This is a genomic window from Superficieibacter sp. 1612_C1, from assembly GCF_015234305.1.
Taxonomy (GTDB): domain Bacteria; phylum Pseudomonadota; class Gammaproteobacteria; order Enterobacterales; family Enterobacteriaceae; genus Superficieibacter.
On the sequence record NZ_JADGMI010000007.1, the window covers coordinates 1 to 115343 of the forward strand.

106 protein-coding genes, 3 pseudogenes and 1 other annotated feature (1 of these 110 running past the window's edge) are annotated in these 115343 nt (G+C 52.9%); of the genes and pseudogenes, 43 read left to right on the forward strand and 66 right to left on the reverse strand.

Translation table 11 applies throughout. The annotated features are described in order from the left end of the window. A partial coding sequence (locus tag INT84_RS21470; protein WP_194208385.1) for a transposase occupies nt 1–986 on the forward strand: 986 nt, incomplete at its 5' end. Nucleotides 987–1289: 303 nt separating this feature from the next. Then, nucleotides 1290–4775 (forward strand): P-loop NTPase fold protein, encoded by a 3486-nt coding sequence (locus INT84_RS21475; RefSeq protein ID WP_370529695.1) that lies wholly within the window; start codon nt 1290–1292, stop codon nt 4773–4775. 588 nt (nt 4776–5363) lie between these two features. On the opposite strand, the gene INT84_RS21480 is transcribed toward INT84_RS21475, so the two are convergent. Beyond that, nucleotides 5364–6071: an isochorismatase family protein gene (locus INT84_RS21480; protein ID WP_228066404.1), complete on the reverse strand. Its 708-nt coding sequence runs from the start codon at nt 6069–6071 to the stop codon at nt 5364–5366. A gap of 67 nt (nt 6072–6138) precedes the next feature. After that, a complete protein-coding gene (locus tag INT84_RS21485) occupies nt 6139–6990 on the reverse strand; it encodes an aldo/keto reductase (RefSeq protein WP_194208386.1) in 852 nt (283 codons plus the stop codon). A 142-nt stretch (nt 6991–7132) separates the two neighbouring features. On the opposite strand from INT84_RS21485, the gene INT84_RS21490 reads away from it, so the two are divergent. Then, on the forward strand, nt 7133–8062 hold the full coding sequence (locus tag INT84_RS21490) for an AraC family transcriptional regulator (protein ID WP_194208387.1): 930 nt from the start codon (nt 7133–7135) through the stop codon (nt 8060–8062). 1180 nt (nt 8063–9242) lie between these two features. Beyond that, a complete protein-coding gene (gene cspA / locus INT84_RS21495) occupies nt 9243–9455 on the forward strand; it encodes an RNA chaperone/antiterminator CspA (protein ID WP_134348520.1) in 213 nt (70 codons plus the stop codon). A 142-nt stretch (nt 9456–9597) separates the two neighbouring features. Here cspA and INT84_RS24370 read toward each other — a convergent pair. After that, nucleotides 9598–9684: pseudogene (locus INT84_RS24370) on the reverse strand (cold shock domain-containing protein); the annotation flags it as partial. A gap of 21 nt (nt 9685–9705) precedes the next feature. Next, the gene (locus tag INT84_RS21500) at nt 9706–10125 is read right to left on the reverse strand and encodes a VOC family protein (protein WP_228066399.1); all 420 of its coding nucleotides are present in this window, start codon (nt 10123–10125) and stop codon (nt 9706–9708) included. A gap of 124 nt (nt 10126–10249) precedes the next feature. Between INT84_RS21500 and INT84_RS21505 the strand changes: the two are divergent. Next, a pseudogene (locus INT84_RS21505) lies at nt 10250–10486 on the forward strand (tyrosine-type recombinase/integrase); the annotation flags it as partial. Between the two features lie 49 nt (nt 10487–10535). Then, nucleotides 10536–11471, forward strand: coding sequence for a tRNA 2-thiocytidine(32) synthetase TtcA (gene ttcA, locus INT84_RS21510; RefSeq protein WP_194208388.1), 936 nt, complete (start codon nt 10536–10538; stop codon nt 11469–11471). Nucleotides 11472–11517: 46 nt separating this feature from the next. On the opposite strand, the gene dbpA is transcribed toward ttcA, so the two are convergent. From dbpA to zntB, 3 genes are all read right to left on the reverse strand, one after another. Next, nucleotides 11518–12891 (reverse strand): ATP-dependent RNA helicase DbpA, encoded by a 1374-nt coding sequence (dbpA, locus tag INT84_RS21515; RefSeq protein WP_194208389.1) that lies wholly within the window; start codon nt 12889–12891, stop codon nt 11518–11520. A 27-nt stretch (nt 12892–12918) separates the two neighbouring features. Next, a complete protein-coding gene (locus INT84_RS24375) occupies nt 12919–13074 on the reverse strand; it encodes a hypothetical protein (protein ID WP_346429450.1) in 156 nt (51 codons plus the stop codon). A 304-nt stretch (nt 13075–13378) separates the two neighbouring features. Further along, entirely contained in the window at nt 13379–14362 is a 984-nt protein-coding gene (gene zntB / locus INT84_RS21520; RefSeq protein WP_194208390.1) for a zinc transporter ZntB, read from the reverse strand. A 368-nt stretch (nt 14363–14730) separates the two neighbouring features. On the opposite strand from zntB, the gene INT84_RS21525 reads away from it, so the two are divergent. From INT84_RS21525 to INT84_RS21540, 4 genes are all read left to right on the forward strand, one after another. Further along, nucleotides 14731–16860 (forward strand): bifunctional diguanylate cyclase/phosphodiesterase, encoded by a 2130-nt coding sequence (locus INT84_RS21525; RefSeq protein WP_194208391.1) that lies wholly within the window; start codon nt 14731–14733, stop codon nt 16858–16860. Nucleotides 16861–16955: 95 nt separating this feature from the next. Further along, the gene (locus tag INT84_RS21530; RefSeq protein ID WP_176918125.1) at nt 16956–17183 is read left to right on the forward strand and encodes a YgdI/YgdR family lipoprotein; all 228 of its coding nucleotides are present in this window, start codon (nt 16956–16958) and stop codon (nt 17181–17183) included. Nucleotides 17184–17630: 447 nt separating this feature from the next. Next, complete coding sequence (locus INT84_RS21535) at nt 17631–18044, forward strand: YsnF/AvaK domain-containing protein (protein ID WP_194208392.1); 414 nt, start codon at nt 17631–17633, stop codon at nt 18042–18044. 36 nt (nt 18045–18080) lie between these two features. Then, complete coding sequence (locus INT84_RS21540) at nt 18081–19103, forward strand: YsnF/AvaK domain-containing protein (protein WP_194208393.1); 1023 nt, start codon at nt 18081–18083, stop codon at nt 19101–19103. Between the two features lie 50 nt (nt 19104–19153). Here INT84_RS21540 and INT84_RS21545 read toward each other — a convergent pair whose 3' ends face one another. Further along, nucleotides 19154–19537 carry a VOC family protein gene (locus INT84_RS21545; RefSeq protein ID WP_194208394.1) on the reverse strand — a complete coding sequence of 128 codons (384 nt, stop codon included), beginning with the start codon at nt 19535–19537 and terminating at the stop codon, nt 19154–19156. A 277-nt stretch (nt 19538–19814) separates the two neighbouring features. Then, nucleotides 19815–21431, reverse strand: a complete 1617-nt coding sequence (locus INT84_RS21550; RefSeq protein ID WP_194208395.1) for an ABC transporter substrate-binding protein — start codon at nt 21429–21431, stop codon at nt 19815–19817. Between the two features lie 138 nt (nt 21432–21569). On the opposite strand from INT84_RS21550, the gene mpaA reads away from it, so the two are divergent. Beyond that, nucleotides 21570–22283, forward strand: a complete 714-nt coding sequence (gene mpaA / locus INT84_RS21555) for a murein tripeptide amidase MpaA (RefSeq protein WP_194208512.1) — start codon at nt 21570–21572, stop codon at nt 22281–22283. Here the strand turns inward: mpaA and ycjG are convergent. After that, nucleotides 22274–23239 carry an L-Ala-D/L-Glu epimerase gene (ycjG, locus tag INT84_RS21560; RefSeq protein WP_194208396.1) on the reverse strand — a complete coding sequence of 322 codons (966 nt, stop codon included), beginning with the start codon at nt 23237–23239 and terminating at the stop codon, nt 22274–22276. The two genes, mpaA and ycjG, sit on opposite strands and share 10 nt — an antisense overlap. A gap of 90 nt (nt 23240–23329) precedes the next feature. Here ycjG and tpx point away from each other — a divergent pair, with 90 nt between their 5' ends. Next, nucleotides 23330–23836 carry a thiol peroxidase gene (gene tpx / locus INT84_RS21565; RefSeq protein ID WP_176918135.1) on the forward strand — a complete coding sequence of 169 codons (507 nt, stop codon included), beginning with the start codon at nt 23330–23332 and terminating at the stop codon, nt 23834–23836. A gap of 49 nt (nt 23837–23885) precedes the next feature. On the opposite strand, the gene tyrR is transcribed toward tpx, so the two are convergent. The 3 genes and pseudogenes from tyrR to INT84_RS21580 all read right to left on the reverse strand — a co-directional run bounded on the left by tyrR (nt 23886) and on the right by INT84_RS21580 (nt 28016). Then, nucleotides 23886–25427 (reverse strand): transcriptional regulator TyrR, encoded by a 1542-nt coding sequence (gene tyrR, locus INT84_RS21570; RefSeq protein WP_194208397.1) that lies wholly within the window; start codon nt 25425–25427, stop codon nt 23886–23888. 127 nt (nt 25428–25554) lie between these two features. Continuing rightward, nucleotides 25555–26622 (reverse strand): annotated as a pseudogene (locus INT84_RS21575) (TIGR01620 family protein). After that, nucleotides 26619–28016, reverse strand: coding sequence for a YcjX family protein (locus INT84_RS21580; protein WP_194208398.1), 1398 nt, complete (start codon nt 28014–28016; stop codon nt 26619–26621). Before INT84_RS21580 ends, INT84_RS21575 begins: the two are co-directional and overlap by 4 nt. Nucleotides 28017–28179: 163 nt before the next feature. Between INT84_RS21580 and INT84_RS21585 the strand changes: the two genes are divergently transcribed. Further along, nucleotides 28180–29190 (forward strand): LacI family DNA-binding transcriptional regulator, encoded by a 1011-nt coding sequence (locus tag INT84_RS21585; RefSeq protein WP_194208399.1) that lies wholly within the window; start codon nt 28180–28182, stop codon nt 29188–29190. A gap of 39 nt (nt 29191–29229) precedes the next feature. On the opposite strand, the gene INT84_RS21590 is transcribed toward INT84_RS21585, so the two are convergent. From INT84_RS21590 to pspA, 15 genes are all read right to left on the reverse strand, one after another. Further along, nucleotides 29230–30132, reverse strand: coding sequence for an OmpG family monomeric porin (locus INT84_RS21590; protein WP_194208400.1), 903 nt, complete (start codon nt 30130–30132; stop codon nt 29230–29232). Between the two features lie 58 nt (nt 30133–30190). Further along, on the reverse strand, nt 30191–31273 hold the full coding sequence (locus INT84_RS21595; RefSeq protein WP_194208401.1) for an ABC transporter ATP-binding protein: 1083 nt from the start codon (nt 31271–31273) through the stop codon (nt 30191–30193). A 10-nt stretch (nt 31274–31283) separates the two neighbouring features. After that, on the reverse strand, nt 31284–31946 hold the full coding sequence (gene pgmB / locus INT84_RS21600) for a beta-phosphoglucomutase (protein WP_194208402.1): 663 nt from the start codon (nt 31944–31946) through the stop codon (nt 31284–31286). After that, a complete protein-coding gene (locus tag INT84_RS21605) occupies nt 31943–34213 on the reverse strand; it encodes a glycoside hydrolase family 65 protein (RefSeq protein WP_194208403.1) in 2271 nt (756 codons plus the stop codon). The genes pgmB and INT84_RS21605 overlap by 4 nt, the downstream gene beginning before the upstream one ends. Beyond that, nucleotides 34210–35265 carry a Gfo/Idh/MocA family protein gene (locus INT84_RS21610; RefSeq protein ID WP_194208404.1) on the reverse strand — a complete coding sequence of 352 codons (1056 nt, stop codon included), beginning with the start codon at nt 35263–35265 and terminating at the stop codon, nt 34210–34212. The genes INT84_RS21605 and INT84_RS21610 overlap by 4 nt, the downstream gene beginning before the upstream one ends. 10 nt (nt 35266–35275) lie before the next feature. Continuing rightward, nucleotides 35276–36064 (reverse strand): sugar phosphate isomerase/epimerase, encoded by a 789-nt coding sequence (locus tag INT84_RS21615; protein ID WP_194208405.1) that lies wholly within the window; start codon nt 36062–36064, stop codon nt 35276–35278. 18 nt (nt 36065–36082) lie between these two features. After that, nucleotides 36083–37135: a zinc-binding alcohol dehydrogenase gene (locus tag INT84_RS21620; protein ID WP_194208406.1), complete on the reverse strand. Its 1053-nt coding sequence runs from the start codon at nt 37133–37135 to the stop codon at nt 36083–36085. Nucleotides 37136–37162: 27 nt separating this feature from the next. After that, nucleotides 37163–38005 (reverse strand): carbohydrate ABC transporter permease, encoded by an 843-nt coding sequence (locus INT84_RS21625; RefSeq protein WP_194208407.1) that lies wholly within the window; start codon nt 38003–38005, stop codon nt 37163–37165. Then, on the reverse strand, nt 37992–38873 hold the full coding sequence (locus tag INT84_RS21630) for a carbohydrate ABC transporter permease (protein WP_194208408.1): 882 nt from the start codon (nt 38871–38873) through the stop codon (nt 37992–37994). The genes INT84_RS21625 and INT84_RS21630 overlap by 14 nt, the downstream gene beginning before the upstream one ends. A gap of 20 nt (nt 38874–38893) precedes the next feature. Continuing rightward, nucleotides 38894–40186, reverse strand: coding sequence for an ABC transporter substrate-binding protein (locus INT84_RS21635; protein ID WP_194208409.1), 1293 nt, complete (start codon nt 40184–40186; stop codon nt 38894–38896). A gap of 11 nt (nt 40187–40197) precedes the next feature. Then, nucleotides 40198–41910, reverse strand: coding sequence for a sugar phosphorylase (locus INT84_RS21640; RefSeq protein ID WP_370529696.1), 1713 nt, complete (start codon nt 41908–41910; stop codon nt 40198–40200). A gap of 157 nt (nt 41911–42067) precedes the next feature. Further along, nucleotides 42068–42304 (reverse strand): phage shock protein PspD, encoded by a 237-nt coding sequence (gene pspD, locus INT84_RS21645; RefSeq protein WP_194208411.1) that lies wholly within the window; start codon nt 42302–42304, stop codon nt 42068–42070. Nucleotides 42305–42320: 16 nt separating this feature from the next. Further along, nucleotides 42321–42680: an envelope stress response membrane protein PspC gene (pspC, locus tag INT84_RS21650; RefSeq protein ID WP_194208412.1), complete on the reverse strand. Its 360-nt coding sequence runs from the start codon at nt 42678–42680 to the stop codon at nt 42321–42323. Continuing rightward, entirely contained in the window at nt 42680–42904 is a 225-nt protein-coding gene (gene pspB, locus INT84_RS21655; RefSeq protein ID WP_176918152.1) for an envelope stress response membrane protein PspB, read from the reverse strand. The genes pspC and pspB overlap by 1 nt, the downstream gene beginning before the upstream one ends. A 52-nt stretch (nt 42905–42956) precedes the next feature. Beyond that, nucleotides 42957–43625, reverse strand: a complete 669-nt coding sequence (pspA, locus tag INT84_RS21660; RefSeq protein ID WP_176918153.1) for a phage shock protein PspA — start codon at nt 43623–43625, stop codon at nt 42957–42959. Between the two features lie 173 nt (nt 43626–43798). Here pspA and pspF point away from each other — a divergent pair, with 173 nt between their 5' ends. The 6 genes from pspF to sapF all read left to right on the forward strand — a co-directional run bounded on the left by pspF (nt 43799) and on the right by sapF (nt 50174). Next, entirely contained in the window at nt 43799–44776 is a 978-nt protein-coding gene (pspF, locus tag INT84_RS21665) for a phage shock protein operon transcriptional activator (RefSeq protein ID WP_194208413.1), read from the forward strand. Between the two features lie 112 nt (nt 44777–44888). Beyond that, nucleotides 44889–46535: an ABC transporter substrate-binding protein SapA gene (gene sapA, locus INT84_RS21670; protein WP_194208414.1), complete on the forward strand. Its 1647-nt coding sequence runs from the start codon at nt 44889–44891 to the stop codon at nt 46533–46535. Next, nucleotides 46532–47497, forward strand: coding sequence for a putrescine export ABC transporter permease SapB (sapB, locus tag INT84_RS21675; protein WP_194208415.1), 966 nt, complete (start codon nt 46532–46534; stop codon nt 47495–47497). The genes sapA and sapB overlap by 4 nt, the downstream gene beginning before the upstream one ends. Then, on the forward strand, nt 47484–48374 hold the full coding sequence (sapC, locus tag INT84_RS21680) for a putrescine export ABC transporter permease SapC (RefSeq protein ID WP_176918157.1): 891 nt from the start codon (nt 47484–47486) through the stop codon (nt 48372–48374). Before sapB ends, sapC begins: the two co-directional genes overlap by 14 nt. Further along, nucleotides 48374–49366, forward strand: coding sequence for a putrescine export ABC transporter ATP-binding protein SapD (sapD, locus tag INT84_RS21685; protein ID WP_194208416.1), 993 nt, complete (start codon nt 48374–48376; stop codon nt 49364–49366). The genes sapC and sapD overlap by 1 nt, the downstream gene beginning before the upstream one ends. A 1-nt stretch (nt 49367) precedes the next feature. After that, the gene (gene sapF, locus INT84_RS21690; protein ID WP_176918159.1) at nt 49368–50174 is read left to right on the forward strand and encodes a peptide ABC transporter ATP-binding protein SapF; all 807 of its coding nucleotides are present in this window, start codon (nt 49368–49370) and stop codon (nt 50172–50174) included. Nucleotides 50175–50387: 213 nt separating this feature from the next. Here sapF and INT84_RS21695 read toward each other — a convergent pair whose 3' ends face one another. Further along, the gene (locus INT84_RS21695) at nt 50388–52496 is read right to left on the reverse strand and encodes an ADP-ribosylglycohydrolase family protein (protein WP_194208417.1); all 2109 of its coding nucleotides are present in this window, start codon (nt 52494–52496) and stop codon (nt 50388–50390) included. A gap of 318 nt (nt 52497–52814) precedes the next feature. Here INT84_RS21695 and fabI point away from each other — a divergent pair, with 318 nt between their 5' ends. The 7 genes from fabI to osmB all read left to right on the forward strand — a co-directional run bounded on the left by fabI (nt 52815) and on the right by osmB (nt 60681). Then, nucleotides 52815–53603 carry an enoyl-ACP reductase FabI gene (fabI, locus tag INT84_RS21700; protein ID WP_103676525.1) on the forward strand — a complete coding sequence of 263 codons (789 nt, stop codon included), beginning with the start codon at nt 52815–52817 and terminating at the stop codon, nt 53601–53603. Between the two features lie 184 nt (nt 53604–53787). Further along, nucleotides 53788–54924, forward strand: coding sequence for a CMD domain-containing protein (locus INT84_RS21705; RefSeq protein WP_194208418.1), 1137 nt, complete (start codon nt 53788–53790; stop codon nt 54922–54924). A gap of 99 nt (nt 54925–55023) precedes the next feature. Beyond that, nucleotides 55024–56958 (forward strand): exoribonuclease II, encoded by a 1935-nt coding sequence (locus tag INT84_RS21710; RefSeq protein WP_194208419.1) that lies wholly within the window; start codon nt 55024–55026, stop codon nt 56956–56958. Nucleotides 56959–57155: 197 nt separating this feature from the next. Next, nucleotides 57156–59150, forward strand: a complete 1995-nt coding sequence (gene pdeR, locus INT84_RS21715) for a cyclic di-GMP phosphodiesterase (RefSeq protein WP_194208420.1) — start codon at nt 57156–57158, stop codon at nt 59148–59150. A 75-nt stretch (nt 59151–59225) separates the two neighbouring features. Then, nucleotides 59226–59408: a hypothetical protein gene (locus tag INT84_RS21720; protein ID WP_176918164.1), complete on the forward strand. Its 183-nt coding sequence runs from the start codon at nt 59226–59228 to the stop codon at nt 59406–59408. A 50-nt stretch (nt 59409–59458) separates the two neighbouring features. Beyond that, nucleotides 59459–60208, forward strand: coding sequence for a DNA-binding transcriptional regulator YciT (locus INT84_RS21725; RefSeq protein ID WP_194208421.1), 750 nt, complete (start codon nt 59459–59461; stop codon nt 60206–60208). A 254-nt stretch (nt 60209–60462) separates the two neighbouring features. After that, complete coding sequence (gene osmB, locus INT84_RS21730) at nt 60463–60681, forward strand: osmotically-inducible lipoprotein OsmB (RefSeq protein ID WP_194208513.1); 219 nt, start codon at nt 60463–60465, stop codon at nt 60679–60681. Nucleotides 60682–60769: 88 nt separating this feature from the next. Here the strand turns inward: osmB and yciH are convergent, their stop codons facing one another. The 5 genes from yciH to pgpB all read right to left on the reverse strand — a co-directional run bounded on the left by yciH (nt 60770) and on the right by pgpB (nt 64418). Continuing rightward, nucleotides 60770–61099, reverse strand: a complete 330-nt coding sequence (gene yciH / locus INT84_RS21735) for a stress response translation initiation inhibitor YciH (protein WP_194208422.1) — start codon at nt 61097–61099, stop codon at nt 60770–60772. Beyond that, nucleotides 61099–61836 (reverse strand): orotidine-5'-phosphate decarboxylase, encoded by a 738-nt coding sequence (pyrF, locus tag INT84_RS21740; protein WP_194208423.1) that lies wholly within the window; start codon nt 61834–61836, stop codon nt 61099–61101. The genes yciH and pyrF overlap by 1 nt, the downstream gene beginning before the upstream one ends. Nucleotides 61837–62020: 184 nt before the next feature. Then, a complete protein-coding gene (gene lapB / locus INT84_RS21745; protein ID WP_194208424.1) occupies nt 62021–63190 on the reverse strand; it encodes a lipopolysaccharide assembly protein LapB in 1170 nt (389 codons plus the stop codon). Between the two features lie 6 nt (nt 63191–63196). Next, the gene (locus INT84_RS21750) at nt 63197–63502 is read right to left on the reverse strand and encodes a LapA family protein (RefSeq protein ID WP_194208425.1); all 306 of its coding nucleotides are present in this window, start codon (nt 63500–63502) and stop codon (nt 63197–63199) included. Nucleotides 63503–63653: 151 nt separating this feature from the next. Further along, the gene (gene pgpB, locus INT84_RS21755; RefSeq protein ID WP_194208426.1) at nt 63654–64418 is read right to left on the reverse strand and encodes a phosphatidylglycerophosphatase B; all 765 of its coding nucleotides are present in this window, start codon (nt 64416–64418) and stop codon (nt 63654–63656) included. A 181-nt stretch (nt 64419–64599) separates the two neighbouring features. On the opposite strand from pgpB, the gene ribA reads away from it, so the two are divergent. Then, nucleotides 64600–65190: a GTP cyclohydrolase II gene (ribA, locus tag INT84_RS21760; RefSeq protein ID WP_194208427.1), complete on the forward strand. Its 591-nt coding sequence runs from the start codon at nt 64600–64602 to the stop codon at nt 65188–65190. 325 nt (nt 65191–65515) lie between these two features. On the opposite strand, the gene acnA is transcribed toward ribA, so the two are convergent. The 5 genes from acnA to topA all read right to left on the reverse strand — a co-directional run bounded on the left by acnA (nt 65516) and on the right by topA (nt 72733). Then, nucleotides 65516–68191 (reverse strand): aconitate hydratase AcnA, encoded by a 2676-nt coding sequence (gene acnA / locus INT84_RS21765; RefSeq protein ID WP_194208428.1) that lies wholly within the window; start codon nt 68189–68191, stop codon nt 65516–65518. Nucleotides 68192–68347: 156 nt separating this feature from the next. Further along, on the reverse strand, nt 68348–68446 hold the full coding sequence (ymiC, locus tag INT84_RS24285; protein ID WP_228066400.1) for a small membrane protein YmiC: 99 nt from the start codon (nt 68444–68446) through the stop codon (nt 68348–68350). Nucleotides 68447–68553: 107 nt separating this feature from the next. After that, nucleotides 68554–68682, reverse strand: a complete 129-nt coding sequence (locus INT84_RS21770) for a YmiA family putative membrane protein (protein WP_228066401.1) — start codon at nt 68680–68682, stop codon at nt 68554–68556. A 292-nt stretch (nt 68683–68974) separates the two neighbouring features. Beyond that, nucleotides 68975–69949, reverse strand: a complete 975-nt coding sequence (gene cysB, locus INT84_RS21775; RefSeq protein WP_176918174.1) for an HTH-type transcriptional regulator CysB — start codon at nt 69947–69949, stop codon at nt 68975–68977. A gap of 186 nt (nt 69950–70135) precedes the next feature. Continuing rightward, nucleotides 70136–72733 (reverse strand): type I DNA topoisomerase, encoded by a 2598-nt coding sequence (gene topA / locus INT84_RS21780; protein WP_194208429.1) that lies wholly within the window; start codon nt 72731–72733, stop codon nt 70136–70138. 399 nt (nt 72734–73132) lie between these two features. Here topA and INT84_RS21785 point away from each other — a divergent pair, with 399 nt between their 5' ends. Further along, nucleotides 73133–73384 (forward strand): YciN family protein, encoded by a 252-nt coding sequence (locus INT84_RS21785; RefSeq protein WP_176918176.1) that lies wholly within the window; start codon nt 73133–73135, stop codon nt 73382–73384. Nucleotides 73385–73429: 45 nt separating this feature from the next. Here INT84_RS21785 and sohB read toward each other — a convergent pair whose 3' ends face one another. After that, nucleotides 73430–74476, reverse strand: coding sequence for a protease SohB (gene sohB, locus INT84_RS21790; RefSeq protein ID WP_194208430.1), 1047 nt, complete (start codon nt 74474–74476; stop codon nt 73430–73432). Nucleotides 74477–74708: 232 nt separating this feature from the next. Here sohB and INT84_RS21795 point away from each other — a divergent pair, with 232 nt between their 5' ends. After that, a complete protein-coding gene (locus INT84_RS21795; protein ID WP_194208431.1) occupies nt 74709–75470 on the forward strand; it encodes a YciK family oxidoreductase in 762 nt (253 codons plus the stop codon). Further along, entirely contained in the window at nt 75467–76057 is a 591-nt protein-coding gene (gene cobO / locus INT84_RS21800; RefSeq protein ID WP_194208432.1) for a cob(I)yrinic acid a,c-diamide adenosyltransferase, read from the forward strand. The genes INT84_RS21795 and cobO overlap by 4 nt, the downstream gene beginning before the upstream one ends. Before the next feature lie 39 nt (nt 76058–76096). Here the strand turns inward: cobO and rluB are convergent, their stop codons facing one another. From rluB to rnm, 8 genes are all read right to left on the reverse strand, one after another. Then, on the reverse strand, nt 76097–76972 hold the full coding sequence (gene rluB / locus INT84_RS21805; protein WP_194208433.1) for a 23S rRNA pseudouridine(2605) synthase RluB: 876 nt from the start codon (nt 76970–76972) through the stop codon (nt 76097–76099). Between the two features lie 182 nt (nt 76973–77154). Then, entirely contained in the window at nt 77155–79065 is a 1911-nt protein-coding gene (locus INT84_RS21810) for a transcription antiterminator (RefSeq protein WP_194208434.1), read from the reverse strand. Between the two features lie 7 nt (nt 79066–79072). After that, nucleotides 79073–81706 carry a mannosylglycerate hydrolase gene (gene mngB / locus INT84_RS21815; protein WP_194208435.1) on the reverse strand — a complete coding sequence of 878 codons (2634 nt, stop codon included), beginning with the start codon at nt 81704–81706 and terminating at the stop codon, nt 79073–79075. A gap of 31 nt (nt 81707–81737) precedes the next feature. Then, nucleotides 81738–82844 carry a PTS fructose transporter subunit IIC gene (locus tag INT84_RS21820; RefSeq protein ID WP_194208436.1) on the reverse strand — a complete coding sequence of 369 codons (1107 nt, stop codon included), beginning with the start codon at nt 82842–82844 and terminating at the stop codon, nt 81738–81740. Continuing rightward, a complete protein-coding gene (locus INT84_RS21825; RefSeq protein WP_194208437.1) occupies nt 82841–83179 on the reverse strand; it encodes a PTS fructose transporter subunit IIB in 339 nt (112 codons plus the stop codon). Before INT84_RS21825 ends, INT84_RS21820 begins: the two co-directional genes overlap by 4 nt. Continuing rightward, complete coding sequence (locus INT84_RS21830) at nt 83176–83637, reverse strand: PTS sugar transporter subunit IIA (RefSeq protein ID WP_194208438.1); 462 nt, start codon at nt 83635–83637, stop codon at nt 83176–83178. Before INT84_RS21830 ends, INT84_RS21825 begins: the two co-directional genes overlap by 4 nt. Nucleotides 83638–83921: 284 nt before the next feature. After that, nucleotides 83922–84542 (reverse strand): L-threonylcarbamoyladenylate synthase, encoded by a 621-nt coding sequence (locus tag INT84_RS21835; protein ID WP_176918186.1) that lies wholly within the window; start codon nt 84540–84542, stop codon nt 83922–83924. 9 nt (nt 84543–84551) lie between these two features. Further along, nucleotides 84552–85421, reverse strand: coding sequence for an RNase AM (gene rnm / locus INT84_RS21840; protein ID WP_194208439.1), 870 nt, complete (start codon nt 85419–85421; stop codon nt 84552–84554). A 159-nt stretch (nt 85422–85580) separates the two neighbouring features. Continuing rightward, nucleotides 85581–85676: a sequence feature (Trp leader region), on the forward strand. Nucleotides 85677–85699: 23 nt separating this feature from the next. Between rnm and INT84_RS21845 the strand changes: the two genes are divergently transcribed. Genes INT84_RS21845 through trpA form a run of 5 tightly spaced genes read left to right on the forward strand, consistent with a single transcriptional unit; the run spans nt 85700 to nt 92232 of the window. Then, a complete protein-coding gene (locus INT84_RS21845) occupies nt 85700–87262 on the forward strand; it encodes an anthranilate synthase component 1 (RefSeq protein WP_194208440.1) in 1563 nt (520 codons plus the stop codon). Beyond that, complete coding sequence (gene trpD / locus INT84_RS21850) at nt 87262–88857, forward strand: bifunctional anthranilate synthase glutamate amidotransferase component TrpG/anthranilate phosphoribosyltransferase TrpD (protein ID WP_176918189.1); 1596 nt, start codon at nt 87262–87264, stop codon at nt 88855–88857. The genes INT84_RS21845 and trpD overlap by 1 nt, the downstream gene beginning before the upstream one ends. Then, nucleotides 88858–90219: a bifunctional indole-3-glycerol-phosphate synthase TrpC/phosphoribosylanthranilate isomerase TrpF gene (trpCF, locus tag INT84_RS21855; RefSeq protein WP_194208441.1), complete on the forward strand. Its 1362-nt coding sequence runs from the start codon at nt 88858–88860 to the stop codon at nt 90217–90219. A gap of 10 nt (nt 90220–90229) precedes the next feature. Beyond that, a complete protein-coding gene (gene trpB, locus INT84_RS21860; RefSeq protein WP_194208442.1) occupies nt 90230–91423 on the forward strand; it encodes a tryptophan synthase subunit beta in 1194 nt (397 codons plus the stop codon). Then, nucleotides 91423–92232 carry a tryptophan synthase subunit alpha gene (trpA, locus tag INT84_RS21865; protein ID WP_176918190.1) on the forward strand — a complete coding sequence of 270 codons (810 nt, stop codon included), beginning with the start codon at nt 91423–91425 and terminating at the stop codon, nt 92230–92232. The genes trpB and trpA overlap by 1 nt, the downstream gene beginning before the upstream one ends. Nucleotides 92233–92234: 2 nt before the next feature. Here the strand turns inward: trpA and INT84_RS21870 are convergent, their stop codons facing one another. Next, a complete protein-coding gene (locus INT84_RS21870; protein WP_194208443.1) occupies nt 92235–92720 on the reverse strand; it encodes a MarR family winged helix-turn-helix transcriptional regulator in 486 nt (161 codons plus the stop codon). A gap of 75 nt (nt 92721–92795) precedes the next feature. On the opposite strand from INT84_RS21870, the gene INT84_RS21875 reads away from it, so the two are divergent. After that, a complete protein-coding gene (locus INT84_RS21875; protein ID WP_194208444.1) occupies nt 92796–93737 on the forward strand; it encodes a zinc-binding alcohol dehydrogenase family protein in 942 nt (313 codons plus the stop codon). Nucleotides 93738–93886: 149 nt separating this feature from the next. On the opposite strand, the gene INT84_RS21880 is transcribed toward INT84_RS21875, so the two are convergent. Beyond that, nucleotides 93887–94519 (reverse strand): hypothetical protein, encoded by a 633-nt coding sequence (locus INT84_RS21880; protein ID WP_194208445.1) that lies wholly within the window; start codon nt 94517–94519, stop codon nt 93887–93889. A gap of 184 nt (nt 94520–94703) precedes the next feature. Then, entirely contained in the window at nt 94704–95339 is a 636-nt protein-coding gene (gene ompW, locus INT84_RS21885; protein WP_194208446.1) for an outer membrane protein OmpW, read from the reverse strand. A gap of 435 nt (nt 95340–95774) precedes the next feature. On the opposite strand from ompW, the gene INT84_RS21890 reads away from it, so the two are divergent. From INT84_RS21890 to yciA, 3 genes are read left to right on the forward strand one after another with little or no spacing between them, the layout of a single operon-like run. Beyond that, nucleotides 95775–96518: a YciC family protein gene (locus tag INT84_RS21890; RefSeq protein ID WP_194208447.1), complete on the forward strand. Its 744-nt coding sequence runs from the start codon at nt 95775–95777 to the stop codon at nt 96516–96518. Nucleotides 96519–96562: 44 nt separating this feature from the next. Next, complete coding sequence (locus INT84_RS21895; protein WP_194208448.1) at nt 96563–97102, forward strand: septation protein A; 540 nt, start codon at nt 96563–96565, stop codon at nt 97100–97102. Between the two features lie 52 nt (nt 97103–97154). After that, nucleotides 97155–97553 (forward strand): acyl-CoA thioester hydrolase YciA, encoded by a 399-nt coding sequence (gene yciA / locus INT84_RS21900; RefSeq protein WP_194208449.1) that lies wholly within the window; start codon nt 97155–97157, stop codon nt 97551–97553. A gap of 33 nt (nt 97554–97586) precedes the next feature. On the opposite strand, the gene INT84_RS21905 is transcribed toward yciA, so the two are convergent. Then, the gene (locus INT84_RS21905) at nt 97587–98123 is read right to left on the reverse strand and encodes a YniB family protein (RefSeq protein WP_194208450.1); all 537 of its coding nucleotides are present in this window, start codon (nt 98121–98123) and stop codon (nt 97587–97589) included. Nucleotides 98124–98272: 149 nt separating this feature from the next. Between INT84_RS21905 and hxpB the strand changes: the two genes are divergently transcribed. From hxpB to INT84_RS21920, 3 genes are all read left to right on the forward strand, one after another. Beyond that, on the forward strand, nt 98273–98941 hold the full coding sequence (gene hxpB, locus INT84_RS21910) for a hexitol phosphatase HxpB (protein ID WP_194208451.1): 669 nt from the start codon (nt 98273–98275) through the stop codon (nt 98939–98941). A gap of 151 nt (nt 98942–99092) precedes the next feature. Then, nucleotides 99093–99671, forward strand: a complete 579-nt coding sequence (locus INT84_RS21915; protein WP_194208514.1) for a metal-dependent hydrolase — start codon at nt 99093–99095, stop codon at nt 99669–99671. A gap of 139 nt (nt 99672–99810) precedes the next feature. Beyond that, nucleotides 99811–101202 carry an L-cystine transporter gene (locus tag INT84_RS21920; protein ID WP_194208452.1) on the forward strand — a complete coding sequence of 464 codons (1392 nt, stop codon included), beginning with the start codon at nt 99811–99813 and terminating at the stop codon, nt 101200–101202. A 31-nt stretch (nt 101203–101233) separates the two neighbouring features. Here INT84_RS21920 and cedA read toward each other — a convergent pair whose 3' ends face one another. Continuing rightward, nucleotides 101234–101479 (reverse strand): cell division activator CedA, encoded by a 246-nt coding sequence (gene cedA / locus INT84_RS21925; RefSeq protein ID WP_176918200.1) that lies wholly within the window; start codon nt 101477–101479, stop codon nt 101234–101236. 197 nt (nt 101480–101676) lie between these two features. Here cedA and katE point away from each other — a divergent pair, with 197 nt between their 5' ends. Then, entirely contained in the window at nt 101677–103935 is a 2259-nt protein-coding gene (gene katE, locus INT84_RS21930) for a catalase HPII (protein WP_194208453.1), read from the forward strand. A gap of 35 nt (nt 103936–103970) precedes the next feature. Here katE and chbG (INT84_RS21935) read toward each other — a convergent pair whose 3' ends face one another. The 13 genes from chbG (INT84_RS21935) to osmE all read right to left on the reverse strand — a co-directional run. Next, nucleotides 103971–104729 (reverse strand): chitin disaccharide deacetylase, encoded by a 759-nt coding sequence (gene chbG, locus INT84_RS21935; RefSeq protein ID WP_194208454.1) that lies wholly within the window; start codon nt 104727–104729, stop codon nt 103971–103973. A gap of 16 nt (nt 104730–104745) precedes the next feature. Beyond that, nucleotides 104746–106098 carry a 6-phospho-beta-glucosidase gene (locus INT84_RS21940; RefSeq protein ID WP_194208455.1) on the reverse strand — a complete coding sequence of 451 codons (1353 nt, stop codon included), beginning with the start codon at nt 106096–106098 and terminating at the stop codon, nt 104746–104748. Between the two features lie 113 nt (nt 106099–106211). After that, nucleotides 106212–107036, reverse strand: coding sequence for a transcriptional regulator ChbR (chbR, locus tag INT84_RS21945; RefSeq protein WP_194208456.1), 825 nt, complete (start codon nt 107034–107036; stop codon nt 106212–106214). A 27-nt stretch (nt 107037–107063) separates the two neighbouring features. Next, nucleotides 107064–107411, reverse strand: coding sequence for a PTS N,N'-diacetylchitobiose transporter subunit IIA (gene chbA, locus INT84_RS21950; RefSeq protein WP_194208457.1), 348 nt, complete (start codon nt 107409–107411; stop codon nt 107064–107066). Nucleotides 107412–107461: 50 nt separating this feature from the next. Next, nucleotides 107462–108820, reverse strand: coding sequence for a PTS N,N'-diacetylchitobiose transporter subunit IIC (gene chbC / locus INT84_RS21955; RefSeq protein ID WP_194208458.1), 1359 nt, complete (start codon nt 108818–108820; stop codon nt 107462–107464). Between the two features lie 80 nt (nt 108821–108900). Next, entirely contained in the window at nt 108901–109221 is a 321-nt protein-coding gene (locus tag INT84_RS21960; protein WP_194208459.1) for a PTS sugar transporter subunit IIB, read from the reverse strand. 306 nt (nt 109222–109527) lie between these two features. After that, entirely contained in the window at nt 109528–110286 is a 759-nt protein-coding gene (gene chbG / locus INT84_RS21965) for a chitin disaccharide deacetylase (RefSeq protein ID WP_194208460.1), read from the reverse strand. 16 nt (nt 110287–110302) lie between these two features. After that, entirely contained in the window at nt 110303–111652 is a 1350-nt protein-coding gene (locus INT84_RS21970) for a 6-phospho-beta-glucosidase (protein ID WP_194208461.1), read from the reverse strand. Nucleotides 111653–111752: 100 nt separating this feature from the next. After that, a complete protein-coding gene (gene chbR / locus INT84_RS21975) occupies nt 111753–112565 on the reverse strand; it encodes a transcriptional regulator ChbR (RefSeq protein ID WP_194208462.1) in 813 nt (270 codons plus the stop codon). Nucleotides 112566–112598: 33 nt separating this feature from the next. Then, on the reverse strand, nt 112599–112946 hold the full coding sequence (gene chbA / locus INT84_RS21980; protein ID WP_194208463.1) for a PTS N,N'-diacetylchitobiose transporter subunit IIA: 348 nt from the start codon (nt 112944–112946) through the stop codon (nt 112599–112601). A 50-nt stretch (nt 112947–112996) separates the two neighbouring features. Further along, entirely contained in the window at nt 112997–114355 is a 1359-nt protein-coding gene (gene chbC, locus INT84_RS21985) for a PTS N,N'-diacetylchitobiose transporter subunit IIC (RefSeq protein WP_194208464.1), read from the reverse strand. Nucleotides 114356–114436: 81 nt separating this feature from the next. Next, nucleotides 114437–114757 (reverse strand): PTS sugar transporter subunit IIB, encoded by a 321-nt coding sequence (locus INT84_RS21990; RefSeq protein WP_194208465.1) that lies wholly within the window; start codon nt 114755–114757, stop codon nt 114437–114439. 285 nt (nt 114758–115042) lie between these two features. Continuing rightward, nucleotides 115043–115343, reverse strand: the 3' portion of a protein-coding gene (gene osmE, locus INT84_RS21995; RefSeq protein ID WP_176918208.1) for an osmotically-inducible lipoprotein OsmE. It continues 41 nt past the right edge of the window; only the last 301 of its 342 coding nucleotides appear in the window; the start codon falls outside the window, past its right edge; its stop codon occupies nt 115043–115045.

The window sequence follows — 115343 nt, forward strand, 5'->3', positions numbered from 1 at the left end:
ACGCGTTGTCACTGGCCCGCTACCGACAGGCTTTCTGGCCCAGCGGTGCGAAGGATGATCCGCAGGATGCTGAGCTGGCATTAGACCTGATGCTACGTTATCCCAACAAGATAAAAGCCATTGAAGCCGACAATCCGGATATCCGATTACTCCAGCAATTAGTTGAGCAGCGCCGACTGTTGGTCGAAGACAAGCGTCGCTTTGTTAATCGGCTCATCAATACGCTTAAGCAGTATTACCCCCAGCTCCTGGAATGGTTCTCCCATCGGGACAGCTCACTGTTCTGCGAGCTAATCATTCGCTGGCCGAGTCTGCAACAACTCAAACGGGCTCGCAGCGATACTGTCCGTCATTTTATGAATGCTAAAGGTGGTCCTGCTGTTGCATATACCGAACAGCGGGTTGCAAGTATTGCCAGCGCTATTCCCCTGACCACAGATAAAACTGTCATCGAGGCAAATGCATTGATGGCAACAGCACTTGCATCCCAAATCAAACTGACAGGCGACCTAATCAGAACCTACGACGAACGTATTGAATCCTTATTCGATACGCTTCCGGATGCAGAACTGTTCAAATCACTCCCTGGAATGGGACCATGTATGGGCCCACGGATGCTTGCCGCACTGGGTGATAACCGCGACCGCTTCAACAGCGCCGAAGAAATTCAAAACTACGCTGGCATCGCACCAGTAACCGAGCGAAGTGGTCAAAAATCCTGGGTACACTGGCGTTGGCAGTGCGCGAAGTTCGTCCGGCAGACATTCGTGGAATGGACTGCGAAGACGGTTAACTCATCGTACTGGGCCAGACTTTATTACCAGGGCCAGCGAGAAAAAGGGAAATCTCATCAGTCAGCGATCCGGGCTCTGGCGTTTAAATGGATAAGGATCATTTACCGTTGTTGGAAGACCAAAACCCGATACGACGAAGCGAAATACTTGCTGGCACTGGAAGCGCGAAAGTCGCCCTTACTGAAGCCATAAAAAGCTTGTCGAATGTCTCAGGGCGTGAAGCGGACCTTCCAATGCCTCCTGCCTTCTGATTGCAATCCCTACTTGGCGTACCTCCTTCACACTTCCACGCGATCAATCAATACAGATCCGAGTTTACCCTTTTTCGGATCTGCGGGATTTAACAATAAGAAAATGCTGCCATTCCTTCAAAATGCACTAGAAATATTCTTATCATTAGCATTATGATGAAAACTTGCGCGATTCTGATGAATGCCTATTTCCACTGACCTTAGGTCAACCCCCCAGCAACAATGTGAAGCATAAGGAGAGCACGTGGCACTTAAACTTCAGCAGGAAATGCCCGCAGACAGCGACCTGTTTAAAGGTGGCAGCCACCAAAATGTGGCAGACAAGATGACAGAGGTAATTAAAGGACAGGAAATTAATATTTTGGGTCTGGAGGGTGAGCTTGGATCCGGAAAATCGACCATCATTCATTTTTTAAAAAAATCCCTGTCTCCTGAATACACTTTTATAGACTTTGATGCAGAGATTTATCATTACGGTAATACGAAAAAAGCACTCATTGAAGTTATTCACGATGGCCTGAGCGAAAGTAAAGGGGCAAATAAGGACAACCTTGATAAACTCAAAAACACAGCACTGGGGAACATCGTAAAGTATGATAAAAGAGTAAGCAGTAGACTGAGTTGGTGGACCGTTAGCTTCATTCTTTTATGCCTACTTTCAGTACAGATGGTCAGATATCTTATCCTAGACATCAATGCTAATGTCAAAAATCCGGACACAATTTCAAGTTTGGTGATTTCACTGGAAATATTTTTGGCGCTTTCACCGGGTCTGCTTTTATTATGGCTTTTAGTAATCCCGAAGCTAAATTTAAAAAGTTGGTGGGCCGTAAGTTTCGGTCTTTTATGCATATTTTCTGTGCAGGTGGTCAGTTATCTTATTCTAGATATCAATGCCAATGCCAAAGATCCGGGAAAAATATCAGGTTTGGTAATAGCCTTTGAGATAGTTGCGGCGTTGTCCTCGGTCGTGCTTTTAGCATGGATTTTAGTGAGCAAAAAACTTAATGCTAAACCTCGGGGTAATTCAGAGGAAATCACCACCGTGGGTGATCTCTTCAAGCAAAACAGTACCGATAGTATCACTGAAAAGTGGCTGATAAGCCGGGAAATAGGGACTATTGAATTAACGAACGCGCTCGCAGGTTTTACCAGTAGCTCATCTGTTTCTGCTGACGCAAAGTTTATTCTCATTATTGACAACCTCGACCGCATTAACGCCGACAAGGTTAAAGAGCTCTGGAGTGATATGGAGCTTATTGCGGGAACAACGCACCGGCAGTTCCGCATTATTGTGCCTTATTCCGCTCGCCATGTTGCAAAATCTCTTTCGCTAGAGGGCCATACCGGCCGGGAGTTTATCTCCAAACGCATCCCCGTTACCTTTACCGTACCACCTCTGATCACTGCCGGATGGCAGGATACGTTCCGTGAAATGTGGAAAGAAACCGTGAATGAGCAAACTGATTTCTCCTGCGCGGAAACCATGCAGATACTGGAACGCTGGCGTACTGTTGAGTATCCCCGGATGACACCGAGACTGCTAAAAAAACTGGTAAATGACGTCCACATACTCCTGATGACAGTGCCTGCGAAAGCTCCGGAGGAATACGTTTTACTGGCACTTTATGTAGTTTTTGTACGCTACAACGAATCAGAGGTAATGGCGCTACTGAGAGCCACTGAAAATGACGCTATCGACATGCAGTCCAATGAGTATGAAGATAAGTTGCAGGCAACAAAAGCCCAGTTAAACCGTCTTTTTATGAATGATACGAATCGATGGAGTGAATATCTGATGAGTATTCATTTCCAGGCATCGGTGGAGCTTGCGCGTACAGAGCTATTTGATTTGCCGCTTACCGAAGCAGTTAATAGCCGCGATGCTGTTGCATTAGAGAAACTGATAGGTATGTATGGGTTCTCTCATGCATGGCAGCGCTGTGCCGGGCGCTTTAATATGTACGACTGGATGGAAACTGTCATAAAGCTTTCCAACGATACATTAATCAAAATTAAAGAAGAGCTAACCGGTGCCGTTGCCAGGCTCAACGCAAATTATGCATTATCTGAGCGGGAAAAATTTCGTGAGTCTTTCACCCAAAGCCTCAAACTTTTAGAAGAAAAAGGTTACCTCGGTACTGAAGATTTTATGGTCCGGCAGAAAAATTATGTCGTCGCAGAACTGAATAAGCTGCAGAAAATGCCGGAAAATGATGAGATTTACGTCAGGGAGCTTCTTAAGGAGGCAGACCTCTATTCTGCAATATTTAAAAAAAACCTGCTGGACCTGATTGAGAATGATGTTAGCGGTAAACTTTACTCCATGTACTTGCTGAATGAAAAGGAAAATCTGCCCAACCTCTGTGTCAGTACTCTTTCACTTATAGATGCAGAGCAAGAAAACCTGCTTCGCCACTTACTAATGACTGAGACGCACGGGATTTTCAACCCTGACGTTATCCGCTTTTTCAAACTATCAAGCAGGGCAGTAGAAAATATAGTTATTAACGAAAATGCAAACTTACCTGAAAATATAGTTAGCAAGTTGGGATTGCTTCGCAACTCCGGCAGCAATGAGGATATAGATGATCTTCGTTATGTTATTTTCAATCCTGAGTGGTATGACAGTCAAATAACACCCAGTTTAAAAAAACAGAGTGTCATCAGCGAAAATCACCCTGAAGAATTTGCTGCTCACTTGGTCGCACATCTGGTAGCAATAAAAAACTACGCTGAAATACCGAATTACGCTGAAGGTTATGAAAATGATACAAATTACATTAAGTTTCTTTCTTTTTATTTCCGCTACACTCAGAATTTCAATATCGTACTAGATGCATTGAAAGACACTCAGTCGTCAGCGTATGTTAAAGAAGCCATAAAAAAATTATTTATAGAAAATCATCTAGGCTTAATCAATACAGTCGAGTATGTTAACACCTATTATCCGTTACTCAAATCTGAATTAAGTGATGTAGATTACATGAGTCCAATTGTTAATCGCGAGCTTGGTTTGCTCAGAGGTATAAATGGAAAAAATATAGCAAAAATAAGCGAAGGATTTCTGGAGGACATTTTCTCCAGAAATGTGCTCAAAAAATTTAAAGAGAAACTTCATACGATCAGTCAGGACATTATTTCAAGTGAAGAGCAGCTCTATAGTGCCTTTAAAGCGCTCGAAACCAACAGAAGCTTCGTTCTGCGAAAGATGGCATCAGCAGGAGAGTTCGCAAACATGACGGCAGGTATCAGCCTCTTCGCGGACTGGTATCGAAATATTGATGGTGTACAGCTGAAAGCTCCTAACAATGTAAAGTTAATATGGTCATGTATTAATGAAGTGCAGCAGTCTGAAATACTTAAAGAACTCCACGATGTTCTTATGGAAGTGGGCACGCTTAAAGATAACAGGCTCAAAGTAATTCATGACTTTCATGATGTTATAAACTTTGCCGAACCGGAAGGGAAAACTTCACGACGGGCAATTGCAGCGCTGTTCAGTCTTACTTCCAGTGATGAGATATTGCGTTCGTGGCTTAATGCACAGCAGTTTACTTTCAGCGCCTGGCCAAGGGCTGAAGCTGAGACAGTGAGTCAGGTAATTAACGAAAATCAGGATAATTTTCCTGATATTATCAGCCGCTCTTCATTCATCAGAAATCGTCTTCCCGTGCTGGCGCAGGAGCAGGATGACACAAAAGCAGAGGGAAATAAGGATGAGGCTTGAAACTACCTTTCGCATCTGGGCATTTCGGCAGGCCCCTGAAGAAGATGCTGCAAAACTGAAGTGGCAGTCATCAATGTGAAAATTGAGCTGTACAGGGAAGGGCCATGGAATGGCAAGATTTATACGTCTGTAACAGGATGTACTGGACTAACGGTGCCACTCTAAACTGCCCTTACTTTCAATGTCATCTGGCCCCTGAATGTCGCTAGAGCTGCATTCAGGGGATGACTGCGCATTACTCGCCTTTTTATAAGCTTCGAGAAACGAGAAATCAGTAGTCTGAATGTCCTCTTTTCGCTCAAAGCGGACCTTCGCAGTTGTCTGCTTCCTGGTGTTTTGGGATCTCAGAGTAAGAAGACGATGATTGTGTACAGTGAAGCAGAAGATAAGGCTGATTACGCCATAAATGACAATAATGTGATTATGTTAACAAACAGCTAATAATTTTGTACTGCATGCAATAAATAACCAGGCTGGCGCGATCATGTCGTTCCTGACGTCAGATCACCGGTGGCTGATTCCTGCTTTATCAGAGCAGCCAGCACCGGCGTCAGTAAAACAGGGGGATCACATTCATGTATAAACAGTTCAGCCTCTGACAGATGCAATGACAGACAGGATGGTTTTGCCGGGCTCCTGAGAAAAGTCGGGAGCCAGCTGAGCTGACACTGAACTGAGCGAGGTGACGATTCCCCCGGCCTGTTTAGCCTGCTTCAGCACCGCGTCTTCTGTCCGGGAAGATCTGCTGCCGATGCAGTCCACCGGAATAAAAACATGATAGCCATTCCTGAGCCCGCCCAGGGTGGTGAGCAAAACCGCAACTTCCGCCGTATAACCTGACACCACAAGCGTTTTACGTCCTGTAAGATGAATGGCGTCGGTCAGTTCTTTCACCTGGAACGGATCGGCTGTTTTACGGAAAATCGTATTGTCTGCACTGGCATATCCGGAGAGAGAAGAGATCAGTTCTCCGGGTCTGCCGTTCTGCGTAACCGTCAGAAAGAACGAGGGTGCGGAAACAGCTTTTGCTACTTTAGCAAGGCCACCAACGTTTGCGGCGAGCGATTCTGGCGGCATAGTCTTACTGGTGTTAATCAGACCGGGATGGAGATCGGCGAATATAAAAATCACGTCATTTTTTTCGACGCTGAACCTTTTCGCCGTATCAGGTATTAATTGTCCGCCATTCATCAGAACATCCTCATTTTCGGGTGTAGCTCCGGCCAGTGCGGACGTACCCATAGCAAAGACGCCCAGCAGTGCGCTGGCCGTGTGGAGAAAACATCTTCTTTTCATATCAGGCACTCTTTAGATCCGGATACAGGATGGCTTTGCCCTGTTTATCCCCCCTGACAGTAAGCAGTCAGGTAATAAAAATCTTTGTGCCGACAGTTCTGATCCGTTCCGGATCGCTGTGTTCAGTAAATAAAGTTTTACCCGTATCCAGCCGGCTGATTTCCACCATGTCTGCATCACTGAGAGAAAAATCGAAAATACTAAAATTTTCCTGAATACGCGGCAGATTGACTGATTTCGGAATAACGACAACGTTGCGCTGGATCAGCCAGCGCAGGACAACCTGGGCCACACTCCTGTTGTAAGTGCGGGCAAGAGAAGCAAGCACCGGGTTGCTGAAAAAGCCGTTTTTTCCTTCAGCGAACGAGGCCCAGGATTGTGGCTGCACGTTCATGCCCTGCATAAATTCCACGTTCTGTGCCTGCTGAAAGAATGGGTGCATTTCGACCTGATTGACGGCAGGTTTAATACGGTTAAAGGTTGCCAGATCGGTAAGCCGGTCCGGCGCAAAATTACTGACGCCGATAGATTTAATCAGTCCTTCGTCGTAAAGCTCTTCCATCGCGCGCCATGCCCCATGAACGTCAGAATAAGGCTGATGGATAAGATAAAGATCGAGGTAGTCAAGATTCAGACGTTCAAGCGAGCGCATGAATGCACTGCGGGCTTTGTCATATCCGGCGTCCTGAACCCACAGTTTTGTTGTGATAAACATATCGTTACGCGCCAGACCGCTTTCGCGAATGGCTGCGCCAACCGCCACTTCATTTTCATAGGCTGCGGCGGTATCAACCATGCGGTAACCCGTCTCAAATGCACCAAGAACGGCCTCCTGGCACTGTTTCAAATCGCGCATCTGATAAACGCCAAAACCCAGCAGGGGCATCTGAACGCCGTTATTAAGCGTCGTAAATTTCATCAGCATTTTCCTTTCACGTTAGTCATCATTGACCCTTACAGGGCTGAACTCTTATTCAAGGGCTCACGGGATATTGCTATCCTACGGCAGCCGGATTAGCTTATTAATAACGTTAAGTCCAAATCACATTTGAAAAAATCTAATGGATCCATTTTCTGATATCCTCAGCCTGCTTTCAGCCCGCAGTTATGCCACTGCCGGCCTGTCGGCCGGTCATCACTGGCACATGGCTTTTCCTGGCTTTAATGGCCTGAAATTCATTTACATCAGGAAGGGCGCATTCTGGTTCAGACCTGAAGCCGAGCCCGAATGGACGAGAATGGAGGCTGGCACGGGCGTGATCCTCACCCGAAGCGCGCGTTTTATGATGGCCACAGATGTCACCTGTCCGCCGGAAGAATCCCCGGAGAAAAAACGTCCCAGAGTCAGGGAAACGGTCAACTACGGCGGCGAGGATAATCTGCTGCTGGCCGGTAAAATGGAGATTGACTCCGCCGCCTCTGATCTTCTGCTTCAGGATTTGCCTCTGGTGCTCCGTTTTGATACGTATGCAAAAGAAAATTCGTCCCTCAGCACTCTGATGACCCTTTTATTCAATGAAAAAGTTTCAGAAAAGCCAGGCGCTTCACAGGCCTGTGACCATCTCATGCATCTTATTATGATAGAGGTGTTACGAAACGGAATGGAAAATAGCCGGAGTGGTGACGGGGTACTCACCAGTTATACCGATATCCGGATCAACAAGGTGCTCAGGGCACTTCATCATGAGCCAGAAAAAAAATGGTGTTTGAGCGAAATGGCGACAATAGCCGGTATATCGCGGGCTGGTTTTTCACGAAAATTTAAGGACACTACCGGGCTTACGCCTCTCCTGTACCTGACGAACTGGCGAATGCGACTTGCAGGTAAATCCCTGAGGCACACCCGGGAGTCTGTAAAGCTGATTGCCTTTAAGCTGGGGTATCACTCGGAAAGCACTTTCAGTACGGCCTTCAAACGCGTTTACGGCGTGGCTCCGCGTCTTTACCGCGACCAGCATCTGGGATCCCCCGATCTTACCGGCACGGAATAACCGCCGGGAAAGCATGTCTGAGTCCGGGCCTTTACGACGCACGTAACGTCTGCAACCAGCTGAAAAGTTCGTCCCGAGTGGGTAAATCCTTTTCCTGGCCCGCCGGCGACGATCCGACACTGGGGTTTTCGGAGCTTTGGAGGAGAGAAGAAGGATTGTTGCTGGAACACATAAAAACAGGCAGATAATTGTATTATGGGGATTATTGTTTCCAGCACAAAAAATCAGCGCATTATTGCGATACGTTCATAAATCACCTACCTGACTGGCCTCTATTCTGCAATGCCCGTTAAGTGCCAGGAGCGGACGTTGCCAGTAGATCGGCACAATGAGTTCGGGATACTGCATAGTTACTATCGCTGTTAATAAAAACATGTTTTAAAAAACAGTATTGACCTCAAATCTCAAATAAGTAAATTAGTACTCAGCAGCACAATGAAGGTAATTAGTAAGTGTGAATAGAAAGAAGTGCTGGGTTAAGCCATTTTGCTTTACAGGCCACGAAGTTTGTTGTTTGGGATGTAGTTCGCTTTCAGGCCTCGTAGTGATTGTGCTGGTTCGCAAAATGGTAGTGTTAGAGCGACGATGTAAGGCCTTGTTTTTTTAGTTGATGCTGACGGTTTCGTTTTTTTGATGGTGACCGTTTCAGCAACGGGCAACGCATCAAAGAGTATATGTCGCGATGGTTGATGTGCTTGTTTAAGTTGCCACGCTTAGGTTTTGAAAGCGCAGGCGGTGTATAACGAGATAAATAGAGGGAGGTTTTTTAGTATTAATGCCCAATATTATCTGTAGTGAACGGGTACATTTGAAAGCAGTATAAATAGCTGTATCACTTTATTAAGTCCATTAATGTTAAATCTCAAGTCTGTAGTACCTTAAAAGCCCTGGCTGCAATGGTCAGGGCTTTTAAGATTACTCACCCCTTTGAATTGTAAGTTTTTCCAACAGATTACTGACAAAACTAGTCTTGCTTATCAACTCATGTTAGTCCACTATGCGTCATCGGTTTGGCATACAGACCTTATGAAAGCAGTTTTAGTAAAGCAGTCCTCATTTCAAGCGTTATCTTCAGATACTCTTCTGCATGAGCCTCCTCCTAAGTGCCCAATAAGTCCTCATCTGCAAGCAGGCCATGTTCGCCACAACATGTGGCTCAAGAAAATTAAAGGAAGTATCTATGTCGAATAAAATGACTGGTTTAGTAAAATGGTTTAACTCTGAAAAAGGTTTCGGCTTCATTACGCCAACTGACGGCAGCAAAGATGTTTTTGTTCATTTCTCTGCAATTCAGAGCAACGATTATAAAACGCTCGACGAAGGCCAGAAGGTTGAGTTCTCGATTGAGAATGGTGCCAAAGGTCCGGCTGCCGGAAACGTAGTCGCGCTTTAATTGCCGATAACGGCACAGACGCTTACGACAGCGATGACGGCATTGGCCTGAGCAGATAAGTGAACGTGATAAAAAACCCGCCCTGCGCGGGTTTTTGTGTTTCATGGATGGCATGCAACAAGGGTGACGGTCACCGGAAAAGCTATTTCTGACCATCTTCAATTGTAAATTCTACCTTCTGGCCTTCGCTCAGAGTCTAAAAACCAATACTCTGAATGGCAGAAAAGTGCCAAGAGCGGACATTAAAACTTCATTCGATGTACTGACTGAAGCGTAAAAGATAGCCATCCGGGTCCTGCACGAGAAACTCTCTCTGGCAGGCAGAACCTTCTCCGGTGCTATAGTGGCTATCGTGGATATCCCGATAAAGCGCTACGCCATGTGCATGCACCCGGGCGAGAATCTGTTCAACGTCATCAACTTCTATCTGAAAGTTAACGCCACGCCCGAGAGGCCTTGTGAGCTCTCCCGTGTTCCATCCATCCGGGTGGTACTGCTCAAGCATCAGTTGTGCTTCACCAAGATTGATATAGGCAAAATCGGGTTCTTTGCGCTTTATCATGATGTTGAAGCCAAGCACATCAGCATAGAAGTGCAGGGAGGCGGGAAAATCAGTTACAGTCAACTCAGGAACCATACGGTTCCAGAAGGGTTCATTCTTTTCAATCATCTTCTCATCCTTTTTTGACTGATCCAGTCATACATCAAGTGGGTGATTCGTGTTCGTAACTAAGACATTACATCCGTTGTTCGCTCATCGCGAACCTTGCCCTCCTGCAGGGCTGTTCTGTGGCAATATTCGGTGCCGATGGAACGCTGCGGTAAAACGTGCTGGCATTCGTCGCCGCAATCCGTACCATACACGGCACACTTTCGCGTGCTGGTTATTGTCAGCAGGCGCTAACCCGTCTTTTATCGCTAATCAGATGGGGCACGAAAATGCGCAGATGGTGTATGAAATCTATGCAACATGGATAGAAGAAATGAATAGCGAACAGGTGGCAATGCTAAATAAGAAGCTGGCGCTTTAAAAGCGTTTTGCCCCACTGGTGCCCCAATTGATATTTGAGTAAAGAATAAATGCAATCTAATCAAGAAATTACAAAGAAAGATCAGTACAATCTCAACAAACTTCAGAAACGTCTGCGCCGCAACGTGGGCGAAGCCATTGCTGATTTTAATATGATTGAAGAAGGCGACCGGATTATGGTTTGCCTGTCCGGTGGCAAAGACAGCTATACCATGCTTGAGATCTTACGCAATCTTCAGCAAAGCGCGCCGATCAACTTTTCGCTGGTCGCGGTTAACCTCGACCAGAAGCAGCCGGGTTTTCCGGAACATATCCTGCCGGCCTATCTGGAGCAATTGGGCGTCGAGTATAAAATTGTTGAAGAAAATACTTACGGGATTGTGAAAGAGAAAATCCCTGAAGGCAAAACTACCTGTTCACTTTGCTCGCGTCTGCGTCGTGGCATTTTGTACCGCACGGCCACCGAGCTGGGTGCCACTAAAATCGCCCTCGGCCATCACCGCGATGATATTTTGCAAACGCTGTTCCTCAACATGTTCTATGGCGGCAAGATGAAAGGCATGCCGCCGAAGCTGATGAGCGATGATGGCAAGCACATTGTTATTCGCCCGCTGGCCTACTGCCGCGAGAAAGATATCATCCGTTTCTCTGAGGCTAAAAACTTTCCCATTATTCCGTGTAACCTGTGCGGCTCACAGCCTAACCTGCAACGGCAGATCATTGGCGATATGCTGCGTGACTGGGATAAACGCTATCCGGGGAGGATCGAAACCATGTTCAGCGCCATGCAGAACGTTGTGCCTTCCCATCTGAGCGATACCAGCCTGTTTGATTTCAAGGGTATTCAACACGGTTCTGAAGTGGTTGACGGCGGCGATCTGGCGTTTGACCGTGAGGAGATTCCGCTGCACCCGGCGGGATGGCAGCCGGAAGAAGAAGATGCATTGCGTGATGAGTTGCGTTTGAACGTGGTCGAAGTGAAGTGATTGAGGCGCGCTCAGGCATGAAAATGCCTGAGCCGCAGAAAACGGTTTATTTCAACAAACGAACGCGAACCGATTTGCCTTTGATTTTTCCATTCTGTAACTGCTTCCAGGCCTGACGCGAAACGTTCTGGCGAACGGCGACATACACGTGCGCCGGATGTACATCAATCTTGCCAATGTCCGCGCCCGTCAGCCCCATATCGCCAGTCAGTGCGCCCAGCACATCCCCTGCCCGCATTTTGGCTTTTTTACCGCCGTCAATGCACAGGGTCACCATGTCGGCTTCTAACGGAACGATACTGATGCCCGTCGGCGCGCTCAGCCAGTTAATGTTGAGTTGCAACATTTCAGCGAGAATATTGGCTCGCTGCGCTTCTTCCGGCGCGCAGAGGCTAATGGCCAGACCGCTGTTTCCGGCACGCGCGGTACGGCCAATACGGTGCACGTGGACTTCCGGATCCCATGCCAGCTCGTAGTTGATGACCAGCTCCAGCGATTTAATATCCAGCCCGCGTGCCGCCACGTCGGTCGCCACCAGGACGCGAGCGCTGCCGTTGGCAAAGCGAACCAGCGTCTGATCGCGGTCGCGCTGTTCGAGGTCACCATGCAGCGCCAGCGTGCTCTGCCCGGAGTCGTTCAGCGTGTCACAGACCGCCTGGCAATCTTTTTTGGTATTACAGAACACCACGCATGATGCGGGGCGGTGCTGACTGAGCAATTTTTGCAGCAGCGGAATTTTACCGCCGCGTGAAACTTCATAGAACTGTTGCTCTACAGCAGGGAGCGCATCAATGCTGTCGATCTCAATGGTCAGCGGCTCGCGCTGTACCCGGCCGCTGATCGCGGCAATGGCCGCAGGCCAGGTGGCGGAAAACAGCAGCGTCTGACGAGAGGCCGGGGCAAAGCGAATGACTTCATCAATCGCCTCGCTAAATCCCATATCCAGCATTCTGTCCGCTTCATCCATCACCAGTGTCTGAAGTGCGCCCAGCGAAACGGTATTTTTTTGCAGGTGATCCAGCAAACGGCCAGGCGTGGCAACGATGATATGCGGGGAATGTTGCAGGGAATCACGCTGCGCACCGAACGGTTGACCGCCGCACAGCGTCAGAATTTTGATATTGGGCAGAAAACGCGCCAGACGTCGCAGTTCACTGGCGACCTGATCCGCCAGTTCACGGGTCGGACACAGCACCAGCGACTGCGTTTCGAAACGTCCGGCGTCGATGTGCTGTAGCAGGCCCAGGCCAAATGCCGCCGTTTTCCCGCTGCCGGTTTTTGCCTGCACCCGGACATCCTTACCCGCCAGAATCGCGGGCAGCGCCGCCGCCTGGACGGGCGTCATCGAAAGATATCCCAGCTCGTTAAGGTTCCCGAGCTGGGCGGCAGGCAAAACATTCAGCGTTGAAAAAGCGGTCACAATCTCATCTCATTATAAAGGGAGCAATCAGCAGGCGCGTATCCTCGCAGATCTGCGGCTGTGATGCGACAATTTAATCGGTACTTCATCCGGCGGCGGGTCAGGCATAGGTTGTGGACGCGGGATGGGATCGGGAACGGGTACCGGATCAACGGGCACCGGATCGGATTGCGCAGATGGGATAAGAAAAAGTAGCGAGAGACTCGACATTTTTAACTCCTCAGTTACGGAACACCTCTTTAAAGGTAGATGCTGTAGTGCAGGAGGCAAAAAAAAAGCCGACTAATCTAAGCCGGCGTCGTACGAATCAATTGTGCTATGCAGTAATTCAAAAAAGGAAGTAAGACAATATGGAGCGCAACGCCCATCGCTTGACGTTGCATTCACCTGCGGGAGTTATATTGCACCGAATGGGTAGATGCTTTTTTGACTTCGCGCAATAAAACAGCCGTTTTTATGTTCAATTTATGTTAAAAAAAGTTAATTTTTACAGCCATTTACTGCGATGTAACCACCATGTAACGCCGCCGATTAAGATAACTAACATGGTGCAGAAGGCCGCAAAACCATAATGCCAGTTGCCGCCAGGGATGCCTCCCAGGTTGACGCCAAACAAGCCGGTTAAGAAGGTGCTGGGTAAAAATACCATGGCCATTAGCGACATAGTATAGGTTCGCCGCCCCAGGGATTCCTGGGTGATCTGGGTGATTTCATCGGTCATCACCGCGGTGCGTGAAATGCAGGCGTCAATTTCATCCAGACCGCGTCCCAGACGGTCCGCAATATCCTTCATCCGTTGCCGCTGATCGTCATTCATCCACGGCAGGCGCTCGCTGGAAAGGCGGGCAAAAACATCTCGCTGGGGTGCCATATAGCGGCGCATCACAATAAGCTGTTTGCGCAGCAACGCCAGAAACCCTTGCGGGGGGATCTCCTGATCGAGCAAATTATCTTCGAGATCGATAATCCGGTCATGCAGTTCTTCGATAAACTCACTGGCATGATCGGTCAGGGCGTCACAGACATCCACCAGCCATCCGCCACAATCGGTGGGGCCAGTGCCTTCCTGGAGATCGCTTACCACATCATCCAGCGCCAGCACTTTACGCTGACGGGTTGAGACAATCAGCCGCTCATCCATATAGACCCGCATCGCCACCAGCTGATCGGGGCGCTCGTCGGTGCTGCCGTTAATACAGCGCAGCGTAATAAGCGTTCCCTCACCCAGACGGCTGACGCGTGGGCGCAGGCTCTCCCCTGCCAGCGCATCACGCACGTTATTGGGCAGTAATGGCGTGGTAGAGAGCCACTGCGCGCTATCAGGATGGGTATAGTTCAAATGGAGCCAGCACGGATGCTGCCCGTCAATATGATCGCCATTTTGCAGGGGCTTTACCCCACCTTTACCATCCAGCTGCCAGGCGAATACCGCATCAGGCACATTAACATCCGATCCCTTTAAGACGTCCACAGCGCCTCCGTTATTCATCATTCTTGTGGTTAGTCTAGCCATGTGCCGTCGTTAAGCAACTGTAAGCGAAAGGATAATTGGTTTTGCCTACGTCACGTCCGGCAAATAGCTGAATAAAACGGCTTTTATAAATAAGCGGTACGGCTGTAAAAGAAAATACTTTTAAAATGTATGCTGTGCAGGGAATTAATTAACCTGCTAACGAATAATCATAACTTTAAGAGCCTCCGCCTGCGTAAATCGGCGACCAGGATGGGCTAAAACGGGTTTGTGTAAAGGAAAATATATTTTTGCCTGGCGGGCAAAGGAGTAACCCAAAGCGCAATTTTACTGCTAAATTAGACTTATCTTATTTTATTCTGGACGGCATGATGGTCCTCGTTTCATGGGACCCGATGTTAATCGGGGTCTCTTTTCTTGTTGCTTTCATTGCCTCCTTCGTGGCGCTTGATTGCGCTGCGAAAATTACGCTTTCACAACGTAAAACGGATCTCTTCTGGCGATTTGCCGCCGGCGCAACGCTGGGTCTTGGGATCTGGTCAATGCATTTTATCGGCATGTTATCCATGAGGATGGCCATGCCGATGCGCTACGATTTCCCCCTGACGTTTATTTCGCTGCTGGTGGCGATTGGCAGTGCCATCGCGGCAATTTCGATTGCGGTATCCGGTAGCGCACTCGCCCCAAAACGGTGGATTATGGCGACGGGGATCCTCAGCGGTGGCGTGGTTACTATGCACTATACCGGGATGTCAGCGCTGATATTTCACGGGGCAATTCTGTGGAGCAAACCGCTGATTGCCCTGTCAGTGCTCGTGGCTTTAGTCGCCTGCGGTACTGCCCTGTGGCTGACATTCAGCCTGCGCCAACGGCATAAGAACCGGCTTTCTCATCGCATTCTCGCCGCGATGGTCATGGGTCTGGCGGTCGCCGCTGTCCATTATATCGGCATGGGCGCAGCAACGTTTGGCGGCCACGGTGCCGATCTTGCTGGCGGACTGAGTGAGCACGGTCTTTCCCTGTGGGTGACGGCCACCACGCTCCTGCTGCTAGGCTGCATGCTGATGTTTTCAACGATTGATTCTCAGGTACGCACGACGCGCCTGACGGAAAATCTTGAGCAGTTGAATCTGCAACTGGAGCGACAATCACGCTACGATGCGCTCACCGGACTGGCAAACCGTATCCAGATGGACGTTCGCCTGGAAGAATGCCTGCGCAGCGCGCAGCACGTTCGCGCCACGTTTGCCGTGATGGTGATGGACCTTGATGGTTTTAAATTCATTAACGATACGCTGGGCCATGCAGCGGGCGACCGGTTATTAATGGCTGTCGCAAACCGTCTCAGCGCTCGCTTAAGGCCGAAAATGCTGCTGGCACGGCTGGGAGACGATGAGTTTATGCTGCTGGTACCCGACACCAGCGAAGGTGAAGCGACCGATCTCATCGCCGGGATCCTTGATGCGGTGCGCCGCCCGGTCTATGAAGCCGGGCAGCTGCTCAACCTCTCACTCAGCGCGGGCGTGGCGATGTTCCCGCGCGACGGCGAGAATTCGCATCAACTAAAAATGAATGCCGCGACGGCGATGAATAGCGTTAAGCTTCAGGGCCACAATAACTGGGCAATGTATAACCCGCACACCATGCAGCCAGGCACTACCACGGTAATGCTTGAGCAGGATGTGATGCAGGCGCTGGCGCTACAGCAGTTCGAATTATGGTATCAGCCGATATACAGTAACGGGACCGAAGCACTTCATGGCTTCGAAGCGCTCTTACGCTGGCGTCATCCGGTGAATGGCATTGTGATGCCTGATGCATTTCTGCCTGCGCTGGAAAAAAATGGCCAGATCCTGCCTGTAGGCCAGTGGGTGATAGAAGAAGCCTGTCGCCAGCTTAACGCATGGAGCGAGGAAGGCCATGATGAACTGACGTTATCCATCACGCTTTCTGCCATTCAGTTTGAGCAGGAGGAGATTCATACGCTGATCTGCTCAATGTTAGAAAAGTATTCCGTCTCTCCTGCCCGGCTGACCCTCAAAATTGTTGAGTCTATTGCGCTTAATAACCTTGAGCGCAGCCTGAGGATGCTGACGGCGTTTATGCGCTCGGGATTAACGCTGGCAATTGATAATTTTGGTACGGGTTATACCAACGTGATGCTGTTAAAAGATTTACCGGTGCAGCAATTAAAGATTAATCGCAGTCTAATCAAAGATATCCGCTATAACGGTAAAAATATGGCCATTGTGTCCAATATTATTGAGGTTGCACACTCCATGCATATGAGCGTGGTTGCCCAGGGTATCGAGACGGTGGAGCAAAAGCATTTGTTATCCAGTCTTGGCTGTGATTATTTGCAGGGATTTTTACTGGCACATCCAATGCCGGCCAGCGAGATCGCAGAATTGCTTCAACGCCGCGTAACGACTGCTGTAATGCCACACCAGCCTGCTTTTATTGATCCGCTCCTACCCGAGATAAAAAATCAAATTTAAGCGCAAATCCTGCTAATTTTTGTAGTTACCCTGCAAACTATATCCTCGCTGCTATACTTTAGTTCTGACAAAACAACAGAGTAGCGAGGATAAACATGAAAAAAGCGTTAATTATACCCCTTAGCGTTCTGCTGGCCGCCACTGCCCTTTCCGGCTGCACGCGCACGAGCTACGCCATTCATACCAATGATGGTCGGACCATTATCAGTGATGGTAAACCGCAGGAATCTGAAACCGGGCTGCTGGGCTATAAAGACGCTAACGGCGTGAAACAGCAGATTAATAAATCTGAAGTTAAGAACGTCGCTGAAGTCCCGCATTGAGGTTAACAGCCCCGCAAGGGGCTTTTCTTACCGACTGCCAGTCGTCCTCTCCAGCTATCACGCCAGCTAGACCTTCATTAGAAACAAATCAATAAACAGCAAAAATTATAAAGTTATTAATAGCCTATCTTTTTCAGGATTTATCCCTTAAATTAGCCTTTCTTGTAATGATAATGCACATTGCATTCTCTCAGGAACATCTGGATTTCATGTCCCTGAGAGTTTTTTTACCCGCGCCCTTCGTTGACATCATTGATTGCTTTTCCCCTCCCTTCCGCTGTAACTCGCACAGGTTTACGCCTCTAAAAATTGCCTGTTAACATTTTTACATAATTAGATCGCGGCGAAAAATACCGTTTGGTCTATGCTTAAATACATTGACAGCAACGTTAGACGATTATTTATCTGAACAAAGAACATTCTTAAAATCACGGGCTTAAACGTTATATGCAAAATAAAGATGCTATAAATAATACTACGTCAACGCCAGATAAAACGATGCCGCTAGCGGAAGAAAAAATTGCCGTATCGAAAGAAAAAATCGTCGATCGTCGCATTCAGATTTCCCGTAAGACGGTTTCTGATGAGGAGATCATTGAAGCTGAGCTTACCCGCGAAGAAGCAATAATACATCGCGTTACTAAAAATGAGATTATACAACCTGATAACATCCCCACTGCCCGGCAGGAGGGCGATGTTTATATCATCCCGGTGATTCGGGAAGAGGTGGAAATAATACGCCGTCAGGTTCTGGTAGAGGAGATCCACGTAAAAAAAATACTTACCAACGAACATTTTCAGGAAAGCGTCGTATTAAGGCGTCAGGAATTAGATATTTCCACGGATGAGAAATCAGATTAATAACACCCCGTAACCTAAGCACGAGGAGAATCTCAGATGGCTCATGAAAAAATCGTTACCGCCTTCGAGCAACCCCAGCAGGCAGCAGCAGCGAAAGAAAAACTGATCGCTGAAGGTATCCCGGAAAGTCATATTGATATTATATCGGGCGAAAGATTACGCGTTGAAGATAAAGAAATTCGCCATCCGAGCTTCTGGCAGCGACTGTTCGGGGACGATGTCGATGATGACTACGCCACCGAATATAATAAAGCCATTCAGCTTGGCGGTGTGCTCCTGACCGCCCGCGTCGATAAAGATGAAGCGGACCGTGTAGAGGCCCTGCTGGACAGCTATTCCAGCGACTACTCTTCACTGCGCGGCTCGTATGATCCGACAACCGAGCGCGATTATCTGGGTGAAGTTGATAGTACCACCGCAGCGGACATCGGCGGCGTACGTCCAGTCGATAACCCTGTTTCAGGCGTTGGGACTGGCGGTGTAACTGGTGTCGGCGGCACTATTCCGCCAAACGTCGGTGGCGTGCGTGCTGTTGATTCCGATACCATCAGCGCATCCGAACGCACCCGTGACTGGAGTGCGTCTGATGAAATTACCGATACCGACGATCTCTCTGTCACCCGTGACCGCGACCTTTCAGATGAGGCTAATCGCGAGACGCTGAAACTGGCAGAAGAAGAAGTGGATATCAGTAAGCGCCGCATCAGCGACGGTAAAATTCGTCTGCGCCGTTATACGACCGAAGAAGATGTGTCTGAGGATATCTCTCTGACCGAGCATCATGCCAACGTCTTCCGTTCAGCAGTAGATGAACCGGCTTATCTGCACGATGTCGACTGGTCAGATAAAACGATTGAAGTCGAAGAGTCTCATGAAGTGCCGGTAGTCAATAAAACGGCGCATATCCGTGAAGAAGTCGGTATTGATTCCGAACGGACTGAGCGCACCGAAACGGTACGTGACACGGTACGTCGTCAGGAAGTTGAAGTCGATAAATCTGCTTCCGATAAAGACCGCCTGTTAGACAAAGATCGTTTCAATGACGATAAGAAGTTCTAATCCTGCCTTTCAGGTATGACTTCAGCCCCCGCCTGTCGGGGGCTGAACGTTTATTCAACTATCTCAATTAAATTGCCATCCGGATCGCTTATCACCGCCTCGTAATAGCCATCCCCTGTCGTGCGCGGCTGCGAGACCAGAATGCCCTGCGCTTCTGCCCGCCTTGCCATAGCATCTACTGCCTGCTGACTGCCAAGTGAAATCGCCAGGTGAACCCATCCGGTCCTGTTATTATCTGGCGTGACCCGAGTGAGTCCGGGTTTGGTCATTAACTCAACGGCAATCGTGTTGTTGATCGTCACGAAATAAGATTCAAAGCCGTGATTAGTTTTACTGCAATATTTCTCGTTAATGTCGCCGCCGAAAAACTCGCCCCAGAAGCGCGCCTGTTGCTCCAGATCCTGCGTCCATAATGCAATATGTGCAATTTTCATCTTAACCCTCTTCACGTAATTTCATATTTTTTGTGCCATCCCCTACTGAACAGTAAAACCACGAGCATCAGCGCGGCGACCAAAACAACCCACATGCTCGATTATGATGTTTTATGACCAATATACAAAAATAAAAGTGAGTTTATGCTCGATTATGAATTTTTGGTGCGACTGCAACAAGCGGTTATTGGCTACAGAGACCAGGATCGCGCAACGGGATTACTGAGAGCGGTACGCTGGTGCGTAAAGGCACCAGCGTTGAGGAGGCGGGATGGTTTTAGTGCTTGATGATATACATCGTCCGGCTATAGGCGACATCTTCCGGGTTATTGATGGGATAACCTTTCAGCCACGGTTTAATCAATCGTCCATTGGTGTACTGGTAAATGGGGGCAATCGGGGCCTGCTCCGCGATGATATGCTCAGCGGCGTTGTAATCGGCATTTCTCGCGGCCACCGTGGTTTCAAGCGCCGCCTGTTTGATAATTTTATCGTAAGCCGGGTTTTTGAAGCGGGCGATATTTCCGCTATGCGTTGAGGTCAACAGCGATAAAAAGGTGGAAGGTTCGTTGTAATCCCCTACCCACGATGCGCGGATCACATCAAAATTGCCGGTGTTACGCGAGTCAATATAGGTTTTCCATTCCTGATTTTGCAGCTTAACGTCTACGCCGAGATTTTTCTTCCACATCGATGCCACGGCAATCGCAATTTTCTGGTGGTTCTCAGAGGTGTTATAGAGCAGCGTCAGCTTAAGCGGACGATCCGTGCCGTAGCCTGCCGCCTGAAGCAACGTTTTCGCCTGCGCATTACGTTCCGCCTGGCTCATCTCTTCAAACTGCGTTTTTTGCGGCGTGAAGCCTGCCGTGACGTCTGGGGTAAAATGCCATGCCGGTTTCTCACCAGTACCCAGCACTTTCTCCGCAATCAAACGACGGTCAATCGTCATACTCAGGGCCAGACGAACCCGCGCATCGGCAGTCGGTCCTTTCTCGGTATTAAAGGCGTAATAATAGGTGCCTAACTGCGGCGGGGTATAAACCTGGCCTGGAATATCCTTAAGCAGCTTTTGATACAGGTTTTTCGGGAAGGACTCTGTAATATCAATGCCGCCTGCCAGATAGCGTTTAGTGGCCGCTGATTCCTGGTTAATCGGCATAAAAGTGACTTTCTTGAGAACGGTATTGGCGTTATCCCAATAGTGGCTATTTGGCTCAACCACCAGTTTCTCATTAACCACCCGATCTTTTAGCACATACGCGCCGTTACCGATGAGTTTGCCGGGGCGGGTCCACTCTTTGCCGCTTTCGGCATTGGCTTTCTGCACCGGATAAAACGCAAAACTGGCGGTAAGACTCGTAAACCACGGAAGCGGTTTATCCAGCTGAACGCGGAACGTATGGGCATCGACAGCGCTCACACCCAGTTTATCCGGCGTCATTTTGCCGTCGATAATCGCCTGCGCGTTGTTAATTCCTGCCAGCGCGGCAAACCAGGCAAAGGGAGACAGCGTTTTAGGATCGACCAGCCGCTGCCAGCTGTAGACAAAATCCTGCGCCGTTACCGGCGTACCATCCGACCACTGCGCATTATCACGCAAGGTAAATGTCCAGACCCGATTATCGCTGGACTGCCATTTACTCGCGACGCCGGGAACAATCTCCCCTTTGGCATTTTGATTGACCAGACCTTCAAACAGATCGCGGATAACCTGTATTTCCGGCAGGCCAACGGCTTTTGCCGGATCCAGCGTAGCAGGCTCATCTTTAATATGGCGCACCAGTTCCTGTTTCTCAGCCAGCACCGTGCCAGGCGGGATCTCCGCAGCAAATGAAAAAGATGAAAGCGAACTAAAACACAGCGCACAGCAGGTCAACGAAACAGGATACTTCATGAGCTTCCCCGGCAATTGAAAACAGAATGAATTAATTATTTGTTTTGCTTAATAGAAATGCAAACGACTTATGTCAGGAAATTGACGTTGCCGCAAATTACTATACTGTGAAAGCAAATGGATTGTTCGAGGTGAATGATGACAATAACTCGCCCCCGTACCGAGCGTGGCGCGTTTCCGCCCGGTACATTGCACTATGGACGCTCATTACTTGGCGCACCGCTACTCTGGTTTCCTGCACCGCTGGCCGAGCGCGACAGCGGATTAATTATTGCCGGAACGCACGGTGATGAAAACGCGTCTATCGTCACCCTCTCCTGTGCGCTGCGCACTCTGGCCCCTGAATTGCGGCGTCATCACGTGGTATTGACCGTCAATCCTGATGGCTGCCAGCTCGGGTTACGGGCAAACGCTAACGGGGTCGATCTTAACCGCAATTTCCCGGCGGCCAACTGGAAGGCGGGCGAAACGGTCTATCGCTGGAACAGCGCAGCCCCGCAGCGCGATGTGGTCCTGCTGACCGGCGACGCGCCGGGTTCGGAACCGGAAACCCGGGCGCTTTGCCAGTTGATCCAGCAGATCCACCCTGCGTGGGTGGTTTCCTTTCACGATCCGCTGGCCTGTATTGAGGACCCGGCCCATTCGGCCCTCGGAGAATGGCTGGCGGAGGCGTTTTCCCTGCCGCTGGTGGGCAGCGTGGGATATGACACACCAGGCTCATTCGGTAGCTGGTGTGCGGATATTAATCTGCCCTGCATTACCGCCGAATTCCCGCCGATCTCCAGCGATGAAGCCAGCGAGAAATATTTGTCAGCCATGACGGGCTTGCTGCGCTGGCAACCTCAGAGGTGAAGTTCACCGGTGGTAAAGTGCAATGACGGCTCCACGTCGGCGGCAAGCCAGGTGGGGCCATCCAGATCGGCAAAACGTACCTGATTGACCAGCGGCAGCGCGGCGGTGATGGCGCGCGAGGTGCATAGCATACAGCCCAGCATTAACTCAAACCCCTGCTCGCGGGCCTCCTGCGCCAGCGCCAGCGCCTCGGTCAGGCCACCGGTTTTATCCAGTTTGATATTGACCATCTCATAGCGGCCGGATAGCCCGCTCAGACTGGCGCGGGTATGACAACTCTCATCGGCGCAAATCGGCAGCGGGTGGATGAAGTTCGCCAGCGACTCGTCTTCTTCGGCGGGCAGCGGCTGTTCCAGCATCGCGACGCCCAGGTCGGCCAGCAGTTGACAGCGGGCGGCGAGCCCCTCACTACTCCAGGATTCGTTGGCATCGACAATCAGCGTCGCCTCCGGTACAGCGGCACGGATAGCCACTATACGTTCGCTGATCAGATGATCGTCCATTTTAATTTTCAGCAAACGCGCCCCCTTTTGCCACAGCGTTGAGGCGCTGGCGGCCATCTGCTCCGGCGCACCAATGACCACCGTTTGCGCCGTCAAAACCTGTTGCGGTAGCGCGACGTTCAGATAACCGCCAAGCGTTTGCCCCGCTTTGCGTGCGGCCAAATCCCACAGCGCACAGTCAACCGCATTACGGGCCGCGCCAGCAGGCAGCATGTGCTGGATTTGCTGCGCCGTCGCGCCCGCCTCAAGCTGTTCATGGACCGTCATGATCTGCGCCATTACCGAGGCAATACTTTCACCATAGCGAGGATACGGTGTGCATTCGCCGACGCCTTTCACGCCCTCGTCTTCAATTTCAACCACCACGACTTTCGCTTCACTGCGGCTGCCTCTGGCGATAACAAACGGCGTATGTAGCGGCCAGGCTTCCTCATAAACTCTCAGGCTTCTCATTACTGATCCTCGCTAAAAGCGTTTGCTGTGTTAACTACTGATGTCATACACTAGCGTTGGCGTTAATTATATGTAAACAGGAAGAAAATTATGTCACAACTCGTGCATTTCCAGGGCAATCCGGTCGCCGTTTCCGGCGCTATTCCTGAGGCTGGCACTCCGGCTCAGCCTTTCACACTGGTTGCTAAAGATCTCTCCGATGTCACGCTCGCCCAGTACGCGGGTAAACGCAAAGTGTTGAACATTTTTCCAAGTATTGATACCGGCGTTTGTGCCGCTTCTGTGCGTAAGTTTAACCAACTTGCGACCGAAGTGAATAACACCGTGGTCCTGTGTATTTCTGCGGATCTGCCTTTCGCCCATTCGCGTTTCTGCGGTGCGGAAGGTCTGAGCAATGTGGTCACCCTCTCCACCCTGCGTAATCCTGAGTTTTTGCAGAATTACGGTGTCGGTATTGAGGAAGGTGCACTGAAAGGGCTTGCTGCCCGTGCCGTGGTCGTCATTGATGAACACGATAACGTCGTCTTCAGCCAGCTGGTGAATGAGATCACTACTGAGCCTGACTACGCCGCTGCGCTGGCAACGCTGAAAGCCTAAGCGTCGCGTTCATGAAAAAAGGCCCATAACGAATATGGGCCTTTAATTTTTACTCTTCGCCTTTTTTCTGGCTCAGCCCATATTCACGCAGTTTGTTGGCAATCGCGGTATGCGAGACGCCAAGGCGCTTCGCCAGCTTACGGGTGCTCGGATAGCTTTGGTAAAGCTGGATGAGAATAGAACGTTCAAAGCGGCTGGTGATATCGTCAAGAGTGCCCTCCATCGCCTCTTCACCCGGCAATTCAATCTGGACATCGGTGGTCGGTAACAAAATATCCTGCGAGCGCAGTTCATAACCCTCAAGCTGGGTTAACGCGCGATAAATGGCATTCTTCAACTGGCGCACGTTGCCGGGCCAGGCGTAGCGGGTTAAGACCCCGCTGACATCGGCGGCGAGTTTTGGCCGGGCAAGACCCTGCTCATCGGCAAAGCGGGCGACAAATAGCTCGGTCAGCGGCATGATATCCTGCGCTCTTTCGCGCAGCGGCGGCAGGTTCAGGGTCAGGACATTCAGGCGGTAGTACAAATCCTCACGGAACAGCCCCTTTTGCACCAGTTCCTGAAGATTTTTTTGCGTGGCGCAAATCACCCGCACATCGACGTGAATTTCATGATCTTCCCCAACCCGGCGGAAGGTGCCGTCATTGAGGAACCGCAGCAGTTTTACCTGCATACGCGGCGACATCTCACCAATCTCATCCAGCAGCACCGAGCCGCCGTTAGCCTGCTCGAAAAAGCCTTTCTTGCCTTCCGGCGCATGGCCGAATAATTCGCTCTCCACCGCATCTTCAGGGATCGAGGCGCAGTTGAGTGCCAGATAAGGTTTCGCAGCGCGCGGGCTGGCCTGGTGACAGGCGTGAGCAATGAGATCTTTTCCGGTACCGGTGTCGCCAACAATTAACAGCGGCGCGGTCAGCATCGCCAGTTTGCGCGCCTGCTCAACCACATGGCGCATTTTCGGGCTGACGGCGACAATCTGGCTGAAGGCGCTGACGTCCTGAGCGCTGACATTCTGCAACTGACGGCCCATCCGCACGGTAGAGCGTAGCATCACCACTGCGCCGGTCAGCAGCGGCTGGGCATCTTCCCCGTCGAGAAAGACCGGGGTGATCTCCAGCAGGAAATTTTGCCCGTTCACCACCACATGTTCGGTATGAGAGTCGGTGGGTTTATTTTCCAGCCAGCGCAGGAAGTTAAAATCGCCAATCAGTTGACCAATATTATGATTGCGCAACCGCTCCTGACTCTGCCCCAGCAGCTGACAACAGGCCGGGTTAGCCAGCTCAATTTTGCTTTTGGTATCCAGCGACAGCATTGGATCGGGCATCGCTTCCAGCAGCGCGCTGAGCGCCAGATGTTCCCGCTCTGAGGGCATCCACGGCACGGTGCGGACATCGGTCACTCCGGCGATGCGGCGGATCTCCGCCATCAGTCGGCTGAAAGAGTCAAACTCCAGCTCGGAGAAATTAAGGTAAATACGCCCAACGGGATCGATCTCAATGCCGCGCAAATCGATGCCGCGTAACACCAGCAGATCGAGCAATTCGCGAGCCAGACCGAGACGATCTTCACAAAAGACTTCAAGACGCATGGGATTTTTCCCTGAACAGTCAACGATGATAAGAATAATAAGCTACCCGCAGGCAATCGGGAAGATAGCTGTCAACAAATATTGACAGCTTAGTGGAAAAGTTACGCGAATGAGCGCAATTATGTGCTTATTGTGAGCGGTCGCCCGGCGTTTTATTGCGCTGGAGCGTCTCTTTCAGCTGACCGACAAGCTGACGACGAAAATCGCCCAGACGCGGCTTATCACCGTCTATCCAAGGCAATGGACGGCACAGCTCCATCGCCTTGATGCCCAGCCGGGCGGTTAACAAACCTGCACCAATACCCTGCGCGGCCCGGGTTGACAGCCGGGCGGCAAGATCCTGAGACATCCAGTCCATTCCCACCTCCCGCACCAGTTCACTGGCCCCGGCAAAAGCGATGTTCAGCAACACCAGGCGGAACAGACGCAGGCGACTGTAATACCCCAGCTCGATGCCGTAGAGGGTGGCGATACGGTTGATAAGGCGCAGGTTACGCCAGGCAATAAACGCCATATCCACCAGCGCCAGCGGGCTGACGGCAATCATCAAGGTAGATTCTGCCGCCGAGCGGCTGATTTCACGCCGCGCCTGCGCATCCAGCACTGGCTGCACCAGATGGGCATACAAACTGACGATCTCGCGGTCGTTCTGCGTTTCGTGGATCGCGGCGTACCAGCGCTGTAACGCAGGGTGCGACTGGTCGATGCCCGCCTGACGCGCCAGCGCTTCACAAAACGCGCGGCCTTTGCCCGTCCCGTGACTGGTAAGCAATTCACGCGCCTCGTCACGCTCGTGCGCCCGTTGCCGCAGACGCCACAAGCGTCGCCATTCGGTCGCGACGGAGCCGACGCCCGCGCCGACGATCAGCGCACCGGCGGCACAGCCACCGAGCGCCACCCAGTCCTGCGTGTGCTAGGCGTTCATCGCCCACTGTACGCCCTGTCCGACAACGCTGACGCCAAACAGCGTCAGGCCCGCCATCACCATTTTGCGCCACAGACTGCGTTTTGGCCGCAGCGCCGCCGCCACGGCGGCTTCCGCTGGCCCCTCTTCCGTGAGCGGATCGTCCGTCACTGCCGGGGCAAACGTTTGTGAGTCGAGTTCGCTGAAGTGGCGGGACGCCCTGAACGACTCTTCCCGTTCGGCATCCAGCGGGCCAGCGAAATCGATACGCGGTTTGAGTGGTTCAGTCATCGCAATTTATCCCCAATTAAAAATTCCAGCGCCGCGTCAATGCGGATATGCGGTAACGGTTTATCGACATCCACTACCGGCGGGCGAAACGCTTCAAATTGAAACCCCTGCTGTTGCCAGAATGCCTGCCCCGGTAGCCGGGCGGGAACCTCACCCGGATAGACCGTCAGCGGTGCCCCATCATCAAGACGATGACCCCGCAGCGCAGGCACTTTTTCGCCCTCAACGTCGATCACCCCGCTTTGCGTCGCCTGCACCGACGCCAGTCCCAGACAGTCCATCGCGATGCCTTCAAAGGCCGCATTCTGCCACGCGTCCTGAATCAACTGTTGCAGCAGCGAGACCATATTGGCGTGCTGATCGAGGGTCACGTGATCGGCTTTGGTGGCCGCGAACAGCAGTTTATCAATGACCGGCGAAAAAAGGCGGCGGAACAGCGTGCGCTGGCCGTAATGGAAACTCTGCATCAATTGCGTCAGCGCCAGGCGCATATCGTTAAACGCCTGCGGGCCGCTATTGAGCGGTTGCAGGCAGTCCACCAGCACGATCTGCCGGTCAAAGCGCAGGAAGTACTCTTTGTAAAAGCCTTTGACCACCTTCTCGCAATAATAATTAAACCGTTCGCGCAACATACCGGCATTCGTCTGTCGTCCCGCCTGCGCCAGCGTGGATTCGCCGATGTCATCAACGTTCGGCCACGGGAAAAACTGTAGCGCGGGCGCACCGGCCATATCGCCGGGCAGCACGAAGCGTCCAGGCTGGATAAAATGCAGCCCCTCTTTTTTGCACTGGTGCAAATACGCGGTCCAGGCGGCGGCGATCTCCGCCAGCCGGTTTTCATCGGCGGGGGCCAGCGGATCAAGATCCTGACAACATTCGCGCCATTTTGTAGACCATTCCGCGCGCTGCCCCTGTAACAGGCCGGTCATCTGCCGGGACCAGCTCAGATAGTCCTGCGCCAGCATCGGCAGGTCGAGCAGCCATTCTCCGGGATAATCGACGATTTCCAGATAGAGCGTTGAGGTTTCCCTGAAGTGACGCAGCAGCGAATCGTTTGAGCGAAAGCGCAACGCAAGATTGATCTCGCTAACGCCACGGGTTGCCGTTGGCCATGTCGGCGGCGAGGCGTAGAGCTGGGCCAGCCCCTCATCATAGGTAAAACGGGGCACGCCGAAATCGCGCTGCGGTACGCGTTTGACGCCTAACAACCGCTCCTCACGCGCCGCGCTCAGCAGCGGCAGCCGTGCCCCGGCATGGAGATTCAGAAGCTGATTGACCATTGAGGTAATGAACGCGGTTTTCCCGCTGCGGCTCAGGCCAGTGACCGCCAGCCGCAGGTGCCTGTCCACACCACGATTCATTAGCGCATTTAATTCGTTTTTAAGTCGCTTCATCCCCTTCCCTTTATCTCTGTCGCTGCCGCTGCCGCCGGGCGGTTTATCCTGAGTATACAAAATGGGGTCAGGTTGTTGATAATCCAACCGCTGTTGTTGTAATCAGACACATCTCCAGTAAGATAGTCATAATTTAGACGCTATGACGGAGCAGTCTGGAAGTATGTCACCCACTATTTATGATATTGCCCGCGTATCCGGCGTGTCGAAATCGACGGTTTCCCGCGTATTGAATAAGCAGACTAATATCTCCCCCGAAGCGCGGGAAAAAGTCCTGCAAGCCATCGAACAATTAAACTATCAGCCGAATAAACTGGCACGGGCGCTGACCTCCTCGGGTTTTGACGCGATCATGGTTATTTCAACCCGTTCGGCGAAAACCACGGCAGGCAACCCTTTCTTTTCAGAAGTGCTTCACGCTATCACGGCAAAGGCAGAAGTCGAAGGATTTGACGTTATTTTACAGACCTCGCACAGTTCTGAAGACGATTTACAGAAATGCGAAAGTAAAATTAAGCAGAAGATGATCAAAGGCATTATTATGCTCAGTTCACCAGCTGATGAATCCTTTTTTGCCCGCCTGGATAAATACAGTATTCCAGTGGTGGTCATCGGGAAGGTAGAGGGGCAATATGAGCACGTTTATTCCGTGGATACCGATAACTTTCGCGACAGCGTCGCCCTGACCGACGCCTTAATACAGCGCGGGCATAAAAATATCGCCTGCCTGCATGCGCCGCTGGATTATCACGTATCTATCGATCGCCTTAATGGATATAAACGCAGTCTGGAAAACCATCATTACCCGCTGCATCCGCAGTGGATTATTGATGGCGGCTATACCAATGAAAGCGCGCTGGAGGCGGCAAGAATATTATTAAGTCAGCCGCAATTGCCCGATGCGGTATTCGCTACCGACAGCATTAAAATAATGAGTTTATATCGCGTGGCCGCGGAGAGAAATATTAGCATTCCGCAGCAGCTTGCGGTGGTGGGTTACAGTAATGAGATGCTTTCTTTTATGCTGACACCGTCGCCGGGTGGGATCGATGTGCCTACCCGCGAACTGGGAGAACAGAGTTGTGATTTGCTGTTTAAGCGGATTGCCGGCAAAGCCAGCCCGCAGGCAATTACGGTTGAAACGCAAATCTCTCTTACCGCATCACTCGCCTGAGTAATGCCCGGCAAAACTAATCGCCGGGCATATGTATTATCAGAACGCGTAGTTCACGCCTACACCGACATAGTGGAAGCGATCGCGCTCACCTTCGTCGTGGTTTTCCCATTCATAGGCATATTCAAGGGTCATGGATAGGCCATTCTGGAAGTCGTAGGCATAGAGCATACCAAGACGGTCGAAATTATGTCCTTCACGTTCCGGATCGTCCCGCCAGTCCCAGTTTGACCAGCGATCCAGTCCCAGACGTGTATAAGGCGTCAGTGTCGTATTGCCTAAAGAAACAGGCAAGTAGGCGCGGATCTCCTGGGTGGAAAACTCCCCGTTATTACGGTTCTCGGCAAGATTGAAACCACGTTCAAGGTAGTAGTTTACCGTCAGGCCGACGGTTTCATTGAAGGTATAGTTCAGACCGGTTTCGGTTTCCACACGGCTGTCGGAATAGCCGGTAGTGTTCAGGTCGTTAACAAACTGATACATGGCAAACCATCCGCTGAAGCGCAGGTCATCTGTCAGTTTCACGTCCCAGTCCGGCGCGACTTTCCAGCGCTGCATATTGGCGGTATCCGCGTCTTCGTTCACATAATGGTAGCCGTAATTACGAAAACCACCGGTTAAACCAAAGCTGAAATCATCGCCTTCAAGAAACTGATAGTGTACTTCCAGTTCAGGACGGTCAAACCAGGTACCGCGCTTGCCTGCACTATAATCTACCGGGCCTTCCTGATAATAGGCCACGGCAATACGCCACGGGCCGTTTGCAGCATTAAAATAAATAGATGGCTCAAACAGTCCATCCATATCGTCGCTCTGGCCTTCAACGTTTTCACTTTCGTACATTGCGCCAACATTAAAATGCCAGTCATTATTTTCTGCCGCGTGGGCACAGGTTATACCTGCGCACATTGCCAGGGCTGCACCTTTCAATAGGGTACTCATAATTTAAAATCCTTGTAGAATAGAGGTAAAACCGGGAATAACTTCCCGGCGCAAAAAATTATCGAATTGCTACTTCACTCTCAGTATCAAAGAAATGACATTTACTCATATCAAAATAAATATTAATATTCTCTCCGGCATAATAATCATTAACGGCTCCGGCACGGACGACTAACTCATGCCCCCCGACAGTGGTATAAAGCATAAATTCAGCGCCAGTTAATTCGGCAACACTAATTTTTGCTGCAATACAATTATCCGGACGGTTTTCAGGCAGAATATCTTCCGGGCGAATCCCCATTACAATGGCTTTATGTTCATATCCCTGTTTTTGTAAAATAGCCAACTTATCTTCTGGAATCGTTAATTTAAGCGTTTCCGTCACAAACATATTGCCGTCAATCGCACCACGGATAAAGTTCATGGCCGGTGAGCCAATGAATCCGGCGACAAACATATTGGCTGGCTGGTTATAAACCGTTTTCGGTGCCCCAACCTGCTGAACGATACCGTCTTTCAGGATCACAATCCTCGTTGCCATGGTCATGGCTTCGGTTTGATCGTGGGTCACGTAAATCATGGTGGTATTCAGTTTTTGATGCAGCTTGCTAATCTCTGCCCGCATCTGAACGCGCAGTTTGGCATCCAGGTTCGACAGCGGTTCATCCATCAAAAAAACGCCCGCTTCGCGGACAATGGCACGGCCCAGTGCCACGCGCTGACGCTGCCCGCCGGAGAGTGCGCCGGGTTTACGCTTCAGGTAATCACGCAGGCCCAGCACAGTGGCGGCCCAGTTCACGCGCTCGTCGATGACTTTGGCATCGATTTTCTGCATTTTCAGACCGAACGCCATGTTGTCGTACACGGTCATATGCGGATACAGAGCGTAGTTTTGAAAGACCATTGCGATGTTACGCGCTTTGGCCGGGACATCGTTCATCCGCACGCCGTCGATCATCAGATCGCCCGCGCTAATCTCTTCCAGACCGGCAATCATGCGCAGGGTGGTTGATTTACCGCAGCCTGACGGCCCGACGAAAACGATAAATTCTTTATCCTCAATCTCCAGATTAAAGTCTTTAACCACATGAACCTGGTTGTCGTAGATTTTTTGGATATGCCGTAACGAAAGTTGTGCCATCGTAATTTCCTTATTTTGCGCGTTGCCAGAATGCCGATAAGCACGGCCACGTCAGTTGATCGGTTGAGAGAAGTCGAAGCCCGGCATGCTGCAAATCCGCACCAATACCGATGGAGCGCATCCCGCAGGCATTGATAGCGTCGATTCCCGCCTGAGCATCCTCGATGCCGATGCACTGTTGTGCAGAGACGCCTAACCCATGACAGGCCGCGAGAAAAATCTCCGGATCGGGTTTTGAGCGGGCGATCTTTCCGGCATCGGCACAGAACGTAAACAGATCCGTAATGCCCAGCATGTTCAGAATGGTGGGGGCATTCAGCGATACCGAAGCCAGCCCGGTTGGGATCCCGCGCTGCTTAAGTTCCAGCAGCAGGTCATGAATGCCCGGCAGGATAGATTGCGCCGTAAGCTGGTTAAGCGACTCGACATAAATGCTGTTTTTACGCGTCGCCAGTTCGTCACGCTGTGCCTGAGAAAAATCCGCTTCGCGCCCGCCGAAGTGCAGAATACGACGCAGCGATTCGCCACGGCTGATGCCCTTCAGGGTATTGTTAAACGCCTCGTCAATCTCGATACCAATCTCACTGGCGACCTGCCGCCAGGCATGAAAATGCAGATGTGCGGTGTCGGTAATGACGCCGTCCAAATCAAAAATTACGGCCTCAGGATTCATAGCCCCTCCGTGGTCGCGGTCCCAGCCGCAGATAAAATAAAGTCGCTTAACGCAAAGGTGGCGTCACCTTCCACGGTGACGTACTGGCCGTACAGCCAGAAGCTGACGGATGCCGGCGCTTCAACGGTGATGTGCTGCTGCGTCAGCGTGCAGCGCATCGCTACGCCCTGCCAGTGCAGCGGGAAGGTCATTTTTTGCCAGTGGGCCGGCAGGCGCGGCGCGAGCTTTAACCCCCCCTGATGCAGACTCAGCCCGGCAAAACCCTGAATCGCCCCCAGCCAGATTGCGCCGGTTGCCGCAGCATGAATTCCGTCATCGCTGCTGTGCGGTTCGTCACCCAGGTCGATGTCAATACCGTCGCGCCAGAACTGATACGCCTGATGCACATCCCCACAGCGCGCTGCCACAATCCCGTGAATCGCTTTACTTAATGAGGAGTCATGAATGGTGCGGGGTTCATAGAACGCCAGGTTTGCCAGACACTCGCGGTGGGTAAAGCGGTCAGGCAGCATATAATTCAGCATGACCACATCGGCCTGCTTGAGGATCTGCATCTCATTGACTTCGGCGCGGGAGTAATCCAGCAAAATCGTCTGCTTACCGGCTTTCAACTTATACTGCGTGAGATCGATAGCCGGTTTCGCCAGGAACGTATCATCCTGAGCCAGCACGCCATTTTCATCGCATTCAGGTAACCACAGACGCTGTAAAAACCGGGTGGCGCTGGCATAGAACGCCTCATCTCCCCGCGCGAAATGGCGGGCAAAATGGACCGCCTGCGCGACGTTATCATGCGCCATGTAGTTGGTGTAGGCGTTGTTGTTGACGTGCTCGGTATATTCGTCCGGGCCAATGACATCGTGGATTTCCAGGCGACCGTTGCACTCTGTGGCCCGGCTAATCCAGAACGTTGCCGTCTCAATCAGCAAATCCACCCCTTCGTGCGCCATAAAACTTTCGTCACCAGTAGCCTGCCAGTAAGCGATCACCGCCCAGGCGATGTCTGCCACCAGATGATGTTCTGCCAGCGCAGAGGCCACTTTTTGACGCACGCCGGTGCGAATATTGATCGCGGCAAATTCCGGCGTTTCTTCCTCACCGCGGCGGGCGCTTTCCCAGGGGAACAGCGCGCCCTGCCAGCCGTTACGCCGTGCTTTTTCACGCGCGCCGGGCAAATTATGCCAACGGTAGCGCAGCAACTGGCGGGCAATGGCAGGTGCGGTAAACAGGTGAAAAGGCAGAAGGAATACTTCGGTATCCCAGAAAACATGCCCTTTGTAGCCCTCACCAGTCAGCGCTTTCGCCGCAATGCTGCTGCGCTCGTCATGTTCCGGCGTCATGATATGCAGATGATAGAGCGCGTAATCAAGCGCCTGCTGATCGCGGGGATCGCAGCCCTCGATTTCAACGCGGCTACGCTGCCAGAAACTACGCCAGGCACTTTTCGAGGCATTGCAAAGGTTGTCATATCCCCGCGAAGCGCATTCGCTAAGCGCCTCCAGGTTTTGTCGACACACGGTCTCTGTGTCACGGTTACTATCGTCAGACCAGGCTATCCAGTTTAATTTCTCAAGCGTAACGCTTTCACCTGCCGCCACCCTGAGCGAGCTGTTTTGCAGCAGACGGCGGTTCTTCGCCGTAACGTTGCTTTGCGCCTCGCCGCTGACATGGCAGAACGATGAGATAACCACATCCGCCGCGCCGTCCTGGGTGGTATACACGCCCTGTAGGGTGTGCTGGCCGAAGACCCGAACCTGGGTTTCATCAAGATGCTGGCGTCCGGTGTTGGTTTGTGTTGCGTCAATACCGGTGCTGAGCGAGATACTGGCTGCCGTATCCAGCGGCGTAATGGTTAACCGCAGCGCGAGCAGTTGCGGCTGCGCGGCAGACGCAAAACGCCGGCTTTCGATAGCAAAATGCGCACCGCACGGTGCCTGCCATACGACTGAACGATGAAGCTCACCGGTGGCAAAATTCAGCTCGCGGTGCCACTCTTCAATATGCCCGCTGAGCAGCGAGAAAGGCGTGCCGTTCAGTTCAATCTGCACGCCGACCACGTCCGGCAGATTAACCAGTTCATTGGTTTCACCCTTACCCGCCCGGTGATACAGCCCCGCAAGATACATCCCGCGCGTCTGTACCGTGTAATCCTCTTCATGCGTTGCCCGGACTCCCATGTAGCCATTGCCTGACGTCATCAGAGACGCGTATTTATTCAGGCTGTGCGGGCTAAAAACCGGTTCGTTGAGCGTTGTGGCGTCCATCATAACTCTACACATTTCCCTGTTTCGGCGGCCTGATACAATGCGGCCACCAGTTGCTGAATGATGCGTCCCTGTTCAGCATCTGCGATGGTGACCGGCTCGCCCTGCACATGGCGGACGAAGGCGTCCATACTGCGGAAGTGACGGCGATCGTCAGCCTGTTCACGCCTGAACAGCGTACGTAACTCGCCGTTGCAATCGTCGTAAATATGCATCGGGAACAGCGTCGCACCGGCCTGATCGCCGCAAAAAGAGACGTTCATGATCGACTGTTCCGGAATATTGAGCGCAAAAGAGGTTTCAAGGCGTAAGATGCCGCCGTTGTGAAATTCAATGGTGCCGAACAGCGCATCTTCCACCGTATACGTCGAAGGATCCCATTCACCAAACTGACCATTGTTTTTACGGGTGCCAATTTTTTGATAGCTGTGGGCCGTCACGCTTTTCACCGCCGGGAAACCCAGCACGTACATCGCCGCATCCAGCATATGAACGCCAAGATCGATCAGCGGTCCGCCGCCCTGAAGTTCTTTATTGGTGAAGACGCCCCAGCCTGGCACGCCGCAGCGGCGCAACGCTTTGGCATTGGTGACGTAAATTTCGCCCAGCGTACCGTCCATCACCTGCTGCCGCAGAAGCTGCGCATCCTCAGCAAAACGGTGATGAAAATCATAGGCCAGCACTTTGCCCGCCCGACGCGCCGCCTGGCACATCTCTTCCGCCTGCTCTGGCGTCATGGCCGGCGGTTTTTCACACATCACATGACAGCCTGCCGCCAGCGCCAGCATCACGTGTTCATGATGAAAACGGTTGAGCGAGCAGATGCTGACGATATCCGGGCGAACTTCACGCAGCATAGCCTCGGGATCGTCCCAGGCCTGGGCATTACCGTATTTCTCTGCCAGCGCCTGCGCCTGGGAAAGGCGGCTGTCTGCGACAGCCACCAGTTCCAGATCGTCACGGGTGCAGTAGTACGAGGCGTGAACTTTATCCGCTACCTGCCCGGCACCAATAATGGCGACGCGCAGCGGAGAAGTTTTCGTTGTACTCTTCACGTGTGACCTCTTAGCAGTTACGCAGCCAGGCGAGAGACTGACGATACGCTTCGGCCGGATCTTCCGCCCGCACGCGCCCTTCATAGACCACGTAGCCCTGATAATTGTCGCTGCGCAGCTGGTCGAACAGCTGTTTGAAATTCAGCGTACCGGTACCCGGCTGGTAGCGATGGTTATCGGCGATATGCACATGACCCAGCAAATCGCGGTTATCGTGCAGCGCTTTTGCCATATCATCTTCTTCGATGTTCATATGGTAGAAATCGCCGATGATCTGCGTGTGTTTCAGGTCGTTTTCCACAATGTAGCGGCGCGCGTCGGCCAGGGTGTTGATCATATGATCCTGGTAGCGGTTCAGCGGCTCCAGATAAACGGTAGTGCCGGTACGGGCCGCTACCTTATCCAGCACGCGCAGCGAATCGCTGACCATTTTGCGGTCGCCTTCGAGGCTGCGCGGTGACACCATTGGCGGCAGACGGAAGGTAAACATTCCCCAGGCGGCAGGTACGATAATGCCTTTACCGCCGACGTCGCTCAGCGCTTCCAGAATGCGTTCGATCTGCTGTAAGCCGTTCAGGCGACGCTCTTCGATGAAGTCGCCGATCCAGCCGTCGTAGCCGCCGCAGGCGGTAGTGACCGGCAGACCGGTTTCTTTGATCGCTGCTTTGACTTCTTCGATATTGTTGACCAGCAGTTTGCCGTCGATTTCAAAGCCGTCAAAACCCATTGCTTTGATATAGCGGAATTTTTCCAGGATATTTTCCGGGAAGAAGGCCTGATTCTGTGTTCCGATTTTCATTTGTTGTTGTCCTTAACCTTAAAACGTCACGCCCATTTTGATGCTTAGATCCGGATGCTGATCGACATACTTCATGTAGCTCTCAGCACTGGTCGCAAAGCTCACGACCGGCTCGATCAGATCTTCGCAGTCCAGATAACCGTTCATCAGCAGTTCCCAGCAGGTCTCTTCGATACGCTTACGGTTCCAGCGCGGGTAATCCGGGTTCGGTTCGCTACAGGCGCGGGCGAAGACGATTTTCGCGTTGTTGAAGTGCGCTTCACGGCCGAGGTTAAAGCCTGCGCTAAACGGTTTGGCGAAGGCCACGTAGGAGATAGTGCCGCCGTAGGCCAGGCCGCGCAGCGCGGATTGCAGCGCATCCGGATAGCCGCTGGTTTCGATGATGACGTCAGCGCCCTGCTTGCCGGTGATTTTTTTGATTTCCATACCGACATCGGTGCCGATGGGGCTCATGCAGTAATCCGCGCCGTGACGGCGGGCGATCTCGCAGCGATGTTCAATCGGATCGACGCCAATGACCACGGACGCGCCCGCTTTTTTCGCCAGTTGGACGGCAATTTGACCAATCGCCCCCAGGCCAATGATCACCACAAAATCACCTACGCGGACGTTACCTTCACGCACGCCGCTCATCGCAAACTGCGCCGGGTCGTAGCACACCGCATTTTTCCAGGATGCGCCTTCCGGCATTTTGCGCAGCTTATAGTTGTTGACCGCGTTAACGATCACCGTCTCAGACAGCGGGCCATAGGTACAGACACAATCGCCAATGGCGTAATCTGTGACGCCGTCACCTTTTTCGATAATCTTGCCGACAACCATGTTACCCAGCTGGAATTTACCGAACTCGATACCGCGTGCTGCCCCTTCCGGACGAGGCATAAACATCTGCCATTCCGCATTGAAGTCTTCATCAATGAACGGGCTGGCCGCACGGAAGTCCACCACTTCAGTGCCGTGTTTCGGCGCGCCGAACATCACGCGGATTTTCACTTCATTGGCCGCAACAGCGCGGTCTTCATACTCAACAAGGGCCGCTACGCGCGGTTCAGTTGCTACTAACTTCTTCATTACAATATCCTTATTAAACAGGCCGCCTTAGCCTTTAACGCCACCAGCGGTCAAACCACTCTTAATAAAACGTTCGGAAAGCGCGTACATGATCACGACCGGCAGTGCGGTGACCAGCGATGCCGCCATCATTCGTCCCCAGATATAGTCCGGCGTACTGAATAGCGTGTTCAGGCCGACCGGCAACGTAAAGTTGCTGGAACTGGAGAGGAAAATGGACGCGAAAAGATAGTCGTTCCACGCCACCATGAAGCAGTACACAAACACCGATACCAGACCAGAAATCGCCAGCGGTACGGTAATACGGAAGATAATCTGCAAGCGGTTCAGGCCGTCCATCATCGCCGCTTCTTCGATCTCATCCGGGATGGTGTCGAAGTAGCTTTTCAGCATAAAGACCGCCGTTGGCAGCGTCTGCGTCACCATAGTGATGATCAGTGCCATTTCGGTGTCATAAATCCCGAGCGCGGTGATGATTTTGAACAGCGGCACCACCAGCAGGATCCCCGAGAACATGTACACCGTATAAAAGCTGGCGTTGATGGTCATCCGTCCTTTGAAACGCAGACGGGATAGCGCATAGGCTCCCAGCGTGCCAAGGAAAACGGCAATGACGGAGGATGCGACCGACACCACCATGCTGTTACGGAAGTAGTCCACAAACGGGAAAATCAGCGGGTTAAAAATGTCGACATAGTGCTCCAGCGTCCAGTGCTGCGGTAACAGCGTCGGACTCAGGGAGATCGCCTCTTTTGCACCTTTAAACGAGGTCATCAGCATCACGAAAAACGGAAACAGCGTGATGATAAGAAAGACCGCCAGTCCGATGTAAAAGCCAATACGGCTCAGCGTGCGTTTATTTGTTGCCATTGAGATTCACCCGCTTCCTGGTAAGCAATATGACCGCAAAGATAATGACGAACAGCACGACGGAGATCGCCGCTGCCTTGCCAAGATCGTTAAAGGCAAATGCCGTTTTGTAGAGATAAACACCGAGGATGTCGACTTTGGTCGTCAGCAGATACACATCGGCAAACATGTAGAACATCCAGATGGTACGCAACGTCACCACCGTCGCCAGCACCGGCATAATGGCCGGGAGGGTGACGATCATAAACCGCTGCCAGGCGCTCGCGCCGTCCATCTCCGCCGCTTCATACAGCGACTTGTCGATGGTCTGTAAAATCGCCAGGAACGAGATAAAGGCGTACGGGAAATAACGCCAGATGGCGAACAGCACCACCAGCACAAAGCTGCTGCCGGGGTTGTCAAACCACAGTGGTGCCTGATCGTAGAGATGCAGCAAATCGACGCCGAGGTAGTTCACAATGCCGTAGCCGTTGTTGAACATATATTTCCAGGCGAAAACCAGCGAAATTGACGGCGTCACGTAGGATAAAATCACCAGCGAGCGCGCGGTTTTACGCAGGCGAAATTCGCGATTAAAGAAAATCGCTACGCCCAGCCCCAGCGCCGTACTGCCAATAACGACCAGCGCGGTATACCAGACGGTCATCCACAGCGAGTGCCAGAATCCCGGATCGCCGAGAATGCGGATGTAGTTATCCAGCCCGACAAAGGTGGAGCTGATACGCGGGTTCAGCGGCAAACGTAAAAAACTGATTTCTATATTGGATATCATCGGCCAGGCTACCAGGCCGCCCAGCAATAATAAGCTGGGGGCCAGTAGCAGCATGGCAAAAGGCATATCCGAACGGCCCGAAAACAACCTTTTCATACTACTTTCCATTTTCGCCATTAACGTTGTTTTACCAGGTCATCCAGCTTCGCCTGGCTTTCCGTCAGGGTTTGCTGCAAATCTTTTTGCCCTACGGTCACGTTATGCACGAGGGAGCTGACGACGCCCGACCCGGTAACATCGCCCATGCGGGTAAAGTTTTTGTCGCCCACCGCGCCAAAGACCTGCATATGCGGGTACTGCGCGATCAGTTCATTCGGCAGTGTGCCAAAGGCTTTAATGACCTCGTTATCTTTCCATTGCGGCGTATTGACGATGGTTTTAGTCGCCGGGAATGCCGCGCCGGGAGACATCATGACCCAGTCGGCGGCGTTATCCGCTTTCTCCATAAAGGCGACAAATTTCTCGGCGGCGGCGGTTTCGTCCTCAGTCTGGCCGTTACTGATGGTCAGCGAGGTGATCGTGCCGTACACGGCTGCGGATTTTTCGGTCGGCACCATGAAACCGAGGTTTGCAGGTTCGCCCTCTTTGAATATCGCCGGGATGATGTAGGTGGAGTACATTGCCATCGGCGCGGAGCCGTTCATGAAGGCGTCTTTGATCTCCATGACGTCGTTTGAACCCGGCATGGTGGTCGCAGCCAGGTCACGATAAAACGCCAGTGACTGCGCCATTTCTGGGGTGTTAAGGGTGATGTTGCCGCTGGCGTCAAACACGTTGGCCTGATTAGACAGGGCAAACTGTGAGAATGCCTGTTCTGTCATTACGCTTTCGGCGGTAGGTAGCGCGATACCGTATTTTTTCTGTGCCGGATCGCTAAGTTTTTGCGCCGCGGCCAGCAGGTCCTGCCAGTTATGAGGCTCAGCAATGCCCGCCTTCGCCAGTGCATCTTTCTTATGCCACACGCCCTGTAGCCAGGCGCTAATCGGCACGCCGGTCCAGGCGGTGCCGTCTTCGGTGCGGACAATACGCAGAACGCCGTCATAGAACTGATCTTCACCCACCGCTTTAATGGCTTCGCCAATGGCTTTGCGGTCGATCAACTGCTCTTTATCCATCACTTTGGCATAGTCATGGCTGGTTTCGATCACTTCCGGCAGCGATCCGGAACGTGCAAGGGTGATAATTTTAGTGTTATACGCGTCTTCTTCTACCGGAACCTGTTTAACGGTGATATCCGGGTTCTCTTTCTCGAAGCGTTCAATCAGTTTGGTAATAACGGCCTGGCGTTCCTGCTCAACAGAAGAATGCATAAATTCAATGGCCACTTTATGCTTATTATTATCATCGCAACCTGAAATGAGCGTACAGGAAATCAGCGCTGCTAACAGCGCTATTTTTGATTTATTCATAAGACGTTCCTTTATTGTTTTTTGATCCAGGTAACCTGCCACGGGCGCAGTGTTACCGACGTATCCATAACGGCATGTTTATTAATTAAATCAAAACCACCCTGTACGTTTGCATCGACATGCTGTTCTTTATCACTAATATTAAACAGAGCAGTAATTTCTTCCCCATCATTAGCCGTACGGGTAATTAGCAGTACGCTGGGATTGAGCGTCTGAATAGTAAACTGGCTATCCGGGTGAAATGCTTTATGCTGACGGCGAAGCACAATCAGTTGAGAAAGGATATGGTAAGCCCTGCTGCGCAGCGAGCCAGACGCAGATAATTGCTGCTCTATTTCAGCTGCGTCATATTTCTGGCGATTAATAGCGCGGTTATAGCCCAGTTTTTCTACGCCCGCATAGTCGTTACGTGACCCCATAATACTCTGGATATATACCGCCGGTACGCCAGGGAAGGTCAGTAAAATCGCGTGCGCCAGCGTAAAGCGGGCCAGGCGCTCATCGTCGCTGTCATCCTGACGACTCAGCGCGTCCATATAGGTCACGTTGATTTCGTAAGGGCTGCGGCTGCCATCCGGGTTATTTTTCCAGTTAACCAGCGCACCTTGCTGCTGAAGTTTGTCGACCAGTTGCAGAATGTCATCTTCCGGCAAAATCCCGCGTAGCGGATTCAGGCCAACCCCGTCGTGAGAGGCCAGGAAGTTGAACCAGGTCGTTTTATCAGAAGGCAGCGTCAGGCTCTGCGCCCAGCGACACAGCGCGGTAGCATCCTGACTGTGTACCGAGTGTAATACCAGCGGCGGCAAAGAGAACTGATAAACCATATGCGCTTCATCACTGCCATTGCCGAGATAAGAAATATTGTCTTTATGCGGCACATTGGTTTCAGTGATGATCACCGTTCCCGGCGCAACAGCATCGGCGATAGCGCGGAATAGTTTGATGAGCAGGTGCGTTTTTTCAAGATGAATGCAGCTGGTGCCCGGCGTTTTCCACATAAAGCCAACCGCATCAAGACGGATATAGTCCGCGCCCTGCAACAGATAATGCAGCAGCACGTCCACCATCGCCAGCAGCACTTCCGGGCAGGCGTAATTGAGATCGATCTGGTCTTCGCTGAAGGTGGTCCACAGGTGACGTACCGAGCCATCGCTCAGGGTAAAAGGCGTCAGCAGTGGCAGTGCGCGAGGGCGCGTTACCGCGGATAAATCCGTCTCAGGATCCATCTCAATAAAGAAATTCTCGAAACCCGGTTTTTGCTGTAAATAGTTATTAAACCATTCACTTTTTGCCGACATATGATTGCAGACAAAATCAAACATTAATTTTGTTTGTCTTTTTAATTCCGCGATATCATTCCAGTCCCCACTTTCCGGGGCAACTCGATGATAGTCAATCACGGAGAAACCGTCGTCTGATGACCACGGGCAGAAGGGTAATAGATGAACGTGCGAGAAAACGGACTTAAACCATTTCTGGTAAAATTGATTAAATATTGCCAACGGTTTTTGTTCAGCGTGATGAAACTGATCGGCATAGGTGATTAACACCACATCACTTTCATCCCATCCCTGCTTACGCTGTTGAGTAATTAATGATTTACTGCGGTCAATGGCGGTAAATAACGCTTCACGATGTGCCGCTGAAAATGCATCGGCGTAAACATCGTTCAGCAACTGATTAATTTTTTCCTTCATTTCACTTTTCCATGGTAGCGGTCCCACGGAAGGGGAGACTACTACTGTGAAAATTAGCTGTCAATGCGGAGCATGAGCCATACGAGGCTAAAAAAAGATTTTTACCACAGTAATTTTGTAATTTGTGAGCTGCCGCAAATTCAGAGAGGAATATGTGAAAGGGTTGTTACGGTGACCGGAAGGGTCACCGTGGGGTTTGACGCTTTGCGTAACGGCGGGAGACTTTTTTTGCGGCGTGGTTCAGCAACGGCTCAAGCGCCACTGCCAGCAGCATTTTTAACGGACGGCGGGCAACCGATTTAATCGCCCACCCCGCCACGCCTGCCGGACCGTAGCGCAGCGCGGTGAGCAGCACCAGCTTGCCGGCGATCTTTAGGCCGGGTTTAACGCGGGTGCTGGCTTTCTGCCACTTACTGTTCATGTCAGGCTCCTGTTCATTAAAGCTGACGGAATCGACTGCGAAGTGAGAAGGTATCCGAGGTCACATAGCGTTCCATTTCGCGCAGACGCTTTTCGCCATCCGCCAGTTCACGGTCCACCACTGCCAGTAATTCGCTACTGGATGGGGTCCGCTCACCGTTAATCTCCCCTTCTGGCATTGGATCCAGCATGAAAGCCATAATGATATAGGCCACCACCACAAAGAAGAATAGCCCAAAAACCATCGCTAATACGGTGATCAGGCGGACCAGCTTCACCGGCACATCAAAGTAGTGCGCGATCCCGGCGCAGACGCCCTTCACCATGCCCTGCTGGGGAAGTCGCCACAGCTTTTTATTCAGATCGATGACGGCCATTAGCGATTCCTCCACTCAGGATGTTCTGCATCAAGGATAGCTTCCAGCGCCTGAATACGCTCCCGCATCCGTTGGGCTTCATCGTTAAGCTGGAGCAGTTGCTGCTGCTCATTCGCTGATAACGCACCGTTGCGCGAACGGTTGTTATAATGCAGCCACAGCCAGACAGGCAGAATAAATAAAATGAACAGGGTCAACGGTATGGCAAGAAAAAGCGTGCTCATGTGTACTCCTTACAGATATTGAGCGGCGGTGCGCTCGGGCACCGCCAAATAATTATTGATTATCCTGCTTCATTCTGGCTTTCAGTGCCGCCAGTTGCTCGCTAATTTCATCGTCGGCTTGCAGATCGGCAAACTGCTGATCCAGCGTTCTCTGTTTACCAAAGCCATGACTTTCCGCTTCGGCTTCCATGTGATCAATACGGCGTTCGAAAGATTCAAAACGGGCCATCGCTTCATCAATTTTACCGCTGTCCAGTTGACGGCGCACGTCGCGTGATGAACTTGCGGCCTGATGACGCAGCGTTAATGCCTGCTGGCGCGCACGGGTCTCGCTCAGTTTATTTTCCAGCTCGCCAATCTCTTTTTTCATGCGGGCCAGGGTTTCATCAACCAGCGTGCTCTCATCTTCCAGGGTAGCAATCAGATCGGTCAGCTTTTGCTTCTCAATCAGCGCGGCACGAGCCAGATCGTCTTTATCTTTACGCAGCGCCAGTTCCGCTTTTTCCTGCCATTCTGCCTGCTGAGCCGTCGCTTGTTCAATGCGGCGGGTGAGTTGCTTTTTCTCTGCCAGCGAGCGAGCGGAGGTGGAGCGGACTTCAACCAGCGTGTCTTCCATTTCCTGAATCATCAGGCGCACCAGTTTCTGCGGATCTTCCGCCTTTTCCAGCAGCGAGTTGATGTTGGCGTTCACGATGTCGGCGAAACGAGAAAAAATACCCATAATTGGATCCTCATAATAGTGTTCATTATATCGGGCGGTGCCCTGCTGAATAGCTATCTGCAATCGGCGTGCCATCTTTTTATGTTATTGTTTTATCAGCGCTTGATTGATTTATCATCGATACACAGATACAGTTAACTGGTGAATCACACTAACTTATGGTGAATTTCATCATGGCTGAATATAAAGACAACCTGCTGGGCGAAGCGAACAGCTTTATTGAGGTGCTGGAACAGGTCTCGCGGCTGGCAACGCTGACGAAACCGGTGCTCATTATTGGCGAACGCGGTACGGGAAAAGAGCTGATCGCCAGTCGCCTGCACTTTCTCTCCTCCCGCTGGCAGGGCCCTTTTGTCTCGCTCAATTGCGCGGCGCTTAACGAAAATCTGCTCGACTCCGAGCTTTTTGGCCATGAAGCCGGTGCGTTTACCGGGGCGCAAAAGCGCCATCCGGGGCGTTTTGAACGCGCCGATGGCGGCACTCTTTTTCTGGATGAGCTGGCAACCGCGCCAATGCTGGTGCAGGAGAAACTGCTGCGCGTCATTGAGTATGGCGAGCTGGAACGCGTGGGCGGCAGTCAACCACTCCAGGTGAATGTCCGGCTGGTCTGTGCGACGAATGCGGATCTGCCCGCCATGGTTGACGAAGGTACGTTCCGCGCCGACCTGCTCGACCGGCTGGCTTTTGACGTGGTGCAGCTTCCACCGCTGCGCGAGCGGCAAAGCGATATCATGCTGATGGCCGATCATTTCGCAATCCAGATGTGCCGCGAAATCGGCCTGCCGCTGTTTCCGGGTTTTACCGAACGCGCCAGCCAGACGCTACAGGACTATCGCTGGCCGGGGAATATTCGTGAGCTGAAAAATGTGGTGGAGCGCTCAGTGTACCGTCACGGCACCAGCGACGAGCCGTTAGATGAGATTATTATCGATCCCTTTGCTCGCGCCCTGCCGCCGCCGTCTGCTTCGCAAAGCCAGGCAGATGCCCTTCCCGATCTGCCGCTGGATTTACGTCAGTATCAACAGCAACAAGAGCGCGCGCTACTGGAAAAAAGCCTGCAACAAGGCCGGTTCAATCAAAAACGCGCGGCCGAACTGTTGGGGCTGACCTATCACCAGCTACGGGCATTGCTCAAAAAACATCAAATTTAGCCCCGGAAAAGGCAAAACTGGCGAGATTTACAGCGTTTGTCCGCAGACATTTTTACGCAGCCGACATAAGTGCGATACACTTTGCAGATCGAATCTGAAAACCCTGAAAATTATGCGCCTGGTTTTGTCATCTTTGGTCGCCGCAGTCGGCCTGTTTTACGGCCTGGCTCATGCCGCCCCTGTGCCACCGGCTTCGCCTGTTTCCGATATCCGCGATAGCGGTTTTGTCTATTGCGTCAACGGACAGGTGAGCACCTTTAACCCGCAAAAAGCGGGGAGCGGCCTGATTGTCGATACGCTGGCCGATCAGCTGTACGATCGCCTGCTGGAGGTCGATCCCTATACCTATCGTCTGGTGCCTGAACTGGCTGAACGCTGGGAAGTGCTGGATAACGGCGCAACCTACCGCTTTTATCTGCGCAGCGGCGTCGCTTTTCAGAGTACCGCGTGGTTTAAACCGACCCGCCCGTTAAACGCCGACGATGTGGTATTTACCTTCCAGCGCATCTTCAACCGCCATCATCCGTGGCACAACGTTAACGGCAGCAGCTTCCCCTATTTCGACAGCCTTCAGTTTGCCGATACGGTGGAAAGCGTGCGCAAGCTGGATAATCGCACCGTCGAGTTTCGTCTGACCCGGCCAGACGCCTCGTTTCTCTGGCATCTGGCAACCCATTACGCCTCAATCATGTCGGCGGAATATGCCGCCGCGTTAACCAAAACCGATCGTCAGGAGCAGCTGGATCGCCAGCCGATCGGTACGGGGCCTTATCAGCTCAGCGAATATCGCTCTGGGCAATATATCCGCTTGCAGCGCCATCCCCATTTCTGGCGCGGTCAACCGCTAATGCCGCAGGTGGTGGTCGATCTTGGCTCCGGCGGCACGGGCCGTCTCTCGCGGCTGTTAACCGGCGAATGTGATGTGCTGGCCTGGCCCGCCGCCAGCCAATTGTCCATTTTGCGCGACGATCCGCGCCTGCGGCTGACGCTGCGCCCGGGGATGAACATCGCCTATCTGGCCTTTAATACTAATAAAGCGCCGCTGAATAATCCGGCGGTCCGTCATGCGCTGGCGCTGGCCATTAATAACGAACGATTGATGCAGTCGATTTATTACGGTACGGCGGAAACCGCGGCGTCCATTCTGCCGCGTGCCTCGTGGGCTTATGACAACGAAGCAAAAATCACCGAATACAATCCTGGCAAAGCCCGTGCGCAGCTTAAAGCGCTGGGGATTGAAAACCTGTCGCTTCAGCTTTGGGTGCCCACCTCATCTCAGGCCTGGAACCCCAGCCCGCTGAAAATGGCAGAACTCATCCAGGCAGACATGGCGCATATCGGCGTAAAGGTCAATATCATGCCGGTTGAGGGGCGTTTCCAGGAGGCGCGGTTGATGGACATGAACCACGATTTGACGCTGGCAGGCTGGGCGACCGACAGTAACGATCCGGACAGTTTTTTCCGTCCGCTGCTGAGCTGCGCCGCCATTAGTTCTCAAACCAACTATGCCCACTGGTGCAATCGCCAGTTCGACAACGTGCTGCTTAAAGCGCTGTCTTCGCAGCAGCTGGCGTCACGCATTGATGCCTATGATGAAGCGCAGCGTATCCTCGCCAGCGAACTCCCGGTGCTGCCGCTGGCTTCATCGCTACGCTTGCAGGCGTATCGCTATGATATGAAAGGGTTAGTGCTCAGCCCGTTTGGCAACGCCTCTTTTGCAGGCGTCTCGCGCGAGAAAGAAGAGGAGCAGAAACCATGATTATTTTTACATTGCGCCGACTGCTACTGTTACTGGTTACGCTGTTTTTATTGACGTTTATCGGCTTCAGTCTGAGCTACTTTACCCCGCACGCGCCGCTTCAGGGCGCGTCGCTGTGGAACGCCTGGGTTTTCTGGTTTAACGGTGTTTTGCACTGGGATTTCGGCGTCTCCAGTATTAATGGTCAGTTAATCTCCGAGCAGTTAAAAGAGGTGTTTCCGGCCACTATGGAGCTGTGTATCCTCGCCTTCACGTTTGCGCTGCTGATCGGCATTCCGGTGGGAATGCTGGCCGGGATCACCCGCAACAAATGGCAGGACAATATCATTAGCGCGCTGGCGCTGATTGGCTTTTCCATTCCGGTGTTCTGGCTGGCACTGCTGCTGACGCTTTTTTTCTCGCTGACCCTCGGTTGGCTGCCGGTCTCGGGTCGCTTTGATCTGCTCTATGAAGTGAAAAACGTCACCGGTTTCGCCATTATTGATGCGTGGCTTTCCGATTCTCCGTGGCGGCATGAAATGGTGATCAGCGCCCTGCGCCATATGGTGTTGCCGGTGCTGACGCTGGCGGTCGCGCCGACCACGGAAGTCATTCGATTGATGCGCATCAGCACCATTGAGGTCTTTGATCAGAACTACATTAAAGCGGCGGCCACGCGTGGGGTATCGCGACGGACTATCCTCTGGCGGCATGTGCTGCATAACGCGCTGCCGCCGGTGATCCCCCGTCTCGGGTTGCAATTCTCTACCATGCTGACGCTGGCGATGATCACTGAAGTGGTATTTAGCTGGCCGGGACTGGGCCGCTGGCTGATCAATGCTATCCGGCAGCAGGATTATGCGGCGATCTCAGCGGGTGTGATGGTGATTGGCGCACTGGTCATTATTGTTAACATGATTTCTGATATTTTGGGTGCTATGGCTAACCCTCTGAAACATAAGGAATGGTATGCCTTACGATAGCGTCTACAGCGAAAAACGCTCGCCGGGCACGCTGCGCAACGCGTGGCGCAAATTTTACGGCGATACCACCGCCATGATCGGCCTTTACGGCTGCGGCGCGCTGCTGTTGCTGTGTTTATTCGGCGGCTGGTTCGCGCCCTACGGGATTAATCAGCAGTTTTTGGGCTATCAACTGCTGCCGCCGTCCTGGTCGCGCTATGGTGAAGTGTCTTTCTTTCTTGGCACCGATGACTTAGGACGTGATGTGCTGAGCCGTCTGCTCAGCGGCGCAACGCCCACCGTTGGCGGCGCGTTCCTGGTGACGCTGGCGGCGACGCTGTGCGGGCTGGTGCTCGGTGTTGTGGCGGGTTCCACCCACGGCCTGCGCTCCGCGACGTTAAATCATATCCTTGATACATTGCTGTCTATTCCTTCGCTGCTGCTGGCCATTATCGTGGTGGCGTTTGCCGGCCCGCACCTGTCCCATGCGATGTTCGCCGTCTGGCTGGCCCTGCTGCCGCGGATGGTGCGCTCGGTCTACAGCATGGTGCACGATGAGCTGGAAAAAGAGTACGTGGTGGCCGCCCGTCTGGATGGGGCGACGACCCTGAATATTTTGTGGTTTGCGGTGCTACCTAACATCACCGCCGGAATGGTCACGGAGATCACCCGCGCCCTGTCAATGGCGATTCTGGATATTGCCGCGCTGGGCTTTCTCGACCTCGGCGCGCAGCTTCCCTCCCCGGAATGGGGCGCAATGCTGGGCGATGCGCTGGAGTTGATTTACGTTGCGCCGTGGACGGTCATGCTGCCGGGGGCAGCGATTATGGTCAGCGTGCTGCTGATCAACCTGCTGGGCGACGGCCTGCGCCGGGCGATTAACGCGGGGGTGGAATAATGCCGTTACTGGATATCCGCAATCTGACCATTGAGTTCAAAACCAGCGAAGGCTGGGTAAAGGCGGTCGATCGCGTCAGTATGACCCTTGCCGAGGGGGAGATCCGCGGGTTGGTGGGTGAATCAGGCTCCGGCAAAAGTCTGATTGCCAAAGCCATTTGCGGCGTCGCCAAAGATAACTGGCGGATCACCGCCGACCGTATGCGTTTTGATGATATCGACCTGCTACGCCTTTCCGTGCGCGAACGGCGCAAGCTGGTGGGCCATAATGTGTCGATGATTTTTCAGGAGCCGCAATCCTGTCTCGATCCCTCTGAGCGCATCGGCACTCAGCTTATGCAAAATATCCCCCGCTGGACCTTTAAAGGCCGCTGGTGGTGGCGTTTTGGCTGGCGCAAGCAACGCGCCATTGAGTTGCTTCATCGGGTGGGGATTAAAGATCACAAAGACGTGCTGCGCAGTTTTCCGTATCAGCTTACTGATGGTGAATGTCAGAAGGTAATGATTGCCATCGCGCTGGCAAATCAGCCGCGCCTGCTGATTGCCGATGAACCCACCAACGCGATGGAGCCTACCACCCAGGCGCAAATTTTCCGCCTGTTGAGCCGGTTGAATCAAAATAACAACACCACCATTCTGTTAATCAGCCACGACCTGCAAATGTTGAGTAAATGGGCTGACAGAATTAACGTGATGTACTGCGGACAGACGGTAGAAACCGCACCCAGTGAAGAGTTGATCGCCACGCCGCATCATCCGTATACCCAGGCGCTGATCCGCGCCATCCCGGATTTTGGCAGCGCGATGCCGCATAAAAGCCGCCTGAACACCATGCCCGGTGCGATCCCGCTGCTGGAGCATTTGCCCATTGGCTGTCGTCTGGGGCCACGTTGCCCTTATGCGCAGCGTAAGTGTATTGAAACGCCTCGTCTGACAGGGGCTAAAAACCATCTATACGCCTGTCATTTCCCGCTGAATATGGAGAAGGAGTGAGATGGTGGAGACCCTGCTGGAAGTTCGTAATCTGAGTAAAACGTTCCGCTACCGTACCGGCTGGTTTCACCGCCAGACGGTAGATGCGGTTAAGCCGCTCAGTTTCACCCTGCGTGAAAAGCAGACGCTGGCGATTATTGGCGAAAACGGTTCCGGTAAATCGACGCTGGCGAAAATGCTGGCTGGCATGATTGAACCGACCACCGGTGAACTGTTAATTGATGATTATCCGCTGCACTATGGCGATTACTCTTTTCGCAGCCAGCGTATCCGGATGATTTTTCAGGACCCCTCGACCTCGCTCAACCCGCGCCAGCGCATCTCGCAGATCCTCGATTTTCCGCTGCGCCTGAACACCGATTTGCAACCGGAAGAACGGCGCAAACGCATCATCGAAACCATGCGCATGGTGGGCCTGCTTCCCGATCACGTCAGCTACTACCCGCATATGCTGGCACCGGGGCAAAAACAGCGTCTGGGACTGGCGCGGGCGCTGATCCTGCGCCCACAGGTGATTATCGCCGATGAAGCGCTGGCCTCGCTGGATATGTCAATGCGCTCGCAGTTGATTAATCTGATGCTGGAATTGCAGGAAAAACAGGGGATTGCTTATATTTACGTTACCCAGCATTTAGGGATGATGAAGCATATCAGCGATCAGGTGCTGGTGATGCACCAGGGGGAAGTGGTGGAGCGCGGCAGCACCGCCGATGTTCTCGCTGCTCCGCTGCATGATTTAACCAAACGGCTCATCGCCGGGCATTTTGGCGAAGCATTAACCGCCGATGCGTGGCGCAAAGATAAGTGATGGTTGCGTGTGGCCTGATGGGACGTTAAGAACGGCGCTGGCTAAAGCGCGCGTGATGCCGGGAGGCGGCTTCGCCTTGCCCGGCCTACAATAACACCGGCTCTGGTTTCACAATAGATCACAGGCCCGGTAAGCGCAGCGCCACCGGGCAGGTTAACGTGAGGCGATAAGCTTAACGCGTTAAACCCTGGAGCCACGCTTTACGGCTTTTGCTCACGCAACCGGAGCGATCTGTATTGCGGCGGTAGACAGCGCACCGGCACAGATCAGCAGCCCCACGGCACCGTCGGCGAGGCGTTGCGTCGAGGCATCCTCGGCACGCAGGGTTATACCGTCCACCGTGGCGGTAATGACAGGTCCCTCAATGACCACCTCGAAGGCGATATCCCGCTCATAGACGTCTTTCAGTCCCTGCTCCGCCAGCACCGTCACGCTATCGTCGCGGACGCGAATAAGCTGGATTTTTTCCTCCCGCGTTATCCGCAGCGCATAATAGCGTCGCATCCCCTGAATGCGGAACGCCAGTCCACCATAGTCGCCAAGATGCAGCGTAATCTGGCTTTGCACCCGGTAATCGCTCCACTGCCGGGTTCCGTGGCTGACGATCCCTTCACCGTACTCTTTTGAAATGCGGAAACGGGACGGATAATGACGGGAGATCAAATCCACACCGTTCACCCACGACCGCCACCAGAAATCACTTTCACCTTCGGGTTTGGTCAGCGTTAGCGTTGGTGTGCCGTCCCAGCGCAGGAAGTCGACCAGTACCCGACCGCTGACACTCCCGTCAACGGCGGCAAGCGAAACGCCCACGTCGCCAATCGGCTGGCCATGATTATCAGGAATAATCATACTCAGCGTAACGTCACTGCCGGGCTGTAACCTCTGCGCTTCACCGTAGCAGGTTTGTAGCTGGCTGTTTTCGTCATAAACCCGATAGCACAGGCGCACGGCGACAGCCCCGGTATTATCCTCCGGCATCAGCACCCTGGCCTGTAAATGCTGCCCCGAATAAATAAGCGGCGTAGCCATCAACTCGTAAGAGTGCATCTCAACGATTTCCGGCGGGGCGAAGGTTTGGGTGGTCACGCAGCTTTGCCGATCGGTAGCCAGATTCGCGTAGCGCAGGCTTAAATAGTGTTTCCCGGCGTATTGCTCGTTACTGACCCCGACAGAGGCTCTGCTCTCCTCCGCCAGCCAGCGGAAACCCTGCACGCTGCCGGGAAGCGAGAAATGATACTGTGCTCCCTGTTTCAGCGCAGCGGGCGGCTCCTGCCCGGCGATTTTATGGCCGAGAGCGACAAGATAATCCGTCACCCGCACGGCGTTATTGATGGAGAACCCACCGTCGGCGGAGGAGATTAGCATCCGGTCTGCCAGCGGTCCGCGCCAGTCCGGCCCGGCGTCGATGCCCTGTAACCCGAGCATAATGCCCGACAGACAGCCGACGTTACCCGCATTGCAATCCGTGTCCCAGCCGGAGGTGTTGATAATCATCTGCGCCTGCTGAAAATCATGCGGCGCGTAGAGTATCGCCATAATCATAATGGCGTGATTAGGGATCACATGGCAGTTGCTGGGGTATTTTTGATAGCCGTACTGATCTTCAATACGCTGGCGGGTACGGTGCCAGTCGTTATCTTCTTTGCGCCAGCGGCAGACATCGGCAATCACCCGGGCAATGTCGCAATCCGCAGGAATAACCGACAGCCCGGTTGCGATAAGCTGCTCAATATCCTGACAAATAAACGCCTGCGCCTCCATGGCTGCCCACAGCATCGCGGCATACACGGACTCGCCGTCGTGGCTGACGCTGGCAGCCTTTTGCGCCAGCGAGGCGGCCAGTAACGGTTGTCCCGGCGCGACCAGCGCCCAGCCATCGATGAAAATTTGCGCACCGATTTGCTCGGCGATGGTTTTACCGTTGGTGGCGATGGCTCCGCTCAGCGGCGCAGGAATGCCATTTTTGAGATTCAGCCAGGCGGTATGCTCCGTGGAATTACCATGGCCGCCCCACCAGAGAATAGTGCGTTTATCAATAATGTAATTCAGCCAGCACTGGCCCAACTGCTCTGCGGTGAGGTCTGGCGGTAAGGCGTAGTCTTCCAGCGCACGAATAAAGGTAAAAGTACCGGCCACGTCGTCGTCAGTCACCACCAGCGGACGGTTAAACTGGTCATGAACATAATAATTAATCGGCCCCAGCTCCTGCATAATCCGCTGGTAAGTCCAGCCTTCGAAGGGGCGTCCCAGATAAACGCCGATTAACTTCCCCAATACGCCGGCATAGACGCGCTGATAATAATCTGTTGGTAATGGCATAATCCCTGTCTCGTTGTGTTGTCCATTTCAGGCGTGCAATAGTACTGAGTGGACGGGAACTAAAATTAGAGACAGATCACATTACGCCATCAATCAAATGTCCGGATCTGTTAGCCTGAACACCGTTCTCTCTACTCCGGAGAACCTGACGCCAGCCGGAAATAAGTGACACCGTCACTGCTCTATCCACTGCCTCGCCTATAGCCTCCTCTGATGGAGTAGCTTATAATGGCCGTTTGTGGTTTCGTACCGCTTATTTAAGCAACAAACCGCCTGACCTCAGGCAAAGTAAGCACCAATCAAATAAGGACTTAAGCTATGGGTTTTCTTACCGGTAAGCGCATTCTGATCACTGGCGTCGCCAGTAAACTTTCCATTGCCTACGGTATCGCACAGGCTATGCATCGTGAAGGGGCTGAACTGGCGTTCACCTACCAGAACGATAAACTGAAAGGCCGCGTGGAAGGTTTTGCCGCTGAACTGGGCTCCAGCATTGTGCTGCCGTGTGACGTAGCTGAAGATGAGAGCATTAACGCGCTGTTCAGCGAGCTGGCGAAAAGCTGGCCGAAATTCGACGGTTTTGTTCACTCCATCGGTTTTGCGCCGGGCGACCAGCTGGACGGCGACTATGTGAATGCCGTGACCCGTGAAGGCTTCAAAATTGCCCACGACATCAGTGCCTACAGCTTTGTGGCGCTGGCGAAAGCCTGCCGCGAAATGCTGAACCCGGATTCTGCCCTGCTGACCCTGTCTTATCTGGGCGCAGAACGTGCGATCCCTAACTACAACGTGATGGGTCTGGCCAAAGCGTCTCTGGAAGCCAACGTGCGCTATATGGCAAACGCGATGGGTCCGGAAGGCGTGCGCGTTAACGCCATCTCTGCTGGTCCAATCCGTACTCTGGCGGCATCAGGCATCAAAGATTTCCGTAAGATGCTGGCACACTGCGAAGCGGTTACGCCGATTCGCCGTACCGTGACCATTGAAGACGTGGGTAACTCCGCCGCGTTCCTGTGCTCTAACCTCTCCGCCGGTATCTCCGGTGAAGTGGTTCACGTTGACGGTGGTTTCAGCATCGCCGCCATGAACGAACTGGAACTGAAATAAGTTCTTTGCCCTCTTCGCCCCGTGCGGAGGGGGTTTCCTCCTTCTATATTCCGATCCGCTATTAAATATCACCCTTCATTCTTTTATCCCATTACGCGCTTAAGCCAGGATATCCAGGTTAAAACGATCCGTTGCATAGCGTCTGCATTCGCGCGGGTCGCCACCTTCAGATCAAGGAAAGCCCATGGAGCAACGCCGCGTTTCCGGCAAAAGCCACTGGTATCATGAGACTCAGTCCAGTACCTGTCCGGCAGATGTTCTGCCGTTAGTCCCTGAAGCCGCTCACGTTGAGGACCGCTTCCTGCTTGAGCTTACGCTTCCCGCGTCGCTTCTTGCCGCCTGTGAAACCTGGCTCGCCCCGGCCAGAGAGCTGACAACGTTACTTTTCCCCGATACCGTGGCGGTCACGCGTCTGCAAACGTTCAGCGCCTACGATCGGCTGAGCACCGCCTTAACCGTCGCGCAGGTATATGGCGTACAGCGGCTGTGCAATCACTATGCCGCGCGACTGGCCCCGTTACCCGGCCCTGACTCTTCCCGTGAAAGTAATCACCGCCTGGCGCAGATCACCCAGTATGCTCGTCAACTTGCCAGTTCGCCGTCAGTGATCACCCCGCAGGCCAGAGCGCAGCTTGAAGATGTCGGACTGACCACTCACGATATCGTGCTGATCAATCAAATCAGCGGATTTATCGGTTTTCAGGCGCGCGTGCTCTCTACCTTCCAGGCGCTACTCGGCCACCCGGTGCGCTGGATCCCCGGCATCCCGGTGCAGGAAGATGCGCTGGCGACGCGTTTTGCCGATCCGCATGCGCAGTGGCTCCCCGCTATTGGGGGTATCGAACCCCACCACGCCAGCGCAGAACAGACTGCGACGCTGAACAAATGGCAGACGCTGCCGCCGCTGGAGGGACTGGTTCCCCTGCTGGTGTATGATTGTCGCACGCTCGATGCGACGGCGAGGCTCATCAAGGCCCTGCCAGCGGGTCCTTTTACCGGGCTGGCCGCGCTGATTACGGCCCGCATCAATGGCAGCGTAAGTTGTTTCAACACCTGGCGCAGCGCCGTCGACGGCACGACAGAGCCCCCTTTCGAGGATGAGAAAGCGTTAGCATCCTGGAGTCAACACCGCCCCACCGAGCAGGCTATCATTCAGGCCGTTCAGTTACTGACCCGCGCGCCAGACCGCTTTAGTGCCGCCCAGTTTACGCCGCTTATCGAACATGGCTTCTCCGTCGAGGATGCGGTTAACCTGCTTGCATGGAGCGGTTTGTGCGGCTGGCTGAATCGGCTAAGGATCGCGCTGGGCGAAACCGCTTAACCCGACATTGTCCAGGGGAAAGGGGCAAACAGCGCTTGCTGGAAGGGTCAGATTCGCGTAAAACTGTCAGCCGCTCTTAGGCCACGAAAATACACCATTATGCTTCAGGATAACCCGCTGCTCGCGCAGCTTAAACAGCAACTACATTCCCAGACCCCGCGTGCCGAAGGGGTCGTTAAAGCCACGGAAAAGGGCTTTGGCTTCCTCGAAGTCGATGCGCAAAAAAGCTACTTTATTCCGCCGCCGCAGATGAAAAAAGTGATGCACGGCGACCGTGTTATTGCCGTTATTCATAGCGAAAAAGATCGTGAAAGCGCGGAGCCGGAAGAGCTTGTTGAGCCTTTTCTGACCCGCTTCGTCGGCAAAGTTCAGAAGAAGGATGACCGTCTTTCTATCGTTCCCGATCATCCTTTGCTGAAAGACGCGATCCCGTGTCGCGCGGAACGCGGCGTGGAGCACGACTTTCAGAATGGCGACTGGGCCGTGGCCGAGATGCGCCGCCATCCGCTTAAGGGCGACCGCAGTTTCTATGCCGAACTGACGCAGTTTATTACCTTTGGCGACGATCATTTCGTCCCGTGGTGGGTCACCCTGGCACGGCATAATCTGGAAAAAGAAGCGCCGGAAGGGAATGCGACTGAAATAATGGACGAAGGTCTTGAGCGTCGTGACTTAACCGCGCTGGACTTCGTGACCATTGACAGTGCCAGCACCGAAGATATGGACGATGCGCTGTATGCGGAAGCGCTGGCTGATGGCAAGCTGCAATTAACCGTCGCGATTGCCGATCCGACGGCCTGGATCGCTGAAGGCAGTAAACTGGATGAAGCCGCTAAAGTGCGCGCTTTTACTAACTATCTGCCGGGCTTTAATATCCCGATGCTGCCGCGTGAATTGTCGGATAATCTCTGCTCCCTGCGTCCACACGAAGTTCGTCCGGTGCTGGCCTGCCGGATGACCGTTGATGCAGAAGGCGCGATTGAAGATGAGATCGAATTCTTCGCAGCGACCATTGAGTCAAAAGCAAAGCTGGCCTACGACAACGTCTCCGACTGGCTGGAGAATAACGGCAGCTGGCAGCCGCCGAGTGAACGTATTGCCGGGCAAATTACGCTGTTAAACCAAATTTGCCTGAAACGCGGCGAATGGCGTCACAACCATGCGCTCGTGTTTAAAGATCGTCCGGATTATCGCTTTGTGCTGGGCGAGAAAGGTGAAGTGCTGGATATCGTGGCCGAGCCTCGCCGTATTGCCAACCGCATTGTTGAAGAGTCGATGATTGCCGCCAACATCTGCGCCGCCCGCGTGCTGCGTGATAAGCTCGGTTTTGGCATCTATAACGTCCATACTGGTTTTGATCCGGCGAACGGCGAGCAGCTTGCTGCCCTGCTGAAAACGCACGGTATGCATGTGGATACCGAAGAAGTCCTGACTCTGGAAGGCTTCTGCAAGCTGCGTCGCGAGCTGGATGCCCAGCCGACCGGCTTCCTCGACAGCCGTATTCGTCGCTTCCAGTCCTACGCGGAAATCAGCGTCGAGCCCGGTCCCCATTTTGGTCTCGGTCTTGATGCCTACGCGACGTGGACCTCGCCGATCCGTAAGTATGGCGATATGATTAACCATCGCCTGCTGAAAGCGGTAATCAAAGGAGCGTCGGTTGAACGCCCGCAAGCGGATGTCACCGTGCAGATGGCGGAACGCCGTCGCCTGAACCGGATGGCAGAACGCGATGTCGGCGACTGGCTGTATGCCCGCTTCCTGAAGGATAACGCTGGCACAGATACTCGCTTTGCCGCAGAGATCATTGATATCAGCCGTGGCGGTATGCGCGTGCGTCTGGTGGATAATGGCGCGGTCGCTTTTATCCCGGCACCGTTCCTGCACGCCGTGCGCGACGAACTGGTTTGCAGCCAGGAAAACGGCACCGTGCAGATCAAAGGTGAAGTGGTCTTCAAAGTCACCGAGGTGATTGACGTGACCATCGCTGAAGTTCGCCTGGAAACCCGCAGCGTTATCGCGCGTCCAGCCGCCTGATTACTGTTAGCGTCATAAAACGGCTTTCCGTGAACACGGGAAGCCGTTTTTATATTCACCGCACTAATGCGATGCCCCTACCATTTCTCTAAAATTTCCGCCAAAAACAATAAAAGCGTTCACACTGAAAGAGACGACACGCAACGTGCCGGGCATAAATACGCTTATTTAAAACATATTTATTGTGCGGAGAGGGTATGAAAAACGAGCCTGAGCATAATCTGCTGTCCCGGTTAACAGGAAGTCCCAGCCCGCACTGGCGATTTAAAGCGCACAGTAACACCCTTCATCTGACGGCGCATGAAAGCGCTTCTCTCACTCAGGTTATTACCCTTTCCTCCGAGCAGGCGGCGCGAATACGTGAACTCAGCGTGATTACCTCCAGCCTTAAGATCACGCTCACTATCTATAATTGTGAGACGCCGATTCATCTGGTTGGTCGCAAAGTCAGCGCTGACGAATGGGCAGGCACATCCTCAGCATGGAATGACACCTCCTCCGTCGCGCGCGATCTGGCGCAGAGTCTTTCCTTTGCGGAACAGGTGGTTTTTGAAGCGAACTCGGTTATTGTTATCCTTGACCGCCACGGCAATATTCAGCGTTTTAATCGCCTCAGCGAAGAATATGCCGGTAAGAAAGAACATGAAGTCATAGGACAAAGCATCTTCAATCTTTTTATGACGCCGGGCGAGGCGAATGCGTCCAGAGAGTATATTAACGACTTTTTTAATAACGGCAGTTCTTATGAGGTAGAGCGCTGGATCAACACCCGTAAAGGTCAGCGTCTGTTTCTGTTTCGTAATAAGTTCGTCCACAGCGGTAGCGGTAAAAATGAAATTTTTCTTATCTGTTCCGGCACCGATATTACCGAAGAGCGGCGTGCTCAGGAGCATTTGCGGGTACTGGCCAATACCGACAGCGTGACCGGATTACCAAATCGCAACGCCATTCAGGCACTGATTGCCGACGCCATCGAACTGCGTGGTGATACGCAGGTGGGTATTGTTTATCTGGATCTCGATAACTTCAAAAAAATAAACGATGCCTACGGCCATATGTTTGGCGACCGGCGGCTCCAGGCCGTGTCGCTGGCTATTTTAAGCTGCCTGGAGGAGGATCAGCTGCTGGCACGACTGGGTGGCGATGAATTTATCGTTCTGGCCACCAATACGTCACAGGGCGCGCTGGAAGCCATGTCATCGCGTATCCTGCAACAGCTTCAGCAGCCCTTTCGTATCGGCCTGATTGAAGTTTATACCCGTTGTTCACTGGGCATTGCGATTGCGCCGCAGCACGGTGAGGATCGTGAGAGCGTTATTCGCAATGCGGATACCGCCATGTATACCGCGAAAGAGAATGGCCGGGGCAAATTCTGCGTGTTCGCCCCGGAAATGAATCAGCGGGTGTTCGAATATTTGTGGCTGGATACTAACCTGCGCAAGGCGCTGGAGAACTTACAGCTGCATATTCATTATCAGCCCAAAATTGACTGGGATGGTGAGGTGCATAGTCTGGAAGCGCTGGTCCGCTGGCAATCGCCTGAGCGCGGATTGATCCCGCCGCAGGAGTTTATTGCCTATGCCGAAGAATCTGGTCTTATCGTGCCCCTCGGACGCTGGGTGATGCTGGAGGTGGTACGCCAGGTCGCGGCCTGGCGTGACAAAGGCATTCATCTGCGTGTCGCGGTCAACGTTTCGGCTCGCCAGCTGGCGGATCAGTCGATTTTTAGCGATCTTATTCAGGCGCTAAAAGAGTTCCATTTTGACGACTGCCCGATTGATGTCGAACTGACCGAAAGCTGCCTGATTGAAAACGCCGAGCAGGCGCATTCGGTCATTCAGCAATTCAGCCAGTTAGGGGCGCAAATCCATCTCGATGATTTTGGGACAGGCTATTCGTCCCTGTCTAAGCTGGCGCATTTCCCCATTAATGCCATCAAGCTGGATCAAAGTTTCGTTCGCGATGTGCATAAACAGGCGGTGTCGCAATCGCTGGTCAGGGCCATTATTGCTTTCGCCCAGGCGCTCCAGCTGCGGGTTATTGCTGAAGGCGTGGAAACAAAAAAAGAGGATATTTTCCTCACCCGAAATGGCGTAAACGAAAGACAGGGGTTCTTATTTGCCAGACCAATGCCAGCGGATGCGTTTGAAAAATGGTATCAGGAGTATCAAACAAGAGTTATCCATTCATAGAAGATTTTTTTGCTTTTCTTTTATCATCAATTTTTGCATCATTGAATTTATTCACTTTTTGATAAAGGTTACGACATGGCCGAGCTTAACCCGCACAATGTGGCACAACGTATTGATACCGTGCTCGATATCCTGGTTGCTGGCGATTACCACTCTGCTATCCATAACTTAGAAATACTTAAAGCCGAGCTTCTGGAACTGTCAAATCGCGAACAGCCTGGTGAACAAGGCGCACCAAAATCACCCTGGGAAATTTAGCATCAGGCTAATTATGCTGGTTACATAACAAGGGACGTGACGTTACGACTATGAATTCCCGACAACACAATATTATTCAAATGGTGACCGATAAGGGGCGAATGAGCGTTTCTGAACTCGCAAAAACCCTTAACGTCTCGGAAGTGACTATTCGTCATGATTTGACATTACTCGAAAAGCAGAGTTATTTGCGCCGACAACACGGTGCCGCTGTCCCGCTTGATAATGATAATGTCGAAACGCGGATGCTCAGTAATTTCTCCCAGAAACACGATATTGCCGAGTTTGCTTCGACGCTGGTTGCGCCCGGTGAGACGGTATTTATTGAAAACGGAAGCTGCAATGCCTTATTGGCGCGTATTCTGGCCGAGACCAAAGCAACGACCATTGTCACGGTCAGTAGCTATATTGCGCATTTGCTGAAAGACAGTCCCGGCGAAGTCATCCTTCTTGGCGGAATTTATCAAAAGACCAGTGAAAGCATGGTTGGCCCTCTCACGCGTTTCTATGCGCAGAACGTCCACTTTCACAAAGCGTTTATCGGTATTGACGGCTGGCATCCAGATACGGGTTTTACCGGCCGCGATATGATGCGGGCAGACGTGGTGAACGCGGTGCTGGAGAAAGGCGGTGAGACGATCGTGCTTTCTGATAGTTCAAAGTTTGGTGCCGTCCATCCCTATCCATTAGGCCCGGCCACGCCTGTTCACCGACTGGTGACTGACGCCGGCCTGAGCGAAGAAATGCGCCTTCAGTTAGTCCAGTCTGGTCTGCACGTCGATATCGTTAATCCTGCCTGACTGCATACAGCCTGCCTCATGGCGGGCTGTATGCCTTTCTCTGAGATTTATCCTGGTTACTAATTAAGAGTTTTTACCTGTCTGATCAAAGGGAAACACCTAAAATTAGCTTAACGAAACGACAGGCCAGAACGATCACCTGCGTGATTTTTTCCACCTGCACAACAATACTCATGGACGGCCCCAATATTATGGCTAGCAGCTATAATAAAAGGGAAATTCTTCCATGAATCAATTATTCAGGAGAAGGTATGATGAACTTAACGAGTAAAAAAATGGCCGCTGTGGTTCTGGCTGTCACTGTAGCAATATCTCTGAGCGCATGTTCTAACTGGTCTAAACGCGATCGAAATACGGCACTAGGGGCCGGTGCAGGTGCTATCGGTGGTGCGGTGCTCTCTGACGGTAGCGCGCTGGGCACGCTGGGCGGCGCGGCAGTCGGTGGTGTTATCGGTCACCAGGTCAGTAAATAATATCCCCGATTTATTCTGCGTTATTTTATCGCGAATAACGCACCTTATATACGAACCACGGCTTTTACGCCGTGGTTCGAGCGTTTGATTACCCGCCTGCCAGTTTAACTTTCATTCCTTTAGCTTCGAGAAGCGATTTAATCAGATCTCGCTTATCACCCTGAATTTCAATTACGCCGTCTTTCAGCGCGCCGCCACAGCCGCATTTTTTCTTTAACTCGGCGGCCAGTTTATTAAGCGTTGCGTCATCTGCGTCAATACCCGTAATTAAGCACACGCCTTTGCCTTTGCGTCCGCTGGTCTGGCGCTGGATGCGCACGATACCATCCCCTTTGGGCCGCTCCGGTATTACAGCAGGCTCATTGATAGGGCCAGTTTCTGTAGAATAGACCAGCCGGGAGTTAGACGAATCGTTCATTATGCCTCCGTACGCAACGATGCATTGATGGTGCGTAATGTGAGTAAAGGATCGGCTGACTGCGTAACCGGACGACCAATTACCATATAATCCACGCCCGCGGCCTGCGCCTGCTCCGGCGTCATAATTCGGCGCTGATCGCCTGCGTCGCTACCCAGCGGGCGGATGCCTGGCGTGATTAATTTAAACGCGCTGCCCAATTCCTGCTTAAAGCGCACCGCTTCCTGCGCCGAGCAGACTACGCCATCCAGGCCACATTGCTGCGTCAGATGGGCAAGTTTCGCGGCGTAATCAGTCGGTGACAACGTCACGCCTAAATCAGCCAGATCGCTGCTCTCCATACTGGTCAATACCGTCACAGCAATAAGCAATGGCGCATCATTACCGAACGGTAGCAGCGCTTCACGCGCCGCATTCATCATCCGCGCCCCGCCGGTCGCGTGTACGTTGACCATCCAGACCCCAAGATCGGCTGCCGCCGCGACGGCCCGGGCGGTGGTATTAGGAATATCGTGGAATTTCAGGTCCAGAAAGACCTCAAAGCCACGCTGCTGAAGGTCGCGGACCAGTTGAGGGCCAAAGCGGGTAAACATCTCCTTCCCCACTTTAAGGCGGCAATCCTGAGGATCGATACGGTCAACAAATGCCAGCGCATTGTCACGGTTATCATAGTCGAGTGCCACCACCACGGGAGAATATGTGGAGGAGCGTGAAGAGGATGAAGCTGTAGACGTCATGACCGAACCTTCCTGATGATGGCGCGTGAGAGGCGCAAAAAAGGTAAACGGCGAGCATTCTACCTGCGACGGCGCAAAATGAACAGGCTGCATTTCTTGCTGCCAGGCGATGTCGGCACGGAGGTGGAAATCAGGAGGATAACGCAGCAGTAGTATGTTGTAACTAAAGAGGTGTTTTTTTTAATTATTGCCCGTCAAGCCCGCGAATAGGTTTAACCGTCGACCAGGCACGGCAGGACGGACAGTGCCAGTAAAGCGTATAGGCCGTAAAACCGCATTTCTGACAGCGGAAACGCGGCTTACTGCGTATCTGCTCGCCGACCATGTCGCGCAGCACCATCAGGCTCTCTTTAGCCCGGCCCTCTTCCGCTTCATTAAGGTGGTAGTCCATCAGCTTATGAAAAACACGCATTGTCGGGTGTTGCTGTAGATGACGCGTCACATAAACCTGCGCACTCTCCTGCCCCTCGCGCTGCTCAACGATATCGGCCAGCATCAGTTCTGCTGTCGCGCCGACGTTCTCTTCTACGCAGCGATGTAAAAATGCAGCCCACTCATCATGATTGCCGAGCTGCTGATAGCAGGTTTGCAGCATCTCCAGCGTTTCGCTAACCAGTTCTTTATCCTGATTAATGACCCGCAGCAGGCTTTCAACCGCCTTTGCATATTCGCCTTTAGCCATGAATACGCGTCCCATCATGATGGAAATGCGGGCGCTATTACGATCGGCCGACGCGCCTTTTTTCAGCAACGTCATCGCTTTGTCCATGTCGTCATTGCCCATTTGCTGAAGCGCAAGCTCGCAGTAAAAATGGGCAATTTCGCCACGATGTTTTTCTTTACCCAGCTTCACCAGACGCTCGGCAACGTCGATGGCTTTTTGCCAGTCACTCGTCGCCTGCGCGATTTGCAGCAGTTGTTGCAGTGCGCTGATGCGAAAATCGGTTTCATCGACCAGCTGACTGAACATATCCTCGGCGCGATCGTACATCCCCGCCGCCATGTAATCGCGGCCAAGTTGCTGTACCGCCAGCAGACGCTGATCGTAAGTCAGCGAGGCGCTTTCCATTAAGGTCTGGTGAATACGGATGGCGCGATCCACCTCGCCGCGGGAGCGAAACAGGTTCCCAAGGGTGAGATGGGCCTCGACGGTGCCGGTATCCTCTTTTAACATATCGAGGAACAGATCCACCGCCTTATCCTGTTGGTTGCTTAACAGGAAGTTAACCCCGGTCACGTAGTCACGTGACAGGCGATTCGCGTCGTCCTGTTTGGACTGTTGTGCACTTCTGCGCCCCATGTACCACCCATAGGCAGCCGCAACGGGTAAAAGCAGAAACAACAACTCCAGCATAAATGATTATTCCTTCGCTACCGGTACGCCCGGCTCTGTCGGCGCTGGCGTGCTCAGGGTTTGATTTTCCAGACGCTTGAGTCTTCGTTCAGCATACAGCAGCGAGACGCGAAGGCGCAGCCAGAACAGGCCGCAGATTAACCAGCCGATGGCAAAGCCCGCAGCAAAGAGCGCTGCCAGCAACGTGGAGATTCTGAACTCTCCCTGCGCCAGCAAATAGTTGAAAGTCACCACCTGATCGTTTTGAGCACCTAACGTGACCGAGATGACGAAAATCGCTAATACCAATAAGAAAATGAGTAAATATTTCACATTACTTCCCGTTATGTGGTGTGAGCGTTTAAATAGTATGCAGCCTGGCGCTTCCAGCCTTATAAAGTACCATTTTCATGCTATAGACGAAATGGAAAAGCGTCACACCAGTGCTGGATTTAGGGGCGAATGAACAGATTTTCAACCCTTCTTAGCTTTTCTGCTCTCGTTCTTTGATTTCCCGGGCTTCTTCACCCGGTGGCGTCAGCGGGCCGCAGATACGCTGTGCCAGCCAAACGGCGACGGTTACCAGCAGCCAGGAAATCAGGGTCGCGACGACCAAATCGCGCGGCCAGTGCATCCCCAACATCATACGACTCCCCATCACCGCCGTGGCCCAGAGCAACAATACGGCGATGGTGATCCGGCGACGACGCGGCCATAACAGCCCTACGCCAAGCAGTGCCCAGCTTGCGGCAAAAAGCGTGTGGCCTGACGGAAAGGCAAAACCCGTCTCTTTTTGCCAGTGTTTACGCAAAAAAGGAGGGATATTGTCCTGTTCTGTCAGCAATTCTTTCACCATCTCGCCGCGTGCTTTACGTTTTAAAGTGTAGAACTCATCCACCGGAATATGATGGGTTTTTTCCAGCCACAGCACAAAGGGTCGTGGCTCCTGCACCTGCTGTTTCACCCACGATTTCGCTCCCTGACCGATGAGGATTGCGCCTGCGAGGATCGCAAACAGCATAATGGCCGGACGTAACCGAAAACGCAGACACCAGAAAAACCAGCCGCAAAGCACCACATGGGTAATAATCCCCCAGGGCTGAGTGACCGTTTCAGTGATCCAGTAGAGCGTTTTTAACCACCCGCTCGCCATTCCCGGCTCCCATCGCCATCCTGAGAGCCACACCGCAACAGGCATGATGAGTAAAAATGCTGCGCCTGCTGACGTGCGCCTGGCAATGGAAAACATACTCTCTCCTTTTAACGTGGTTGCACAAATCATAACTGAAATTCAGCGTGGCGGCGCGGATAGCGCGTTTGTTCGCTTAATGTGCGTTCAAAATCGGGTAATTAGGAGAAGTTGAAAACATTGTGGCAAAATAGCGACATACAGAAGGCACGCAAGGTGCCCGCATAATCTGGAGAATCACATGCAGCTTAAACGAGTGGCAGAAGCCAAACTGCCAACCCCATGGGGCGATTTCCTGATGGTGGGATTTGAAGAACTGGCAACCGGGCAGGATCATGTTGCCCTGGTCTATGGCGATATTTCCGGGCAGACGCCGGTGCTGGCGCGGGTCCATTCAGAATGCCTGACCGGTGATGCCCTCTTCAGTTTGCGCTGCGACTGTGGCTTTCAACTGGAAGCCGCGTTAACGCATATTGCCGAAGAAGGCCGTGGCGTGCTGCTTTACCATCGGCAGGAAGGGCGTAATATTGGGCTGCTGAATAAGATCCGCGCGTATGCGTTGCAGGATCAGGGCTATGACACCGTGGAAGCCAACCATCAGTTAGGGTTTGCTGCCGATGAGCGCGACTTTACGCTGTGCGCCGATATGTTCAAGCTGCTGGGCGTGGATGAAGTTCGCCTGCTGACCAACAATCCGCTGAAAGTCGAAATTTTAACCGAAGCGGGAATTAATATTGTCGAGCGAGTTCCGCTGATTGTCGGCCGTAATCCAAATAACGAACATTACCTGGATACCAAAGCGGCGAAGATGGGGCATTTGTTGGGTAAGTAGGTTGTGGCACGATGGTTGAGCGTGTTGCGGGAATCCGGGTGCGTACAGAGAGTCAATAATGGCTCCGGTGAGTGATTGTGCCGGGTGGCGATGCTGGTGCATCTTACCCGGCCTACAAACCCTACCATATCAGCGAGTTACACTATTATCGTAGGCCCGGTAAGCGCAGCGCCACCGGGCATCAGGGCGCGGTGCTGACGCCCATACCGGATAATGCCGGGTGGCGGCTTCGCCTTACCCGGCCTACAAACTCCACAATATCAGCGAGTTACACTATTATCGTAGGCCCGGTAAGCGCAGCGCCACCGGGCAGTTTCACAGCCGGTCAATTAAGCATATTACGGATCACGTAGTGCAGGATCCCATCGTTCTGGTAATAGGTCAGTTCCGTCGCCGTATCAATACGGCAACGGCAATGAATCACCTCAGACGAGCCATCCACCCGCGTCAGGTTTACCGCAATATCCGCGCCGGGTTTGATGTCCTGCAAACCGGCCACATCAATACGCTCCTCCCCGGTCAATCCCAACGTTTTACGCGTCATGCCCTGCGGGAATTCCAGCGGTAAAATGCCCATCCCAATCAGGTTAGAACGGTGAATACGCTCGAAAGACTCCGCGATGACCACGCGAATACCAAGCAGTCGCGGCCCTTTTGCCGCCCAGTCACGGCTGGAGCCGGAACCGTACTCTTTCCCGGCAACCACTGCCAGCGGCGTACCTTCCTGCTGATAGCGCATTGCGGCATCATAGATTGATATCACCTCGGTCCCTGGCAGATGACGCGTCATTCCCCCTTCAACGCCGGGCACCATCTCGTTGCGAATACGGATATTGGCGAACGTGCCGCGCATCATCACTTCATGGTTACCACGACGCGAACCGTAGGAGTTAAACTCGCGGCGCTCTACGCCATGATTTAACAGGTAGCGTCCTGCCGGGCTGTCCGGTTTAATGCTGCCCGCCGGAGAGATATGGTCGGTAGTGACCGAATCGCCAAGCATCGCCAGGATCCGCGCACCGTGGATATCCTCAACCGGTTTTGGCTCGGCCAGCATATCCTCAAAAAAAGGTGAAAGGCGAATATAGGTTGAATCACTCTGCCAGCCGTAAGTATCCGAGCTTTCCACCTGGATCGATTTCCATTCCGGCGTGCCCTCAAAAACTTCCGCGTACTCTTTGCGGAACATCTCCGTTGAGACTTCTTCTACCGCACGGGCAATCTCACGCCCGGTCGGCCAGATATCCTTGAGGTATACCGGATCGCCTTTGCGATCGTGGCCCAGCGGGTCGGTAGTCAGATTGATGTTCATGTTTCCGGCCAGCGCGTAGGCCACCACCAGCGGCGGCGAGGCCAGCCAGTTGGTTTTAATCAACGGATGAATACGCCCTTCAAAGTTACGGTTGCCGGAAAGGACAGCGCCGACCGTCAGATCGCCCTTCTTGATCGCCACTTCAATCGGTTCAGGCAGCGGACCGGAGTTGCCGATACAGGTGGTACAGCCGTAGCCAACGAGGTTAAAGCCTAATGCATCAAGGTAAGGTGTCAGACGTGCGTGGGCTAAATAGTCAGAGACCACTTTCGAACCAGGAGCCAGCGACGCTTTCACCCACGGCTGACGTTTCAGCCCGAGCTTAACGGCTTTTTTCGCCAGTAATCCTGCGGCCATCAGCACGCTCGGGTTGGAGGTGTTGGTGCAGGAGGTAATCGCGGCGATAGCCACCGCGCCGTCAGGCAACTGATACTGATGCCCGTTCAGCGTATAGTCGACGGCCTGGCGATCTTTATGCGAGGTGTTGACTTCCAGCTCGGCGCTGGCGGCAAACGCATTGGGGACATTGCCCAGCGCCACGCGATCCTGAGGACGTTTCGGCCCGGCCATGCTGGCTTCCACCTCACCCATATCCAGTTCGAGGGTGCTGGTAAACACAGGTTCGTCACCGGTATTTCGCCACATCCCCTGCGCTTTGGCGTAGGCTTCAACCAGTTCAACCTGCTCATCGCTGCGCCCGCTCAGACGCATGTATTCAAGGGTCACGCCGTCAATCGGGAAGAAACCGCAGGTTGCACCGTATTCCGGAGCCATGTTAGCGATTGTGGCGCGGTCGGCGAGCGGCAGGGAATCCAGCCCGTCACCGTAAAACTCAACAAATTTACCCACCACGCCATGCTTACGCAGCATCTGGGTGACGGTCAACACCAGGTCGGTGGCGGTAATGCCTTCGTTCAGCTTGCCGGTCAGTTTAAAACCGACCACATCGGGGATCAGCATTGAGACGGGTTGACCCAGCATCGCGGCCTCTGCCTCAATTCCCCCGACGCCCCAGCCCAGCACGCCAAGGCCGTTGATCATCGTGGTATGGGAATCGGTGCCGACCAGCGAGTCGGGATAGGCCACCCACTCTTTATCCTGTAGCTCACTCCAGACGGCTTTTCCGAGATACTCAAGGTTGACCTGGTGGCAGATGCCGGTGCCCGGCGGAACGACGCTAAAACGGCTAAAGGCCTGCTGGCCCCAGCGCAGAAAGATGTAGCGTTCATGGTTACGTTCCATTTCCAGGCGCACGTTCTCGCCAAAGGCATCATCATCACCAAAATGATCGACGGTCACCGAGTGGTCGATCACCAGATCGACAGGAGAAAGCGGGTTTACTTTAGCGGTATCGCCACCGAGGCGTTTGACGGCTTCGCGCATCGCAGCCAGATCCACCACCGCCGGAACACCGGTGAAATCCTGCATTAACACCCTGGCGGGACGCCAGGCAATTTCGCGGTCGGCGTGGCCAGTTTTGAGCCATCCGGCCAGCGCGTGAATATCGTCGGCGGTAACAGAATCATCATCCTGCCAGCGCAGAAGGTTTTCCAGTAACACTTTCAGGGACTTGGGGAGACGGGTAATATCTCCCACTTCTTTTGCAGCCAGCGGCAAACTGTAAAAATGCCAGGTTTTATCTTGTAACGTTAATGTATCCTTACTGGCTTCGCGTAGGGTTAACGACATAGCTCCTCCTTAATGACAGGGATTGCGATTCCCTGATTTTTTCCAGGGTTGCATTAAAGATAACACAAACATGTCGTAACGTTTTGATAACAACTCAAATTGATAAACGGCGGGAAATGAACAAGAAAAACCCGGCAGAAGCCGGGTCTTAGAAGATTAGTAAGTTAACATCCAGGCCAGTTGCGCCCAAAAGAGCACAGAGAACGACAGGACGCCCAGCCATGACCAGTATTTTGTATCGCTATTGTGATTCATCTTTTACACCATAAGAGTGATTTGTTGCCCCTGTCCTTGCGGGCAGGGCTTATATTGCTGTGGTGTATTTTTATAATGTTATTAAAGACGCACATTCAGGGTTTGAGTTAACCCCAGAATTTCCAGATTAGCAGCGCCAGCGCCACCCAGAACAGGGCCGAACCTACGAAGACGGCCCGCCACGCTTTGCGCTTGAGATCCGGCTCTCTTTTCGGCTGATCGCTCCCAGATGACATGACTAACCTCGTAAAATCGGTACTACTTATCATTTTCAGCACCAGCAATCGGCGTAAGCAATCTTAATTGAGATAAATCCTAATCAAAATTCGCAAAAAAATCCAGTGAAATTACCCACTGGATCAATGGAATTATTCAATCTTTTGACCTGAAATAAATAATCGAAATGCCAAACTGGCGGGATGACAAAATTGTTACTACTTTGTTAAGTTTGGGCGGGCAAAGGCGGGGAGATAAGGCTTAATAACAACAAGGCCTCTCCGATGAAGAGAGACCATCGTCAGCAATAGATCACTTTTCAGGCAATTTGATGTCTTTAAACATCTCTTCAATGTCTTCATTGGAACGCAATGCCACGGCAGTATCGACCACGTCGCGCGTCAAATGTGGGGCAAAGCGCTGAATAAAATCATACATGTAGCTGCGCAGGAACGTGCTGCGGCGAAAGCCAATCTTGGTGGTGCTGTGGCTAAAGACACCGTGCGCATCCAGGCGGACCAGGTCGGGGTCGGATACCGGATCCACCGCCATGCTGGCAATCACCCCCACTCCCAGCCCCAGCCTGACGTACGTTTTGATAACGTCCGCATCGGTGGCGGTAAACACGATACGCGGGGTTAATCCGGCGCGGTTAAAGGCCGTATCCAGTTCCGAACGGCCGGTAAAACCGAAGGTATAGGTCACCAGCGGATACTGGGCCAGTTCTTCGATAGTGACTGAAGATTTGGAGGCCAGCGGATGCTCCGGCGTCACCACAATCGAGCGGTTCCAGTGATAGCACGGCAGCATGACCAGATCGTCGTAAAGATGTAGCGCCTCGGTCGCAATCGCAAAATCGGCATTGCCTTTCGATACCGCCTCGGCAATTTGCGTCGGCGATCCCTGATGCATATGCAACGACACGCGCGGGTAACGTTCGATAAAACCTTTGATGACTCCGGGCAATGCATAGCGTGCCTGAGTGTGCGTGGTCGCAACATACAGCGAGCCTTTGTCCGGCCAGGTATGCTCTCCGGCAACGGATTTGATGGCGTCAACCTTCGACAGCACTTCGCGGGCAATGCGGATGATCTCCTGACCGGCGGGGGTCACCTGAGTCAGATGTTTACCGCTGCGGGCAAAAATCTGGATCCCCAGCTCATCCTCCAGCATCCGGACTTGCTTACTGATGCCAGGTTGCGAGGTATAAAGCCCTTCCGCCGTGGAAGAGACGTTGAGATTGTGGTTGACCACCTCAACGATATAGCGAAGCTGTTGTAGTTTCATGACGCGCCATCCCGGTAAACGCAGGGTCAATCGCTTAAGACGATTTAAGACTAAAAAAGGAGCTAACTATAACCACTATATCATTTATAGCCACACTGTATAGATATGATTAAAAAATAATAATGAGAAATATAAAAGGGCCGACAAGCGGCCCTTTTGAGAGAGTTTACAGCGAGATACTGAGAGTTACTTCTTCCCTTCCACCCACTTACCATCGATGAAAAAGGCCGACCAGCCGGTCGCTTTGCCCTCTTTCTCAGCCGCAACATACTGCTGTTTAGTCTTACGGCTGAAACGGACGACCGTTTTGTTGCCTTCAGGATCCTGCTGGGGCGCATCGGCCAGATACCGCAGTTTCTCCGGCATACGATCGCGGAAGCGGTACAACTCCTCCACCAGCGGCGCACGCGTTTCGCGTGATTTCGGGAAGGTGTTGGCCGCGAGGAAGACGCCAGCCGCCCCGTCACGCAGAACAAAGTAGGCGTCCGATTTCTCGCACGGCAGTTCCGGCAGCGGTACCGGATCTTCCTTCGGCGGAGCCACTTCGCCGTTACGCAGGATCTTACGCGTGTTCTTACACTCTTCGTTGGTGCAGGCCATGTATTTGCCAAAACGCCCCATCTTCAGGTGCATTTCAGATCCGCATTTTTCACACTCAACAATCGGGCCGTCGTACCCCTTGATGCGGAACTCGCCCTCTTCGATCTCATAACCGTCGCAGGTCGGGTTGTTACCACAGACATGCAGTTTGCGTTTCGGATCGATCAGGTAGCTGTCCATCGCGGTGCCGCATTTCTGGCAGCGATGTTTAGCGCGTAACGCGTTGGTTTCCGCATCGTCGCCTTCCAGCACGTTGAGAACTTCGTTTTCCGGCACCAGGTTAATGGTGGTTTTGCAGCGCTCTTTCGGTGGCAGCGCATAGCCGGAACAGCCGAGGAAAACGCCGGTGCTGGCGGTACGAATACCCATTTTACGACCGCAGGTCGGACAGTCGATGCTGGTCAGCACCATCTGATTGGGCTGCATGCCCCCTTCAGTCGGATCTTTCTCTGCTGTCTGAAGCTGTTCGCTGAACTCGGCAAAAAAGATATCCAGCACCTTCTGCCATTCGGCTTCGTGGCGGGCGACCTGATCGAGCCGGTCTTCCATTTGCGCGGTGAAATCGAAATTCATCAGCTCGCGGAAATTATCCTTCAGGCGGTCGGTAACAATCTCACCCATCTTCTCGGCATAAAAACGGCGGCTTTCAACCCGCACATAGCCACGATCCTGGATGGTGGAAATAATAGAGGCATAGGTCGACGGACGACCGATACCGCGTTTTTCCAGCTCTTTAACCAGCGAGGCTTCGCTAAAGCGTGCCGGCGGCTTGGTAAAGTGCTGTGCCGGGATGATATCGATCAGCGACAGCTCATCGCCCTGATTAACCGCAGGCAGAATACGATCTTCATCACCCTTACGCAGCGCAGGCATGACTTTGGTCCAGCCGTCAAAACGCAGGATACGACCGCGCGCTTTCAGGCGGAAATCACCGGCTTTTACAGTTAGCGTGGTGGAATCGTACTGCGCAGGCGTCATCTGACAGGCCACGAACTGACGCCAGATCAGCTGATACAGCTTCTGCGCGTCGGTTTCCATGTCTTTCAGGGCGTCCGCTTCAACCGCTACATCGGAAGGACGAATGGCTTCGTGCGCTTCCTGAGAGTTGTCTTTACTGGCGTACTGATTCGGGTCCGCAGGCAAGTATTTTTTGCCAAACGTATCGCCAATGTAGCCGCGTACCATCTCCACCGCATCCTTACTCAGGTTGGTAGAATCGGTACGCATATAGGTGATATAGCCCGCTTCATACAGACGCTGCGCCAGCATCATGGTTTTTTTCACCCCGTAGCCCAGACGGGTACTCGCCGCCTGTTGCAGCGTGGAGGTGATAAACGGCGCGCCGGGCTTGCTGCTGGTCGGTTTATCTTCCCGTTCCAGCACGCTGTAGCGGGCTTTTTCCAGCACGCTGACCGCCGCCATGGTGGTCTCGCGGTTTACCGGACGGAACGGTTTGTCATTCTGATGCGTCACCTGAAGCGGCAGAGAATCGCCGCCTGGGGTAGCAACATTGGCATCTACTTCCCAGAACTCTTCCGGGACAAACGCTTTGATCTCACGCTCACGCTCAACCACCAGACGCACGGCGACGGACTGAACACGTCCGGCCGACAGGCCACGGGCGATTTTCTTCCACAGCAGCGGAGAGACCATATAGCCCACCACGCGGTCCATAAAACGACGCGCCTGCTGAGCGTTAACACGATCGATATTCAGCTCACCAGGCTTATCAAACGCCTGGCGGATCGCATTTTTGGTAATTTCGTTAAACACCACACGACTGTAGCGTTTGTCATCTCCACCGATCACTTCCCGCAGGTGCCAGGCAATGGCTTCCCCTTCGCGGTCAAGGTCGGTTGCGAGATAGATGTGGTCGGCTTTTTCAGCCAGTTGTTTCAGTTCAGCGACAACCTTTTCTTTCCCCGGGAGCACTTCATACTGCGCCTCCCAGTGATTCCACGGGTCAATCCCCATGCGGTTGACGAGCGCGCCGCGTTCATCCTTTTTGGGCTTTTTGGCCGTTTTGGTGGAGGCAGAGTCAGCGCTCTTTTTGGCGGCTGAGCCACTGGTCGGCAAATCGCGGATATGACCGACGCTGGATTTCACCACGTAGTCATTACCCAGATACTTATTGATCGTTTTGGCTTTTGCCGGGGACTCAACGATAACGAGAGCTTTACCCATATTCACCTTTACCTAATTTGATTCTTCCAGGAATACATCGCACGTTGATTCACGTACTGAAGACAATGAGCCGTTGATATTGCGACTCGTCCAGCAGAGATCAACCCCTCAGCCCAACAGCCTGAAACGAACGTTGTCACAGGTGGCTGAGTTACATCGCTTTTCTAAGCTACGGTGATATAGCACGACGAACTTTCGGTCGAATGTCAAGCAAATCTGTTGCCAGATTATCGAAAGGGTCTCACTGTACCTGATAAAATACGTTACGCAACTTTATTAGCATGCAAAAACAAATCCCGCCAGCCGATAGCGCTGAGGATCCCCCTGTTTTTCTGGGGGAATATTTGCCCGCGAGCCGCGCAGGACGTAGACTATCGCCAGTTTGCTAAGGAGTAAAAAATGAAAAGTGAAACTCAACCTATCGATCGTCAGACGCTGCTGGCAAAAGCAAATCAGCTTATCCGCGAGCATGAAGATACGATGGCGGGCATCGAAGCCACGGGGGTGACCCAGCGTAACGGCGTGCTGGTATTCAGCGGCGAGTATTATCTTGATGAGCAGGGCCTGCCGACCGGCAAAAGCACCGCGGTATTTAACATGTTTAAATACCTGGCGCATGAGCTGTCAGAGAAATATCACCTGGTCGATTAGTGCGGTCTAAATGCGCCGGGCAGCGAATGCCGCCCGGCCTGACCATCAGTTCAAAGGCTGTTGCCCACGCTGCCACCAGCGCAGCAGCAGACGATCGGCACTCTCTGCCGCGCTGCCGGTAAAGCGGTCCATCAGTTTTTTACGTTGCAGGAAGCGGACGTTCAATACTTCTCGCCCTTCCATCAGCCCCAGCAGCAGTTCATCGCTGGTACTCACGGCGTCGACCAGACCATTGCCCTGCGCCTGGGTGCCGTACCAGTGTTCACCGGTTGCCACCTGCTCAATGTCCAGCGTCGGGCGCATCCGCTTAACGAAATCTTTAAACAACACATGCGTTTCGTTCAGATCTTCGCGGAATTTCTGTCGCCCTTCTTCGGTATTCTCACCGAGCAGGGTCAGGGTGCGCTTGTACTGGCCTGCGGTATGCAGTTCGATATCAATGTCTTTGCTCTTGAGGAAGCGGTTGAAGTTAGGCACCTGGGCCACCACGCCGATAGAACCAATAATCGCAAAGGGCGCGCTGACAATTTTATCTGCCACGCAGGCCATCATGTAGCCGCCGCTGGCTGCCACTTTATCCACTGCCACCGTCAGCGGGATCTGCCGGTCACGAATTCGCTGTAACTGAGAAGCCGCAAGCCCGTAGCCGTGTACCACACCGCCCGGACTTTCAAGACGTAAAACCACCTGGTCTTCCGGCTTAACGACAGACAGTACGGCGGTCACCTCTTCACGCAGCGAGTTCACTTCGTGGGCGTCCATACTGCCTTTAAAATCCAGCACCCATTCGCGCGGTTTGCCGGAAGCGGTATCCTGGCCCAGCTTGGCCTTCATTTTGGCGGCTTTCGCTTCCTGCTTACGCTTTTTCTTTTGCGCTTTATGCCACTGTTTTTGCTGATGCTCATCAAGCAGTGACGCTGACATATTTTCCTGCATCTCTTTGTACTGCTCGCTGAGATTCGTTACGCGCAATTCCCCACGCTGACGTTTGCGCTGCGTCAGATTGACAATCAGTACCGCAATAACGGCTATCGCCACGACCACCGTGACAATCTTTGCCAAAAACAGGCCATATTGAGAGAGTAATTCCACGCTTCCACCTTGGTTAAAATCATTTAACGTCTGGCCCCAGTGTACAACACCCTTTCCGCCTCGTCTCGGGTCGTCAGTTCTCGTTGCGAGGCGGCTTCAGAAAAATGTCCCCGCGAATGAAATGGTTGCAAAGTGTGAATGAGGCAGCATGCTCTCCCTCTGGCCGATTGAATTCACGCGCTTTTTAAGGCATAAACCCCTTTTATGACCCGCCGTAAGCAGGAGAAACGTCGTGCACTACCAACCGCAACGCGACTTACTACAAAACCATATCATCCTCGTCACCGGGGCCAGCGACGGCATCGGTCGTGAAGCGGCGCTGACCTACTCCCGCTATGGGGCAAGAGTGATCCTCCTCGGGCGAAATGAGCAAAAACTGCGTGCCGTTGCCGGATGCATTACGGAGGAAGGCGGCATACCCGCGGCGTGGTTTACCCTGGATCTGTTGACCTGTACGCCGCAGGCCTGTCAGCAACTGGCGGAAAAAATCGCAGTGCACTACCCCCGTCTTGATGGCGTACTGCACAATGCCGGTCTGCTGGGCGACGTGGCCCCGATGAGCGAGCAAAAACCGGAAGTCTGGCAGCAGGTGATGCAGGTTAACGTCAACGGCACGTTTATGCTGACTCAGGCATTGCTTCCTTTATTACTTAAATCCGAAGCCGGTTCGCTGGTATTTACCTCTTCAAGCGTTGGCCGTCAGGGTCGTGCGCACTGGGGGGCGTATGCCGCCTCAAAATTTGCCACTGAAGGCATGATGCAGGTGCTGGCGGAGGAGTATCAAAACGCGCCGCTGCGTGTGAATTGCATCAACCCTGGCGGAACGCGTACCGGTATGCGTGCCAGCGCATTTCCGAGTGAAGATCCGCTCAAACTGAAAACGCCTGCCGATATTATGCCGTTGTATCTGTGGTTGATGGGCGATGACAGCCGCCGTAAAACCGGCATGACCTTCGATGCCCAGCCGGGGCGCAAACCGGGAATATCACAATGAGTGAACAACGCTATCAGCAGCGCCAGCAACGGGTGAAAGATCAGGTTGATACCCGCGTGGCCGCGGCGCAGGATGAACGCGGCATTATTATCGTCTACACCGGTAATGGTAAGGGCAAAACGACCGCCGCCTTCGGCACGGCTACCCGCGCCATCGGCCACGGAAAAAAAGTTGGCGTGGTGCAGTTTATTAAAGGCACCTGGCCCAACGGCGAGCGCAATTTGCTGGAGCCGCACGGCGTTGAGTTTCAGGTGATGGCGACCGGTTTCACCTGGGATACACAGGATCGCGCTGCCGATACCGCCGCCTGTCTTGAGGTCTGGCAACACGCCCGGCGTATGCTCGCCGACGACTCGCTGGATATGGTGCTGCTGGATGAACTGACCTACATGGTGGCCTATGATTATCTGCCGCTGGAGGAGGTGCTTAACGCGCTTCGCGCTCGCCCGTTACATCAAACGGCGATCGTCACCGGTCGCGGGTGTCATCGGGATATTCTGGAGATAGCCGACACCGTCAGCGAACTGCGTCCGGTGAAGCATGCTTTTGATGCGGGGATTAAAGCGCAGATGGGAATAGACTACTGACAAAACTGGCCCGCAGCGTGATGCCACGGGCCACAGGATTTAACCGTTGCTGCGCGTGCCGCCAGAGCGACGACCGCCGCCCACCTGGCTGTGGCGTTTTACTGCCCGGCGGATCTGGTTCGCTTTCATCCGGCGACGATCTTTCTCCACCGCCACTTTGGATTCGGTTTCTGGCTTCAGGCCCACCAGCTCACGCAGATAGTTGGTCTGCGGCAAATCCAGCTCGGTATAGCCACCGCGCGGCAGACCTTTCGGCAGCGGAATATCACCGTAGCGCACGCGGATCAGGCGGCTAACCTGCACGCCAACTGCTTCCCACAGGCGACGCACTTCACGGTTACGGCCTTCGGTCAGCGTGACGTTATACCACTGGTTGATGCCTTCGCCGCCGCTAAATTTAATGGTCTTAAACGCTGCCGGACCGTCTTCCAGCTGCACACCGCGACCTAGATCGCGCACTTTCGCGTCATCGACCTGGCCGAATACGCGCACAGCATATTCGCGTTCCACTTCACGGCTTGGGTGCATCAGGCGGTTCGCCAGTTCACCGTCGGTGGTGAATAACATCAAACCACAGGTGTTGACGTCCAGACGACCTACGGCAATCCAGCGCGCGCCGCGCAGCTTCGGCAGGCGGTCAAATACGGTTGGACGGCCTTCCGGATCGCTACGGGTGCATAGCTCACCTTCCGGCTTGTAATACGCCAGCACGCGACAAATTTGTTCGGCGGATTCTTTTACCGAAATAAGATGACCATCAAGGCGAATTTTTAACGCGGGAGTCACCTCAACGCGATCGCCGAGGGTGGCAATTTTACCGTCCACGCTAACGCGTCCGGCTTCAATGATGGATTCGATTTCACGACGGGAGCCGTGGCCGGCACGCGCCAGCACTTTTTGTAGCTTTTCGCTCATAGAGCTTTCCTTTAGGTGTCGCCTTCCCAGGCGTCGGCTGGATAGTTAAAGTCTTTTAAAATCAATAAATTAGCTTGATTTAATGCGTGCCATTATACGCACTTTTCACGCCATTGTAACCTCTTTTATGTTGCCGATAAAAACAGGGTATTTAAGGCAATTATATCGCCAGATGTCCCGGCCTATAAAAAATACTTTTGCGAGATCGCCATAAATTCCGTCCAGGTTGTACATTGACTGAGTCGGTCTATTACGTCGTTGTCCAGTATATTGGTTAAATAATCATAGATATGCATACTGTCAATAAACGCATCCTCGCTGATGGCCAGCATAAAAACCAGCTTTACTGTTTTACCGGGGTCCCATTCAATGCCCTGCGGAAATATAGCTACGGTCACCATGGTACTTAATGCCACCAGCCCCAGCGGGTGCGGGATAGCGAGCTTTTCATCGAGTAACGTTGAGGCGCGGGCCTCGCGTTCCAGCACCGAGGGCAGGTAATGTTCATCCACCTTCCCTTTTATTCTCAGGTGCGTTGATAATAGCTGGATAACACTCTCTTTACTGTAATCCGCCTCCGCCATAATAAAAAAATGCTCAGCCGAAAAATAATTCAACATGGTCACCGGAGTGACGTTATCCGCCAGCAGATAATATTTTATCTTTTCCAGTTCCCACCGCTCAGGCAGCGGACTCAGACTAATTACCTGCCGGTTTTTTTCTTCAATAGGGGCCATACTAATGACGATATCTTCTTCGATTGAGGCCAGTGCGTGATACTGCTCCACGGACAGACATTGCGAAATAGTGATATCTGCATAGGCCTTAACAATCTTTTGGCAAACCAGCCGGGTTGATGCCATGCCCTGATCGCTGACCACCAGAGCGCTAATTTTCTCATTCGCCGAGCCATAACCAGGCGTATCGAGGATCGCCCCAATATGCATCACCAGATAGCCGATCTCATCGTCATTGATGGTGGCGGTGAAAAAGTGCTCCAGTTCGCTGAAGGCCGCCAGCGTCATTTCATACATCAGCGGGTAATGGCGTTTAATCTGCTCGATCAGCGGGTTGACGATCGTAATGCCATTATTGATTCTGATGCGCATCGCTTTAATATGATTAAGAAGATTTTTACGCATCGCCTCATCATAGTTAACCTCGCAGAACCACGCCGTGCTGATATAACTGAGGAAATGGTGCATCACAACCCGCTCGGTGTCGTAAAACCCTACCTCTTCCATATGGTCGGGCAGCGCCGTACAGAAGGCAGCAAGGTTCATCGCCAGAAAATGAATTTCGCCCTCTGGCAGCGTTTTCTGCGGTTCGGCTAACAACAGGGGTAACAGTTCGCCCGCCGCGCTGCGCCATCCAGGTTCGCAGTGCGCAAAGTCATAGTCAAAAAGCCAGTGCTCATGCTGTATACGCTCGCGGATAATCCCGCACATCAGGGTAAAAAAACGCAGATTAACGTCGCTGAATATAAAGCCATGCCCCGAAAAATAGTGGCTGAGGATTTTTTTGATCTCCTGCATGGTGACAGGCGAACAAAAAATATCCTGATATTCCTCTTCCGCCTCGCGGGCGCTCAGCAGATGTTCGTAAAGGCAACGCCGAAGCGACAGTTCGCTTCCCTCCAGACGGAAGCAGTCCCCACCTTCTGCAATAATCGTTATCTCATACAGGGCAAAATGGCGCTTCAGTAAGGAAATATCATTTCTGAGGCTGTAGATGCTGATAAACCACTCGGCCTCCAGCGCGGCGAGCGACAGGCCGTGGCTTTGCGCCAGCAGCGCGGTAAGTAACGCGCGCCGCCGCTCGCTGGCGGAACGAATGTCCTTCCAGGGACGGTGCGCGTCATCCACCAGGCGTGCCAGATTCTCCTCGTCATCCACCTGAATGAGTACGCCCTTTTTTCGATCGTAAATAAGACGGTTGCCAGAGGCGCAAAGGAGAGCGTTAATTTCTTTCAGATCGCTGCGAATGGTGCGTGTCGACACATTCATTTGCAGGGCAAGGGATGCCTGGGTGACGTTCCCTTTCACAACCTGAATAAAAATATCTCTGATCCGCTTATGGCTAAACCGTCTCATTTTGTCTTCACTCTATTTCGACATAGCACGTCTGAACATCGGCAGGGTTGAGAACCGCTTTTTCCGCCATTGGCGTTCTCTCATCCAGCATCACGTTTTGCGCCTTAGCGACGGGTGGAATTCGCACTACGCGATCCAGGTTGGGATTATAGAAGCGCAGGATATAACCCGGTCCCTGCTCCGCGCATTTGACCGTGCTGACCAGCGCATCATCCGGCCCACACGGCAGCGTGAGCAGGCTGTATTCCACGGGGTAGTCGCGTTCAACATCGCTAAGACAGAAGCGCAGGCGACCGTTGAGGAAGTCGCTGTCCTGCCACACCGGAAAGGTGGTCAGCCAGGTTTTAGAGACGCAGGCCGATTGCGACGCCGTAAACGTACCGTGGTATATCCGCCAGGCGAAGGTGAACGAGCGTTTGCCCGGCAGTTGCGCGTCCGGGGTTTCGACCACGGTTTCGCCCGACGCGCGACCTGGACGGTAGAGCAGATTTTCTTTGCCCATAAAGCCAAAAGTGCGGAACAGGGTGATGGCAATCGTGTCGTAATGCTCGCCGACAATTTCATACTCACGCACTCCGTTAGTGTGGAGGCTAAAACCATGCTCATCATCATGCACATTGACGTAGCTCTGCATAGGTTCGATGGCAACAGGTTTCTCCTGCCAGTGTTCGTCCTCCCAGACCTCAAGCGCGGGACGGTATTCGACCGGCCGTTTTACCGCGCCGAAAAGCTGATCGGCGCAGGACATTTTCGCCATAATATCGGTAGCAAAATGCACGCAGAGCCGGTGGCTTAGCACGTTGTTATCGACATCAACACTGAAGCGGATCAGGTCGTCGTGTTGCAGGGAGACGTTCACCGAGATGTGCATTTCTGCCGTCGCGTTGCCTTTCGCCCGCTGCGCAAGATCTTCCGGCACACGGAGCACATACTCAAGCCTTAGCGACTGCTGCAAATCACTTCGCTGACAGCGCTGGTTGACCAGGCAACCTTCGGAAGTGATGATCATATCTTTACGCGGTGGCGAGTAGTTATAGGAATCCCCGTCATCGCCATTGTCGACAAAGCACATTTGACGCGCGTAACGCTTGCCGGTTGGCTTATACACGATGGTGAGCAGGCCATTATCTTCCACGTCAATGCGATAGTACGCGTTGTCGATGCTGCGGGGGCGGTCGGTAACCACCTGACGTGCGCCGTCGCCACTAAAATCCAGATGCCAGCGGGTGTAACCGAGGGCGGGAAGCTCGCGGCTATCGACCGTCAGGCGCGTGCGGAACACTTTTTCAGGCCGATGCCAGGCCTCTCCGGGGTTAAGCCTGATTGTCTGATTTAACACATAGTCCGTCAGATCCTGTTGCTCCTCAATAACGTATGGCAGCGCCCTGCCCGCGGCATCGCGAAGCGTAAAGGGGATGCCCGGCAGCCAGGCTTCAAAGGTGATCTGTGGCGATGACGGGTGGGTTAGCGGATTAAACACCGTGAAAGTAAAATCATGTTCCCGTGGGATGCGGATGCTGATCAGGCGCGTATGCATCTCCAGCAGATGAGTGGCTAAATCGCGGGCTTGCTTGTAGCGGAAGCGCACATCCTGGTTGGTTTCATCGCTATTACAGCCACCGATGCTGTCGTGTGCCGCGTTAAAAAACATCAGTTTCCAGATATCGGCAACGATACGGGCAGGATACTCATTTCCCAGACTGCGGCTTATCGCCAGTACCGGCTCGAGGGTATTAACCAGCAGGGCTTCAATTTCATTGTTAAGCTGTTTCAGATCCGCCCGGCATGAAAAAATGGTTTTGTGGATCCGCGAGTGCTTACCTTCGGTCAATTCGCCCCGCAGTACGCGGGCATCACCGCCGACCTCGTTTTCCAGCGTCTCTACAAAGGCCAGCGGGCTATCAATCACATAGTGCCGCTGCGCGTCGCATTCATTAAATTGCTTCACCAGCTGCGGTAAATTTTCCCTGACCGGAGCCTGATCGAAACCGTGTGGCCAGAGCAGATGCGTGCGATTGCTGCGCGCTTCAATCGGCGACAGTTTGTTGTTCAGAAACCTCACCATCGTCTCAGGCGTTTCATCAAGCAGACCACCGTAGTGGTATCCCCAGGGCATCTGTACGGCAAAGACCCGATCGCTATTCTCGCCCTGCCAGAAAAACTCGGTTTCGTGCAGGGTGTTATCCGCTATGCCTCGCCAGAACAGCGCATGTCTGATGCCGAACTGACGATAAATCTGCGGCATGTTACCGCCCTGACCAAAACTGTCGGGAACGTAGCCTAATAACATCGTCCCGCCATGCGCCCGGGCGATCTCCATCCCGTACCAGAGATTTCGCACCACCGATTCCTGATGGACAACCAGCTGATCGGTTTGCGTATACCACGGGCCGACAAGCAACCGTTTTTCAGCGATCAGCTGCGATAATCTGGTGCTATCTTCGGGTGCCCACTGGAGATAACTTTCCACCAGCGCGCTTTGCGCATCCAGCAAATAGCAGGGGAAATCAGGATTATTTTCCAGGATGCGGATGACATTTTTAACATGATTGAAAAGATAAACCCTGGAGCGCGACGAGGTGAAATACCACTCCTGATCCCAGTGAGTGTGACTATAAATATGTACTGTCTTATTCTTCATAAGAAACTCCCTATCATTGTGCCGCAGCGAGTTAATCAAATTTAATGTCGATCTCTTCCATCACATCGCTTTCTTTGGCGGTTGATTCCGCTTCATCATCGTTAAAGTTCACCAGCATATTCGCGCCAATGGCGATAACGGCAGTGCCTACCAGGGCACCGATAAAATAGGCCCAGGGATTACCGACGGTAAGACCACCGTATAATCCGCCCAGCGGCGGCATAATGGGATAGGCTTTAAACAGGGCAACGCATACTGCACCAAGAACTCCCGCTAATACGTTAATGGGAATAAGCCGCGCCGGGTTTTTCAGGGTGAACGGAATCGCCCCTTCGGATATACCGAGGATGCCCATGATCACCGCCCCATTACCCGCCTCTTTCAGCGTCTGACTAAAGTTATTCGGGCGCAAAAACCGCGCCGCCGCGTAACCGAGCGGTGGAATAATAATGGCGACGTTGACCAGAATGGCAGGCAAATAAACGCCGCTGAGAAAAAGCACGTTCGCCGTACCCCACGCGGCTTTATTTACCGGCCCACCCAGATCAAAGCAGATCATGCCGCCAAGCACCGCCGCAAGGAGCACGGTGCTGGTGCCATCCTCGGACATGGACTGCACCCACGCCATAAGGGTGATATTAATCCAGCTCAGGATATCGCCCAGCAGGAGCCGCATAATCAGCACCTGCAAACCAACGGTAATAAACGGCAGAATAATAAGCGGAACCGACGAGGCTGCCGAGCCTTCAATACGGATTTTGCGCGCCACCCATTCCGAAGAGTAGCCCGCCAGTAAGCCGCCTAAAATCGCGCCCAGAAACCCCGACCCGGTCAGAGAGGCAATTAATCCGGCGGTGAAGCCCGCGGCTAACCCTTTTTTACCGGCAATCGAGAATGCCACATAGGCACCCAGAACATAGTTCATCAGGCCGATGATTTTGAAACCGATATCCTGGGTTAAATAGAGCCAGTTTTTAATTCCCTCACTGTCGGCAAAGGCATCCAGATTGGATTCACCAAACATCAGGCCAATAATTTTAGCCACCGCCACCATTAATGAACCGGCGATAATGATCGGCAGCGCATAGGAAATGCCGGTCATCAGATGATTTTTAATCTCATTCAGCGTTTTTTTCATGATTTGCCCTTCCCTGACGCATTTCGCGCGGCAACTGCGCTCACGCATTTAGTGATGACCTCGGCGGCGTGTCCCACGCACTGACCAATTTTGACCCGGATAATAACTTTGCCGTGAAAACGTTCCTCCTCTTCAATCGCGCGATCTGCTGCAATAATCACAAAATCCGCTTCCGCAACCTCCTGGGCCGTAATTTTGTTGAGGATCCCCATCGCGCCTTGCTGTTCGATTTTTACCGTATGTCCCAGCCGTGACCCCTCTTTCTCCAGCGACTTTGCCGCCATTGGCGTGTGAGCCAGACCGGCAATACATGACGTGACGCCGATAATATTCATGCTTCCTCCTGAACTGGAATTCGCAATTGCATAAACTGGAATAATTCCTCTTCGTCTGACGCAGAAAATAATTTCTCTCTGAATTCATCGTCGACGATTTGACTGGCAAGACTGTTAATAATCTGTAAGTGAAGAACCTTCGCGCCGGACTCGGGCACCAGCAGCCCAAATACGATCTTAACGGGAAGCGCATCCAGACTTTCCCAGTCGATCGGATTGATGAGGCGAATAAAAATCACCCCGGCCTGAGAGACATTGGCGGTTTTGGCATGGGGAATTGCTATCTGACTTTCGAACCCCGTTGAATACTGGTTTTCCCTCGCCCAGAAATCCGCCTCTATTTTGGCCGCATCGCTTGCCCACCCCTGCGATACCGCATGTTGGGCGAGGAAATGGAAAATCTCTTTTTTATTACTGAACGTCTGATTAAGAAAAATATTCTGTTTCGCAATGAGCATCTGTGGCTATCTCCATTTGCATCGTCGGTATAGTGACTGATGAACAGAATAAACCGTTTTCTAAACCGATACTGACAGGCAGTTTCCTCGGCAAATGGAAATGAATTATTCAGGCAGGGAGAAAAAAGTGAGTTAGCTCAAATAACGGCAGGACTTTGTGATATATCTCATAAAATCCACGACGGGGACGCGTCATTTTTTTGCAACGGTGAGTGGGATATGGCGGGTTTATTTAACAGAAAAGCGAAACGGCAGGGAAAATGTCGCTGCCGTTGAAAAGCTGATTACAGAAAAGGGCTGACGTCGCCCACGCCTTCGCGCAGGACCACCGGCGAATCATCGGTCAAATCAATCACCGTCGTCGGTTGCTGGCCGAGATAGCCACCGTGAATAATCAGATCCACCACCTTCTCCAGACGATCTTTAATTTCTTCCGGATCGGACTCGGTGAAATCACTGCCCGGCAGCATTAGCGACGTGGAGAGCATCGGTTCACCCAGCGTCTCAAGCAGCGCCAGCGCGATAGGGTTAGAGGGAACGCGCAGGCCGATAGTTTTACGCTTCTCCTGCAACAGACGACGCGGCACCTCTTTGGTGCCTTTGAGGATAAACGTGTAGTTGCCCGGGGTGTTGTTTTTGATCAGGCGAAACGCCACGTTGTCGACGAACGAATAGGTCGACAGCTCAGACAAATCGCGGCACACCAGGGTAAAGTTGTGGCCGTTGGGCAGTTGACGAATGCGACAAATACGCTCCATCGCACCTTTATCTTCGATTTTACAGCCCAGCGCATAGCCGGAATCAGTCGGATAGACAATGATGCCGCCTTTACGAACAATCTCTACCGCCTGATTGATCAGGCGTGGCTGCGGGTTATCCGGATGGATATAAAAAAACTGACTCATACTTCCCTCTCAATCGGTGTTCTGCGGCTGTTCCCACTGATGCCACACGCCTTCCACACCGGCAGGTAGCCAGAGCTTGCGTCCAAGCTCGATCCACGAGCAGGGCTGGTGAAAATCCGAGCCCTGCGAGGCCAGCAGACCGAACTGCTGAGCATAAGCCGCAAGCTGCGTGCGCTCATTGGGTCCCTGCTGGCACTGGGCGACTTCCATCGCATCCCCGCCGCGTTCGGCAAAGTACGCCAGCAGTCTTTTCAGCCACTTAGCGGAAAGATCGTAGCGCCCCGGATGGGCCACTACCGCTTTACCGCCAGAATGATGAATCACATCAATAGCTTGATCTATTGTACACCACTGAGGAGGAACGTATCCGGTTTTCCCGCGCGCAAGGTACTTTTTAAAGACGTCGGCCATATTACCGGCTTTTCCCGCCTCCACCAGAAAACGGGCAAAATGGCCCCGGGTGACCGCGCCGCCCGCCGCCAGTGCTAACGCCCCTTCCCACGCGCCGGGAATATGCGCTTTTTCCAGCCGCTCGGCGATAAGTTTCGCGCGCTGCTGACGGCGTTCTTTTTGCTCCGCCAGAAAGGCGATCATTCGCGGATGGTGGATATCAATATTCAGGCCGACAATATGAATTTCGTGATTTTCCCAGACGGTAGAAATCTCTACGCCGGTAATCAGCCGCAGCGCCAGCCCGGCGCGGGCAATTTCCGCCTGCGCGGCAGGGATCGCGTCAATACTGTCGTGATCGGTAATGGCCAGCGTACCGATGCGCATGTCAACGGCGCGGTGAACGAGGGCTTCAGGCGACAGCATGCCGTCAGAGGCGGTGGTATGGCTGTGCAGATCATAAATAATCGCGTAATTGGTCTCGCTCAAAAAACGGCTCCGTCAGAGATAAAAAGTGTTTCGCGGCCCATCATAACGGCTGGCGAGGATTTTCTGAAATGAGCGCTTGACATTATTTTCATGAACTAGTTAACTAGTACGAAAGTTCACGAAGAAAAGGTATCTGAGATGAAAGACATTTTTACTCTGCACGGTTGGTGGCGTACTCCCTGTTAACGGGCTGTATCATCACGTCTGCACTTTGCAAACAGATACCAGGCCCGCCACTTAAGCGGGCTTTTTTTTGACCAGAATAAATGAGAATAACAATGCAAACGCAAAAACACACTCTCGAACTTCTGACCAGCGACGCGGTTTACCGCGAAGATCCCACTGCGCTTTTTCACCAGCTTTGTGATGCGCGGCCAGCCACGCTGCTGCTGGAATCCGCGGATATCGACAGCAAGGACGATTTGAAAAGCCTGCTGCTGGTGGACAGCGCATTGCGAATTTCCGCGTTAGGTGACACTGTCACCATTACCGCACTGAGCGATAACGGTGCGGCATTGCTGGCGCTGCTTGATACTGCGCTGCCAGCCGGCATTGAAAATACCCCGCTGGCGAACGGCCGCACCCTGCGCTTCCCGGCGGTGAGCACCTTATTAGATGAAGACGCCCGGCTGTGTTCGCTGTCAGTCTTTGACGCGTTTCGCCTGTTGCAGGAGCTGGTGAGTGTGCCAGCAGACGAACGTGAAGCGATGTTCTTCGGCGGTCTGTTTGCCTATGACCTGGTGGCGGGTTTTGAAGATTTACCGCAGCTTAAGAGCGATACCGCCTGCCCGGACTACTGCTTCTACCTCGCCGAGACGCTGCTGGTTATCGATCATCAGAGTAAAAAGACGCGCATTCAGTGCAGCCTGTTTACACCGCTGAGCGAAGAGAAAGCGCGCCTGACCCGGCGCATCGACGAACTGCGTCAGTTGCTGAATACCCCGCCGCAGCCGCTGCCGGTAGAGAAAATGGAGCAGATGCGCAGCACCTGTAACCAGAGCGATGAAGAATATGGCGCGGTGGTGCGTCAAATGCAGAAAGCGATCCGCGCGGGCGAAATTTTCCAGGTGGTGCCTTCGCGCCAGTTCTCGCTGCCCTGCCCGTCGCCGCTGGCCGCCTATGACGTGCTGAAGAAAAGCAATCCCAGCCCGTATATGTTCTTTATGCAGGATAACGACTTCACGCTGTTCGGCGCGTCGCCGGAAAGCTCGCTGAAGTACGATGCTGACTCACGGCAGATTGAAATTTACCCGATTGCCGGGACGCGTCCTCGCGGCCGTCGTGCGGATGGCAGTCTCGACCGCGATCTCGACAGCCGCATCGAACTGGAAATGCGTACCGACCATAAAGAGCTGTCAGAGCATTTGATGCTGGTGGATCTGGCGCGTAACGATCTGGCACGTATCTGTACGCCGGGTAGCCGTTACGTGGCGGACCTGACCAAAGTTGACCGCTATTCCTTCGTGATGCATCTGGTCTCCCGCGTGGTCGGCGAACTGCGTCACGATCTGGATGCCCTGCACGCCTACCGCGCCTGTATGAATATGGGCACCCTGAGCGGCGCGCCAAAAGTGCGGGCGATGCAGTTAATTGCCGGGGCCGAGGGTAAACGTCGCGGCAGCTACGGTGGAGCGGTGGGCTACTTCACCGCGCACGGCTCGCTGGATACCTGCATCGTTATTCGCTCCGCCTTCGTTGAGAACGGCATTGCCACCGTTCAGGCCGGTGCTGGCGTGGTACTGGATTCGGTGCCGCAGTCTGAAGCCGATGAAACCCGTAACAAAGCTCGCGCGGTGCTTCGCGCCATTGCCACCGCTCACCACGCACAGGAGATTTTCTGATGGCTGATATTCTGCTGCTTGATAACATTGATTCGTTTACTTATAACCTGGCAGATCAGCTACGCTCCAGCGGGCATAACGTGGTGATTTACCGTAACCACGTCCCGGCGCAGACCTTAATCGATCGTCTGGCGACCATGGATAACCCGGTACTGATGCTCTCCCCCGGCCCCGGTGCGCCGAGCGAAGCGGGCTGCATGCCTGAACTGCTGATCCGCATGCGAGGCAAGCTGCCGATTATTGGTATCTGTCTTGGGCATCAGGCGATTGTCGAAGCCTACGGCGGTTATGTCGGCCAGGCGGGTGAAATTCTGCACGGTAAAGCATCCAGCATTGAACATGATGGTCAGGCGATGTTTGCCGGGCTGTCCAACCCGCTGCCCGTCGCACGTTATCATTCGCTGGTTGGCAGCAATATTCCGGCGGGGCTGACCATCAACGCTCACTTTGACGGCATGGTGATGGCCGTCCGTCACGATGCTGACCGGGTCTGCGGCTTCCAGTTCCATCCGGAGTCGATCCTCACCACTCAGGGCGCGCGTCTGCTGGAACAAACCCTGGCATGGGCGATGCAAAAACTGGAGCAGACCCATACTCTGCAACCGGTGCTGGAAAAACTTTACCAGGCGCAGACCCTGAGCCAGCAGGAAAGCCACCAGCTTTTCTCCGCTGTGGTGCGCGGCGAGCTGAAGCCAGAGCAACTGGCTGCCGCGCTGGTGAGCATGAAAATTCGCGGCGAGCATCCGAATGAAATCGCCGGTGCGGCCACCGCGCTGCTGGAAAACGCCGCGCCCTTCCCGCGTCCCGATTATCCGTTTGCTGATATTGTGGGCACCGGAGGCGATGGCAGCAACAGCATTAATATCTCCACCGCCAGTGCCTTTGTTGCCGCGGCCTGCGGCCTGAAAGTGGCGAAGCACGGTAACCGCAGCGTTTCCAGTAAATCCGGCTCGTCGGATTTGCTGGCCGCCTTCGGCATAAATCTGGATATGAATGCGGATAAGTCGCGTGAAGCGCTGGATGATTTAGGCGTCTGCTTCCTGTTCGCACCGAAATACCACACCGGTTTTCGCCACGCGATGCCGGTCCGTCAGCAATTAAAGACCCGTACCTTATTTAACGTGCTGGGTCCGCTGATTAATCCGGCGCATCCGCCGCTGGCGCTGATTGGCGTTTACAGCCCGGAACTGGTGCTGCCGATTGCCGAAACGTTACGCGTACTGGGCTATCAGCGGGCCGCCGTGGTGCACAGCGGCGGGATGGATGAAGTGTCGCTCCATGCGCCCACGGTGGTCGCGGAGCTGCACAACGGGGAAATCAAAAATTATCAGCTTACCGCCGCTGACTTTGGCCTGACGCCGTATCATCAGGAGGAACTGGCGGGCGGGACGCCGGAAGAAAACCGTGACATTTTAACACGCTTACTACAAGGTAAAGGTGACACCGCGCATCAGGCCGCCGTGGCCGCGAACGTCGCGATGCTGATGCGCCTGCACGGTGAAGAAGATTTACAGGCTAACGTACAAAAAGTATTGGGCGTATTGCGCAGCGGCGCGGCCTACGATCGCGTGACCGCACTGGCAGCAAGAGGGTAAATGATGCAAACCGTTTTAGCGAAAATCGTCGCCGACAAGACGATATGGGTAGAAAACCGTAAACAGCAGCAGCCGCTGGAAAGCTTTCAGAACGACGTGGTTGCCAGCCAGCGCGATTTTTACGCGGCCTTACAGGGCACACGCACCGCGTTTATTCTGGAGTGTAAAAAAGCCTCGCCGTCAAAAGGCGTGATCCGCGACGATTTCGATCCCGCGCGTATCGCTGGCGTATACAAACATCACGCCTCCGCCATTTCGGTATTAACCGACGAAAAATATTTCCAGGGCAGCTTTGATTTTCTGCCCATCGTCAGCGGCATCGCGTCGCAGCCGATTTTATGTAAGGATTTTATTGTCGATCCTTACCAGATTTACCTGGCACGTTTTTACCAGGCCGACGCCTGCCTGCTGATGCTCTCGGTGCTGGATGACGAACAGTATCGTCAGCTTGCCGCCGTGGCCCATAGCCTGAAGATGGGCGTGCTGACCGAAGTCAGTAATGAGGAAGAACTGGAGCGGGCGATTGCGCTGGAAGCAAAAGTGGTCGGCATCAATAACCGTGACCTGCGCGATTTATCAATCGATCTTAATCGCACCCGCGAGCTGGCTCCGCGTCTCGGTCACGGCGTAACGGTGATTAGCGAATCGGGCATTACGACCCACGCCCAGATCCGCGAACTGAGCCGTTTTGCCAATGGTTTTCTGATTGGCTCGGCGCTGATGTCGCATGACGATCTTAACGCCGCAGTACTGCGGGTTCTGCTGGGCGAAAACAAAGTGTGTGGCCTCACACGCCCCGAAGATGCCCAGGCCGCTCACCAGGCGGGGGCCATTTATGGCGGGCTGATTTTTGTTCCTTCGTCACCCCGTGCGATCGATGAAAGCCAGGCGCGTGAAGTAATAGCCAGCGCCCCGCTGCGTTATGTCGGCGTGTTCCGCAACGCGGAAATCGCCGACATTGTTGCCACAGCGCAAAACCTGAGCCTTGCCGCCGTGCAACTGCACGGCGATGAAAATCAGGATTACATCACCACACTGCGAGCTCAGTTACCGGCAGGCGTGGAAATCTGGAAAGCGCTGAGCGTCAGTCACAGTCTGCCCGCGCGCAACCTCAACCATGTTGATAAATACCTGCTGGACAATGGTCAGGGCGGTAGCGGTCAGTCATTCGACTGGACGCTGCTGGCGGGCCAGGATCTGAGCAATGTTCTGCTGGCGGGCGGGCTTGGCCCCGACAACTGCGTCGCCGCCGCCGGTACCGGCTGTGCCGGGCTTGATTTCAATTCCGGCGTAGAGTCTGCACCGGGTCGTAAAGATGCCAGCAAACTGGCCTCGGTTTTTCAGACGCTACGCGCCTATTAAGGAAGAGATGATGACAACATTATTAAACCCGTACTTCGGTGAATTTGGTGGGATGTACGTTCCGCAGATCCTGATGCCTGCCCTGCGCCAGCTGGAAGAAGCCTTTGTCAGCGCGCAAAAAGATCCTGAGTTTCAGGCCCAATTTACTGACCTGCTGAAAAACTATGCCGGTCGCCCTACCGCGCTGACCAAATGCCAGAACCTCACCGCTGGCACCAGGACCACCCTGTACCTCAAGCGTGAAGACCTGCTCCACGGCGGCGCGCATAAAACCAACCAGGTGCTGGGTCAGGCGTTGCTGGCAAAGCGGATGGGCAAAACCGAAATCATCGCCGAGACCGGCGCGGGCCAGCATGGCGTGGCCTCAGCACTCGCCAGCGCGCTGCTGGGGCTGAAGTGCCGTATCTATATGGGTGCCAAAGATGTTGAACGTCAGTCGCCGAACGTCTTCCGGATGCGGCTGATGGGCGCGGAAGTGATCCCGGTGTATAGCGGCTCCGCAACCCTGAAAGATGCCTGTAACGAGGCGCTGCGCGACTGGTCCGGCAGCTATGACAACGCGCACTACATGCTCGGCACTGCCGCAGGTCCGCATCCGTTCCCGACCATTGTACGTGAATTCCAGCGGATGATCGGTGAAGAGACCAAAGTGCAGATCCGCGAAAAAGAGGGCCGTCTGCCGGATGCGGTCATCGCCTGCGTGGGCGGCGGTTCCAACGCTATCGGCATGTTTGCCGACTTTATCGAAGAAGCCAGCGTCGGCCTGATTGGTGTTGAACCTGCGGGTCACGGTATTGAAAGCGGCGAGCACGGTGCGCCGCTGAAACATGGTCGCGTAGGTATTTACTTCGGCATGAAATCGCCGATGATGCAGACCGACGATGGACAGATTGAAGAGTCGTACTCGATCTCTGCCGGTCTGGATTTCCCGTCCGTCGGCCCGCAGCATGCTTACCTGAACAGTACCGGCCGCGCCGATTACGTCTCGATCACCGATGACGAGGCGCTGGAAGCCTTCAAGGCTCTGTGCCGTGAAGAAGGGATTATCCCGGCGCTGGAATCGTCTCATGCCCTGGCCCACGCGCTAAAAATGATGCGCGAAAATCCTGAAAAAGAGCAGCTGCTGGTGGTTAACCTTTCCGGCCGCGGCGATAAAGACATTTTTACGGTACACGATATTCTGAAAGCGCGAGGGGAAATCTGATGGAACGCTACGAACAGTTATTTGCCAGACTAAAAGACCGTCAGGAAGGGGCGTTTGTGCCGTTCGTCACCCTCGGCGATCCGTCGCCGGAACAGTCGCTAAAAATTATTGATACGCTGATTGAAGCGGGCGCTGACGCACTTGAGCTGGGCATTCCCTTCTCCGATCCGCTGGCCGATGGCCCGACCATTCAGAACGCCACCCTGCGCGCTTTCGCCTCTGGCGTAACGCCGGGCCAGTGCTTTGAAATGCTGGCAACCATCCGCCAGAAGTATCCGGATATTCCCATTGGCCTGCTGATGTACGCCAATCTGGTGTTTAGCGGCGGTATCGATGAGTTTTACGCCACTTGCGAACGCGTTGGCGTGGATTCGGTGCTGGTCGCCGATGTGCCGGTCGAAGAGTCTGCGCCCTTCCGCCAGGCCGCGATGCGCCATAATATTGCGCCTATTTTTATCTGCCCGCCGAATGCGGACGATGAACTCCTGCGCCTGATCGCCTCCCATGGCCGTGGCTATACCTATCTGCTCTCCCGCGCGGGCGTAACCGGGGCGGAAAATCAGGCCGCCCTGCCGCTGCACCATCTGGTCGAGAAGCTGACCGAATATCACGCCGCGCCGCCGCTTCAGGGCTTTGGCATCTCCGCGCCGGAGCAGGTTACTGCCGCGATAGGCGCTGGCGCGGCGGGGGCGATCTCCGGCTCGGCCATCGTCAAAATCATTGAAAACAACCTGAATGCGCCTGAGCAAATGCTGAGCGAGCTGAAAGCATTTGTGCAAAAAATGAAGGCTGCCACGCCGCACGCCTGATCTTAAGACCGTCCGGCTTGCGGGCTGGACGGTTGCTCTTCCATTACGCCATCCGCATATTTACGCACCAGTCGAAACAGCGCTTCCACCTCCTGTGGCGGCCAGTCGCTAAAAATCTGATTCATCAGCCGATGACGCGCATGTTGAATGTTCCCAAGCAGACGTTCTCCCTGCGGGGTAACCGTGACCTCGCTGACCCGCCGGTCATGCTCGCCTGCCTGTTTATGCGCCAGCCCAAGCGTTTCCAGACGTTTCACCTGCCGACTGACGGTGGTGTAATCCCTGCCCAGCCGGGCAGCGAGGTCAACCACCCCGACCGGACCATAACGACCGATGGTCACCAGCAGCGGAAAAAGCGTTTGATCGAGGCGCACGTTCGCCTCTTTCAGCAAGTTTTCATCACGCAACGGATGGTTCATTACGCTGATGATATCCAGCAGCGCGCCGTGAAAATCAGTAATGTCGTAATTTTTATGTGCATCTTGCATATAAAATCCAGCAGAGTATAGTGCCGTTATTGAATATGTGCATTTTACACCTATTAACGTAACGGAGGAATACCGATGAAAGCAGCCGTAGTTTTCGACCCCGCAACGGGGCCGGTATATGCTGATTTTCCGCGCCCTGGCGCGGATGCCAGCCATCGACTAATTCAGGTTCAGGCGGCAGCGATTAGCCATGTGGTTAAAAGCCGTGCGGCGGGCACCCATTATAGTTTCAACACTACACAACCCTTTATCGCCGGGATTGACGGTGTCGGCCTTACCCAACAAGGAGAACGGGTCTGGTTCGTCATGCCGCCCGCGCCCTGGGGCAGTATGGCGGAGTGGACCCTGGTGCCGCCTGAACATTGCCTGCCGCTACCGGAGGCGCTTTCTTCTGTCGATGCGGCGGCAATGGGCAATCCTGGTATGTCGGCATGGGCGGCACTGGTAAACCGCGCCGGGTTTCAGGCGGGAGAAACGGTGCTGATTAACGGCGCTACCGGCAGCGCAGGACAACTGGCAGTGCAAATCGCCCGTCATCTTGGTGCGAAAAAAATTATCGCCAGCGGGCGTAATCCCGCGGCGCTGGCGCATTGCGGTGCAGATGTCAGCCTGCTGACCGGCGCAGACGATCTGGCGGCGCAGCTGGCAGAACAGGCCGCCGCACAGATTGACGTGGTGATTGATTATTTGTGGGGAGACAGCGCGTTGCAGATCCTGACCGCGCTGGCAAAACACACGCCATCAACCCGGCCGGTACGCTACGTGCAGGTAGGTTCACTGTCGGGAGCGGACATTAGCCTGCCGGGGGCCGTATTACGTGCAGCCCCGATACAATTGATGGGCAGCGGCATCGGTAGCCTGTCGATGGCTGAGCTGGTCTCGGCAACCGCGCAGATGTTTCAGGCCGCCATCCCCGGACGATTAACCATCGCCACCACGCCCTGCCCGTTAAGCAATGTAGCTGCGGCCTGGGCTGCTGACGACAGTAAAAAGCGCACGGTGTTTACGCTGGCTTAACGTCCACAGAAAAGAAGGGGTTGATTCTGAAGATGATAAAGATTATCTTTCTCACTACCGAATAGTTGAGCGAAATACTCAGGTATTCGGTACGACATTGCTCACATTGCTTCCAGTATGACTTGCCCGCCTTTACGGCGGGCTTTTTTTTAGCGGCTGGCGTGGGCGACAGAAAGCTCAGCTTCGCGTTTTTCGCTTTTCATGAGATCCCAGGTGATCAAGAACAGACCCACCATAAAGGGGATTTCATACAGTTCTTCAATCAAATCCTGATACTGTCTGACGTGCAAAAAGAGCGGTGCGATTAGCCGATGATGCTCTACGGAATCAGAAATCAGGAATGTAATCACCACGATAAGCACCATCCACAGCGGCACCTCCGCAGTGCGGAGTTTCAATGCAATCTCTTTGCGTAAGGTGGAGGACAGAATAACCGGCAGCGCCAGCGCTGCGATCAGGATCACCGAAATCGTCCTGAACAGCAGTTTTGGCTCATGGGGAAAATAGTCCCGTCCCCAGCTGGTGCTTCTGCCCAGCAAAACCAGCCACCACACCACCGCCCACAGCCAGAACTGCCGGGAGCCGTTTTCAAGCGATAGCGGCCTGATATAGGCAGCGGTAAAAACCGCGCCAAACAACAGCCACAGCGCCTGACCATTTTCTATCCATTCCACGACTTTACCGTGAAGCAGCGGCAAATGCGCGTCTGCTGCAAACGGAAACAGGACTGCCAGCAGGAGCAGAAAAAATGCTGCTGCGGAAAATTGCTTTTTCAGTGTCATATGCCGCCACTACTTAAGGACAAATTAAGGAAAGTCTCAGGCAGCGATAATAACCCTTTTAGATGAATACGCATTATCTAAGTGTGCCAGCGATGCTGTTCATCGCATAAAAAGCTTTTATAGCTAAATCGGAAGGGCGATAAAACAAGGAACTGGCCGACTGCGGCCAGTTTGTAACAAAGAATTAAAAGCGATAGCCGGCTGAGAACATAAATACCCACGGATCGAGGCGGGTATTAACATTCTGCTGTACCCCACCCGCTTTAAACTTCACTTCGGTATCAATATCCATGTACCAGACCGACATATTGATCAGCCAGTCGCGGTTGATAAGATAATCCAGCCCGACCTGTCCCGCTGCGCCCCAGGAATCTTTCAGGCTGAGATCGGACAGACCAGCGTCCTTACCGGTATCGTTAAAGCTTTCATCGAAGAACGTCGTGTAGTTGACGCCCGCACCAATGTAGGGCCGCACTTTACTGCTGGAATCGCCAAAGTACCACTGAGCCATTAAGGAAGGTGGCAATTGATGGACGGTCGCAATATCGCCGGTTGGTCCAGTACCTACTTTATGACGAAACGGCGTCGCGGCCAGCAGTTCTACCCCAACATTATCCGTCGCCATATACGTAAGCGTCAGGCCCATTTGGGTATTGTTGTCCACATTAAACCCGCCGAGGCTGCCCAGCACGTTATCCGACCCTTCAGTCGGTCGAACCGTTGCTGAACCGGCACGAATGAAGAACTCACCCGCCTCGTGCGCCCATGCTCCGCCAGAGAGACTGCTTAAGATGACTGCCGCCAGCGCAATTTTTTTCATATCCACTCCTTCGTTATGGTTTTATCAGGCGCGGCAAATATACCTACAAAGAAGTAAAAGTGATCCAACTTAGATCACATTTAACCTTGAGATTTAACCTTTATTGATCTGGATTAATTTTTACGTGCATGATGCAAACCTTCTTTTCATAACCACATCAATTTTCGCAAAATTTGCGTATAAAACCCTTGCCCTTATGCTGCCGTCATTCACATAACTGATGAATAACGCCCACGGGTAAAACGTGCCTGCACCGACAGAGAGGGTGAAGATGGCCTGCAACCTGCGCCAGTGCAGCCGTGTTGATCGCGATGAGAGAGTAAGTATGGTCAACATCTTTTTTACAAAGACTGACCTTTACGGATGCTGCCACTGATGAGTTATCCAGGGTACAATCGTCCGCTTAATAACGCCTGCAAAACTCAAGGAGAGTGCATGTCTATCACGGCGAAGTCCGTTTACCGTGACACGGGTAATTTTTTTCGTAATCAGTTCATTACCATTTTGCTGATTGCTTTATTGTGTGCATTTATCACGGTGGTGCTTGGCCATGCTTTTTCACCGAGTGAGGAGCAGCTTTCTATCCTGAGCGAGGGTGACAATCTGGCCGGTAGCGGCGGATTGTTTGAACTGGTACAGAGCATGACGCCAGAACAGCAGCAGGTTTTACTTCGCGCCTCGGCCGTATCAACTTTTTCCGGGCTGGTGGGCAACGCGCTGTTAGCGGGTGGCGTGCTGCTAATGATTCAGATGATATCTGCCGGACAACGCGTCAGCGCCCTGCGGGCTATTGGAGCCAGCGCGCCGGCACTGCCTAAGCTGTTTTTGCTTATTCTTCTGACCACCTTTCTGGTGCAGATAGGCGTAATGCTGATCGTGGTGCCTGGTGTCATTCTGGCTATCGTGCTGGCCTTTGCGCCGATTATTCTGGTCCAGGATAAAATGGGGGTTTTTGCATCAATGCGCAGCAGCATGCGTCTGGCGTGGGCAAATATGCGTCTTGTTGCGCCCGCCGTCATTTGCTGGCTGCTGGCAAAAGTGCTGCTCCTGATGCTGGCATCGCATTTTGCCGCGCTGACGCCGCTGCTGGGGGCCGTGGTGGCGAACACGCTGAGCAATCTGATTTCCGCGATGCTGCTCATTTATCTGTTTCGTCTGTACATGCTTATTCGCCCTTAACCCTGTCGCTCGCCAGGCGAGCGTCATTACTACGGAATCGTTGTATGAAGCAGTTTCTGGATTTTTTACCGCTGGTCGTCTTCTTTGCCTTTTACAAGCTGTACGACATTTACATGGCGACCACCGCGCTGATTATCGCCACGGCAGTGGTACTGATTTATAGCTGGCTGCGCTATCGCCGGGTCGAGAAAATGGCGCTGATTACCTTTGTACTGGTCGCTGTGTTTGGGGGATTAACGCTTTTCTTCCATAACGATGAATTTATTAAGTGGAAGGTGACCGTTATTTATGCACTGTTTGCCGGAGCGCTGTTGTTCAGTCAATGGGTCATGAAAAAGCCGCTGATCCAGCGCATGTTGGGTAAAGAGCTGACGTTACCTGCCGCCGTCTGGTCGAAGCTTAACATTGCCTGGGCGCTGTTCTTTATTCTTTGCGGGCTGGCAAATATCTATATCGCCTTCTGGCTGCCGCAAAATATCTGGGTCAATTTTAAAGTGTTCGGCCTGACCGCGTTGACGCTGGTATTTACCCTGCTGAGCGGCGTGTATATCTACCGGCATATGCCGCAGGATGATAAGCCCTGATTTTTTAACCCGGTTTAGGCCGGGTTTTCTTTATTAAACGACTGGAACAACCATGACAACCACCAACGATGCGCCGCAGGGCGAACTGGTTTTACGTACGCTGGCGATGCCGGCCGACACCAATGCCAACGGCGATATCTTCGGCGGCTGGCTGATGTCGCAGATGGATATAGGCGGCGCGATCCAGGCAAAAGAGATTGCTCAGGGCCGCGTAGTGACCGTGCGGGTGGATGGTATGACCTTCCTGCGTCCGGTGGCGGTGGGCGATGTGGTGTGCTGCTACGCCCGCTGCGTTAAGCGCGGCACGACGTCGGTGAATATTAATGTCGAAGTGTGGGTTAAAAAAGTCTCGTCCGAGCCGATTGGTCAGCGATATAAAGCAACCGAGGCGCTGTTTATTTATGTGGCGGTAGACAGTGACGGCAAACCGCGGCCATTGCCTGCGGCGTAAAGTTTCGCCCGGCGCAATGCCGGGCAAAATCGGTCAAATAAAGCCGAGTAGCGAAAAGAAAAAGTAGCCAATGATCAGGACAATGACCGGCATGATGTACAGCGGCACAATTTGCAGGAAAATCGTATGCCGCGGCACCACGATGCGTGATTCGATCTGCTCGCGGGTCATCCCATCCGGCCCTTTCGCTTTTTCGAGGATCATCTGATCTTCCACCCCTTCACGCAGAAAACGCGCCTGACGGCTCATCCGCGCGCCGGAAGATTGCAGCGCCAGCCCGACAAAGATGAAGGCAAAGATAATCCAGAACATCAGGTTGAGGCCGTGACTAAACTCCGGCTGCGGTGAGTTGTACCAGAAAAAATTGAGAAACGGCGTGTTAAAACGCATCATTTCAATCATCACGTGCGCAAAATCCAGCATGACAGCGTTGATTCCCGCCTGTTTTTCGCTGTGCGCGTACATGAATTTCAGAACCGAGATGAGGGTAGAAACGACGGCTGGAATAAATATCACCCAACCCGCAATCCGTTTGATAATTGCGATGCGTCCAGCCTGTTGATACGTCATGGATTCCCCTTATAAAGACGCTTTGTTATCGCTGCTAATTCTACCCGCTGCTGCCACTTTTCGCCCGATTTTTAAAAGCAATATGCTATAACAACGCATAGCTTTCATGTGGTAAACATTTTAAGAGTGGACCCCTGAGGAGGGATGCAATGACGGTTCAGCGACAAATTCTCGCCGCAATTTTTGATATGGATGGTTTATTAATTGATTCCGAGCCCTTATGGGATCGGGCTGAACTGGAGGTGATGGAGGGCCTCGGGGTGGATATCTCCCGGCGCGATGAGCTGCCCGACCTGCTCGGCTTGCGCATCGATATGGTGGTGGATCTGTGGTACGCCCAGCAGCCGTGGAATGGCCCTGGTCGCGACGACGTCACCGCCCGTATTATCAGCCGCACGATGAATCTGGTGGAAGCGGCGCGTCCGCTGTTGCCCGGCGTGCGTGAAGCCGTGGCGCTGTGTAAAGCCGAAGGGCTGAAAATCGGGCTGGCGTCCGCCTCTCCGCTGTCTATGCTGGAAAATGTGCTCACCATGTTTGGCCTGCGTGATGATTTTGACGCGCTGGCGTCGGCGGAAAAATTGCCTTACAGCAAACCGCATCCGCAGGTGTATCTCGACTGTGCGGCAAAGCTCGGGGTCGATCCGTTAACGTGCGTTACGCTCGAAGACTCCGTCAACGGCATGATCGCCACCAAAGCCGCGCGGATGCGCTCGATTGTCGTCCCGGCGCTGGAGGACCAGCACGATCCGCGCTATGTTTTGGCGAACGTTAAATTGCACTCTCTGCTCGACCTGACCGTTCAGCATTTGCGCGGTTGATCCCCCAGGGCGTTCAGACCGAGCGCCCTTTCACTTTTTACCCGTCGGAACATGCAAATTGTGACATTGAGTTACAACGTCACCTCTTTCGCATACTGTATAAAAACCCTATACTGGATACATCGACAGTTTAGCGAGTCCAGTGATTATCATGACGGCGGAAGGCCATCTCCTTTTTTCCATTGCCTGCGCGGTTTTTGCCAAAAATGCCGAGCTTACGCCTGTGCTCGCGCAAGGGGACTGGTGGCATATTATCCCTTCAGCCATTTTGACCTGTCTGCTGCCGGATATCGATCATCCGCAATCCTTTCTCGGGCAACGCTTGCGCTGGATCTCAAAACCCATCGCGCGGGCCTTCGGGCATCGCGGTTTTACCCATAGCCTGCTGGTGGTATTTTGCGGTCTGACGATCTGCTATCTGAAAATACCGGAAAGTTTGGTGATCCCGGCCGACGCCGTGCAGGGTCTGGTGCTGGGTTATTTAAGCCATATTCTTGCCGATATGCTCACGCCCGCCGGGGTTCCGTTGCTGTGGCCCTGCCGCTGGCGCTTCCGCCTGCCGATCCTTGCGCCACGTAAAGGGAATCAGCTTGAACGCGTGCTGTGCATGGCGCTCTTTGCCTGGGCTGTCTGGATGCCGCAAAACCTTCCTGATAACAGCGCGGTACGCTGGTCATCCGGGATGATAAATTCGCTGCAAACCAGCTTTTATCGGTTGATACACCATTAATCGCATAAATTATCGTCTGTGCCAGACATTTTGATATAAGCCATTCCATTTGGATATAAGACCCCCATCACACTTCTGCTACTCTTGCGCCATCTGAGTCGGCGCTTCTAAGCCGACCGTAATAAACAGGAGAACGGGGATGAATTTTCCATTGATCGCGAACATTATCGTGTTCGTCGCCTTGCTATTTGTGCTGGGGCAAACCCGCCACAAACAGTGGAGTCTGGCAAAAAAAGTGCTGGTGGGTCTGGTGCTGGGCGTCATTTTTGGCCTGGCATTACAGTTTATTTATGGCGATGACAGCCCGGTACTCAAAAGCTCGATCCAGTGGTTTAACGTCGTGGGCAACGGTTACGTCCAGCTGCTGCAAATGATTGTCATGCCGCTGGTGTTCGCCTCGATTCTGAGCGCGGTGGCCCGTCTGCATAATGCCGCACAGCTCGGCAAAATCAGCGTGCTGACGATTGGTACGCTGCTGTTTACCACCCTGATTGCCGCGTTAGTCGGCGTTCTGGTCACCAATCTGTTTGGCCTCTCTGCCGAAGGGCTGGTACAGGGCGCGGCCGAGACGGCGCGTCTTAACGCCATCGAAAGTAACTATGCGGGTAAAGTCGCCGACTTAACCGTACCGCAGCTTATTCTCTCTTTCGTACCGAAAAACCCGTTTGCCGACCTGACCGGGGCCAGCCCAACCTCAATTATCAGCGTGGTGATTTTTGCCGCCTTCCTCGGCGTGGCCGCGCTAAAATTGTTGAAAGACGATGTGGAAAAAGGCCAGCGTGTTCTGACCGCCATCGATACGCTGCAAAGCTGGGTGATGAAACTGGTGCGTCTGGTAATGCAGGTAACGCCTTACGGCGTGCTGGCGCTGATGACCAAAGTGGTGGCCGGTTCAAACCTTCAGGACATTATTAAGCTGGGCAGTTTCGTTATTGCCTCTTATCTGGGCCTGGCGATCATGTTCGTCGTACACGGTCTTCTGCTTAGCGTTAACGGCGTCAGCCCGCTGCGCTACTTCCGCAAAGTGTGGCCGGTACTGACCTTCGCCTTTACCAGCCGTTCCAGCGCCGCCAGCATTCCGCTGAATGTTGAAGCGCAAACGCGTCGTCTGGGGGTGCCGGAATCCATCGCCAGCTTCTCGGCGTCGTTTGGTGCCACGATCGGCCAGAACGGCTGTGCCGGGTTGTATCCGGCGATGCTGGCGGTGATGGTTGCACCTACAGTGGGCATTAATCCGCTGGACCCGATGTGGATTGCCACGCTGGTGGGCATTGTGACGGTAAGCTCTGCCGGTGTCGCAGGCGTGGGCGGTGGAGCCACCTTTGCCGCGCTGATTGTTCTGCCTGCGATGGGGCTACCGGTTACTCTGGTCGCGCTGTTGATTTCGGTTGAGCCGCTCATTGATATGGGGCGTACTGCACTGAACGTCAGCGGTTCAATGACCGCCGGGACGCTGACAAGCCAGTGGCTGAAGCAGACGGATAAAACCGTACTGAACAGCGAAGATGAAGTGGAGCTGGCGCATCGCTAAACCCTGAGCCGGGCACCCTGCCCGGCTGCTATTACTCGCCCCCGACAATTTCCCCTTCCTGACGCATCTGCGTTGCCCAGCGCTGGGCCGCCTCCGGTACGCTGAAGGACTGCGAGCGCTGAAATTTCTCGCCCACCAGTACAAAGGCAACGTACTTGCCGCGCATAAGCCAGACGTCCTGAAAACCCTCCATCTTCACCGCATGTTCAGGCGGCGCGGGCTCGATGCGAGGCACGTAGCTGATGACAGGACGATTTTGTTGTCGAAGCGTTTTCATAAGCAGTTAATTCACTAAAGATCACAGCAAAAAAACTATGATAGCCGAAATGCCCCCCCGACGTCGCGTCAGGAGTGCGCGCTCTTCTCTTCTTTATATCCCCATCGCCCTGCCCATCGCTGAGATTGTTCTATAGTTAGAGAGGTTTTTCTTTAAGCAACTGCTCTTTTCAGAGATGAAAACAAGAGGCTTACGCAATGTCAAAAGATGATAAAAACAGCAAAAATCACACTTCTCCCGTCCATGATGAAAGAGAAGCACAACCGGGTCTGGATTCTCTGGCTCCGAAAGATGGCTCCCATCAGCCGGATCCTAAACCTACCGCTCCTGGTGAACAACCCACCGCGCCCGGCAGCCTGAAAGCGCCCGATGTCGAAAGCGATAAGTTAACGGCGCTGGAAAGCTTCCGTAAAGACAGCGAAAATCAGGCGTTAACCACCAACCAGGGCGTCAAAATTGCCGACGACCAGAACTCGCTGCGTGCCGGAAACCGGGGGCCGACGCTGCTGGAAGATTTTATCCTGCGCGAAAAGATCACCCATTTTGACCATGAGCGGATCCCTGAGCGCATCGTGCATGCACGCGGTTCCGCAGCGCACGGCTACTTCCAGCCCTATAAAGATTTAAGCGACATCACTAAAGCAGACTTCCTCAGCGATCCGCAAAAGAAAACGCCGGTATTCGTGCGCTTTTCGACCGTTCAGGGGGGAGCTGGATCGGCGGATACCGTGCGTGACATTCGTGGTTTTGCCACCAAGTTCTATACCGAAGAGGGTATTTTTGACCTGGTGGGGAATAACACGCCGGTGTTTTTTATTCAGGATGCCCATAAATTCCCGGATTTCGTCCATGCGGTGAAGCCTGAACCACACTGGGCGATCCCGCAGGGCGCGACCGCGCACGACACCTTCTGGGATTATATTTCTCTGCAACCTGAGACCCTGCATAACGTCATCTGGGCGATGTCCGACCGTGGTTTGCCGCGCAGTTTGCGCACGATGGAGGGCTTTGGCATTCATACCTTCCGTCTCATCAATGCTGAGGGAAAAGCGACGTTTGTCCGTTTCCACTGGAAACCGGTGGCCGGTAAAGCGTCGATGGTGTGGGATGAGTCGCAGAAGCTGATTGGTCGCGATCCGGATTTCCACCGTCGTGAGCTGTGGGAATCAATTGAAGCAGGCGATTATCCGGAATTTGAATTGGGATTCCAGCTGATCCCGGAAGAAGATGAGTTTAAGTTTGATTTCGATTTACTCGACCCGACCAAGCTGATCCCGGAAGAGTTAGTGCCAGTACAGCTGGTTGGTAAGATGGTCCTCAATCGTAACCCGGATAACTTCTTTGCCGAAAACGAGCAGGCCGCCTTCCACCCAGGGCATATTGTCCCGGGTCTCGATTTCACTAACGATCCTCTGTTGCAGGGCCGTCTGTTCTCCTATACCGATACCCAAATCAGCCGTCTTGGCGGGCCAAACTTCCACGAGATCCCGATCAATCGTCCGACCTGCCCGTACCACAATTTCCAGCGTGACGGTATGCACCGCATGGACATTGATACCAATCCGGCGAACTACGAACCCAACTCCATAAACGATAACTGGCCGCGTGAAACGCCTCCGGCGGCGAAGCGTGGCGGTTTTGAGAGTTATCAGGAGCGCGTTGACGGTAATAAAGTCCGCGAGCGTAGCCCGTCGTTTGCTGAATATTACTCCCATCCTCGCCTGTTCTGGAACAGCCAGACGCCAGTTGAGCAACAGCATATTATTGACGCCTTCAGCTTTGAACTTGGTAAGGTAAGCCGCCCTTATATTCGCGAGCGCGTGGTGGATCAATTGGTGCGCATCGACCTCAAACTGGCGCAAGCGGTGGCCGAAAATCTGGGCCTGACGCTGACGGATGAACAACTGGCGGTGACGCCACCGGCGGATGTGAATGGACTGAAAAAAGACCCGTCGCTGAGCCTGTACGCCATTCCTGGCGGCAGCGTTAAAGGACGCGTGGTGGGCGTACTGCTGAATGATAAGGTGAAGTCGGCCGATTTGCTGGCGCTGCTGAGCGGGCTGAAAGCGGAAGGCGTTCACGCCAAACTGCTTTATTCCCGTATGGGCGAAATTAAAGCTGATGATGGCAGCGCGCTGAACGTGATGGCAACCTTCGCTGGCGCGCCGTCGCTGACCGTTGATGCGGTGATTGTGCCCGGTGGCGATCTGAGCGGTCTGAAAGCCAGCGGTGAAGCGAATTACTATCTGCTGGAAGCCTATAAGCACCTGAAGCCTATCGTGCTGGCGGGTGATGCGCGCGAGTTTAAAACGGTACTGAACGTTGATGCTCAGGGTGAAGAGGGAATTGTTGAAGCCGACGCTATTTCTGCGGCGACGGTGAAAGAGCTCATTACCCTGCTGGCCGCGCATCGCGTGTGGTCACGTAGCAGCAAAATCGCCAGTATCCCGGCGTAACGAAAAACCGCAGCGCTGGCGCTGCGGTTTTATTTTCACAGATCGTTAAAGTTTCCCAGCCGGAAGCCCCGCGCGGTTACCGCCGCTTTTAACGACGGTGCCGTCAGTACCTCCAGCTCCTCCAGACGCGGATAGCAGTATTTGCTCTCCTGCAACGCCTTATCGACAAAACCGGGATGGCACATGACTTCAATTGACCGGTCGTTACGCGCAGCCGCGTTGTCCAGAATATCGAGGAAAAACGCCTCGTTGACATTTTCCGCATAAAAAGTACTGGCAAAGCCATCACTGCTGCGCTCGTCAGTGAGCATAATTGCGTTTTGCGCAACAACTTCACGATCGATACGCACCGGCAGCCCTTTCTCACCGGCAAATTTTGCGACGATGGTATACACCTGCGGGATCAGATGAACGTGATGATGGCTGTCGATATGCGTGGGCGCACGGCCAAAAACATCTAAAAAGCGCTGATACTGGCAGGCCAGTTCGCGCTCAACCTCCTGCGAATTTAATGCTCCCTGCTCTGCCACTTCCCAGACCCATTTCCCCAGCGTGCCGTCACGCGCCAGCGATGGCATGTCGGTTAAAGGACAACCAAAGCTGAGCACAAAATGTAACCCTACCCCGAGGTGCGGAACGTGCGCGCTGAGTTCTGCGGCGTGCTCCACCTCAGGCGCATTCATCATCGCCGTAGTGGACGTCACCACGCCATGACGCGCGGCCTCGATGATGCCGTAGTTAACGCCTTTGCTTAATCCAAAGTCATCAGCGTTGACGATCAGTAAATGTTGCACGTCGTGCCTCCTTTGTTTAACGCGATGATTTAATAGCCGCAATCGCCTTCGCAAAGCGCGGCAGATGCGCCTGATGCGCCAGCAGCAGTTCGCGTACCAGCACTTCTGCATCGTTGTCGGAACGCATCAATGGGTTCAGGTTCAGCGCCAGCATCGCGTCGTTAAACTCGCCGCTCAGTGCCGCCCTGCTTGCCGCTATTTCGAAACACTTGATGGAGTGGATCAGCCCCAGCACTTTCTCGTCAAAATGCGTGATACGCGGGTGCGGCGTTGCGCCGTCACGGCCCAGCAGGCAGGTCATTTCAACCGTCCAGTCCTGAGGAATATTCTGCACGCATCCCTGATGCGGAATATTGATGTAGTGCTCGGTCTGCTTGTCATTGTAAATCGCGTTTATCACTTCACAGGCGGCATCGGAGTAGTATGCCCCGCCGCGCTGCTCCAGCTCTGCCGGTTTTACGTTCAGCGCAGGATCTTTATATAACTCGAAAAGCTGTTTTTCCAGTTTCTGCACCACCTGAGCGCGCGCGCCGCCTTTATAGAATTCGCCCATCTCAATCGCCAGCATCTCTTTGTGCTTAAAGTAATACAGCAAATACGAACACGGCAGCAGATTCAGTGAACGGATCAGGCCCTCGTTAAACGGCAGGCCAAAGATATTCTTGACGGTTCTGGCGGTCAGCGTGCCGGATGCCACGCCGTCAATCAGCTCGGCAAAACGTGACTGACCGTTAACCAGCACATCCTTGATAAACACCATATGGTTCAGACCGAAGAGATCGATGGACAGGTCATCGCTATCTTCCAGTTTCAGCACGTCGTGGACGAACATTTTCATGCCGACCGGCACGTTGCACACGCCGATAAAGCGTTTAAAGTTAGTGTGGCGGTACACCGCCTCGGTCACCATCCCGGCCGGGTTGGTAAAGTTAACGATCCATGCGTTCGGGCAAATTTCCTCGACGTCTTTGATAATGTCAAAAATGACCGGAATGGTGCGCAGCCCCTTAAACAGACCGCCAGCGCCGTTTGTTTCCTGCCCCAGATAGCCGTGGCTTAAGGGAATACTCTCGTCTTTTTCGCGCGCTTTCAGCTGGCCGACGCGCAGCTGAGTGGTGACAAAATCAGCCCCCTGAAGCGCCTGGCGGCGATCCAGCGTTTTGAAGACTTTCAGCGGTACGCCCGCCTTTTCCACCATTCGCTGACACAGGGCATGGATAATATCGAGCTTCTCCTGTCCTTCTTCCACATCCACCAGCCATAATTCGCTGACGGGCAGTTCATCATAGCGTTTAATAAAACCTTCGAGTAATTCCGGGGTATAGCTGCTGCCGCCACCGATAGTGACCACTTTTAATTTCTGGCTCATACTTTTTTCCTCGTGATCCATTGCGATGAATGCAATTACTCCTCCACATTCATCGCGGATATTAATTTTACTGTCGCATAGCTACGGGAAAATACCGTAGCGTGTGAATTGTTTTACTTGATGACCGTCAGTCGCTTGCGATAATTGCTTGGGGTAAAGGATGTCAGCTTTTTGAATGTTTTAATAAACAAACTTGGGCTACTGTACCCTGACTCATAGGCAATATCGGTGACAGTGTAGTTCGTAATCTCAAGCTGTTTCATAGCAAAGTTAATGCGGATGTCATTAATGATCTGCATTGGCGTTTTGCTATAGTAACGCTGAGTTGCACGTGTTAAATACTCCTGAGTCTTTCCGGAAAGCGCGACCATATTTTCAAGCGCCCCCTCGCCAAACTTCATTTTATCGTGCATGGCTTCTACCGTTGTTTTCAGCCACTGTGGTATCACATCCTGCGATTGATCTTCACGATAATGCCGCAAACGGTTAATAATATAAAAAGACACAACTTCTATAAACTCATCAAATTCAGTTTCGCGAAAATTCAGCGAAGCGATCACTGATTCGATATAGTTGAGAAATGTATTTTTAACAGAGTAAACCTGCGAAGCGACCAGGCAGTATGGCATCAACGGCTGATAGTGGGTGGCAAAAAATTCTTTGCTTATCCCCACATTCAGAATGCGCGTCGCCCCAAACTCATAAAAGCTCTGGTGATGCGAACCTAACGGGATAAACACAAAATCACCACGCTCAAGCAGAACCCGCTTACCGTTGATCTCTTGGTAGTAGCGCCCCGTAAGCACCAGCGTGAACTCATAGTAGTCGTGCTGGTGCAGACCACTCACGCTTTCCGTTTTGTTGTAGATGAAGACATGAAAATTGCGGCCGTTAAACAGTTGCTGTTCCCGTGCGGTGTTAATTTCCATGGTCATCATCTTCGGCTGCCTTAGTGTATTGATAACCTATTGTACCTTCTCGTGAAGTTCGATCAATTCAGCAATCAGCTCGCGGGCCAGCATTGACGTCATAAGATGATCCTGCGCATGAACCAGCACCAGGCTCACCTTCATCTTCCCCTCGCCTTCATCACTTTCAATGAGCTGGGTCTGTACCCGGTGCGCGTCACTCAGGGCAATGCGCGATTGCTCCATCGTCTGTTTTGCCGCCGTAAAATCGCCCTGTTTGGCTTGCTTGAGCGCCGTATAAGCCAGACTACGCGCCTGACCTGAATTGATAATCAGCCCCATCACGACTTCTTCGAGGTCATTTTCCTGCACAGGTTCTGCCGTGATATTGTCCAGATCAAACATACATTTTCCTTTTTACAATGGCGGTATGGGCTTCCCCATACCGCGTGTCATCAGAATTTCAGTGCATTCGCGATATCTTCTTCGCTCTCTTCTTCCTCAATAACTGCCTGCGCCTTATTCGAGACCATAACAAACGGCAGGTAAATGAGCGTTGCGATAGCTAAGTTGACCAAGGCGACTAACAGTGCTGCGACACTGCCGTTACTGTTAAAGAACGCCCCCAAACCGGTGGGCATTGTCCATGGCGCAAGGTTAGTCACCGGAGGAATAATACCCATCGAATAGGCGGCAAGGGTAACCGCAGCCAGTATTGGCTGAACCAGCACGAACGGTATGAACATAACCGGGTTCATAATAATTGGCAGGCCAAAAAGGATCGGTTCGTTGATCTGAAAGATACCCGACGGCAACGCCAGTTTTGCGACCTGACGGTGATCCGCGCGACGAGAGGCGATGAAGATGGCAATGATCAGACCCAACGTTGCACCAGAACCACCCAGCAGAACATAAGAGTCAAGCATGGGTTTAGCCCAGAAGTGGAACTGGTGTCCTGCCGCTATCGCCGCGTCAACGGAACCGTACTGGTTATACAGCGCAATGTTTTCCAGCGCCCATGGCGTCATAATGCCGTTATCCAGCGCGGTCAGCGCCAGGGAACCATGCACACCAAAGAACCACAGTAACGTGTTGAATATGACATATGCCCAACCAACGACGCCGCCCATCGCTGCCAACGGCTTCGAGATGGAGTCCATGATGATCTGATGGAAGTTACTGCCGTAAGAGGCTAACAGCCAGGAGATAACCCCGAAAATACAGAGAATAATAAAGCCTGGGATCAGCGCGGAAAAAGAACGGGATACGGAGGAAGGCACACTATCTGGTAGGGTGATCACCCAGTTACGACGAATAACGAAGGTGAACATTTCAGCCACGACCAGACCAATAATCATGCCTGAAATAATATTCTGACCACCAAGCCAGTTCGCCCCAACCGCATAGGCTTCCCCAACGCTGAAGGGCGTTACGGTCATAAACGCCGCCACCGCCAGTAACCCTGCCGCCATTGGATCGACTTTGCGTTCTTCAGCAAGCGCGGACCCAATAAAGAAGGGAGCCATCAGTGACATAATGCCGAGGGTACCGTTATAGACGTTGCCGCCAATGCCTTTAAAGCTATTTAAGGTTTCAATGGTTGACGCATCCAGCCGTATTCCCATTGAATAAAAGAAAGAACCTTCGCCAAAGCTCAAAAATACGTTATTGATGAGAACAAACATGGCCCCTGCGAGGGTCAGCGGCATTAATTTAATAAAGCCATTTTTAATGGCATTGATGTGCGGTTGCTTGCCTATTTTTACAGCAAAAGGAAGCAGCACCTTTTCAAGCGAATCGATCACTTTACTCATAATGAATACCCTTAAAGGCCGCAATCAATTTGCGGCGTTTAATAATGAAATAACTCTTTGACGGGAAAAATAATAAAAAATTATTGCGCAGCAGCTTTTTTAATAGCAGCAACGGCTGCTTTAAGTACACCTAAACCATCGACCTTACCATAAAGCGTTGAATCAATTACTTCAATAGGTTTGTTCGGTAGAATTTTTTGAATATCCTGCAACATGTAGCCAATTTGCGGCCCAAGGAGAATAACATCGGCTTGCGGACCTTTTTCCGCAGCAAATGCTTCAGAAAACGCTTCAATTACGACAGGCACTTCATATTTCTCAGCCTGCGCACGCATTTTGGATACCAATAAAGATGTAGACATCCCCGCAGAGCAAAAAAGATAAATATATTTCTTTTCCATTCTCGCTTCCTCAACTTATGAATTATGTCATCACTGGTCGATGTTTCATTGACCCTACCTCGTTGTGATGACCTCCTGTTTATGAGTCGAGTATACGGCATCTCTTTGGGTCAGAAAAATCCATCCGGGCAAGAAATCATCTCTCATTGACCTCTCGTTATGATTTTCTTCACACTTTACTCAAATAATTCGCGCAATTAAATAAGCATTTGAATCATAAAAAAGCCCGACGGGGATGTCGGGCTTCAGACTGCTGACAAACGTTATACCATTGAATTTGCCTGGCGACGTGGCCGCAGTTTTCTTTTACAGATCGCTGAAGTTTCCCAGCCGGAAGCCCCGCGCGGTTACCGCCGCTTTTAATGACGGCGCTGTCAGCACCTCCAGCTCCTCCAGCCGCGGATAGCAGTATTTGCTCTCCTGCAACGCCTTATCGACAAAACCGGGATGGCACATGACTTCAATTGACCGCTCACCACGCGCAGCGGCGTCGTCCAGAAGAGTGAGAAAAAACGCCTCGTTGACGTTTTCCGCATAGAAGTTGCTGGCAAAGCTGTCGCTGCTGCGCTCGCCGGTGAGCGTAATCGCGTTTTGCGCAACAACTTCACGATCGATACGCACCGGCAGCCCCTTCTCACCGGCAAATTTTGCGACAATGGCATACACCTGGGGGATCAGATGGACGTGATGATGGCTGTCAATATGCGTGGGCGCACGGCCAAAAACATCTAAAAAGCGCTGATACTGGCAGGCCAGTTCGCGCTCAACCTCCTGCGAATTTAACGCTCCCTGCTCAGCCACTTCCCAGACCCATTTCCCCAGCGTGCCGTCACGCGCCAGCGAAGGCATGTCGGTTAAAGGACAACCAAAGCTGAGCACAAAATGCAGCCCGACGCCCAGTTGCGGCGTCTGCGCGCTCAGTTCTGCGGCATGCTCCACCGCAGGCGCGTTCATCATCGCGGTGGTGGAGGTCACCACGCCATGACGCGCGGCCTCGATGATGCCGTAGTTAACGCCTTTGCTTAATCCAAAGTCATCAGCGTTGACGATCAATAAACGTTGCACAGGGTGCCTCCTTTCATTACTGCGATGATTTAATGGCGGCAATCGCCTTCGCGAAGCGCGGCAGATGCGCCTCATGCGCCAGCAGCAGTTCGCGTACCAGCACTTCTGCATCGTTGTCGGAACGCATCAGCGGGTTAAGGTTCAGCGCCAGCATCGCGTCGTTAAACACGCCGCTCAGTGCCGCCCTGCTTGCCGCTATTTCGAAACACTTGATGGTGTGGATCAGCCCCAGCACTTTTTCATCAAAATGGGTGATGCGCGGGTGTGGCGTCGCGCCGTTGCGACCCAGCAGGCAGGTCATCTCAACCGTCCAGTCCTGCGGAATATTCTGCACGCTTCCCTGATGCGGAATATTGATGTAGTGCTCAGTTTGCTTGTCGTTGTAAATCGCGTTAATCACTTCACAGGCGGCATCGGAGTAGTACGCGCCGCCGCGCTGCTCAAGCTCCGCCGGTTTTACGTTCAGATGGGGATCTTTATACAGTTCGAAAAGCTGTTTTTCGAGCTGCTGGACGACCTGAGCGCGCGCGCCGCCTTTATAGAATTCGCCCATCTCAATCGCCAGCATCTCTTTGTGCTTAAAGTAATACAGCAGATACGAACACGGCAGCAGATTGAGCGAACGGATCAGCCCTTCATTAAACGGCAGGCCAAAGATATTTTTGACGGTTCTGGCGGTCAGCGTACCGGAGGCCACACCGTCGATCAGTTCGGCAAAACGCGACTGGCCGTTGACCAGCACATCTTTAATAAAGACCATATGGTTCAGGCCGAACAGATCGATGGACAGATCGTCGCTCTCTTCCAGTTTCAGCACGTCGTGGACGAACATTTTCATGCCGACCGGCACGTTGCACACGCCGATAAAGCGTTTAAAGTTAGTGTGGCGGTACACCGCCTCGGTCACCATGCCGGCCGGGTTGGTAAAGTTAACGATCCATGCGTTCGGACAAATTTCTTCGACGTCTTTGATAATGTCAAAGATGACCGGAATGGTACGCAGGCCCTTAAACAGACCGCCTGCGCCGTTGGTCTCCTGGCCCAGATAGCCGTGGCTTAGCGGAATACGTTCATCTTTTTCACGCGCTTTCAGCTGGCCGACGCGCAGCTGGGTGGTGACGAAATCCGCACCCTGTAGCGCCTGGCGGCGATCCAGCGTTTTAAAGACTTTTAGCGGCACGCCCGCCTTTTCCACCATCCGTTGACACAGGCTATGAATAATATCGAGCTTTTCCTGACCCTCTTCCACATCCACCAGCCACAATTCGCTTACCGGCAGTTCATGATAGCGCTTAATAAAACCTTCCAGTAATTCCGGCGTGTAGCTACTGCCACCACCAATAGTGACAACTTTTAAACTTTTCATATAAAACCCCGTTCAGTAAATGATCGCCGTGATTAATAGATTCACGGAATCCATAACTGTGAATTGATAATTTAAATAAATTCCTGCGCGGTAGTATTAATTAGCTACCACAATGCTTTTTGCGATAAGCCCCCGGCGTAAACGCCGTTAACTTTTTAAAAGTCTTAATAAAAATACAGGGACTGCTAAACCCGGCGTCATAAGCAATATCGGCCACCGAGAAATTGGTGGTTTCAAGCTGCTTCTTGCAAAAATTAATCCGGATATCGTTAATAATTTGCACCGGCGTCTTGTTGTAATACTTTTGCGTGGAGCGCGTGAGATACGCCTGACTCTTACCGGAAATCGTAATCATCTTCTCCAGCGCGTTCTCACCAAACATGGTTTTATCATGCATCTCCTTCACGGTTCGCCTCAGCCAGAGGGGGATATCATCATCTTCCACCTGCTCTTTATAATGCTGTAAACGGTTAACAATATAAAACGTCAACAGCTTATTGAACTCATCGAATTCATCATCGCGAAAATTTAGCGAGGCAATGGTTGACTCAATGTAGGTGAGAAACTCTTTCTTAATATGATACTTTTGCGAGGCGACAAAGCAAAAAGGTAACAGGTACAGGTAATGCTCATCAAAAAATGAACGGCTGATCCCCATATTTAAAATACGCGTCATACCAAATTCATAAAAGGTTTGATGGTGCGAACCAATGGGAACGAAGACAAAATCCCCTCGCTCCAGCAGTACCCGTTTACCATTGATCTCCTGATAACAGTTTCCCGTCAGAACAATGGTAAACTCGTAATAGTCATGCTGATGTAATCCACTGACGCTTTCAACCTTATCAAGAATGAATATATGAAAATCTTCACTGTTCAAAAATTGACTTGCGCGTACCGTTTGGATTTCCATCGCACTCTCCTGTTACCCGGTATTCTTTACAGCCTATTGTATTTTCTCATGCAGCTCAATCAGCTCGGCAATCAGCTCGCGGGCCAGCATCGACGTCATCAGGTGATCCTGGGCATGCACCAGCACCAGGCTCACTTTCATTTTGCCCTGCCCCTGATCGCCCTCAATCAATTGAGTCTGTACGCGATGCGCTTCGTTCAGCGCCAGCTTTGATTGCGACATCAGCTCCCGGGCCGCGGCAAAATCGCCCTGTTTCGCTTTTTTCAGCGCCGCATAGGCCTGACTACGCGCGGAACCTGAGTTAATAATCAGCCCCATCACCACTTCTTCAAGTTCATCGGCCGTGGTATCGGATTCAACAATCTCTTCCAAATCAAACATACGATCTTTCCTTTCAGCAGGGAGCGGGACTTCTCCCGCTCCGGTGAGGGTTAAAACGACAGGGCGTTCCTGATATCTTCTTCGCTCTCTTCTTCCTCAATCACGGTTTGTGCTTTATTGGAGATGATCACGAACGGCAGATAGAACATCGTTGCTACTCCCAGGTTGAACAGGGCGAGGATCAGTGCACCGATGCTACCGTTAGAGTTAAAGAACGCCCCGAGGCCTGGCGGCATGGTCCATGGCGCAAAGTTGGTTGACGGTGGGATAAGACCCAGCGAGTAAGCCGCCAGCGTGATGCCCGCCAGAATCGGCTGGATCAGTACGAAGGGGATCATCATCAGCGGGTTCATGATAATCGGCATACCGAACAGAATCGGTTCGTTGATATTGAACAGCCCTGACGGCAGCGCCAGTTTCGCCACCTGACGGTGATCCGCCCGGCGTGAGGCGATGAAAATCGCGATAATAAGACCCAGCGTGGCCCCCGTACCGCCGAGGAAAATATACGATTCCAGCATCGGTCCGGTCCAGAAATGGAAGGTTTTACCGGCGGCAATGGCCGCATCTACCGAACCAAACTGGGTGTAGGTCGCCATGTTTTCCATACCCCAGGGACCGAGGATACCGCTGTTCAGCGCGGTCAGTGCCAGCCCGCCGTGGACACCAAAGAACCACAACAGCGCGTTGAATACCACGTAAGCCCAGCCCACCACGTTTCCCATAGAGGCCAGCGGTTTAGAGACGCTATCCATAATGATCTGGTGGAAATTACTGCCGATAAGCGTCAGGCCCCAGGCGATGAAGCCCATAATTAACAGAATAATAAAACCTGGGATCAGCGCAGAGAACGAGCGAGAAACTGACGCAGGCACGCTATCCGGCAATTTGATGACCCAGTTATGGCGCACGATAAAGGTGAAAATTTCTGCGACCACCAGCCCGATAATGATACCGGAAATAATGTTCTGCCCGCCCAGCCAGTTAGCACCGACGGCATAGGCTTCCCCCACGGAAAACGGCGTAACCGTCATAAAAGAGGCGATCGACAATAAACCGGCAGCCAGCGGATCGACTTTACGCTCTTCAGCCAGCGCCATACCGATAAAGAACGGTGTCATCAGCGACATAATACCCAGCGTACCGTTATAAACGCTGCCGCCAATAACCTTGAACCCTTCTAATGTTTGAATCGTCGAAGCGTCAAGTCTTACCCCTAATGAAAAAAAGAATGACCCTTCACCAAAACTCAAGAATACGTTATTAATCAGAACAAACATTGCGCCTGCAAGCGTTAATGGCATTAACCGAATAAAACCATTTTTAATCGCATTAACATGTACCTGCTTGCCTAATTTCACAGCAAAGGGAAGGAGAACCCTTTCAAGTGAATCAATCGCTTTGCTCATAAATAGCATCCTGTAATGCCGCAATACCGGATTGCGGCGATAAAATATGAAATTACTCTTTGACGGGAAAAATAAATAAAATTAATGTACTGCTGCTTTTTTAATAGCTGCGACAGCGGATTTTAATACACCCAATCCATCGACTTTTCCGTACAGAATGGAATCAATCACTTCAACAGGTTTGTTAGGTACGGTAGTTTTAATATCTGGCAACATATAAGCAATTTGTGGCCCGATTAAAATGACATCTGCTTCAGGCCCTTTTTCTGCGGCCAGTGATTCAGGAAATGCTTCAATGATAACCGGCACTTCATATTTTTCTGCCTGAGCACGCATTTTTGATACCAGCAGAGAAGTGGACATCCCTGCGGAACAAAACAAATAAATTTTTTTCTTCTCCATAAAACCCTCCATAATTTTACGAACAAATTTTATACGGCGAATTATTAATCTCAACTTGCCTTTGCAGGCAATTCAAAATGATATTGTTTTGCCTGAGTGAAGTATACGATTTTACGTAGGGGGGTGATAATGCGTAAAGTGCATGAATTGTCTCTCTTTGACCTCATGCTTTGACGACCCTCACATTTCGGTCAAATAATTCGCGATGCTAAAAAAGAATAGCGCAGACAAAAAGAAACCGACACAAGGGCCGGTTTCTTTTTTAACTCAGGCAGAGCAAGGGGGTTACTGCTTCGGAGCCTGGGGATCGGTGTCATACTCGGCACAGGTCTGGTAGCCAGAGTTCAGCACCCGGCCAGCATCATCCAGCGCTACAAAATAAGTTTCTGTTTTACCATCACGTTGCCCCAGGATATAAGTCTGGCACGTACCGCGAGCATGGACCATCGACACTTCAGAAGAAGGACGGCCGGCGATCTGCTGTACCTGCTGACGCGTCATCCCTTTCTTAATATCTTTTACGACTGGCTGTGTAAACTGGTCTTTAGTACGATCATAGGCCGTACAACCAGCCAACATAGTCAGT

What these genes read in the sequence shown, in the direction of transcription:
- INT84_RS21480 (WP_228066404.1), bottom strand. Translation starts at nt 6,071, where the DNA reads ATGAAAAGAAGATGTTTTCTCCACACGGCCAGCGCACTGCTGGGCGTC.
- INT84_RS21485 (WP_194208386.1), bottom strand. Translation starts at nt 6,990, where the DNA reads ATGAAATTTACGACGCTTAATAACGGCGTTCAGATGCCCCTGCTGGGT.
- INT84_RS21490 (WP_194208387.1), top strand. Translation starts at nt 7,133, where the DNA reads ATGGATCCATTTTCTGATATCCTCAGCCTGCTTTCAGCCCGCAGTTAT.
- cspA (WP_134348520.1), top strand. Translation starts at nt 9,243, where the DNA reads ATGTCGAATAAAATGACTGGTTTAGTAAAATGGTTTAACTCTGAAAAA.
- INT84_RS21500 (WP_228066399.1), bottom strand. Translation starts at nt 10,125, where the DNA reads ATGATTGAAAAGAATGAACCCTTCTGGAACCGTATGGTTCCTGAGTTG.
- ttcA (WP_194208388.1), top strand. Translation starts at nt 10,536, where the DNA reads ATGCAATCTAATCAAGAAATTACAAAGAAAGATCAGTACAATCTCAAC.
- INT84_RS21525 (WP_194208391.1), top strand. Translation starts at nt 14,731, where the DNA reads ATGATGGTCCTCGTTTCATGGGACCCGATGTTAATCGGGGTCTCTTTT.
- INT84_RS21530 (WP_176918125.1), top strand. Translation starts at nt 16,956, where the DNA reads ATGAAAAAAGCGTTAATTATACCCCTTAGCGTTCTGCTGGCCGCCACT.
- INT84_RS21535 (WP_194208392.1), top strand. Translation starts at nt 17,631, where the DNA reads ATGCAAAATAAAGATGCTATAAATAATACTACGTCAACGCCAGATAAA.
- INT84_RS21540 (WP_194208393.1), top strand. Translation starts at nt 18,081, where the DNA reads ATGGCTCATGAAAAAATCGTTACCGCCTTCGAGCAACCCCAGCAGGCA.
- INT84_RS21545 (WP_194208394.1), bottom strand. Translation starts at nt 19,537, where the DNA reads ATGAAAATTGCACATATTGCATTATGGACGCAGGATCTGGAGCAACAG.
- INT84_RS21550 (WP_194208395.1), bottom strand. Translation starts at nt 21,431, where the DNA reads ATGAAGTATCCTGTTTCGTTGACCTGCTGTGCGCTGTGTTTTAGTTCG.
- mpaA (WP_194208512.1), top strand. Translation starts at nt 21,570, where the DNA reads ATGACAATAACTCGCCCCCGTACCGAGCGTGGCGCGTTTCCGCCCGGT.
- ycjG (WP_194208396.1), bottom strand. Translation starts at nt 23,239, where the DNA reads ATGAGAAGCCTGAGAGTTTATGAGGAAGCCTGGCCGCTACATACGCCG.
- tpx (WP_176918135.1), top strand. Translation starts at nt 23,330, where the DNA reads ATGTCACAACTCGTGCATTTCCAGGGCAATCCGGTCGCCGTTTCCGGC.
- tyrR (WP_194208397.1), bottom strand. Translation starts at nt 25,427, where the DNA reads ATGCGTCTTGAAGTCTTTTGTGAAGATCGTCTCGGTCTGGCTCGCGAA.
- INT84_RS21580 (WP_194208398.1), bottom strand. Translation starts at nt 28,016, where the DNA reads ATGAAGCGACTTAAAAACGAATTAAATGCGCTAATGAATCGTGGTGTG.
- INT84_RS21585 (WP_194208399.1), top strand. Translation starts at nt 28,180, where the DNA reads ATGTCACCCACTATTTATGATATTGCCCGCGTATCCGGCGTGTCGAAA.
- INT84_RS21590 (WP_194208400.1), bottom strand. Translation starts at nt 30,132, where the DNA reads ATGAGTACCCTATTGAAAGGTGCAGCCCTGGCAATGTGCGCAGGTATA.
- INT84_RS21595 (WP_194208401.1), bottom strand. Translation starts at nt 31,273, where the DNA reads ATGGCACAACTTTCGTTACGGCATATCCAAAAAATCTACGACAACCAG.
- pgmB (WP_194208402.1), bottom strand. Translation starts at nt 31,946, where the DNA reads ATGAATCCTGAGGCCGTAATTTTTGATTTGGACGGCGTCATTACCGAC.
- INT84_RS21605 (WP_194208403.1), bottom strand. Translation starts at nt 34,213, where the DNA reads ATGATGGACGCCACAACGCTCAACGAACCGGTTTTTAGCCCGCACAGC.
- INT84_RS21615 (WP_194208405.1), bottom strand. Translation starts at nt 36,064, where the DNA reads ATGAAAATCGGAACACAGAATCAGGCCTTCTTCCCGGAAAATATCCTG.
- INT84_RS21620 (WP_194208406.1), bottom strand. Translation starts at nt 37,135, where the DNA reads ATGAAGAAGTTAGTAGCAACTGAACCGCGCGTAGCGGCCCTTGTTGAG.
- INT84_RS21625 (WP_194208407.1), bottom strand. Translation starts at nt 38,005, where the DNA reads ATGGCAACAAATAAACGCACGCTGAGCCGTATTGGCTTTTACATCGGA.
- INT84_RS21630 (WP_194208408.1), bottom strand. Translation starts at nt 38,873, where the DNA reads ATGAAAAGGTTGTTTTCGGGCCGTTCGGATATGCCTTTTGCCATGCTG.
- INT84_RS21635 (WP_194208409.1), bottom strand. Translation starts at nt 40,186, where the DNA reads ATGAATAAATCAAAAATAGCGCTGTTAGCAGCGCTGATTTCCTGTACG.
- pspD (WP_194208411.1), bottom strand. Translation starts at nt 42,304, where the DNA reads ATGAACAGTAAGTGGCAGAAAGCCAGCACCCGCGTTAAACCCGGCCTA.
- pspC (WP_194208412.1), bottom strand. Translation starts at nt 42,680, where the DNA reads ATGGCCGTCATCGATCTGAATAAAAAGCTGTGGCGACTTCCCCAGCAG.
- pspB (WP_176918152.1), bottom strand. Translation starts at nt 42,904, where the DNA reads ATGAGCACGCTTTTTCTTGCCATACCGTTGACCCTGTTCATTTTATTT.
- pspA (WP_176918153.1), bottom strand. Translation starts at nt 43,625, where the DNA reads ATGGGTATTTTTTCTCGTTTCGCCGACATCGTGAACGCCAACATCAAC.
- pspF (WP_194208413.1), top strand. Translation starts at nt 43,799, where the DNA reads ATGGCTGAATATAAAGACAACCTGCTGGGCGAAGCGAACAGCTTTATT.
- sapA (WP_194208414.1), top strand. Translation starts at nt 44,889, where the DNA reads ATGCGCCTGGTTTTGTCATCTTTGGTCGCCGCAGTCGGCCTGTTTTAC.
- sapB (WP_194208415.1), top strand. Translation starts at nt 46,532, where the DNA reads ATGATTATTTTTACATTGCGCCGACTGCTACTGTTACTGGTTACGCTG.
- sapC (WP_176918157.1), top strand. Translation starts at nt 47,484, where the DNA reads ATGCCTTACGATAGCGTCTACAGCGAAAAACGCTCGCCGGGCACGCTG.
- sapD (WP_194208416.1), top strand. Translation starts at nt 48,374, where the DNA reads ATGCCGTTACTGGATATCCGCAATCTGACCATTGAGTTCAAAACCAGC.
- sapF (WP_176918159.1), top strand. Translation starts at nt 49,368, where the DNA reads ATGGTGGAGACCCTGCTGGAAGTTCGTAATCTGAGTAAAACGTTCCGC.
- INT84_RS21695 (WP_194208417.1), bottom strand. Translation starts at nt 52,496, where the DNA reads ATGCCATTACCAACAGATTATTATCAGCGCGTCTATGCCGGCGTATTG.
- fabI (WP_103676525.1), top strand. Translation starts at nt 52,815, where the DNA reads ATGGGTTTTCTTACCGGTAAGCGCATTCTGATCACTGGCGTCGCCAGT.
- INT84_RS21705 (WP_194208418.1), top strand. Translation starts at nt 53,788, where the DNA reads ATGGAGCAACGCCGCGTTTCCGGCAAAAGCCACTGGTATCATGAGACT.
- INT84_RS21710 (WP_194208419.1), top strand. Translation starts at nt 55,024, where the DNA reads ATGCTTCAGGATAACCCGCTGCTCGCGCAGCTTAAACAGCAACTACAT.
- pdeR (WP_194208420.1), top strand. Translation starts at nt 57,156, where the DNA reads ATGAAAAACGAGCCTGAGCATAATCTGCTGTCCCGGTTAACAGGAAGT.
- INT84_RS21720 (WP_176918164.1), top strand. Translation starts at nt 59,226, where the DNA reads ATGGCCGAGCTTAACCCGCACAATGTGGCACAACGTATTGATACCGTG.
- INT84_RS21725 (WP_194208421.1), top strand. Translation starts at nt 59,459, where the DNA reads ATGAATTCCCGACAACACAATATTATTCAAATGGTGACCGATAAGGGG.
- osmB (WP_194208513.1), top strand. Translation starts at nt 60,463, where the DNA reads ATGAACTTAACGAGTAAAAAAATGGCCGCTGTGGTTCTGGCTGTCACT.
- yciH (WP_194208422.1), bottom strand. Translation starts at nt 61,099, where the DNA reads ATGAACGATTCGTCTAACTCCCGGCTGGTCTATTCTACAGAAACTGGC.
- pyrF (WP_194208423.1), bottom strand. Translation starts at nt 61,836, where the DNA reads ATGACGTCTACAGCTTCATCCTCTTCACGCTCCTCCACATATTCTCCC.
- lapB (WP_194208424.1), bottom strand. Translation starts at nt 63,190, where the DNA reads ATGCTGGAGTTGTTGTTTCTGCTTTTACCCGTTGCGGCTGCCTATGGG.
- pgpB (WP_194208426.1), bottom strand. Translation starts at nt 64,418, where the DNA reads ATGTTTTCCATTGCCAGGCGCACGTCAGCAGGCGCAGCATTTTTACTC.
- ribA (WP_194208427.1), top strand. Translation starts at nt 64,600, where the DNA reads ATGCAGCTTAAACGAGTGGCAGAAGCCAAACTGCCAACCCCATGGGGC.
- acnA (WP_194208428.1), bottom strand. Translation starts at nt 68,191, where the DNA reads ATGTCGTTAACCCTACGCGAAGCCAGTAAGGATACATTAACGTTACAA.
- ymiC (WP_228066400.1), bottom strand. Translation starts at nt 68,446, where the DNA reads ATGAATCACAATAGCGATACAAAATACTGGTCATGGCTGGGCGTCCTG.
- INT84_RS21770 (WP_228066401.1), bottom strand. Translation starts at nt 68,682, where the DNA reads ATGTCATCTGGGAGCGATCAGCCGAAAAGAGAGCCGGATCTCAAGCGC.
- cysB (WP_176918174.1), bottom strand. Translation starts at nt 69,949, where the DNA reads ATGAAACTACAACAGCTTCGCTATATCGTTGAGGTGGTCAACCACAAT.
- topA (WP_194208429.1), bottom strand. Translation starts at nt 72,733, where the DNA reads ATGGGTAAAGCTCTCGTTATCGTTGAGTCCCCGGCAAAAGCCAAAACG.
- INT84_RS21785 (WP_176918176.1), top strand. Translation starts at nt 73,133, where the DNA reads ATGAAAAGTGAAACTCAACCTATCGATCGTCAGACGCTGCTGGCAAAA.
- cobO (WP_194208432.1), top strand. Translation starts at nt 75,467, where the DNA reads ATGAGTGAACAACGCTATCAGCAGCGCCAGCAACGGGTGAAAGATCAG.
- rluB (WP_194208433.1), bottom strand. Translation starts at nt 76,972, where the DNA reads ATGAGCGAAAAGCTACAAAAAGTGCTGGCGCGTGCCGGCCACGGCTCC.
- INT84_RS21810 (WP_194208434.1), bottom strand. Translation starts at nt 79,065, where the DNA reads ATGAGACGGTTTAGCCATAAGCGGATCAGAGATATTTTTATTCAGGTT.
- mngB (WP_194208435.1), bottom strand. Translation starts at nt 81,706, where the DNA reads ATGAAGAATAAGACAGTACATATTTATAGTCACACTCACTGGGATCAG.
- INT84_RS21820 (WP_194208436.1), bottom strand. Translation starts at nt 82,844, where the DNA reads ATGAAAAAAACGCTGAATGAGATTAAAAATCATCTGATGACCGGCATT.
- INT84_RS21825 (WP_194208437.1), bottom strand. Translation starts at nt 83,179, where the DNA reads ATGAATATTATCGGCGTCACGTCATGTATTGCCGGTCTGGCTCACACG.
- INT84_RS21830 (WP_194208438.1), bottom strand. Translation starts at nt 83,637, where the DNA reads ATGCTCATTGCGAAACAGAATATTTTTCTTAATCAGACGTTCAGTAAT.
- INT84_RS21835 (WP_176918186.1), bottom strand. Translation starts at nt 84,542, where the DNA reads ATGAGTCAGTTTTTTTATATCCATCCGGATAACCCGCAGCCACGCCTG.
- INT84_RS21845 (WP_194208440.1), top strand. Translation starts at nt 85,700, where the DNA reads ATGCAAACGCAAAAACACACTCTCGAACTTCTGACCAGCGACGCGGTT.
- trpD (WP_176918189.1), top strand. Translation starts at nt 87,262, where the DNA reads ATGGCTGATATTCTGCTGCTTGATAACATTGATTCGTTTACTTATAAC.
- trpCF (WP_194208441.1), top strand. Translation starts at nt 88,858, where the DNA reads ATGATGCAAACCGTTTTAGCGAAAATCGTCGCCGACAAGACGATATGG.
- trpB (WP_194208442.1), top strand. Translation starts at nt 90,230, where the DNA reads ATGACAACATTATTAAACCCGTACTTCGGTGAATTTGGTGGGATGTAC.
- trpA (WP_176918190.1), top strand. Translation starts at nt 91,423, where the DNA reads ATGGAACGCTACGAACAGTTATTTGCCAGACTAAAAGACCGTCAGGAA.
- INT84_RS21870 (WP_194208443.1), bottom strand. Translation starts at nt 92,720, where the DNA reads ATGCAAGATGCACATAAAAATTACGACATTACTGATTTTCACGGCGCG.
- INT84_RS21875 (WP_194208444.1), top strand. Translation starts at nt 92,796, where the DNA reads ATGAAAGCAGCCGTAGTTTTCGACCCCGCAACGGGGCCGGTATATGCT.
- INT84_RS21880 (WP_194208445.1), bottom strand. Translation starts at nt 94,519, where the DNA reads ATGACACTGAAAAAGCAATTTTCCGCAGCAGCATTTTTTCTGCTCCTG.
- ompW (WP_194208446.1), bottom strand. Translation starts at nt 95,339, where the DNA reads ATGAAAAAAATTGCGCTGGCGGCAGTCATCTTAAGCAGTCTCTCTGGC.
- INT84_RS21890 (WP_194208447.1), top strand. Translation starts at nt 95,775, where the DNA reads ATGTCTATCACGGCGAAGTCCGTTTACCGTGACACGGGTAATTTTTTT.
- INT84_RS21895 (WP_194208448.1), top strand. Translation starts at nt 96,563, where the DNA reads ATGAAGCAGTTTCTGGATTTTTTACCGCTGGTCGTCTTCTTTGCCTTT.
- yciA (WP_194208449.1), top strand. Translation starts at nt 97,155, where the DNA reads ATGACAACCACCAACGATGCGCCGCAGGGCGAACTGGTTTTACGTACG.
- INT84_RS21905 (WP_194208450.1), bottom strand. Translation starts at nt 98,123, where the DNA reads ATGACGTATCAACAGGCTGGACGCATCGCAATTATCAAACGGATTGCG.
- hxpB (WP_194208451.1), top strand. Translation starts at nt 98,273, where the DNA reads ATGACGGTTCAGCGACAAATTCTCGCCGCAATTTTTGATATGGATGGT.
- INT84_RS21915 (WP_194208514.1), top strand. Translation starts at nt 99,093, where the DNA reads ATGACGGCGGAAGGCCATCTCCTTTTTTCCATTGCCTGCGCGGTTTTT.
- INT84_RS21920 (WP_194208452.1), top strand. Translation starts at nt 99,811, where the DNA reads ATGAATTTTCCATTGATCGCGAACATTATCGTGTTCGTCGCCTTGCTA.
- cedA (WP_176918200.1), bottom strand. Translation starts at nt 101,479, where the DNA reads ATGAAAACGCTTCGACAACAAAATCGTCCTGTCATCAGCTACGTGCCT.
- katE (WP_194208453.1), top strand. Translation starts at nt 101,677, where the DNA reads ATGTCAAAAGATGATAAAAACAGCAAAAATCACACTTCTCCCGTCCAT.
- INT84_RS21940 (WP_194208455.1), bottom strand. Translation starts at nt 106,098, where the DNA reads ATGAGCCAGAAATTAAAAGTGGTCACTATCGGTGGCGGCAGCAGCTAT.
- chbR (WP_194208456.1), bottom strand. Translation starts at nt 107,036, where the DNA reads ATGATGACCATGGAAATTAACACCGCACGGGAACAGCAACTGTTTAAC.
- chbA (WP_194208457.1), bottom strand. Translation starts at nt 107,411, where the DNA reads ATGTTTGATCTGGACAATATCACGGCAGAACCTGTGCAGGAAAATGAC.
- chbC (WP_194208458.1), bottom strand. Translation starts at nt 108,820, where the DNA reads ATGAGTAAAGTGATCGATTCGCTTGAAAAGGTGCTGCTTCCTTTTGCT.
- INT84_RS21960 (WP_194208459.1), bottom strand. Translation starts at nt 109,221, where the DNA reads ATGGAAAAGAAATATATTTATCTTTTTTGCTCTGCGGGGATGTCTACA.
- INT84_RS21970 (WP_194208461.1), bottom strand. Translation starts at nt 111,652, where the DNA reads ATGAAAAGTTTAAAAGTTGTCACTATTGGTGGTGGCAGTAGCTACACG.
- chbR (WP_194208462.1), bottom strand. Translation starts at nt 112,565, where the DNA reads ATGGAAATCCAAACGGTACGCGCAAGTCAATTTTTGAACAGTGAAGAT.
- chbA (WP_194208463.1), bottom strand. Translation starts at nt 112,946, where the DNA reads ATGTTTGATTTGGAAGAGATTGTTGAATCCGATACCACGGCCGATGAA.
- chbC (WP_194208464.1), bottom strand. Translation starts at nt 114,355, where the DNA reads ATGAGCAAAGCGATTGATTCACTTGAAAGGGTTCTCCTTCCCTTTGCT.
- INT84_RS21990 (WP_194208465.1), bottom strand. Translation starts at nt 114,757, where the DNA reads ATGGAGAAGAAAAAAATTTATTTGTTTTGTTCCGCAGGGATGTCCACT.